The organism is Streptomyces sp. SudanB52_2052, from assembly GCF_964272415.1.
In the GTDB taxonomy this organism is placed as follows: Bacteria; Actinomycetota; Actinomycetes; order Streptomycetales; family Streptomycetaceae; genus Streptomyces; species Streptomyces olindensis.
Window position 1 is genome coordinate 6,652,856 of sequence record NZ_OZ186796.1, and the last position, 114,334, is coordinate 6,767,189.

General features: G+C 71.9%; 102 protein-coding genes and 2 riboswitches (2 of these 104 cut by a window edge). Of the genes, 63 read left to right on the top strand and 39 right to left on the bottom strand.

Annotated features, from left to right (window positions below):
- The 3 genes from qcrB to ACSUPV_RS29760 all read left to right on the top strand — a co-directional run.
- A protein-coding gene (gene qcrB, locus ACSUPV_RS29750) for a cytochrome bc1 complex cytochrome b subunit (protein WP_037765827.1) crosses the window boundary here: on the top strand, positions 1–1,086 show its 3' portion. Its footprint begins 537 nt before the window's first position; only the last 1,086 of its 1,623 coding nucleotides appear in the window; its start codon lies beyond the left edge, outside the window; it ends in the stop codon at positions 1,084–1,086.
- 137 nt (positions 1,087–1,223) lie between these two features.
- Complete coding sequence (trpD, locus tag ACSUPV_RS29755) at positions 1,224–2,288, top strand: anthranilate phosphoribosyltransferase (RefSeq protein ID WP_436948905.1); 1,065 nt, start codon at positions 1,224–1,226, stop codon at positions 2,286–2,288.
- Between the two features lie 77 nt (positions 2,289–2,365).
- A riboswitch (SAM riboswitch) is annotated at positions 2,366–2,482 on the top strand.
- Between the two features lie 161 nt (positions 2,483–2,643).
- Positions 2,644–4,011 (top strand): aminotransferase class V-fold PLP-dependent enzyme, encoded by a 1,368-nt coding sequence (locus tag ACSUPV_RS29760; protein ID WP_436948906.1) that lies wholly within the window; start codon positions 2,644–2,646, stop codon positions 4,009–4,011.
- Here ACSUPV_RS29760 and ACSUPV_RS29765 read toward each other — a convergent pair.
- From ACSUPV_RS29765 to ACSUPV_RS29795, 7 genes are all read right to left on the bottom strand, one after another.
- On the bottom strand, positions 3,966–5,177 hold the full coding sequence (locus ACSUPV_RS29765; RefSeq protein WP_382611170.1) for a glycerate kinase family protein: 1,212 nt from the start codon (positions 5,175–5,177) through the stop codon (positions 3,966–3,968). The genes ACSUPV_RS29760 and ACSUPV_RS29765 overlap by 46 nt on opposite strands.
- Before the next feature lie 10 nt (positions 5,178–5,187).
- Positions 5,188–6,603 carry an SLC13 family permease gene (locus ACSUPV_RS29770; protein ID WP_436948907.1) on the bottom strand — a complete coding sequence of 472 codons (1,416 nt, stop codon included), beginning with the start codon at positions 6,601–6,603 and terminating at the stop codon, positions 5,188–5,190.
- Between the two features lie 57 nt (positions 6,604–6,660).
- The gene (locus tag ACSUPV_RS29775) at positions 6,661–7,326 is read right to left on the bottom strand and encodes a response regulator transcription factor (protein ID WP_031115817.1); all 666 of its coding nucleotides are present in this window, start codon (positions 7,324–7,326) and stop codon (positions 6,661–6,663) included.
- Complete coding sequence (locus ACSUPV_RS29780) at positions 7,323–8,837, bottom strand: sensor histidine kinase (protein WP_382611164.1); 1,515 nt, start codon at positions 8,835–8,837, stop codon at positions 7,323–7,325. Before ACSUPV_RS29780 ends, ACSUPV_RS29775 begins: the two co-directional genes overlap by 4 nt.
- On the bottom strand, positions 8,764–9,087 hold the full coding sequence (locus ACSUPV_RS29785) for a hypothetical protein (protein ID WP_037765815.1): 324 nt from the start codon (positions 9,085–9,087) through the stop codon (positions 8,764–8,766). Before ACSUPV_RS29785 ends, ACSUPV_RS29780 begins: the two co-directional genes overlap by 74 nt.
- Positions 9,088–9,190: 103 nt before the next feature.
- Positions 9,191–9,472, bottom strand: a complete 282-nt coding sequence (locus ACSUPV_RS29790; RefSeq protein ID WP_031115814.1) for an Lrp/AsnC family transcriptional regulator — start codon at positions 9,470–9,472, stop codon at positions 9,191–9,193.
- A complete protein-coding gene (locus tag ACSUPV_RS29795; RefSeq protein ID WP_031115813.1) occupies positions 9,469–10,221 on the bottom strand; it encodes a rhomboid family intramembrane serine protease in 753 nt (250 codons plus the stop codon). The genes ACSUPV_RS29790 and ACSUPV_RS29795 overlap by 4 nt, the downstream gene beginning before the upstream one ends.
- A 159-nt stretch (positions 10,222–10,380) precedes the next feature.
- On the opposite strand from ACSUPV_RS29795, the gene ACSUPV_RS29800 reads away from it, so the two are divergent.
- From ACSUPV_RS29800 to ACSUPV_RS29820, 5 genes are all read left to right on the top strand, one after another.
- Positions 10,381–10,620, top strand: coding sequence for a hypothetical protein (locus ACSUPV_RS29800; protein ID WP_003989675.1), 240 nt, complete (start codon positions 10,381–10,383; stop codon positions 10,618–10,620).
- Positions 10,621–10,657: 37 nt separating this feature from the next.
- On the top strand, positions 10,658–12,007 hold the full coding sequence (locus ACSUPV_RS29805; RefSeq protein WP_037765812.1) for an NYN domain-containing protein: 1,350 nt from the start codon (positions 10,658–10,660) through the stop codon (positions 12,005–12,007).
- 247 nt (positions 12,008–12,254) lie between these two features.
- Positions 12,255–13,295, top strand: a complete 1,041-nt coding sequence (locus ACSUPV_RS29810) for a C40 family peptidase (protein WP_037765809.1) — start codon at positions 12,255–12,257, stop codon at positions 13,293–13,295.
- Positions 13,296–13,508: 213 nt separating this feature from the next.
- Positions 13,509–14,519: an NlpC/P60 family protein gene (locus ACSUPV_RS29815; protein ID WP_436948908.1), complete on the top strand. Its 1,011-nt coding sequence runs from the start codon at positions 13,509–13,511 to the stop codon at positions 14,517–14,519.
- A 33-nt stretch (positions 14,520–14,552) separates the two neighbouring features.
- On the top strand, positions 14,553–15,737 hold the full coding sequence (locus ACSUPV_RS29820) for a hypothetical protein (RefSeq protein WP_436948909.1): 1,185 nt from the start codon (positions 14,553–14,555) through the stop codon (positions 15,735–15,737).
- A gap of 60 nt (positions 15,738–15,797) precedes the next feature.
- On the opposite strand, the gene ACSUPV_RS29825 is transcribed toward ACSUPV_RS29820, so the two are convergent.
- A complete protein-coding gene (locus ACSUPV_RS29825; RefSeq protein ID WP_031115808.1) occupies positions 15,798–16,328 on the bottom strand; it encodes a PadR family transcriptional regulator in 531 nt (176 codons plus the stop codon).
- A gap of 123 nt (positions 16,329–16,451) precedes the next feature.
- Here ACSUPV_RS29825 and ACSUPV_RS29830 point away from each other — a divergent pair, with 123 nt between their 5' ends.
- Positions 16,452–17,774: an MATE family efflux transporter gene (locus tag ACSUPV_RS29830; protein WP_436948910.1), complete on the top strand. Its 1,323-nt coding sequence runs from the start codon at positions 16,452–16,454 to the stop codon at positions 17,772–17,774.
- On the opposite strand, the gene ACSUPV_RS29835 is transcribed toward ACSUPV_RS29830, so the two are convergent.
- Positions 17,735–18,967, bottom strand: a complete 1,233-nt coding sequence (locus tag ACSUPV_RS29835; protein WP_436948911.1) for a glycosyltransferase 87 family protein — start codon at positions 18,965–18,967, stop codon at positions 17,735–17,737. The genes ACSUPV_RS29830 and ACSUPV_RS29835 overlap by 40 nt on opposite strands.
- Positions 18,968–19,085: 118 nt before the next feature.
- On the opposite strand from ACSUPV_RS29835, the gene ACSUPV_RS29840 reads away from it, so the two are divergent.
- Positions 19,086–20,228, top strand: a complete 1,143-nt coding sequence (locus ACSUPV_RS29840; RefSeq protein WP_037765792.1) for a glycosyltransferase family 4 protein — start codon at positions 19,086–19,088, stop codon at positions 20,226–20,228.
- A gap of 165 nt (positions 20,229–20,393) precedes the next feature.
- Entirely contained in the window at positions 20,394–21,980 is a 1,587-nt protein-coding gene (locus tag ACSUPV_RS29845; protein WP_359790246.1) for a GMC oxidoreductase, read from the top strand.
- A 13-nt stretch (positions 21,981–21,993) separates the two neighbouring features.
- Here ACSUPV_RS29845 and ACSUPV_RS29850 read toward each other — a convergent pair whose 3' ends face one another.
- Positions 21,994–23,790: an AMP-dependent synthetase/ligase gene (locus tag ACSUPV_RS29850; RefSeq protein WP_037765786.1), complete on the bottom strand. Its 1,797-nt coding sequence runs from the start codon at positions 23,788–23,790 to the stop codon at positions 21,994–21,996.
- Positions 23,791–24,086: 296 nt separating this feature from the next.
- On the opposite strand from ACSUPV_RS29850, the gene ACSUPV_RS29855 reads away from it, so the two are divergent.
- The 6 genes from ACSUPV_RS29855 (at position 24,087) to ACSUPV_RS29880 (ending at position 29,380) form a co-directional block, all read left to right on the top strand.
- Complete coding sequence (locus ACSUPV_RS29855) at positions 24,087–24,884, top strand: metallophosphoesterase family protein (protein WP_051649090.1); 798 nt, start codon at positions 24,087–24,089, stop codon at positions 24,882–24,884.
- 111 nt (positions 24,885–24,995) lie between these two features.
- Positions 24,996–25,436, top strand: coding sequence for an SRPBCC family protein (locus ACSUPV_RS29860; protein ID WP_037765784.1), 441 nt, complete (start codon positions 24,996–24,998; stop codon positions 25,434–25,436).
- Between the two features lie 222 nt (positions 25,437–25,658).
- Entirely contained in the window at positions 25,659–26,828 is a 1,170-nt protein-coding gene (locus tag ACSUPV_RS29865) for an ArsA family ATPase (RefSeq protein WP_436948912.1), read from the top strand.
- A 101-nt stretch (positions 26,829–26,929) separates the two neighbouring features.
- On the top strand, positions 26,930–27,430 hold the full coding sequence (locus tag ACSUPV_RS29870) for a DUF5304 domain-containing protein (RefSeq protein ID WP_382611144.1): 501 nt from the start codon (positions 26,930–26,932) through the stop codon (positions 27,428–27,430).
- 132 nt (positions 27,431–27,562) lie between these two features.
- Positions 27,563–28,516, top strand: coding sequence for an ROK family glucokinase (locus ACSUPV_RS29875; protein WP_020272969.1), 954 nt, complete (start codon positions 27,563–27,565; stop codon positions 28,514–28,516).
- 105 nt (positions 28,517–28,621) lie between these two features.
- The gene (locus ACSUPV_RS29880) at positions 28,622–29,380 is read left to right on the top strand and encodes an endonuclease/exonuclease/phosphatase family protein (RefSeq protein ID WP_031115797.1); all 759 of its coding nucleotides are present in this window, start codon (positions 28,622–28,624) and stop codon (positions 29,378–29,380) included.
- Here the strand turns inward: ACSUPV_RS29880 and ACSUPV_RS29885 are convergent.
- Positions 29,377–29,988 carry a hypothetical protein gene (locus ACSUPV_RS29885; protein WP_359790252.1) on the bottom strand — a complete coding sequence of 204 codons (612 nt, stop codon included), beginning with the start codon at positions 29,986–29,988 and terminating at the stop codon, positions 29,377–29,379. The two genes, ACSUPV_RS29880 and ACSUPV_RS29885, sit on opposite strands and share 4 nt — an antisense overlap.
- Positions 29,981–30,778 carry an alpha/beta hydrolase gene (locus ACSUPV_RS29890; RefSeq protein ID WP_031115794.1) on the bottom strand — a complete coding sequence of 266 codons (798 nt, stop codon included), beginning with the start codon at positions 30,776–30,778 and terminating at the stop codon, positions 29,981–29,983. Before ACSUPV_RS29890 ends, ACSUPV_RS29885 begins: the two co-directional genes overlap by 8 nt.
- A 202-nt stretch (positions 30,779–30,980) precedes the next feature.
- Between ACSUPV_RS29890 and ACSUPV_RS29895 the strand changes: the two genes are divergently transcribed.
- Genes ACSUPV_RS29895 through ACSUPV_RS29910 form a run of 4 tightly spaced genes read left to right on the top strand, consistent with a single transcriptional unit; the run spans position 30,981 to position 34,795 of the window.
- Positions 30,981–31,760 (top strand): lysophospholipid acyltransferase family protein, encoded by a 780-nt coding sequence (locus ACSUPV_RS29895; RefSeq protein WP_031115793.1) that lies wholly within the window; start codon positions 30,981–30,983, stop codon positions 31,758–31,760.
- A gap of 28 nt (positions 31,761–31,788) precedes the next feature.
- Positions 31,789–33,027 carry a MacS family sensor histidine kinase gene (macS, locus tag ACSUPV_RS29900; RefSeq protein WP_031115792.1) on the top strand — a complete coding sequence of 413 codons (1,239 nt, stop codon included), beginning with the start codon at positions 31,789–31,791 and terminating at the stop codon, positions 33,025–33,027.
- Positions 33,024–33,713, top strand: coding sequence for a response regulator (locus tag ACSUPV_RS29905; protein WP_031115791.1), 690 nt, complete (start codon positions 33,024–33,026; stop codon positions 33,711–33,713). Before macS ends, ACSUPV_RS29905 begins: the two co-directional genes overlap by 4 nt.
- A 53-nt stretch (positions 33,714–33,766) precedes the next feature.
- Positions 33,767–34,795 (top strand): 6-phosphofructokinase, encoded by a 1,029-nt coding sequence (locus ACSUPV_RS29910; RefSeq protein WP_436948913.1) that lies wholly within the window; start codon positions 33,767–33,769, stop codon positions 34,793–34,795.
- Between the two features lie 52 nt (positions 34,796–34,847).
- Here the strand turns inward: ACSUPV_RS29910 and ACSUPV_RS29915 are convergent, their stop codons facing one another.
- Together ACSUPV_RS29915 and ACSUPV_RS29920 are read right to left on the bottom strand one after the other, a co-directional pair.
- The gene (locus ACSUPV_RS29915) at positions 34,848–36,713 is read right to left on the bottom strand and encodes a chorismate-binding protein (protein WP_031115789.1); all 1,866 of its coding nucleotides are present in this window, start codon (positions 36,711–36,713) and stop codon (positions 34,848–34,850) included.
- Between the two features lie 103 nt (positions 36,714–36,816).
- Positions 36,817–36,873 (bottom strand): trp operon leader peptide, encoded by a 57-nt coding sequence (locus ACSUPV_RS29920; RefSeq protein ID WP_078602827.1) that lies wholly within the window; start codon positions 36,871–36,873, stop codon positions 36,817–36,819.
- Positions 36,874–36,969: 96 nt separating this feature from the next.
- Here ACSUPV_RS29920 and ACSUPV_RS29925 point away from each other — a divergent pair, with 96 nt between their 5' ends.
- Positions 36,970–38,322, top strand: a complete 1,353-nt coding sequence (locus ACSUPV_RS29925; protein WP_031115788.1) for a class II 3-deoxy-7-phosphoheptulonate synthase — start codon at positions 36,970–36,972, stop codon at positions 38,320–38,322.
- Between the two features lie 149 nt (positions 38,323–38,471).
- Positions 38,472–38,705: a (2Fe-2S)-binding protein gene (locus ACSUPV_RS29930; RefSeq protein ID WP_078650954.1), complete on the top strand. Its 234-nt coding sequence runs from the start codon at positions 38,472–38,474 to the stop codon at positions 38,703–38,705.
- 9 nt (positions 38,706–38,714) lie between these two features.
- On the opposite strand, the gene bfr is transcribed toward ACSUPV_RS29930, so the two are convergent.
- Positions 38,715–39,191: a bacterioferritin gene (gene bfr, locus ACSUPV_RS29935; protein ID WP_031115786.1), complete on the bottom strand. Its 477-nt coding sequence runs from the start codon at positions 39,189–39,191 to the stop codon at positions 38,715–38,717.
- Between the two features lie 174 nt (positions 39,192–39,365).
- Between bfr and ACSUPV_RS29940 the strand changes: the two genes are divergently transcribed.
- Positions 39,366–40,025, top strand: a complete 660-nt coding sequence (locus ACSUPV_RS29940; RefSeq protein ID WP_037765768.1) for a sulfite oxidase-like oxidoreductase — start codon at positions 39,366–39,368, stop codon at positions 40,023–40,025.
- A 5-nt stretch (positions 40,026–40,030) separates the two neighbouring features.
- Here ACSUPV_RS29940 and ACSUPV_RS29945 read toward each other — a convergent pair whose 3' ends face one another.
- The 5 genes from ACSUPV_RS29945 to thiO form a co-directional block, all read right to left on the bottom strand.
- Positions 40,031–40,909 carry a deoxyribonuclease IV gene (locus tag ACSUPV_RS29945; RefSeq protein WP_436948914.1) on the bottom strand — a complete coding sequence of 293 codons (879 nt, stop codon included), beginning with the start codon at positions 40,907–40,909 and terminating at the stop codon, positions 40,031–40,033.
- 86 nt (positions 40,910–40,995) lie between these two features.
- Positions 40,996–42,930, bottom strand: coding sequence for a Stk1 family PASTA domain-containing Ser/Thr kinase (gene pknB / locus ACSUPV_RS29950; RefSeq protein ID WP_436948915.1), 1,935 nt, complete (start codon positions 42,928–42,930; stop codon positions 40,996–40,998).
- Positions 42,931–43,024: 94 nt separating this feature from the next.
- Complete coding sequence (locus ACSUPV_RS29955) at positions 43,025–43,822, bottom strand: thiazole synthase (RefSeq protein WP_436948916.1); 798 nt, start codon at positions 43,820–43,822, stop codon at positions 43,025–43,027.
- A 2-nt stretch (positions 43,823–43,824) separates the two neighbouring features.
- Entirely contained in the window at positions 43,825–44,025 is a 201-nt protein-coding gene (gene thiS, locus ACSUPV_RS29960; RefSeq protein ID WP_031115781.1) for a sulfur carrier protein ThiS, read from the bottom strand.
- Complete coding sequence (gene thiO / locus ACSUPV_RS29965; RefSeq protein ID WP_037765761.1) at positions 44,022–45,191, bottom strand: glycine oxidase ThiO; 1,170 nt, start codon at positions 45,189–45,191, stop codon at positions 44,022–44,024. The genes thiS and thiO overlap by 4 nt, the downstream gene beginning before the upstream one ends.
- A riboswitch (TPP riboswitch) is annotated at positions 45,189–45,300 on the bottom strand. Its footprint overlaps the gene before it by 3 nt.
- A gap of 55 nt (positions 45,301–45,355) precedes the next feature.
- Here thiO and ACSUPV_RS29970 point away from each other — a divergent pair.
- From ACSUPV_RS29970 to ACSUPV_RS29995, 6 genes are all read left to right on the top strand, one after another.
- Positions 45,356–45,706 (top strand): hypothetical protein, encoded by a 351-nt coding sequence (locus ACSUPV_RS29970; protein ID WP_031115778.1) that lies wholly within the window; start codon positions 45,356–45,358, stop codon positions 45,704–45,706.
- Positions 45,707–45,738: 32 nt separating this feature from the next.
- The gene (locus ACSUPV_RS29975) at positions 45,739–46,980 is read left to right on the top strand and encodes an NAD(P)/FAD-dependent oxidoreductase (protein ID WP_436948917.1); all 1,242 of its coding nucleotides are present in this window, start codon (positions 45,739–45,741) and stop codon (positions 46,978–46,980) included.
- A gap of 90 nt (positions 46,981–47,070) precedes the next feature.
- On the top strand, positions 47,071–47,436 hold the full coding sequence (locus ACSUPV_RS29980; RefSeq protein WP_020274483.1) for an Rv2175c family DNA-binding protein: 366 nt from the start codon (positions 47,071–47,073) through the stop codon (positions 47,434–47,436).
- A 279-nt stretch (positions 47,437–47,715) separates the two neighbouring features.
- Positions 47,716–48,375, top strand: coding sequence for a thiamine phosphate synthase (thiE, locus tag ACSUPV_RS29985; RefSeq protein WP_037765755.1), 660 nt, complete (start codon positions 47,716–47,718; stop codon positions 48,373–48,375).
- Positions 48,376–48,470: 95 nt separating this feature from the next.
- A complete protein-coding gene (gene metF, locus ACSUPV_RS29990) occupies positions 48,471–49,394 on the top strand; it encodes a methylenetetrahydrofolate reductase [NAD(P)H] (protein WP_031115775.1) in 924 nt (307 codons plus the stop codon).
- Between the two features lie 56 nt (positions 49,395–49,450).
- Positions 49,451–50,404, top strand: a complete 954-nt coding sequence (locus tag ACSUPV_RS29995) for a hypothetical protein (RefSeq protein ID WP_037765750.1) — start codon at positions 49,451–49,453, stop codon at positions 50,402–50,404.
- A gap of 45 nt (positions 50,405–50,449) precedes the next feature.
- Here the strand turns inward: ACSUPV_RS29995 and ACSUPV_RS30000 are convergent, their stop codons facing one another.
- The 4 genes from ACSUPV_RS30000 to ACSUPV_RS30015 all read right to left on the bottom strand — a co-directional run bounded on the left by ACSUPV_RS30000 (position 50,450) and on the right by ACSUPV_RS30015 (position 55,974).
- On the bottom strand, positions 50,450–51,940 hold the full coding sequence (locus tag ACSUPV_RS30000) for a phytoene desaturase family protein (protein WP_382611123.1): 1,491 nt from the start codon (positions 51,938–51,940) through the stop codon (positions 50,450–50,452).
- Between the two features lie 518 nt (positions 51,941–52,458).
- A complete protein-coding gene (locus ACSUPV_RS30005; RefSeq protein ID WP_037765744.1) occupies positions 52,459–53,088 on the bottom strand; it encodes a TetR/AcrR family transcriptional regulator in 630 nt (209 codons plus the stop codon).
- A gap of 47 nt (positions 53,089–53,135) precedes the next feature.
- Positions 53,136–55,220 (bottom strand): YhgE/Pip family protein, encoded by a 2,085-nt coding sequence (locus ACSUPV_RS30010; RefSeq protein WP_436948918.1) that lies wholly within the window; start codon positions 55,218–55,220, stop codon positions 53,136–53,138.
- On the bottom strand, positions 55,192–55,974 hold the full coding sequence (locus ACSUPV_RS30015) for an ATP-binding cassette domain-containing protein (RefSeq protein WP_031115769.1): 783 nt from the start codon (positions 55,972–55,974) through the stop codon (positions 55,192–55,194). Before ACSUPV_RS30015 ends, ACSUPV_RS30010 begins: the two co-directional genes overlap by 29 nt.
- A 167-nt stretch (positions 55,975–56,141) precedes the next feature.
- Between ACSUPV_RS30015 and ACSUPV_RS30020 the strand changes: the two genes are divergently transcribed.
- From ACSUPV_RS30020 to ACSUPV_RS30030, 3 genes are all read left to right on the top strand, one after another.
- Positions 56,142–56,705, top strand: a complete 564-nt coding sequence (locus tag ACSUPV_RS30020; protein WP_031115768.1) for an SAV_6107 family HEPN domain-containing protein — start codon at positions 56,142–56,144, stop codon at positions 56,703–56,705.
- 259 nt (positions 56,706–56,964) lie between these two features.
- Positions 56,965–57,762, top strand: a complete 798-nt coding sequence (locus tag ACSUPV_RS30025; protein ID WP_359790269.1) for a methyltransferase — start codon at positions 56,965–56,967, stop codon at positions 57,760–57,762.
- A 279-nt stretch (positions 57,763–58,041) separates the two neighbouring features.
- On the top strand, positions 58,042–58,443 hold the full coding sequence (locus ACSUPV_RS30030) for a DUF3040 domain-containing protein (RefSeq protein ID WP_037765734.1): 402 nt from the start codon (positions 58,042–58,044) through the stop codon (positions 58,441–58,443).
- 289 nt (positions 58,444–58,732) lie between these two features.
- On the opposite strand, the gene ACSUPV_RS30035 is transcribed toward ACSUPV_RS30030, so the two are convergent.
- The 4 genes from ACSUPV_RS30035 to ACSUPV_RS30050 all read right to left on the bottom strand — a co-directional run bounded on the left by ACSUPV_RS30035 (position 58,733) and on the right by ACSUPV_RS30050 (position 64,419).
- Positions 58,733–61,126: a transglutaminase TgpA family protein gene (locus ACSUPV_RS30035; protein ID WP_436948919.1), complete on the bottom strand. Its 2,394-nt coding sequence runs from the start codon at positions 61,124–61,126 to the stop codon at positions 58,733–58,735.
- Complete coding sequence (locus tag ACSUPV_RS30040) at positions 61,126–62,487, bottom strand: DUF58 domain-containing protein (RefSeq protein ID WP_031115764.1); 1,362 nt, start codon at positions 62,485–62,487, stop codon at positions 61,126–61,128. Before ACSUPV_RS30040 ends, ACSUPV_RS30035 begins: the two co-directional genes overlap by 1 nt.
- The gene (locus tag ACSUPV_RS30045; protein WP_031115763.1) at positions 62,487–63,527 is read right to left on the bottom strand and encodes an AAA family ATPase; all 1,041 of its coding nucleotides are present in this window, start codon (positions 63,525–63,527) and stop codon (positions 62,487–62,489) included. The genes ACSUPV_RS30040 and ACSUPV_RS30045 overlap by 1 nt, the downstream gene beginning before the upstream one ends.
- Positions 63,528–63,807: 280 nt before the next feature.
- Positions 63,808–64,419, bottom strand: a complete 612-nt coding sequence (locus ACSUPV_RS30050) for a beta-class carbonic anhydrase (RefSeq protein WP_382611109.1) — start codon at positions 64,417–64,419, stop codon at positions 63,808–63,810.
- Positions 64,420–64,728: 309 nt separating this feature from the next.
- Here ACSUPV_RS30050 and rsmH point away from each other — a divergent pair, with 309 nt between their 5' ends.
- The 16 genes from rsmH to ACSUPV_RS30130 all read left to right on the top strand — a co-directional run bounded on the left by rsmH (position 64,729) and on the right by ACSUPV_RS30130 (position 83,119).
- Positions 64,729–65,685: a 16S rRNA (cytosine(1402)-N(4))-methyltransferase RsmH gene (gene rsmH / locus ACSUPV_RS30055; RefSeq protein ID WP_078650952.1), complete on the top strand. Its 957-nt coding sequence runs from the start codon at positions 64,729–64,731 to the stop codon at positions 65,683–65,685.
- Between the two features lie 31 nt (positions 65,686–65,716).
- Positions 65,717–66,172: a septum formation initiator family protein gene (locus ACSUPV_RS30060; RefSeq protein WP_031115760.1), complete on the top strand. Its 456-nt coding sequence runs from the start codon at positions 65,717–65,719 to the stop codon at positions 66,170–66,172.
- 424 nt (positions 66,173–66,596) lie between these two features.
- Positions 66,597–68,582, top strand: a complete 1,986-nt coding sequence (locus ACSUPV_RS30065) for a peptidoglycan D,D-transpeptidase FtsI family protein (RefSeq protein ID WP_436948920.1) — start codon at positions 66,597–66,599, stop codon at positions 68,580–68,582.
- A 183-nt stretch (positions 68,583–68,765) separates the two neighbouring features.
- Positions 68,766–70,286 carry a UDP-N-acetylmuramoyl-L-alanyl-D-glutamate--2,6-diaminopimelate ligase gene (locus tag ACSUPV_RS30070; RefSeq protein ID WP_037757336.1) on the top strand — a complete coding sequence of 507 codons (1,521 nt, stop codon included), beginning with the start codon at positions 68,766–68,768 and terminating at the stop codon, positions 70,284–70,286.
- Positions 70,287–70,314: 28 nt separating this feature from the next.
- On the top strand, positions 70,315–71,730 hold the full coding sequence (locus ACSUPV_RS30075) for a UDP-N-acetylmuramoyl-tripeptide--D-alanyl-D-alanine ligase (protein WP_031115756.1): 1,416 nt from the start codon (positions 70,315–70,317) through the stop codon (positions 71,728–71,730).
- Positions 71,730–72,821, top strand: coding sequence for a phospho-N-acetylmuramoyl-pentapeptide-transferase (mraY, locus tag ACSUPV_RS30080; RefSeq protein WP_031115755.1), 1,092 nt, complete (start codon positions 71,730–71,732; stop codon positions 72,819–72,821). The genes ACSUPV_RS30075 and mraY overlap by 1 nt, the downstream gene beginning before the upstream one ends.
- A complete protein-coding gene (gene murD / locus ACSUPV_RS30085) occupies positions 72,803–74,245 on the top strand; it encodes a UDP-N-acetylmuramoyl-L-alanine--D-glutamate ligase (RefSeq protein ID WP_382611101.1) in 1,443 nt (480 codons plus the stop codon). The genes mraY and murD overlap by 19 nt, the downstream gene beginning before the upstream one ends.
- Before the next feature lie 138 nt (positions 74,246–74,383).
- The gene (gene ftsW / locus ACSUPV_RS30090) at positions 74,384–75,748 is read left to right on the top strand and encodes a putative lipid II flippase FtsW (protein ID WP_031115752.1); all 1,365 of its coding nucleotides are present in this window, start codon (positions 74,384–74,386) and stop codon (positions 75,746–75,748) included.
- Positions 75,749–75,754: 6 nt separating this feature from the next.
- On the top strand, positions 75,755–76,852 hold the full coding sequence (gene murG / locus ACSUPV_RS30095; protein WP_010039354.1) for an undecaprenyldiphospho-muramoylpentapeptide beta-N-acetylglucosaminyltransferase: 1,098 nt from the start codon (positions 75,755–75,757) through the stop codon (positions 76,850–76,852).
- A gap of 212 nt (positions 76,853–77,064) precedes the next feature.
- The gene (locus tag ACSUPV_RS30100; protein WP_382611098.1) at positions 77,065–77,859 is read left to right on the top strand and encodes a cell division protein FtsQ/DivIB; all 795 of its coding nucleotides are present in this window, start codon (positions 77,065–77,067) and stop codon (positions 77,857–77,859) included.
- Positions 77,860–78,147: 288 nt separating this feature from the next.
- A complete protein-coding gene (gene ftsZ, locus ACSUPV_RS30105; protein WP_037757224.1) occupies positions 78,148–79,341 on the top strand; it encodes a cell division protein FtsZ in 1,194 nt (397 codons plus the stop codon).
- 10 nt (positions 79,342–79,351) lie between these two features.
- Positions 79,352–80,083, top strand: coding sequence for a peptidoglycan editing factor PgeF (gene pgeF, locus ACSUPV_RS30110; protein WP_031115748.1), 732 nt, complete (start codon positions 79,352–79,354; stop codon positions 80,081–80,083).
- Positions 80,084–80,089: 6 nt separating this feature from the next.
- Entirely contained in the window at positions 80,090–80,809 is a 720-nt protein-coding gene (locus ACSUPV_RS30115; protein WP_031115747.1) for a YggS family pyridoxal phosphate-dependent enzyme, read from the top strand.
- A 129-nt stretch (positions 80,810–80,938) separates the two neighbouring features.
- Positions 80,939–81,580, top strand: coding sequence for a cell division protein SepF (locus ACSUPV_RS30120; RefSeq protein ID WP_031115746.1), 642 nt, complete (start codon positions 80,939–80,941; stop codon positions 81,578–81,580).
- Between the two features lie 70 nt (positions 81,581–81,650).
- Positions 81,651–81,935 carry a YggT family protein gene (locus tag ACSUPV_RS30125; protein ID WP_007448661.1) on the top strand — a complete coding sequence of 95 codons (285 nt, stop codon included), beginning with the start codon at positions 81,651–81,653 and terminating at the stop codon, positions 81,933–81,935.
- 53 nt (positions 81,936–81,988) lie between these two features.
- On the top strand, positions 81,989–83,119 hold the full coding sequence (locus ACSUPV_RS30130) for a DivIVA domain-containing protein (RefSeq protein WP_436948921.1): 1,131 nt from the start codon (positions 81,989–81,991) through the stop codon (positions 83,117–83,119).
- Positions 83,120–83,314: 195 nt separating this feature from the next.
- On the opposite strand, the gene ileS is transcribed toward ACSUPV_RS30130, so the two are convergent.
- Positions 83,315–86,467: an isoleucine--tRNA ligase gene (ileS, locus tag ACSUPV_RS30135; RefSeq protein WP_037757217.1), complete on the bottom strand. Its 3,153-nt coding sequence runs from the start codon at positions 86,465–86,467 to the stop codon at positions 83,315–83,317.
- A gap of 623 nt (positions 86,468–87,090) precedes the next feature.
- Between ileS and ACSUPV_RS30140 the strand changes: the two genes are divergently transcribed.
- The 6 genes from ACSUPV_RS30140 to ACSUPV_RS30165 all read left to right on the top strand — a co-directional run bounded on the left by ACSUPV_RS30140 (position 87,091) and on the right by ACSUPV_RS30165 (position 93,049).
- Positions 87,091–88,398, top strand: a complete 1,308-nt coding sequence (locus ACSUPV_RS30140; protein ID WP_436948922.1) for a TraR/DksA family transcriptional regulator — start codon at positions 87,091–87,093, stop codon at positions 88,396–88,398.
- Positions 88,399–88,487: 89 nt separating this feature from the next.
- On the top strand, positions 88,488–89,129 hold the full coding sequence (gene lspA / locus ACSUPV_RS30145) for a signal peptidase II (protein WP_037757214.1): 642 nt from the start codon (positions 88,488–88,490) through the stop codon (positions 89,127–89,129).
- A gap of 43 nt (positions 89,130–89,172) precedes the next feature.
- Entirely contained in the window at positions 89,173–90,117 is a 945-nt protein-coding gene (locus tag ACSUPV_RS30150; protein WP_359794798.1) for an RluA family pseudouridine synthase, read from the top strand.
- Entirely contained in the window at positions 90,114–90,587 is a 474-nt protein-coding gene (locus ACSUPV_RS30155) for a GNAT family N-acetyltransferase (RefSeq protein ID WP_031115739.1), read from the top strand. Before ACSUPV_RS30150 ends, ACSUPV_RS30155 begins: the two co-directional genes overlap by 4 nt.
- 95 nt (positions 90,588–90,682) lie before the next feature.
- Complete coding sequence (locus tag ACSUPV_RS30160; RefSeq protein ID WP_436948923.1) at positions 90,683–92,269, top strand: Na+/H+ antiporter; 1,587 nt, start codon at positions 90,683–90,685, stop codon at positions 92,267–92,269.
- 39 nt (positions 92,270–92,308) lie between these two features.
- Positions 92,309–93,049 (top strand): SDR family NAD(P)-dependent oxidoreductase, encoded by a 741-nt coding sequence (locus ACSUPV_RS30165; protein ID WP_436948924.1) that lies wholly within the window; start codon positions 92,309–92,311, stop codon positions 93,047–93,049.
- Between the two features lie 61 nt (positions 93,050–93,110).
- On the opposite strand, the gene ACSUPV_RS30170 is transcribed toward ACSUPV_RS30165, so the two are convergent.
- A complete protein-coding gene (locus ACSUPV_RS30170) occupies positions 93,111–94,235 on the bottom strand; it encodes a mechanosensitive ion channel family protein (protein ID WP_031115736.1) in 1,125 nt (374 codons plus the stop codon).
- Between the two features lie 107 nt (positions 94,236–94,342).
- Between ACSUPV_RS30170 and ACSUPV_RS30175 the strand changes: the two genes are divergently transcribed.
- A complete protein-coding gene (locus ACSUPV_RS30175) occupies positions 94,343–94,912 on the top strand; it encodes a dienelactone hydrolase family protein (protein ID WP_031115735.1) in 570 nt (189 codons plus the stop codon).
- 6 nt (positions 94,913–94,918) lie between these two features.
- Here ACSUPV_RS30175 and ACSUPV_RS30180 read toward each other — a convergent pair whose 3' ends face one another.
- The 4 genes from ACSUPV_RS30180 to ACSUPV_RS30195 all read right to left on the bottom strand — a co-directional run bounded on the left by ACSUPV_RS30180 (position 94,919) and on the right by ACSUPV_RS30195 (position 99,690).
- Entirely contained in the window at positions 94,919–96,589 is a 1,671-nt protein-coding gene (locus tag ACSUPV_RS30180; protein ID WP_436948925.1) for an alkaline phosphatase D family protein, read from the bottom strand.
- 93 nt (positions 96,590–96,682) lie between these two features.
- A complete protein-coding gene (locus ACSUPV_RS30185) occupies positions 96,683–97,501 on the bottom strand; it encodes a thioredoxin domain-containing protein (protein ID WP_037757205.1) in 819 nt (272 codons plus the stop codon).
- Positions 97,502–97,596: 95 nt separating this feature from the next.
- Entirely contained in the window at positions 97,597–98,292 is a 696-nt protein-coding gene (locus ACSUPV_RS30190) for a hypothetical protein (RefSeq protein ID WP_037757203.1), read from the bottom strand.
- Positions 98,293–98,361: 69 nt separating this feature from the next.
- Positions 98,362–99,690 carry a DUF2252 domain-containing protein gene (locus tag ACSUPV_RS30195; RefSeq protein ID WP_031115731.1) on the bottom strand — a complete coding sequence of 443 codons (1,329 nt, stop codon included), beginning with the start codon at positions 99,688–99,690 and terminating at the stop codon, positions 98,362–98,364.
- Positions 99,691–99,908: 218 nt separating this feature from the next.
- Here ACSUPV_RS30195 and dnaE point away from each other — a divergent pair, with 218 nt between their 5' ends.
- Positions 99,909–103,448, top strand: coding sequence for a DNA polymerase III subunit alpha (gene dnaE, locus ACSUPV_RS30200; RefSeq protein ID WP_031115730.1), 3,540 nt, complete (start codon positions 99,909–99,911; stop codon positions 103,446–103,448).
- A 104-nt stretch (positions 103,449–103,552) separates the two neighbouring features.
- On the opposite strand, the gene ACSUPV_RS30205 is transcribed toward dnaE, so the two are convergent.
- Complete coding sequence (locus ACSUPV_RS30205; protein ID WP_359756493.1) at positions 103,553–103,717, bottom strand: hypothetical protein; 165 nt, start codon at positions 103,715–103,717, stop codon at positions 103,553–103,555.
- Between the two features lie 221 nt (positions 103,718–103,938).
- Here ACSUPV_RS30205 and ACSUPV_RS30210 point away from each other — a divergent pair, with 221 nt between their 5' ends.
- The 4 genes from ACSUPV_RS30210 to ACSUPV_RS30225 all read left to right on the top strand — a co-directional run bounded on the left by ACSUPV_RS30210 (position 103,939) and on the right by ACSUPV_RS30225 (position 107,928).
- Complete coding sequence (locus ACSUPV_RS30210; RefSeq protein WP_037757200.1) at positions 103,939–105,150, top strand: NYN domain-containing protein; 1,212 nt, start codon at positions 103,939–103,941, stop codon at positions 105,148–105,150.
- Positions 105,151–105,273: 123 nt separating this feature from the next.
- A complete protein-coding gene (locus tag ACSUPV_RS30215) occupies positions 105,274–106,248 on the top strand; it encodes an ABC transporter ATP-binding protein (protein WP_359792282.1) in 975 nt (324 codons plus the stop codon).
- A 100-nt stretch (positions 106,249–106,348) separates the two neighbouring features.
- A complete protein-coding gene (locus tag ACSUPV_RS30220; protein WP_031115726.1) occupies positions 106,349–107,170 on the top strand; it encodes an ABC transporter permease in 822 nt (273 codons plus the stop codon).
- Between the two features lie 56 nt (positions 107,171–107,226).
- Entirely contained in the window at positions 107,227–107,928 is a 702-nt protein-coding gene (locus ACSUPV_RS30225; protein ID WP_037757195.1) for a hypothetical protein, read from the top strand.
- A 16-nt stretch (positions 107,929–107,944) separates the two neighbouring features.
- Here ACSUPV_RS30225 and ybaK read toward each other — a convergent pair whose 3' ends face one another.
- From ybaK to ACSUPV_RS30245, 4 genes are all read right to left on the bottom strand, one after another.
- Positions 107,945–108,445: a Cys-tRNA(Pro) deacylase gene (ybaK, locus tag ACSUPV_RS30230; RefSeq protein WP_031115724.1), complete on the bottom strand. Its 501-nt coding sequence runs from the start codon at positions 108,443–108,445 to the stop codon at positions 107,945–107,947.
- Between the two features lie 22 nt (positions 108,446–108,467).
- The gene (locus ACSUPV_RS30235; protein ID WP_031115723.1) at positions 108,468–109,208 is read right to left on the bottom strand and encodes an LON peptidase substrate-binding domain-containing protein; all 741 of its coding nucleotides are present in this window, start codon (positions 109,206–109,208) and stop codon (positions 108,468–108,470) included.
- An 11-nt stretch (positions 109,209–109,219) separates the two neighbouring features.
- Positions 109,220–110,251, bottom strand: a complete 1,032-nt coding sequence (locus ACSUPV_RS30240) for a hypothetical protein (RefSeq protein ID WP_031115722.1) — start codon at positions 110,249–110,251, stop codon at positions 109,220–109,222.
- 121 nt (positions 110,252–110,372) lie between these two features.
- The gene (locus ACSUPV_RS30245) at positions 110,373–111,950 is read right to left on the bottom strand and encodes an oxidoreductase (RefSeq protein ID WP_037757189.1); all 1,578 of its coding nucleotides are present in this window, start codon (positions 111,948–111,950) and stop codon (positions 110,373–110,375) included.
- Between the two features lie 179 nt (positions 111,951–112,129).
- Here ACSUPV_RS30245 and hisD point away from each other — a divergent pair, with 179 nt between their 5' ends.
- Both hisD and ACSUPV_RS30255 read left to right on the top strand, forming a co-directional pair.
- Positions 112,130–113,455 carry a histidinol dehydrogenase gene (hisD, locus tag ACSUPV_RS30250; RefSeq protein ID WP_037757186.1) on the top strand — a complete coding sequence of 442 codons (1,326 nt, stop codon included), beginning with the start codon at positions 112,130–112,132 and terminating at the stop codon, positions 113,453–113,455.
- On the top strand, positions 113,452–114,334 hold the 5' portion of the coding sequence (locus ACSUPV_RS30255; protein ID WP_436948926.1) for a histidinol-phosphate transaminase. It continues 239 nt past the right edge of the window; the window shows 883 of its 1,122 coding nt (coding positions 1–883); its start codon is at positions 113,452–113,454; its stop codon lies beyond the right edge, outside the window. Before hisD ends, ACSUPV_RS30255 begins: the two co-directional genes overlap by 4 nt.

Consider the following 114,334-nt stretch of genomic DNA (forward strand, 5'->3'; position numbering starts at 1 on the left):
GGCGCGATCCTGTCCGTGCCGATCGTCGGCACGTACATCTCGATGTTCCTGTTCGGCGGGGAGTTCCCGGGCACCGACTTCGTCGCCCGGTTCTACTCGATCCACATCCTGCTGCTGCCGGGCATCATGCTCGGGCTCGTGGTCGGCCACCTGATCCTGGTCTTCTACCACAAGCACACGCAGTTCGCGGGTCCCGGCCGCACCAACAAGAACGTCGTCGGCATGCCGCTGCTGCCGGTCTACATGGCCAAGGCCGGAGGCTTCTTCTTCCTGGTCTTCGGTGTCATCGCGGCCCTCGCCGGCATCGCGACCGTCAACCCGATCTGGGTCCTGGGCCCCTACCGGCCCGACCAGGTGTCGACCGGTGCCCAGCCCGACTGGTACATGGGCTTCGCCGAGGGCCTGGTCCGTGCGATGCCCGGCTGGGAGATCAACTTCTGGGGTCACACGCTCGTCCTGGGCGTGTTCATCCCGCTGGTCCTCTTCGGCCTGTTCCTGGCGATCATCGCCCTGTACCCGTTCATCGAGTCGTGGGTCACCGGGGACAAGCGCGAGCACCACATCCTGGACCGGCCGCGCAACGCCCCGACGCGCACCGCCTTCGGTGTCGCCTGGGTCACCGGCTACATGATCATGCTGATCGGCGGTGGCAACGACATCGTCGCCACGCACTTCCACCTGTCGATCAACGCGGTCACCTGGTTCGTCCGGATCGGCTTCTTCGTCGGACCGGTCATCGCCTTCATCGTCACCAAGCGGATCTGCCTCGGCCTGCAGCGCCGGGACAAGGACAAGGTGCTGCACGGCCGCGAGTCGGGCATCATCAAGCGCCTGCCGCACGGTGAGTTCATCGAGGTGCACGAGCCGCTCAGCCAGGAGCAGATGTACACGCTCACGGCGCACGAGCAGTACCAGCCGGTCGAGCTCGGCCCGACGGTCGACGAGAACGGTGTCGAGCGCAAGCTGAAGGGCTCCGAGAAGCTGCGCGCCAAGCTCAGCGACGCCTATTACGGCGAGGGCGCCCAGATCCCGAAGCCCACCGCCGAGGAGTACCGGGAGATCACGAGCGGCCACGGCCACCACTGATCACTGCTTCGCCACGCCACAGAAGGGTCCCGTCCGGTGTTCGGACGGGGCCCTTCGTGGTGCCCCGGGGCTGGATAGGGTGGACCCCGTTGAGACTCTCGTCCCGTAGTGCGGGACGCCTGACCCTGGAGCGGCTTATGAGCGCTGTGACCCCCGCTGGAGGCGACACCGCGGCGGGCCGCTCCTGGCCCCTGCTGTTGAACGGCCTGCTGGAAGGCCGTGACCTGACGGCCGACGACACCGCCTGGGCGATGGACCTGATCATGCGCGGCGAGGCGACGGACGCGCAGATCGCCGGGTTCGTGGTGGCGCTGCGCGCCAAGGGCGAGACCGTCGAGGAGATCGCCGGATTCGTCCGGGCGATGTACGAGCACGCCAACGTCATCGAGGTGCCGGGCCCGGCGGTCGACATCGTCGGCACGGGCGGCGACGGGGCGAAGACCGTCAACATCTCCACGATGTCGGCGATCGTTGTCGCCGGCACGGGCGCGAAGGTCGTCAAGCACGGCAACCGCGCCGCGTCCTCGGCGTCCGGCGCGTCGGACGTCCTGGAGAAGCTCGGCGTCAACCTGGAGCTGCCGACGCACCGGGTGGCCGGGGTCGCCGAGGAGGCCGGGATCACCTTCTGCTTCGCGGCGAAGTTCCACCCGTCGATGCGGTACGCGGGCGCGGCGCGCGGCCAGTTGGGCATCCGGACGATCTTCAACGTCCTCGGTCCGCTGACCAACCCCGCGAAGGTGAGAGCCCAGGCCGTCGGCGTGGCCGACCCGCGGATGGCGCCGATCGTCGCCGGCGTGTTCGCCGAGCGCGGCCACTCGTCCCTGGTCTTCCGCGGCGACGACGGCCTCGACGAGCTGACCACCACGGCCACGTCACGGGTGTGGATCGTCCGGGACGGCAAGGTCGCCGAGGAGGCCTTCGACCCGCGCGAGGTCGGCATCGAGCTGGTCCCGGTGGAGGCGCTGCGCGGCGCGGACGCCTCCTACAACGCCGAGGTCGCGCGGCGTCTGCTGGACGGCGAGAGGGGCCCGGTCCGGGACGCGGTGCTGCTGAACTCGGCGGCGGCGCTGGTGGCGCTGGAGCCCGGCCCGGGGGCGCTGGCCGAGCAGATCCGCGCCGGGATGGCGAAGGCGGCGGAGTCGATCGACTCCGGGGCCGCCAAGCGGACCCTGGAGCGGTGGGTGGCCGCCAGCAACCAGTAGACGGGTAGGACGTACGGCGTCCCGCGATCCGGACTCGGGTTGCGGGACGCCGATCTTTTCGCGTACGTTCCTGAGCAGGTCATGAGTGACAGTCATGAGGCCCCGGCCGACTGTCCGGCAACCCTCCGTCCGTGGCGGGGTGCCCCGGGTGAAGACCAGGCCGCAGGCAGCGAGGTCTGCGGCAAGCGCGGACCCCTCACGAATCCAGGGGTCCTGGTCGTCGAGGAGTTCTCCGTGAGTCAGCGAATGCGATAGGGCCGCAGAGCCCCGCCTCCGCATCCTCTTCCTTTCATCCCCGCTGGTAGCCCCCCCTGGGCTCGCGGGCGGATTCACCTGATCTCACGGGAGTTCACCCATGTCCGTCTCCACCGTTGCCGCAGACCAGTCCGTTTGTGCCCCGCTGCCCGTCCTGGGGCGGGATGTCACCGTGCCGCTCGTCACCGGCGGCGAGGTCACCTACGCCGCGCTCGACTACGCCGCCAGCGCCCCGGCGCTCCAGCGGGTCTGGGACGACGTCGCCGCCTACGCGCCGTACTACGGCAGCGTCCACCGCGGTGCCGGGTACCTGTCCCAGCTGTCGACCGACCTGTTCGAGAACGCCCGCCGGACCGTCGCCGAGTTCCTCGACTGCCGCGCCGACGACCAGGTGGTGTTCACCCGCTCCACCACCGACTCGCTGAACCTCCTCGCCGCCGCCCTGCCGGACGGCTGCCAGGTCTTCGTGTTCGAGACCGAGCACCACGCCTCCCTGCTGCCCTGGCGCGACGCCCGTGTCACGTACCTCGACGCCCCGAGGAGTCACCGCGAGGCCGTCGAGACCCTGGAGCGCGCCCTCGCCGACCGGGAGCCCCACGGCCCGGCCCTGGTCTGCGTCACCGGCGCCTCGAACGTCACCGGCGAGCTGTGGCCCGTACGGGAGCTCGCGGCGGCCGCGCACGCCCACGGCGCGCGGATCGTGCTGGACGCCGCCCAGCTGGCCCCACACCACCCGGTGTCCGTCGCGGACCTCGACGTCGACTGGGTCGTCTTCTCCGGGCACAAGCTGTACGCGCCCTTCGGCTCCGGCGTCCTGGCCGGACGGTCCGACTGGCTGCGCGAGGCCGAGCCGTACCTCGCGGGCGGCGGCGCCTCCCGCAAGGTGTCGCGCCGCACGGACGGGGGAGTGGACGTGGAGTGGCACGAGAGCGCCGCCCGCCACGAGGCCGGCTCCCCGAACGTCATCGGCGCCTACTCCATCGCCTCCGCCTGCACGGCCCTCACCGAGGCCGGCTTGGACACCCTGGTCGCCCGCGAGCAGTACCTGATCGAGAAGGTGCGCGCGGGGCTGGCCGAGGTGCCCGAGGTCCGGGTCCTCTCCCTCTTCGGCGACGACGCCCCGCGCGTCGGCGTGATCTCCTTCGTGGTCGACGGCTGGAACAGCTCCCACTTCGCCGCCGCCCTCTCCGCCGAGTACGGCATCGGCGTTCGGGACGGCCTCTTCTGCGCCCACCCGCTGGTGCGCACGCTGCTCGGCAGCGACCCGCAGACGCAGGGCGAGTGCGGGTCGCCCGAGGCCGCGCCGGGGGAGAAGTCCCTCAACGCCATCCGGGTGAGCTTCGGCGCCGGTACGCCGGACGAGCACGTCGAGCGGTTCGTACGGGCCGTGCGGGAGCTCGTGACGGACGGGGCCAAGTGGAACTACCGCACGGAGGACGGGCGCTGCGTGCCGGACACCTCCGCGTGAACGGCCCGGTCGGCACCCAGCGGTAGCCGGGCGCCCAGGACGATCATCCGCAGGGCCCGTTCGGTGGCGTCGGTGAGCAGCTCGCTCGCCCGCAGCAGTGCCTCGGCCAGCTCCATCGGGGCGGGCAGGATGCCGTGGCAGGCGTCCACGCCCGGCACCTCGTGCGCGCCCTCGCCGAGCGTGCCCGCCAGGGCCAGGACCGGGCGGCCGTGGAGCTTGGCCCGGCGGGCCACCTCGGCCGGGACCTTGCCCCGGGGCGTCTGGTGGTCCAGGGCGCCCTCGGCGGTGACGACCAGGTCGGCGCGGGCCAGCCGGGCGTCCAGGTCGAGGTGGCCCAGCAGCACGTCGAAGCGGGGCAGGAGCCGGGCGCCGAGCGCGGCGAGGCCGGCCCCCAAGCCGCCGGAGGCTCCGGTTCCGGGGCCGTACAGGAGGTCGGTGTCCGGCACGGCGACGTCCCTGGTCAGGACGAAGGCCCAGTTCTCCAGAGCGGCCGACAACTCCTCCACCTGCGCGGGCGTCGCGCCCTTCTGCGGCCCGAAGACCCGGGCCACGCCGCGTTCGCCGCACAGCACGTTGTACGGGTTGCAGGCGACGAGCAGTTCCGCGTCGGCGAGACGGGGATCGAGGCCGGTCGGGTCGATGCGGTGCAGGCGGGCCAGCTCCCGGCCGCCGCGGGGGAGTTCGCGGCCCTCCTCGTCCAGCAGCCGGGCCCCGAGGGCCTGCAGCGCGCCCGCGCCCCCGTCCGAGGTGCCCGAGTCGCCGCAGCCGACGAGGATCCGCCGTACGCCGGAGTCGAGTGCGGAGCGGAGCAGTTCGCCGACGCCGTACGTGGTGGTGGCGCCCGGGTCGCGCTGGTCGCGCGGGACGAGGGAGAGGCCGGCGACCGCCGCCATCTCCACCACCGCGGTGTTCCCGTCGCCCAGGAGGGCGAAGTGGGCGGCGATGGTGTCCCCGACCGGTCCCGTCGCGGGCACGGTGACGATCCTGCCGCCGGTCGCGGCGGCCAGGGCGACGGCCGTGCCCTCGCCGCCGTCCACCAGTGGGACGAGGTCGAGTTCGGCGTCGGGCAGGACACGGCGTACGCCGGCCGCGATGGCGTCGGCGGCGGCCTCGGCGGACAGGGACTCCTTGAAGCCGCTGGGGGCTACGACGACACGGGTCAGCATGGAGGGCTCCTTAACGGGTGACGGAGACGCCGAGCAGCGGCCACACCGCGACGGCGAAGAGCAGCACGAGGGCGGCGGTCAGCGGGGCCAGGAAGGCGGACAGCCGCAGCAGGTCGCGCGGGGTGTAGGTGGGGGTGCCGGGGATCTGCGCGAAGAGCGTGACCGGCTTCGCCGAGGCGGGCAGGGTGTGGCAGAAGCCCGCGGCGGCGGTGGAGGCGAGCGCGGCGGCGACCGGGTTGACGCCGACGCCGACGGCGGCGGCCACGACCAGCGGCACGAGGACCGAGGAGCGGGCCGAGCGGGACTGCAGGACCAGATGGGCCGCCGTGCTCACGGCGATCACGATCGCCAGGAACACCACCGGGGGCTCGTTCGCCGGCAGCCCCGAGACCAGCCACTTCGCCGCCCCGGAGTCGGCGAGCGCGACGCCCATCGCCATCGTCGCGGCCATGAACAGCAGCAGAGACCAGGGGACGGTCTTCAGCGCGTCCTTCAGACGTACGGTGCCGAGGGCGGGAGAGGAGGCGATGACGGCGCCGATCAGCGCGACCAGCGCCGGCGGCACCCGGTGCAGCGGCTCACTGCACCACAGGAGCACCACCGTGGCGAGGAGCAGGGCGCAGCGTTTCTCGGCCTGGCTCCAGGGGCCGGTGACCGGCTGCTCGCTGTGCTCCTGGATCTGCTCGGGGGTGATGCGGACCGGGCCGCGGCGGTCCGCGCGCCGGGTCGTCGTCAGCATCACCAGCTCGGCGGCCAGGTGCGACGACACCACGGCCAGCGGCAGCCCCAGCAGCAGCCACTCCGTGAAGCCGATGTGCTGCCCGGTGGTCTCCCACAGCACCGACACGGTGATCAGATGCGCTCCCGCGCCGATCAGGGTCGCCACCGCCGACAGAAGGATCACGGTCGGGAACAGCAGCGCCAACATCACGACCAGTCGTTTCCGGTCGGCGAGGACCTTCGCCAGGGCGAGGAACACCGGCAGCGCGAGCGCGGCCCGGCCGGAGGTGGCGGGCACCGCGAACGCCGTGACGACCAGGGCGGCGGTCGTCAGGTGCACCAGCTGCCGTACGGTGCGCGCCCCGCTGACCAGGAACACCGCGGCCCGGCCCGCGAGCCCGGTCCGGCTCACCGCGGCCGCCAGCACGAACGCGCAGATCAGCAGCCAGACGGTGGCATCGCCGAGGGTGCCGAACAGGGTGTCGCTGCTGATCACCCCGGTCACCGTGAGGGCGAGCCCGGCGCCCAGCGCGATGTACGTGTCGTCGATCGACGTCCCGATCCAGGCGCAGGTCGCGAGCGCGAACATGGCGAGCGTGAACCGGGCGTCGCCGCCGAGCCCCGGGAAGTTCGTGGGGACGGCCAGCAGCGCGCACAGCGACAGCGCGACGCACAGGGCGGTGAGAGCGCGTGGGTTCCATGTCACGTCATCGAGGGTTCATCCCGGGGGTGAGCCGTCGATGAGCCGAACATGAAAGGAACTTCACCCGGTGGGAAGCCGGTACCCCATCCCCCGCACCGTCTCCACCCGCTCCGCCCCCAGCTTCTTGCGCAGCGTCCGCACGTACACGTCCACGATGTTGGACCCCGGGTCGAAGTCGTACCCCCACACATGGGACAGGATCTGCTCCCGGGACAGCACCTGGCCGGGATGCCGCAGGAAAAGCTCCAGCAGTACGAACTCACGCGCCGTCAGATCGACCGTCCGCTCCCCGGACCGGGCGCGCCGCGTGCGCAGATCGAGGCTCAGCGAGCCCGACCTGAGCACCGTCACCTCCGGTGCCCGCGCCGCCGTGCGGAGCCGCAGCCGCACCCGGGCGAGCAGTTCCTCGAACCGGAACGGCTTGGTCATCCAGTCGTCGGCGCCGCCCTCCAGCCCGGCCACGGTGTCCCGGACGGAGTCACGCGCGGTCAGCACGATCACCGGCACCGTCACCCGCGCCTCGCGCAGCTCCCGCAGGATCGTGAAGCCGTCCCGGCCGGGCAGTCCGATGTCCAGGACGACGAGGTCGAAGCCGCCGGTCAGGGCGTACTCGTACCCCGCGTCCCCGTCGGTGACGACGGTCGTGGTGAAGCCGTTGGAGCGCAGGCCCTTCTCCACGAAGGAGGCGATGCGCTCCTCGTCCTCGACGATGAGGATGCGGTTCACGTCAGGTCCCCTTCCGGTCCCCGGTGTGCGTGCAGGACGAGGGCGAAGGTGGCGCCGCCCCCGGGCGTGTCATGGAGCCGTACCCGGCCCCGGTGGCCCTCGGCGATCGCCTTGACGATGGACAGCCCGAGTCCGGCGCCGGAGCCCCGGGCGCCGCGGCGGGCCGTGCCGCGCCGGAAGCGCTCGAAGATCAGCTCGCGGTCCTGGGGTTGCACCCCGGGCCCCGAGTCGGCGACGTACAGTTCCAGGTCCGGGCCGTCGGTGCGGGAGCCGATGCGGATGGTCTGGCCGGTCGTGGTGTGCTGCACGGCGTTCTGCGCGAGCTGCACCATGGCCTGGGTGATCCGCTGCGGATCCAGCTCGGCCTCCAGGTCGGCGACCCCGTCGAGCCGCCAGTCGCGTTCGCCGAGGGTGCGGGCCTTGACGTAGACGTCGGCGGTGAGTTCGGCGACCTGCACCGGCTCGGGGGTGACGAAGTCGGGGCGTACGGCCTTGGCGAGCAGCAGCAGGTCCTCGACGATGCGGCTCATCCGGTCCAGCTCGTCGGTGACCAGCCGGACGGTCTCCTCGCGTTCGGCCGGGTCGTCGCCCATCAGTTCCAGATGGCCGCGCACGATGGTGATGGGCGTGCGCAGCTCGTGGCCGGCGTCGTCGACGAACTCCCGCTGCGCGGCGAAGGCCCGCTCCAGCCGGTCGAGCATGCCGTTGAACGTCTCGGCGAGGGCCGCTATGTCGTCGTGGCCGTGCACCGGGATCCGGCGCGTGAGGTCCTGCTCGGTGAGCTGCGCGGCCGCGGTGCGCACCACCCGCACCGGTTTGAGGATCCGCCCGGCGACCGCCCAGGCGATGCCGACGGTCAGCAGCAGGGCGACCCCGGAGATGACGAGCAGGGTGCGGAAGACGTCGTTCACGCGGGCCTGCTCCCGCTCGGGGTGGAAGGCGACGACGAACGCGGCGTCCGGCTCGCGGCCCGGCTGCGCCACGGTGACCTTGGCCCAGCGGATCTCGCCCCGCGGCCGGTGGAGCACACCGGAGGCCTCGGGCGAGTCGAAGATGCGGCGCCGGGCTTCGGGGTCCTTGTGCAGGGGCAGCGCGACGGGCAGGTCGTGCGGCTGGCGGATCTGCCGGGGGACGCCGCCCGCCCCGCCGACCAGGCCGATCAGTTCCTCGTCCGCGTCGGGGTACTGCCGTTCCAGGAAGACCGTCAGCAGCCGGTCCGCGTCGGTGAACGGACGGCCGGTCTGCGGATCGCCGCCGCGCTCCTCGAAGTTGGCGAACTCGCCGGTCTCCTGGGTGAGCAGCCGGTTGATCCGGTTGTCGACGTCCCGCATCAGGAACGAGCGGGTGGTCATGGCGACCGAGGCGAGCGCGACCGCCATCACGAGCAGGAGCCAGAGCAGGATGCGGACCCGGGCGGAGATCCGCCGGCGGGCCGTGTCAGTTGTCGGATCCGGCGTCGTCGTCGCCCGGCCCGTCGTCTCCGGTGCGCCCGCCGCGGTCGTCGTCGTCATCGTCACTCGCTGAGCTGTCGGTCACCGGAGGCGGCGAGACGACCTCGTCGCCCGGCGTGGACTCGGGCGTGGGTGTCGGGGTCGGCCTGAGGGTGGAGGTGGGCGTGGGCGTACCGCGGTCCAGCTCCACCTGCTGGGAGGGCACCTTGGGCGACTCGGGACGGTCGGCGAAGGCGTAGCTGGTCGCGGCGATGCCCAGCGGGATCAGCACGACGGCGGACAGGGCCGCCATACGACGGGAGAAAGCCATGGGCCCGATCCTGCGGACGCGAGCCGGGGAGCAGGATGAAGCCCGGATGAAGAACTCTTCATGCTCTCGGTCCTCTTCGTCCGGGAGCTTCCGCGAGCGGGTCTCAGTTGTCCAGCCCGATGGAGAACGCCGCCTCCAGGTCGTGCTGCGAGTAGGTGCGGAACGCCACGTGCGTGTCGGTGCCCTCGACACCGGGGATCTTGCTGATCCGGCCCGGGATGACCTCCGCCAGGTCCTCGTGCTGCTTCACCCGGACCATCGCGATCAGGTCGTAGGTGCCGGTCACGGAGAAGACCTCGCTGACGTTGTCCAGCGCCGCGATCGACTCCGCGATCTCGGGAATCCGGTCCACGCTGGTCTTGATGAGGACGATCGCGGTGATCACGGCTGGTTCTCTCCCTCGGGGGCCGGAGCAGGGGCGGCCCTCACTCTAGTAGGGCCGGTCGGGCGGCCGTAGCGGACCGAGGCGTAGCCGAAGCCGAGCCCGAAGCCGATCAGGTGGGCGAGGTAGGCCACCCCCGGCCCGTCCGAGGCCCGCCCCGCCCCCAGCCACTGCAGGGCCGCCCAGAACGGCAGGACGATCCACGCCGGGAAGCGCACCGGCAGGAAGAAGAGGAACGGCAGGAGACTGGTCACCCTGGCCCGGGGGAACAGGTAGAGGAACGCGCCGAGGACCGCCGAGATCGCCCCCGAGGCCCCGACCAGGGACTGCTCGGAGTCCGCGTTGACGACGGCGTAGCCCAGCAGGGCGAGATAGCCGCAGCCGACGTAGAACAGGGTGAACCGCACCCGGCCCATCCGTTCCTCGGTCATCGCCCCGAAGACGTAGAGGAAGAGCATGTTGCCGAGCAGGTGCACCCAGCTGCCGTGGACGAAGAGGGCCGTCGCGGGGGTCAGGGCCGATCCGGCCGACGCCTCGAACAGTTCTGCGGGGATCACACCCCAGCGCCGGAAGTAGGCCCGCTGCTCGGCGAGCAGGCCGTCGCCCGCGCCGTACGCCGGATTCAGGCCCGAGGCGGGCCCTGCCAGGAACAGCAGGCAGCACAGGGCGATCAGTGAGTACGTCACCGGCGCCGACGCCCCCCGGACCGATCGGGCCGCCCGGACGATCGACGCGCTCCACTTGCTGATCATGACCACAGAGCATGACGTAACCGGACGCAACCGCACAGACCGCCTCGCCGCCGTGGACGCGTGGGCCACGGGGACCCGCCAGGCCGTAGGGTTACGAGCCACACGCACCGGGGAAGCCGGTGGCGTCACGGACACTAGAAGGAAAGAGAACAGGTCACGATGACGGTTCCCCTGCCGACCGCCGAGACGCGGTGGCGCTGCACCCTCTGCGGCAACCTCACGCGGTTCGACGTGACCCGCTCGTCGAAGGTCGTGGAGTACGTCCACCTGGACCTGGCCGGAGAGCCGAAGGTCGAGGAGCGCGAGGTGCTCAGTGAGACCATCGAGTCGGTGCGCTGCCGCTGGTGCAACGCGGTGGACCAGGTGGAACTCGTGGACAGGCCGGGCGCCGGCTCCTGAGCGGAGCGGGCCCCCGCACAGCATTGGGGTGTGACGGATGGTGGAGACCACAGGCGGGGGGCCGGGCGACGGCGCCGCCGAGGTGCTCGACCGTCCGCTGCCCGACGGTGTGCGCCGCAGGGTCGTGCAGATCGTCTCCGACGGCTTCGGCTCGCTGACGGTCGGCGAGCTGCCCGCGCAGCTCAGGCAGTACGCCCGCTTCGCCCCGAACCGCCGCGCCAAGTTCGCCGGCAACGCCATGGCCGCGGCGCTGGAGACCGATCCGCTGTTCCGGCAGCGCATCGGGGAGAAGCTCAGAGAGACCCAGCCGGAACTGACCGGTGCTCTCGACTCAGGCTCCCCGCCCCCGGCCGCGGACCCGCTCGACGTGGCGGCCGCGGCCTATGTACTGCGGCCCCCCGGCTGGGTGAAGCTGGTGACCGCCGCCGGCGAGGAGGCCCAGCGGGCCGACGCCGAACGCGCCGACGAGGAGAACCGGGCCGAGCTGGAGCGGCTGCGCGCCGAGCTCGACCGGGCCCGCGACCACACCCGGGCCGAGACCGAGCGGCTGCGCGCGGAGCTGGAATCGGCCAAGAAGGAAACCGAGTCGCTGCACCGCAAGCTGCGCGCCGCCCTCAGCGACGTCAAGCGCGGCGAGGCCGCCCTGCGCAAGGCGCACGGCGAGATCGAGGCCGTCCGCGCCGAGGGGCAGGCGCAGGTGTCCGCCGCCGAGAGCGAGACCAGGCGGCTCAAGGCCCGGCTGGGCGAGACCGAGGCCGCCCTGGAGGCCACGCGCCGGGCCGCCCGGGAAGGCCGCAGCGTCGAGGACATGAGGGTACGGCTGCTGCTGGACACGCTGCTGGACGCGACCCAGGGGCTGCGCCGCGAACTGGCCCTGCCGCCGGTGTCGGTGCGGCCCGCCGAGACCGTCGACGCCGTCGAGCCGGGCCGGATGTCCCCGAAGGACATCGCCGCCCGCGCCCTGTCGGAGAACGACCCGCAGGTCCTCGACCAGCTGCTCGCGCTGCCGCAGGCGCACCTCGTCGTCGACGGCTACAACGTCACCAAGACGGGTTATCCGCAGATGCCGCTGGAGAAGCAGCGCCTGCGGCTGCTCGGGCAGCTCTCTCAACTGGCGGCGCAGAGCGGCGCCGAGGTGACCTGCGTCTTCGACGGGGCCGAACTGGCCGCTCCGGTGCTGCTCGCGCCGCCGCGCGGCGTCCGCGTGCTGTTCTCCAAGCCGGGGGTCACCGCCGACGAGCTCATCCGCCAGCTGGTGCGCGCCGAACCCCCGGGCCGCCCGGTCATCGTGGCCTCCACCGACCGCGAGGTCGCCGACGGAGTGGCCCGCGCGGGCGCCCGTCCCGTCGCCTCGGCGATGCTCCTCAAGCGCCTTTCGCGGTCCTAGGGGGCGTACGTCCCATGCGTAACGTCCGAGCCTGATGCCCGAATTGGTGTGACCTGTGGGCCACGTTAAGTCAAGTGGGTCTCACCGCCTGTGAATCAAGATGAAAAGATGGTCCGCTGTGACGCAATTTTTCAGCTGAGGATTTGAACTGATCACAGGAAGGTCACTAGGGTCAGGCCCCGAACCTCCGCTCGGGTGATCACTCATCGGGAGAGACGGCGGAGGGGCCAGAAGGAGCTTTTCACCCGTGGCGTCCCACCGTCGTCCGAAGCAGCCGAGCCGCGCACGTGTGACCGTGCTGACCACCGCCGCCGCCGCTGCCGTCGCCTTCAGCTCGCAGGCCGCCAACGCCGCCCCCAGCGAGAAGCCGAGCAAGGACGAGGTCAAGGCCAAGGTCGACAAGCTCTACGAGGAGGCCGAGCAGGCCACCGAGAAGTACAACGGGGCCAAGGAGAAGCAGGAGAAGCTCCAGAAGGAGATCTCCACCATCCAGGACAACGTCGCCCGCGGCCAGGAGGAGCTCAACGAGCTGCGCGACAGCCTGGGCCTCGCCGCCGCGTCGCAGTACCGCACCGGCTCCATCGACCCGTCCGTCCAGCTCTTCCTCTCCTCGGACCCGGACGACTACCTCGACAAGGCCTCCACGCTCGACCAGTTGAGCAGCCAGCAGGTCGAGGCGCTGAAGAAGGTCCAGGAGAAGCAGCGCGAACTCGCCCAGGAGCGCGCCGAGGCCTCCGAGAAGCTCAAGGACCTCGCCTCCACCCGGGCCGAACTCGGCAAGAAGAAGAAGGAGGTCCAGGGCAAGCTCGCCTCCGCGCAGAAGCTGCTCAACAGCCTCACCGCCGCCGAGAAGGCGGAACTCGCCGCCGAGCAGAACCGCGCCAGCCGGGCCAGCGAGCGCGACGCCCTCACCGCCGACGTCCCGCCCGGCTCGGGCCGGGCCGCCGCCGCCTTCGCCTTCGCCCAGAGCCAGCTCGGCAAGCCCTACGTCTACGGCGCCACCGGCATGAGCTCCTACGACTGCTCCGGCCTCACCTCCCGGGCCTACGCCGCGGCCGGCGTGCAGATCCCGCGCACCTCCGAGGCGCAGTCCCAGATCGGCACCAAGATCTACTCGGTCAGCCAGCTCAAGGTCGGCGACCTGGTCTTCTTCTTCAACGACCTGCACCACGTCGGCCTCTACGCCGGCAACGGGCAGATCATCCACGCCCCGCGCACCGGCACGGTCGTGCGCTACGAGTCGATGGACACCATCGGCGGCCCCTTCATGTTCGGCGTCCGGGTCTGACCTCAGCCCCCCCCGGCGTCTCCAAGATCAGGACGCCGTGTCCGCCGTTCGGGCGAATCGCCACAGCCCCGAGTGAGCCCACGCCCCGCCGGTGACCTGCGTCAGTGGCGGGGCGTCGTGCCGCGTTCCCACGGATGGTCGTTGGCTGCACCCTGCCGCGGGGCTACTGTCTGCCGCGTTCCAAGTCCGCCAGCGGAAGGAGAGCGGCGTCCCGTGGGGTCCCAACACCGCCTTGCACCGTCCGGGTTCGACCGGGGCGCCGGTCTCGCGGTCGGCTTCCTGTCCGTCGTCGCCGCCCTGGGCGCGGTACCGGCCGGCGCCGCACCGTACGACGACACCCGGGCCAAGGTGGACCGGCTCTACGCGCAGGCCGAGAAGGCGACCGAGGCGTACAACGAGGCCGACGAACGCGCCGACGAGCTGCGCGACGAGGTCGGTACCGCCCGGGACCGGATCGCCCGCCAGCAGCAGCGCATCAACTCCATGCGGGACTCGCTCGGTTCGCTCGCCGGCGCCCAGTACCGCTCGGGCGGCATCGACCCGTCCCTCGCCCTGCTGTTCTCCGAGGACCCGGACGACTACCTCGACAAGGCCTCCCGCCTCGACCGCATCACCGCCCACCAGGCCGGCGAGCTGAAGGACCTCCGGGACGCCATGCGCGAACTCGCCCAGGACCGCGAGGAGGCCGCCGGCAAGCTCCGCGAACTGGAGAAGAGCCGCAAGGCCGTCGCCGCCCACAAGAAGACCGTCGAGCGGAAACTCGCCGCGGCCCGGCGGCTGCTCGACTCCCTGCCGGACGACGAGCGCGACGCCTACGACCGCGCCTCCCGCTCCGGCCGCACCGGCATGCCCGACCTCGGGAGCGCCACCGCCGCCTCCGGACGCGGGGCCGCCGCCGTGGCCGCCGCCCGCAGCGCGCTCGGCAAGCCCTACGTCTGGGGCGCCAACGGGCCCACCGGCTTCGACTGTTCGGGGCTGATGCAGTGGTCGTACGCGCAGGCCGGGGTCGCCCTGCCGCGCACCTCGCAGGCCCAGCGGTTCGCCGGGCGGCAGGTCCCGCTCTCCGAGGCGCGCCCCGGCGACCTGGTCGTCTACCGGGCCGACGCCAGCCACGTCGGGATGTACATGGGCAACGGGCAGGTCATCCACGCGCCCTACCCCGGCGCGCCCGTGCGCTACGACCCGGTCGGGATGATGCCCGTCTCGTCGGTCACGAGGGTCTGACCGGCGCGGCCCCGCGCCCGTACGATCGGGAACGTGGCTGGTCCAAGGTCGGGGTCCGGGGTGGTGGCGCTCGTGTCGCTGCTCGTCGCCCTGGTGGGGTGCGGCGGGCCGTCCGCGGCCGACAGTGCCACGGCCGACGTCCAGCGGCTCCTGGACCGGCGGGCCGCGGCGGTCCTCGACCACGACGAGCGGGCCTACGAACGGACGGGCACCGGGGGCGATTTCGCCGCACTGCGGGCGGTGCCCCTGTCCGACTGGTCGTACCGCGTGACCGAAGTGCGCCGCACCGGTGACACCGCCACCGCCGACGTCGAACTGCGCTACCGCCTCGCGGGACACGACCGGGCGCCGGTGACCGCCGGGCGCACGCTGCGGCTCAGCCGGGACGCGGACGGGCGGTGGTCCGTCGACGCCGACCGGCCCGCGAAGAAGTCCGCCCAGCAACTCTGGGACCAGGGGACGGTGCAGGCCGTCCGGGGCGTCCACAGTCTCGTCCTGGGCGTCGGGCAGTCCGGCCGGTCGCTGCGCGACGTCGCCCACCTGGCCGACCGGGCTGTGCCCGCCGTGTCGGACGCGTGGGGCGCCGACTGGAGCCGGCGCGTCGTCGTGCTCGTCCCGAAGTCGCTGGAGGGGATGGCGGGGCTGCTCGGCTCACCCGCCTCCTCCTACCGCGGGATCGCGGCGGTCACCACCGGCGAGACGGGCGCGCCCGCCCGGGCGCCGGCGGACCGGATCATCGTCAACCCGGAGGCGTTCGCCCTCCTCGGCGGCCTCGGCGAGCAGGTCGTCGTCACTCACGAGACGACCCATGTCGCGACCCGGGCCGCCACCACCCCCGCCACGCCCCTGTGGCTGTCCGAGGGCTACGCCGACTGGGTCGGCTACCGCGCCGCCGGCCGCACCCCCGCCGAGGCCGCGCCCGAGCTGTCCCGGGCGGTGAGCGCGGGGCGGGTCCCGGCCGGGCTCCCGGACGACGGGGACTTCGGCTTCACCGGGGACGCGAACCGTCTGGCGCGGGCCTACGAGAGCGGCTGGACGGCGTGCCGGCTGATCGCCGACCGCTGGGGCGAGTCGCGGTTGCGCGCGTTCTACCTGGCCGTCGGGGAGCACCGGGAGCGGGCCGGGGCGGTGGAGGAGGCGATGCGTGAGGTGCTGCGGACGACGCCGGCGGCCTTCACGGCGGAGTGGCGGGAGTACCTGCGGGCTCAGCTGGGCTGATCGGGAGGTTGTCGTTCGGCCGCGCCGATCGGGAGGTGCCGGGCCGGGGCGCCCGCGGGTTCAGCCCGGCTGTTCCAGCAGTTCGATGGCCTCCCGCAGCCAGGCCCGTTCCGCCTCGCCCGTCGCCCGGGCGACCCGCAGCATGCCCTGGCGGAACAGGTCGTCCGCCTCCTCGGCTCGGACCGGCTTGCCGGACGCGTAGAAGAAGCTCGTCGGAGTCTCCAGGAAGTCCAGCCGGCGGCGCAGCACCGCGGCCTGCTCGTGCCGGTCGGGCAGGTGGCGCAGGAACGCCAGGACCGTGTTGAAGCGGACGTGGTCGGTGATCTCGGTCTGCTTCGGACGGCGCAGCCGCTGAAGCAGCTCCGCGCGGCCCTCGTCGGTGAGGGCCAGGATCCGGCGCGGGGCCGCACTCGCACCCGGCTCGGTGCGCTGGTCGAGCAGGCCCGCGCCGACCAGGCGCGTGATCGCCGGGTAGAGCGCGCCGTCGCTGACCGGCCGGACATGGCCGGTGAGCGCCTTGATGCGCTCCTTCAGCTCGTAGCCGTGCAGGGGTTCCTCGGCCAGGAAGCCCAGGATCGACAGCTCCAGCATGGTCCTCCTTGCGGGTGCGTACGCCGCATGCTACCTCTTAACGAGCTACCTCTAACCGAGGTAGCTCGTATCGAGGGTGTCGGCTCGTGTCGAGCGTCACCGTGACTCGGGGGGACCGCTACCGTGAACGCCCACCGCGAGCAGCTCGTCCTGCTCGCCCGCCCCGTCTACTTCTCGCTCCTGGCCTCCGTCGCCGCGGGGATCGTCAACACCGTCTGGGTCGCCCGGCTGGGCGGTCCGGCCGTGGCCGCCGTGGCCGTGGCGACCACCACGGAGAACGTGCTGCTCGGCATCGCCCTGGTCTTCGGCTCCGGCACGACCGTGCTGGTCGCGCACGCCCGGGGCGCCCGCGATCCCGCCGCCGTCCGGGCCGCCGTGCGCGGCGGATGGGCGCTGTGGGCACTGGTGACACCGGTGGTCGTGGTCTGCGGACTGCTGGGGCGCGAGCCGCTGGCCCGGCTGGTGCTGGGCGGGGCCGACAGCGCCGCCCTCCCGCTCGCCGTCGCCTACTTCACGCTCGCCATGCCCGGCACGGCCGTCTTCTTCGCCCAGCAGCTCGTCGACGGCATCCTCAAGGGCACCGGCGACACCCGCACCCCGATGCGCCTCGCCCTGCTGTCCAACGGCCTGATCCTGATCCTCGACCCGCTCCTCATCCACCTCCACGGCGTCCAGGGCGCCGCCGCCTCGACGGTGCTGTCCCGCTGCGTGGCGCTCGGGGCCGGACTGGTCGCGCTCCGGCGCGCCGCACTGCTCCGGACGGCCCGCGGGACGGCGCCGGGCGAGCCCCTGGCCGTCTCCCTGCGCCGGACGCTGACGACCGGCCTGCCCATGTCGGCCGACTTCACCGTGCGGCAGACGGGCGCCCTGGCCCTGGTCGCCGTCGTGGCCCGGCTCGGGGTGACGGCGGTGGCCGGGTACGCCATCGCCTACAAGTCCCTGTACGTGGCGACCATGGCCTTCTACGCGGTCCGCCAGGCCGCCTCCATCCACACCGCGCACACGCGGGGCGCCGGCCGGGAGGCCCGGCGGGCGATCGGACGGCAGGCCGTGCTCCTCTCCGGCGCCCTCGGGCTCGCCGCGGCCGTGCTCCTGGCCGTCACCGCCCCCTGGATCATGGCCGCCTTCGGCGCCGGGCCCGCGGTCGCGGCCGAGGGTGTGCTGTTCCTGCGCTGCGTCGGCCCCTACCTGGTGCTGCTGGGCTGCCTCATCGCGCTCGGCGGGGTCTTCGAGGGCGGCGGGCGAGCCTCGGCGCTGCTGCGGGTGACCGTGCTCGGCACGGCCGTCCAGCTGGGGCTCGCGTACGCCCTGACGGGGTACGGGCTGCCCGGGGTGTGTCTCGCGATGGCGCTCGCGGCGGCCGTGCAGTGCGCGTCGGCGGGGCTGCTGTTCCGGCGGGCCCCGGCTCAGGAGGAGACGGGCGTCTCGCCGGCGCGGACGGGCTGAGCGGGCACAGCGGGCAGGGCGCGCGGCACCGTCGCACGCCACAGGGCGCGGGCGGCGAGGAGCGCGGCGGCCACGAGGAGGCCGTTGCGCAGGAACAGCAGGGTGACCCCGAGGCCGTCGCTGGCCACCACGTTGCCGAAGTACAGCGGGAACTCCAGCACCGTCACGAAGGACGCCACCAGGACGAGGACGACCGGCAGCCGCATCCGGCTCCCCGGGAAGTACAGGCACACCGCCGCCAGCCCGACCAGCCACACCATGTACTGCGGGCTGATCACCCGGCTGGTGGTGGTGAACATCAGCACCGCCACGAACGCCGCGTCGGCCAGGGTGTGCTCCTCGAAGCGCCGGGCCAGCAGCCGCCACAGCACCAGCCAGCCGAAGGCCGCCCCCGTCAGGAACAGCGCCCCCGTGCTCACCTCGCTCACGTACGGCCCGAGGAACTCGATCGAGCCATAGTTGAGCTTCACCTCGCCCTGCCAGCCGAAGTGCCGGGCCACGTGGAAGACCAGCGCGCCCAGCGACTCCACCTCGGTGCCCCGGTCGCGCTGGAAGGTCAGGAAGGCGAACGCGCCCGGCATCGCCAGGGCGAACACGCCCGTCACGGCGACACCGGTCACCAGGGCCGATCCCCAGGCGGCGCGCCGCCGGGAGGCCAGCAGCAGCATCGCCGGCCACACCTTCAGCAGGGCGCCGAAGGCCGCCAGGGCCCCCATCGCCCTCGGATGCCGGGCGCCCGCGAGCAGCGCGGCCACCGCCACCGCCGTGACCATCACGTCGTAGCGGGCGTACACCGTCGGCCCGAGGAGCGGCACGCCGACCACCCACACCCACGCGCCGCGCAGCGACCGGCCCGGGCGGCGCCCCGCGTACGTCAGCAGCGCCAGCACGGCCAGGTCGGTGACGCAGACCAGGACGAAGAAGGCGGTCGCGTACTCCAGGAAGGGCAGCAGGCCGGGGGAGAGGATCGCCAGGGCGGCGGCGGGCGGGTACTGCCAGGTGACGTCCTCCAGCGGGAACGTTCCGGTGCGCAGGACGCCGTACCAGCCCTGGTAGATCACGTGCACGTCGCTCGTGACGTCCGGGCCCGGGAAGACGTACACCTTCAGCACGAACAGCAGCAGCACCAGTCTCGTGAGACACCAGATCACCGGAAGCCATGCCAGGGACCGCCTCGCGCCCGTCGTCTTCACGTGATCCCTGCCTGTTCGCGTGCCGTGTTGATGGGGCCATGATGGGCCCGTCCGCTGTGAGCGTGCCACACGTGCCGCCGCGCGGGGCCGCGAGGGGCGGTTCGGTAGGGTCGGCGGCGTGCGCAAGACCCTGATCGTGACCAACGACTTCCCGCCCCGGCCCGGGGGCATCCAGGCGTTCCTGCACAACATGGCGCTGCGGCTGGACCCGCGGGAACTGGTCGTCTACGCGTCGACGTGGAAGCGGAGCCGGGAGGGGATCGAGGCGACCCGCGCCTTCGACGCCGAGCAGCCCTTCACCGTCGTACGGGACCGCACGACCATGTTGCTGCCGACCCCGGGCGCCACCCGGCGGGCCGTCGGGCTGCTGCGGGAGCACGGCTGCACCGCGGTGTGGTTCGGGGCGGCGGCCCCCCTCGGCCTGATGGCACCGGCCCTGCGCGCCGCGGGCGCCGAGCGGCTCGTGGCCACCACGCACGGGCACGAGGCCGGCTGGGCGCAGCTGCCCGCCGCCCGGCAGCTGCTGCGCCGCATCGGGGACGCCACCGACACGATCACCTACCTCGGCGAGTACACGCGCTCCCGGATCGCGACCGCCCTGACGCCCGAGGCGGCCGCGCGCATGGCCCAGCTGCCGCCGGGCGTCGACGAGAAGACCTTCCACCCCGGCTCGGGCGGCGACGAGATCCGGGCCCGCCTCGGCCTGACGGACCGCCCGGTCGTGGTCTGCGTCTCCCGGCTCGTCCGCCGCAAGGGCCAGGACACCCTGATCCGGGCCATGCCCAGGATCCTCGCGGCCGAGCCGGACACCGTGCTGCTGATCGTCGGGGGCGGCCCGTACGAGAAGGACCTGCGGCGGCTCGCGCAGGAGACCGGCGTGGCCGCCTCGGTCCGCTTCACCGGCGCCGTCCCCTGGTCCGAGCTCCCCGCCCACTACGGCGCCGGCGACGTCTTCGCGATGCCCTGCCGGACCCGCCGCGGCGGCCTCGACGTGGAGGGCCTCGGCATCGTCTACCTGGAGGCGTCCGCGACGGGCCTGCCGGTCGTGGCCGGCGACTCGGGCGGCGCCCCCGACGCGGTCCTGGACGGCGAGACGGGCTGGGTGGTGAGGGGCGGCTCCCCCGAGGAGGCCGCCGACCGCATCACCACCCTCCTCGCCGACGCCGAGCTGCGCCGCAGGATGGGGGAGCGGGGCAGGGAGTGGGTCGAGGAGAAGTGGCGCTGGGACCTGCTGGCCCAGCACCTCAAAGACTTGCTTTAGGGCAATAGGGGCGCGAGGAACTGCGCGAGAAACCACAGACAACCCGCACCCGCCCGCAAGGATCAAGCGGCACCCCACTAGGCGGAACCCGAAAATCCGCCGATGCTGCCCAACATGACAGCAAACCTGACGAACCGTCACCTGACAAGACGTCAAATCCTCGGCATGGCAGCCCTGCAAACGGCAGCCACCCTCGGCTTCACCCGCGTCGGCCTCGAAAGCGCCCGAGCCGCCCAGCCCGACGCGGTCGACACCGCCCCCGCCATAGTCGTCGGCTCCGGCTACGGCGGCGCCGTCGCCGCCCTCCGCCTCGCCCAGGCCGGCATCCGCACCCTCGTCCTGGAGATGGGCCGCCTCTGGAACACCCCCGGCCCCGACGGCAACGTCTTCTGCTCCACCCGCACCCCGGACCAGCGCTCCATGTGGTTCCGCACCCGCACCGAGGCCCCCCTCGGCACGTTCCTCTGGCTGGACGTCGTCAACCGGGACATCAGCCGCTACCCGGGCGTCCTGGACCGCGTCCACTTCGCGCAGATGTCGGTGTACGTCGGCCGGGGCGTCGGCGGCGGCTCCCTGGTCAACGGCAGCATGGCGGTCACCCCGCCCCGCGCGTACTTCGCCGAGCAGTTCCCCACCGTCGACGCCGACGAGATGTACGGCACGTACTTCCCGCGCGCCCGCGCCGCCCTCGGCGTGAACACCGTCGACCCCTCCTGGTTCGAGTCGACGGACTGGTACCGCTTCACCCGCGTCTCCCGCAAGCACGCCGAGAACGCCGGCCTGCGGACCACCTTCGTGCCGAGCGTCTACGACTTCGGCCACATGCAGCGCGAGGCGGCCGGCACCGCCCCTAAGTCCGCGCTCGCCGGGGAGGTCATCTACGGCAACAACCACGGCAAGCGCAGCCTCGACAAGACCTACCTCGCCGCCGCCCTCGGCACCGGCAAGGTCACCCTCCACACCCTGGAGAAGGTGCGCGCGATCAGCAGGGCGCCGGACGGCACCTACGTCCTGACCGCCGACCGCATCGACGCCACCGGCCGGGTCGTCGAGACGAAGGAGTACGGCTGCACGTACCTCTTCCTCGGCGGCGGCAGCCTCGGCACCACCGAACTGCTGCTGCGCGCCCGGGAGACGGGCACCCTGCCCGACCTCCCCGCGAGCGTCGGCACCGGCTGGGGCACCAACGGCAACGTGATGCTCGGCCGGGCCAACCACCTGTGGGACACGGTCGGCGCGAACCAGTCGACCATGCCGGTCATGGGCATCGACGACTGGGCCAACACGGCGAACCCGGTGTTCGCCGAGATCGCCCCGCTGCCGACGGGCCTGGAGCACTGGGTGAGCCTCTACCTGGCGATCACCCGGAACCCGGAGCGGGCGTCGTTCTCCTACGACACCGGCTCGGGCGAGCTGCGCCTCGGCTGGACCGCCGCCCACAGCGCCCTCTCCGTCGCCATGGCCAAGAAGCTGTTCGACCGCATCAACGCGGCCAACGCGACGATCTACCGGTACGACCTGTTCGGCTCCGGCAGCAAGGTCTTCGCCGACGACTTCACGTACCACCCGCTGGGCGGCTGCGTGCTGGGAAAGGCGACCGACGGCTACGGGCGCGTGAAGGGATACTCCAGGCTGTACGTCACGGACGGCTCACTCGTGCCCGGCTCGCTCGGGGTCAACCCCTTCGTGACCATCACGGCGCTCGCCGAACGCACGATGGCGCGGGTCCTCGCCGAGGACACCGCGCCCTAGCCGACCCGAGGGGTCACTTCGCGTAGATCGCCTCGATCTCGTGCGCGTAGTCCTTCGCCACCACGTTCCGCTTCAGCTTCAGCGAGGGCGTCAGGTGGCCCGACTCCTCCGTGAACTGGGAGGACAGAATGCGGAACTTCCGCACCGATTCCGCCTTCGACACCGCGGCGTTGCCGTCGTCGACCGCCGCCTGGATCGCGGCCAGCAGGTCCGGGTCCTCGCACAGCGACGCCGCGGTGGAACCCGCCGGCTTGCCGTGGTCGGAGCACCAACGGCCCAGGAACTCCTCGTCGATGGTGACCAGCGCGCCCACGAACGGCCGCCCGTCGCCCACCACCATGCACTCCGCGACCAGGGCGTGCGCCCGGATGCGGTCCTCGATCACGGCCGGGGCGACGTTCTTGCCGCCCGCGGTGACGATGATCTCCTTCTTGCGGCCGGTGATCCTGAGGTAGCCGTCCTCGTCGAGGGTGCCGATGTCACCGGTGTGGAACCAGCCGTCGGCCAGCGCCTCCGCGGTAGCGCCCGGGTTGTTCCAGTACTCCTTGAACAGGTGCTCGCCGTGCAGCAGCACCTCACCGTCGTCGGCGATCCGCACCACCGAGCCGGGCAGCGGCTGCCCGACCGTGCCGATCTTCTGCCGGTCCCAGGGGTTGAACGCCGTCGCCGCGCAGGACTCGGTCAGGCCGTAGCCCTCCAGCACCGTGAAGCCGATGCCGCGGAAGAAGTGCCCGAGCCGCTCGCCGAGCGGGGCGCCGCCGGAGATGGCGTACTCGCCCCGGCCGCCGAGGACCGCGCGGAGCTTGCTGTAGACCAGCTTGTCGAAGGTCTTGTGCTTGATCCTCAGGCCGAAGGACGGTCCCGAGGGGCTGTCCAGCGCCTTGCTGTAGGCGATCGCCGTGTCGGCGGCCTTGTCGAAGATCTTGCCCTTGCCGTCGGCCTGCGCCTTGGCGCGCGCCGAGTTGTAGACCTTCTCGAAGACGCGCGGCACACCGAGGATCAGGGTCGGGCGGAACGCGGCCAGCTCGTCGGTGAGGTTCTTGATGTCCGGGACGCAGCCGAGCTTGATCGGCGCCATCATCGGCGCGATCTGCACCAGCCGGCCGAAGACGTGCGCGAGCGGCAGGAAGAGCAGCACCGAGCACTCGCCCGTGCGGAACAGCGGACGCAGCCGCTCCACGATGTTGCCGCACTCGGCGAAGAAGCTGCGGTGGGTGAGCACACAGCCCTTGGGGCGGCCGGTCGTGCCCGAGGTGTAGACGATGGTCGCCGGGTCGTCCGCCTTGGCGATCGAGCTGCGCTCCTCGACCGTCTCGTCCGTGACGTCCTGGCCGAGCCGGCCCAGCTCGTCGAGGCCGCCGCCCTCGATCTGCCACACGTGCTTGAGCGCCGGCAGCCGGTCGCGCACCGACTCGACGGCGGCCGCGTGGGCCTCCGTCTCCACGAGGCAGGCGGTCGCGCCCGAGTCGCCGAGGATCCACTGCACCTGCTCCGGCGAACTGGTCTCGTACACCGGCACGGTCACCGCGCCCGCGCTCCAGATCGCGAAGTCCAGCAGCGTCCACTCGTACCGGGTGCGGGACATCAGGCCCACCCGGTCGCCCGGCTGGACCCCGGCCGCGATCAGCCCTTTCGCGGCCGTGCGCACCTCGGCGAGGAAGGTGGTGGCCGTGACGTCCTGCCAGGAACCGCCGACCTTGCGGGCGATCACGGCGACGTCCGGGTGCTGCGCGGCGTTTCTGCGGACGATGTCGGTCAGATTGCCGTCCGCAGGGACCTCGTACAAAGCCGGAAGGCTGAACTCGCGCAAGACTGCTGCTCCTCATAGGGCGCCGGCGCCACGACGGTGTGTGCTGCGACGGTGCGGTCCAAGGCTCGGGCAGGTGCTCGGACATTCACTTGTTGAAATGCAGAGCACGACTGGACTGCCCGGACGTTACCCGCCGGTATGGCGTCTCCGACAGGGGGTCCCGTCGAGATGTTCGCTGCGTCACACAGTTGGGTATTCCTTCGCGCACAGTAGTCCACGGACTAAATCACTGGCCAGTAACCGCAGGTAGGGCCGTCACTGTTCACGTATGCCGCACAGGCTTACGCTTGATCGTCATGGCACCCACACCAGCCGGAGACACAAGGACACGCGTGCACGTCGTCAGCGACGTGCACGGCAACGCCCGTGACCTGGCCAGAGCCGGCGAGGGCGCCGACGCGCTGATCTGCCTGGGCGACCTCGTCCTCTTCCTCGACTACGCCGACCACTCGCGCGGCATCTTCCCCGACCTGTTCGGCGTCGAGAACGCCGACCGCATCGTCGCGCTGCGCACCGCCCGGCGCTTCGAGGAGGCCCGGGAGTTCGGGGCCCGGCTGTGGGCCGGCATCGGCGCGGACCGGGCCGCGGTGATCGAGAAAGCGGTGCGCAAGCAGTACGCGGAGCTGTTCGCCGCCTTCCCCACTCCGACGTACGCCACCTACGGCAACGTCGACATGCCGCCCCTGTGGCAGGAGTACGCCGGCCCCGGCACGACCGTCCTCGACGGCGAGCGCGTCGAGATAGGCGGCCGGGTCTTCGGCTTCGTCGGCGGCGGCCTGCGCACGCCGATGCGGACGCCGTACGAGATCAGCGACGAGGAGTACGCGGCGAAGATCGAGGCCGTCGGCGAGGTCGACGTGCTGTGCACGCACATCCCGCCCGAGGTCCCCGAACTCGTCTACGACACCGTCGCGCGCCGCTTCGAGCGCGGCAGCCGGGCCCTGCTGGACGCCATCCGCCGCACCCGGCCCCGCTACTCCCTCTTCGGGCACGTGCACCAGCCGCTGGTGCGGAGGATGCGGATCGGGGCAACCGAGTGTGTGAACGTGGGGCACTTCGCGGGGACCGGGACGCCCTGGGCGCTGGAATGGTGAAGGCCTCCCAGGTCGGGTGAGATCGGCGGGTCCCGTGCGCGGTAGCCTTCACGCTGCACACACGTGCGCAGGACGACCTCTTACCGGCCCGCATCTGGAGGAGCCACGGCGATGGCGGAACACACCAGCTCGAGCATCACCATCGAGGCGGCCCCGGCCGACGTCATGACGGTCATCGCCGATTTCGCCCGCTACCCGGACTGGACCGGCGAGGTGAAGGAGGCCGAGGTCCTGAAGACCGACGAGCAGGGCCGCGCCGAGCAGGTCCGTCTCGTCATGGACGCCGGCGCGATCAAGGACGACCAGGTGCTGGCGTACACCTGGACCGGTCAGAACGAGGTCTCCTGGACGCTGGTGAAGTCCCAGATGCTGCGCTCCCTCGACGGCACGTACATCCTGAAGCCGGCGGGGACGGGGGGTACGGAGGTCACGTACGCGCTGACCGTCGACGTCAAGATCCCCATGCTCGGCATGATCAAGCGCAAGGCGGAGAAGGTCATCATCGACCGGGCGCTGGCGGGGCTGAAGAAGCGGGTGGAGTCGGGCAAGTAGGGGTCGCGCCGCAGGGGGCCTGTGCTGTGCCGGGTGCGGGCCGGCTGTGGCTCGTCGCGCCCACGCGGCGGAGCCGCATGGTCAACACAGCCCCGCGCCCCTGAGGTTCTCAGCTGCGGGCAGTCGTGCCGCTGGGGCGGCACGGGTGGGCGCAGCGCACCCCGCAGTGCCGGGTTGCGCACCACCCGGCCCGAGCGTCGACGCCGGGTACCGTTCACCCCCATGCGCACCCTCCTGATCACCGGCCCCGGCGGCAGCGGTCGTACCACCCTCGCGGCCGCCACCGCCCTGGCCGCGGCGGCCGACGGCACGGACACCCTCGTGCTGTCCGCCGACCCGACGGACACCCTCGGTGCCGCCCTGGGCGTCCCGACCGGCCCGGCCCCGGTCGAAGCCGCCCCGCACCTCACCGCCTGGCGCCCCGACCCCGCCCGGGACTTCCGTTCGGACCTCACCGCCCTCCAGGAACGCGCCTCCTCCGCACTGGACCTCCTCGGCGCCTCCCGCCTCGACCCGGAGGAACTCACCCCGCTGCCCGGCGCGGAGGAACTCGCCCTGCTGCGCGCCCTGCGCGACGCCGCGCTGTCGGAGAAGTACGGCCTCCTCGTCGTCGACCTCCCCCCGGCTCCGCAGGCCCTCGCCCTCCTCGCCCTGCCCGAGGAACTCCGCCGCTACCTGCGCCGGCTGCTCCCGCCCGAACGGCAGGCGGCCCGCGCCCTGCGCCCCGTCCTGGGTCGGCTCGCCGGTGTTCCGATGCCCGCGGAGTGGCTGTACGAGACGGCGGCCCGCTGGGACCTGGAACTCGCCGCCGTGGAGGCGGTCGTCGCCGACCGCGACACCGTCGTACGGCTGGTCGCCGAGCCCGGCCCGGCCGGTGCCGACGCCGTCCGCACCGCCGGCCTCGGCCTCGCCCTGCGCGGCCTGCGCACCGACCTCGTGGTCGCCAACCGCGTCCTGCCCGAGGCCTCCCCGGACACCTGGCTGGCAGGCCCGGTCGCCCAGCAGCGCAAGACGCTGGAGGAGTGGCGGGAGGTCTGCGCCGTCCGCACCGTCGCCCACCTCGGCCGCGACCCGCGCGGCACCGACGACCTCACCGCCCTGGCCGTGCCCGGCCCCGACGCGGACGCCGCCGCCGTGGAATGGCCCGTGCTCGACCGGCTCGGCACGGACGGCGTGCTCGTCTGGCACATCCCGCTGCCCGGTGCCATACGCGACGAACTGGACCTCGTCCGGCGTGGCGACGAACTCGCCGTCACAGCGGGCCGGTTCCGCCGTATCGTCCCGCTGCCCTCGGCGCTGCGCCGCTGCACCGTCGACGGCGCCGCCCTGCGCGAGGACGTACTGCGCATCCGCTTCGCACCCGACCCGAAGCTCTGGCCGCGGAGCCTGTGAGACCCGGCGGCGGACACCGCGAAATGCCCGGCCCCGGGCCGTGAACCCGGTCCGTCCGTTCGGGTAACGTCGGAGGGACGAACCGTAGTCAGGAGTCCGTCATGAGCGAAGAGCTCCCCCCGCCCGGCGAGGCCCGCGAAGACGCCGTGGACGAGGTGCGGGCGACCGACGCCGACGCCTGGGCGACCGCGTGCGCCGAGGACCTCGAGGCGGAGCAGGCCCGCCGCCGCACCCAGTACGGCCCGCCCCCCGGCTCGGCCGCCGAGGAACTGAAGAAGCTCGTCGACGCCGTCGCGGACAAGCTGTCCGGCATCCAGTCCCCGCTGTTCGGCGCGGTCGCGGGGCCCGCCGCCCAGCAGGTCGTGCGCCAGGTCGTCCAGCAGGCCAAGGAGGCCGTGGAGCCCGTCATCGAACGCAACCCGGACGTCTTCGACCACCTGGCCGCCGCCGGGAACGAACTGCTCGCCGCCTACCGCTCCGCCGTCCAGGCCCAGGAACGGCGCTGGACCGGCCGCGACGACCGTGACGACCCCCGTGACCAGGACGAACGCCGTGACCGCGGTGACGAGGGCGGCCCCGGGGAGCGCATCGACCTCGACTGAGTCCCGAGTCCCCGAAGAGCGGCGGACAGCGCGACGCCGCCCGGTGTGCCCAGCGTGCGGACGAGGCGAACCCGACGGCGGGGCCTCGGGTACCGTTGGCCGTAGCGGGGCTCGACCGAAACTGAGGGATTCATGGGACTCACCATCGGCGTCGACATCGGCGGCACGAAGATCGCGGCCGGCGTGGTCGATGAGGAAGGCAACATCCTCTCGACCCACAAGGTGCCGACCCCGGGCACGCCCGAGGGCATCGTGGACGCCATCGCCTCGGCGGTGGAAGGCGCACGCGTCGGACACGACATCGTCGGTGTGGGCATCGGCGCCGCCGGCTACGTGAACCGGCAGCGCTCCGAGGTCTACTTCGCGCCCAACATCCACTGGCGCAACGAGCCGCTCAAGGAGAAGGTCGAGGCCCGCGTGGGCCTCCCGGTGGTCGTCGAGAACGACGCGAACGCCGCGGCGTGGGGCGAGTACAAGTTCGGCGCCGGCAAGGGCCACCGCAACGTCATCTGCATCACGCTGGGCACGGGCCTCGGCGGCGGCATCATCATCGGCAACAAGCTGCGCCGCGGGCACTTCGGCGTGGCCGCCGAGTTCGGCCACATCCGCATGGTGCCGGACGGCCTGCTGTGCGGCTGCGGCTCGCAGGGCTGCTGGGAGCAGTACGCCTCCGGCCGCGCCCTCGTCCGGTACGCCAAGCAGCGCGCCAACGCCACCCCCGAGAACGCCGAGATCCTGCTCGGCCTCGGCAACGGCACCCCCGACGGCATCGAGGGCAAGCACATCTCCATGGCCGCCCGCCAGGGCGACCGTGTGGCCGTCGACTCCTACCGCGAGCTGGCCCGCTGGGTCGGCGCGGGCCTCGCCGACCTCGCCTCCCTCTTCGACCCCTCCGCCTTCATCGTCGGCGGCGGCCTCTCCGACGAGGGCGAACTGGTCCTGGGCCCCATCCGCAAGTCCTACAAGCGCTGGCTGGTCGGCGGGAACTGGCGCCCGGTCGCCGAGGTCCGCGCCGCGGAACTGGGCAACAAGGCGGGCCTGGTGGGAGCGGCGGACCTGGCCCGCGAACCCGACCCGATCATGTAAAACGCCCTGCCTTGGGGGGGCGCGGGGAACTGCGCGATCAGCCACACACGACCGGCACTCGCGCACCAACCCCGCGCCCCGAGCCATGGGGCGTAAATTGATCACATGTCGCTGCTCCCCAACTCGCGTACAGAACCCGACGGTTCCGCAGTCATCAGGGTCCTCAGCTACAACATCCGTTCCATGCGCGACGACACCGCCGCCCTGGCTCGTGTCATCAGGGCGTGCGAGCCCGACCTGGTCCTCCTCCAGGAAGCCCCCCGCTTCTTCCGCTGGCGCAAGAAACTCGCCCGCCTGGCCCGCGCCTCCGACCTGGTGATCGTCACCGGGGGCGCCACCACCACGGGGCCGGCGATCCTCAGCTCGCTCCGCGCGAGCGTCGAACGCACGGAGGACGTCCTCCTGCCCCGCACCCCCGGCCTGCACCGCCGCGGCTTCGCCACCGCCGTCGTCCGCTTCGCCGGCACCCGCCTCGGCGTCCTGAGCTGCCACCTGTCGCTCCAGAAGGACGAGCGCCACGAGCAGGCCCGCATGCTCCTGGACCGCCTGGCCGGCCTGGGCGCGGAGCACGCGATCGCCGGCGGCGACCTGAACGAACGCCCCGACGGTCCGGCCTTCCGCCTGCTGGCCGAGGGGCTGACCGACTGCCGGGCCGCCGCACCCTGGGGCGGCGGGCACACCTGGACCCCCGCCGACCCCTACCAGCGCATCGACGCGATCTTCGCGACCAAGGGCATCGAGGTCCTGGGCTGCGGCGTACCGCTCGGGCAGCCCGGGGTGACCGAGGCAGACCTGAGGGCGGCCACGGACCACCTTCCGGTCCTGGCCGCCCTCAGAATTCCCGCCGCACAGGGCCTGTCCTAGACGACCGCCCCGCGCCCCGGGTCGTCGTCCTCCTCGTCGTCCGTCCGCATCCGCATCACCAGCGTCGCGAACCCGCCGAGGAAGCCGCCGATGGCCAGCGTGGCGAGCCACCAGGTCATGTCCCAGCCGAGCACCACGGCCAGCAGGAGCAGCACCGGCCCGCCGAGCACCCCGAGCCAGGCGAACTTCGCGGTGGGATCGGCGGACGGCAGCGGGGGCGGCTCCGGCGGCACGAAGTGGCCCTCGTCGTCCTCGTCGAAGTCGTCCTCGGTGGGCTCGGGCGTCGAGTAGTCACGCGGGCCGACGCCGGGCGCGAAGGAGACGGAGCCGCCCAGTGGCTTGGCCGGCTTCTCCGCGGGCTCCTTGGCCTCCGGCCCGTCGGGCTCGGCGGGCTTCGCGGCCTCCCCGGCCGTGTCCACCCGGTCGTCGTTGGTCGCGGCCTCCAGCAGCGCCAGGTCCTCGACGGACTTGAACGGCTTGGCGCCCGGCGGGTCCGGCGGCTCCTCGCCGTACCCGGCGACGATCGCCGCCCAGGCGGCCTCCTCGTCGATCGGGACGCCCTTCTCGTCCGGCTCCCGGCCCTCGCGGTCGGAGTCGTGCTCAGCCACCTGCGGTCGTCCCTTCCTTGCCGAGACCGGGCTCCTTGACGAGGCCGGGTGCGAGCCGGTCGATGAACGCGAGGCTCTCCTCGTGGATCCGGTCCGCGTCATGGTCCAACGTGGCCACGTGGTAGCTCTGTTCCAGGATGACCTCTTTCACGTCGGTGGACGAGATGCGGCTGAGGATGCGGGCCGAGTCGGCGGGCGGCACCACATGGTCCTGGGGGCTGCGCAGCAGCAGCACCGGCTGCGTGACCTGCGGCAGCTCGCGGTCGGCGGCCTGGAAGAACTGCCGCAGGGAGTGCGCCGCGTGCAGCGGCACCCGGTCGTAGCCCAGCTCCCTGCTGTCCGGCTTGGCGATGTCGCTGGCGATGCCCTTCGTCGCCGGGACGAAGTGGCGGACCACGGGGAGGGCGTGCGCTGCCAGGCCGTGCACCTTGTTCGCCGGGTTGACGACCATCACGCCGCTGACGGCGTCGCCGTGCTTTCCGGCCAGCCGCAGGGCCAGGGCGCCGCCCATGGACAGACCGGCCACGAAGACCTTCTCGCGGCGCTCGCACAGCAGGCGCAGCTCGCGGTCGACCTCCGCGTACCAGTCCTGCCAGCCGGTGATCCGCAGGTCCTCCCAGCGCGTGCCGTGCCCGGGCAGCAGCGGCAGGGAGACGGTCAGGCCGTGCTCGGCGAGGTGCTCCGCCCAGGGGCGCAGCGACTGCGGTGATCCGGTGAAGCCGTGGCAGAGGAGGACGGCGACCTCCCCGCCCTCGTGGTGAAACGGCTCGGCTCCGGCAAGGACCGGCACCTTCGGCCTCCTGGTCGTGAGAAGGGACTGACACGATCACGGATAGTCACGGAACGTCATGGAAGGCGTCGCACGTCGTTCGCGGGACCTTCACCGTACGCGACCGCACTGACACCGACCAGGGCCGTCGGCGCCTTTGACAGCGCTCCGGGTTAAGGTCTGAACGACACATACAGGAGGCACTCGGTTGTTGTACGGCGCGATGAAGGTCACCGTCGGGGGTCCGCTGAAGCTCGCCTTCAGACCCTGGGTGGAGGGCCTGGAGAACGTACCCGCCGAGGGCCCGGCGATCCTGGCGAGCAATCACCTGTCGTTCTCCGACTCGTTCTTCCTGCCCGCCGTCCTCGACCGCAAGGTCACCTTCATCGCGAAGGCCGAGTACTTCACCACGCCCGGTGTGAAGGGCCGGCTGACGGCCGCCTTCTTCAAGGGCGTCGGCCAGCTGCCCGTGGACCGCTCCGGTGCGCGCGGCGCGGGTGAGGCCGCCATCAGGAGCGGCATCGAGGTGCTGGAGCGCGGCGAGCTGTTCGGGATCTACCCGGAGGGGACGCGCTCGCCCGACGGGCGGCTCTACCGCGGCAAGCCGGGCGGCCTCGCGCGGGTGGCGCTCGCGACCGGCGCGCCCGTCCTCCCGGTCGCCATGATCGACACGGAGAAGATCCAGCCGCCCGGGAAGATCATGCCGAAGCTGATGCGGCCCGGCATCCGGATCGGCAAGCCCCTGGACTTCAGCCGCTACCAGGGCATGGAGCACGACCGGTTCGTGCTGCGCGCGGTGACCGACGAGGTCATGTACGAGATCATGAAGCTCTCCGGCCAGGAGTACGTCGACATGTACGCGACGGCCATGAAGCGGCAGCTCGCGGAGGCGGCGAAGGCGGAGAAGGAAGCCGAGAAGGCGGCCAGGGCCGCGCTCGCCAAGGCGGAGAAGGAACAGGCCGAGAAGGAAAAGCAGTCGGAGCGGCGGCGGACCGAGCCCTAGACAGGGGCTGGGGCCAGGGGTGGGGGAGATGGCCAGGCGCGAGCGTGTCATGAGGATGTCGGTCGAGCAGCCGCTGTGGCGTGCGCTGACCGCCTATCGGGTGCTCACGATGCTGTACGCGGTCGGCCTGTTCGCCACCGCCCACGACGAGTTCGCCCGCCCCTGGGTCGCCGTCGCCTACTTCGCGGTGCTCGGGGTGTGGACGCTGGCCACCCTGCCCCGGGTCGCGAACGCCGCCGGCTGCACCAAGCGGTTCCTCACCGCCGACCTCACCATCGCCATCGCCGGCATCCTGCTCACGCCCGTCGCCGACGCGCACGAGCGGGTCCAGGCGGGCGGCCCGACCCTGCCGTCGATATGGACCGCCGGTTCCGTCCTGGCCTTCGCCATCAAGGGCGGCTGGCGCTGGGCGGCCCTCGCCTCCAGCCTGGTGGCCGCCGCCAACCTGGTCGAGCGCGGCAGCCCGGCCCGCGACACCGTCCACAACGTCATCCTGGTCTGCATCGCCTCCATCGCCATCGGCTATGTCGTCGAGGTCGCCCGCGCCTCCGAGCGCACCCTCGCCCGTGCCCTGGAGATCGAGGCCGCGACACGGGAGCGGGAGCGCCTCGCCCGGGACATCCACGACAGCGTCCTCCAGGTGCTGGCGATGGTGCAGCGGCGCGGCGCGGTGATCGGCGGCGAGGCGGCCGAGCTGGGCCGGATGGCGGGCGAGCAGGAGGTCGCGCTGCGCACCCTCGTCTCCGGCGGGCTGGTGCCCGTGTCGCGGGTCTCCGAGGACGCCGCCGAGGGCGCGGTCGTCCGGGCGGTCGAGGAAGGACCGGACGAGGAGGAACCGGCCGGCGGCCCCGTCGACCTGCGCGCCCTGCTCGCCCCGTACGCCGGGGCCCGGGTCAGCCTCGCCGAGCCGGGCGCGCCCGTGCGGCTGGCGCCGGTCGCCGCCCGGGAGGTGGCCGCCGCGGTCGGGGCCGCCCTGGACAATGTCCGCAAGCACGCCGGGGAGCAGGCGCGCGCCTGGATCCTGGTCGAGGACGAGCCGGACGAGGTGATCGTCACCGTCCGGGACGACGGGCCCGGCATCCCGGAGGGGCGGCTCGCCCAGGCCGAGGGCGAGGGGCGGCTCGGTGTCGCCCTGTCGATCCGCGGCCGACTGCGCGACCTCGGCGGCAGCGCGGAGCTGATCTCCGTGCCGGGTCAGGGCACGGAAGTCGAGCTGAAGGTACCGAAGGACGTGAAGGACCCACGGGGGAAGGCGGAGCGGCGATGACGGAGAGCGGCGGGGAGCGGCGGGACCCGATCAAGGTCATGGTGGTCGACGACCACCCCATGTGGCGCGACGCGGTCGCCCGGGACCTCGCCGAGTCCGGCTTCGAGGTGGTCGCCACCGCGGGCGACGGCGACCAGGCCGTGCGCCGCGCCAAGGCCGCCGCGCCCGACGTCCTCGTGCTCGACCTGAACCTGCCCGGCAAGCCCGGCGTCCAGGTGTGCAAGGACGTCGTCGCCGCGAACCCCGCGCTACGCGTCCTGGTGCTGTCCGCGAGCGGGGAGCACGCCGACGTCCTGGAGGCCGTGAAGTCCGGCGCGACGGGCTACCTGCTGAAGTCGGCCTCCACGGAGGAACTCCAGGACGCGGTCCGCCGCACGGCCGTCGGCGACCCCGTGTTCACGCCCGGCCTCGCCGGACTGGTCCTCGGCGAGTACCGCCGCCTCGCCTCCGAACCCGCCCCCGCCCAGGACACCGACGAACCGAAGGCGCCCCGGCTCACCGACCGCGAGACCGAGGTGCTGCGCCTGGTCGCCAAGGGCCTGAGCTACAAGCAGATCGCCGAACGCCTGGTCATCTCCCACCGCACGGTGCAGAACCACGTCCAGAACACCCTCGGCAAGCTCCAGTTGCACAACCGCGTCGAACTGGTCAGGTATGCGATAGAGCGCGGCCTCGACGACGAGTGAGGCGCACGTCACACTGACCCTTCGTCAGGCACCTGCGGCGAAGGGACTGTTCCATGCGCGTCGGAGTACTGACCGGAGGCGGCGACTGCCCCGGCCTCAACGCCGTCATCCGGGCCATCGTCCGCAAGGGCGTGCAGGAGTACGGCTACGACTTCACCGGCTTCCGGGACGGCTGGCGAGGACCCCTGGAGAACGACACCGTCCGGCTCGACATCCCCGCCGTGCGCGGCATCCTGCCCCGCGGGGGAACCATCCTCGGCTCCTCCCGGACCAACCCGCTGAAGGAACGGGACGGCATCCGCCGGATCAAGGAGAACCTCGCCGGGCTGGAGGTCGAGGCGCTCATCGCCATCGGCGGCGAGGACACCCTCGGCGTGGCCGCCCGCCTCTCCGACGAGCATGGCGTGCCCTGCGTGGGCGTCCCGAAGACCATAGACAACGACCTGTCCGCCACCGACTACACCTTCGGCTTCGACACCGCCGTCGGCATCGCCACCGAGGCCATCGACCGGCTGCACACCACCGCCGAGTCCCACATGCGCGTCCTGGTCGTCGAGGTGATGGGCCGCCACGCCGGCTGGATCGCCCTGCACTCGGGCCTCGCCGGCGGCGCCAACGTCATCCTCATCCCCGAGCAGCGCTTCGACGTGGAGCAGGTGTGCGCCTGGGTGACCTCCCGCTTCCGGGCGTCGTACGCGCCGATCGTCGTCGTCGCCGAGGGGGCGATGCCGAAGGACGGCGACATGGTCCTCAAGGACCAGTCTCTGGACTCCTTCGGGCACGTCCGGCTGTCCGGCGTGGGCGAGTGGCTGGCCAAGGAGATCGAGAAGCGCACGGGCAAGGAGGCCCGCACCACGGTCCTCGGCCATGTCCAGCGCGGCGGCACCCCCAGCGCCTTCGACCGCTGGCTCGCCACCCGCTTCGGCCTGCACGCCATCGACTGCGTCCGCGACCGCGACTTCGGCTCGATGGTCGCCCTGCGCGGCACCGACATCGTCCGCGTCCCCATCGCGGAGGCGACGGCCCGCCTGAAGACCGTGGACCCGAAGCTGTACGAGGAGGTCGGGGTGTTCTTCGGCTGACCACCGCACCTCCGGTGCCGGCCGGGGCCGCGCGGCCCCGACCGGCCCGGTGTCAGACCGAGGGCGCGCCCGTGCCGCGCAGCTGCCCCACCAGCTCCCGCACGACCCGCGCCCCGTTCAGCGTCAGCACCGACTCCGGGTGGAACTGCAACCCCGCGAAGCCGGGCCCGCGCAGGGCGTGCACCTCCCCGTTCGCGGCACGGGAGACCTCCACGCCGTGGGCCGTCAGCTCGGCCGCCGCCTCGTCGTCGCAGCGCGCCACGAAGCTGTTGTAGAAGCCGACGGTCTCCCGCCGCCCGAACAGCTCGATCTCCGTCTGCGCCCCCTGGTACGGCACTTCCTTCCGGACGATGTCCAGCCCCAGCTCGGCCGCGATCAGCTCGTGCCCGAGGCAGACGCCCAGCACGCCCCGCCGTTCGCCCCCGATCACCTCGGCGGTCAGGGCACGCAGGAACCGCATCTTCGGATCCGCCAGGTCGGACGGGTCCCCGGGCCCGGGCCCGAGCACCACCGGCCCCTCGTGCCCGAGCACCGCCTCCCGCAGCCCCGGCTCGTCGTACCGCCGCACGGTCACCTCCAGGCCGCCGGCGCGCAGCACGTGCGCGAGCATCGCCGTGAAGGTGTCCTCCCCGTCGACGACCAGGGCGTGCCCGGCGAGTTCCGCGGACCGCTCCTGCATCCGCAGCCAGAACGGGGCGAGGGAGGCCCGGCGCCCGTCCAGCGCGGCCCGGACCCGCGGGTCCTCCGCCAGCCCCGGCCGTGCGGCCTCCGCACGCGGCCGGGCCGGACGCACGCCCAGGGCCGCCAGCACACCGGCCGCCTTCGCGTGGGTCTCGGCCACCTCGCTCACCGGGTCCGAACCCCGCACCAGCGTGGCACCGACCGGAACCCGCAGGTGCCCGTCCGAGGCGATGTCGGCGGTGCGGATCAGGATGGGGGAGTCGAGGGTCTGCGCCCCGCCCGAGTCCCGGCCGAGCAAGGCCAGCGCACCGGCGTAGTACCCGCGTCCGCCGGCCTCGTGCCGCTCGATGACCCGGCAGGCGTTCTGCACCGGCGACCCGGTGACAGTCGCCGCGAACATGGTCTCCTTCAGCACCTCCCGCACGTCCAGCGAGGACTTGCCGCGCAGTTCGTACTCGGTGTGCGCCAGGTGCGCCATCTCCTTGAGCCGCGGGCCGATCACGACCCCGCCCATGTCGCCGACGGTGCACATCATCTTGAGCTCCTCGTCGACGACCATCGACAGCTCCTCGATCTCCTTGCCGTCGGCGAGGAAGTCCAGCAGGTGCTCTGGCGTCGGCCCCTCGGCGGGGTAGCGGTAGGTGCCGCTGATCGGGTTCATGACGACCGTGCCGCCGGACATCCGCACATGCACCTCGGGGCTGGCCCCGACCAGCGTCCGGTCCCCGGTGTGCACGACGAACGTCCAGTACGCGCCCCGCTCGCCCTCCAGCAGCCGCCGGAACAGCGCCAGGGCGTCGGCCCGCCCGAACCCGGGGATCTCGCCCTCGTACGTCCGGCGGATCACGAAGTTGGCGCCCTCGCCCCGGCCGATCTCCTCCTCCAGCACGCGCCCGACGATCCGCGCGTACTCCTCGTCGGGGACGTCGAAGCCACCGTCATTGACGCGGACCTCATGCGTCGGGAGCTGCTCCAGGGCCTCGGCGAGGGGGACGCCGTACGACTCCTGGGGCGTGAGCGCCAGCAGGGGCGTGCCGTCGTCGCGGATGTCGAAGCCGCGCTCGCGGATCTGCCGGAAGGGGACGAGCGCGAGGCTCTCCTCGGGGAGGTCGGCGAGCCGGTCGTACGCGGCGACCGGGCCGATCAGGACCTCGACCAGGTCATGGTCGTGGCCGGGTGTGCGGCGGCGGAGCAGGGCGAAGGGACGGGAGTCGTCCAGCAGCTGTGCCAGGTCCATGGTTCCTCTTCCGTCGAATCACGTCGATGTCGGTGAGGAACGACCCGGGAAACACCGAAGGCCGCCCCTCGGGCGGCCTTCGCGAAGTCTTCTGTACGCGCAGTCAGCGGGCCGCCGGATGAGCGGTCCACCACCAGGTCTGGATCGAGTGCGCGAACATGCGACGCACCCTACCCCATGTCCGAGGGGTGTACCCGGTGTCTCAATTGCTGGGCATGGGTCAGGACGCCCGACACGACCCCGTAATGTTGAGGTCGTGACCGTGAACGCTAAGACCAGCGCGAGTGCTGGCAACACCTGGCGAGACCTGCCCGCGGCGCAGCAGCCCGAGTACCCCGACCCCGAGGCTCTGCGCGCAGTCGTTGCGGACCTCGAGTCGTATCCGCCGCTCGTCTTCGCGGGCGAGTGCGACCAGCTGCGCGCCCGGATGGCGGCCGTCGCCAAGGGAGAGGCGTTCCTCCTCCAGGGCGGCGACTGCGCCGAGGCCTTCGACGCGGTGTCCGCGGACCACATCCGCAACAAGCTGAAGACGCTGCTCCAGATGGGCGCCGTGCTCACGTACGCCGCGTCCGTGCCGGTCGTGAAGGTCGGCCGCATCGCCGGCCAGTACTCCAAGCCGCGCTCCAAGCCGACCGAGACCCGCGACGGCGTGACGCTGCCGACGTACCGGGGCGACTCGGTCAACGGCTTCGACTTCACCGAAGAGGCCCGCGTCCCGGACCCCGAGCGCCTGAAGCGGATGTACCACGCCTCGGCCTCCACGCTGAACCTGGTGCGCGCCTTCACCACCGGCGGCTACGCCGACCTGCGCCAGGTCCACGCCTGGAACCAGGACTTCGTGAAGTCGTCCCCGTCGGGTCAGCGCTACGAGCAGCTGGCGCGCGAGATCGACAACGCGCTGAACTTCATGCACGCCTGCGGGGCCGACCCGGAGGAGTTCAAGACGGTCGAGTTCTACGCCTCGCACGAGGCGCTGCTGCTCGACTACGAGTCCGCCCTGACCAGGGTCGACTCGCGCACCGGGCAGCTGTACGACGTCTCCGCGCACATGGTGTGGATCGGCGAGCGCACCCGGCAGCTGGACCACGCGCACATCGAGTTCGCCTCGAAGATCCGCAACCCGATCGGAATCAAGCTGGGCCCGACGACCACGGCCGAGGACGCGCTGCAGTACATCGAGCGCCTCGACCCGGAGCGCGAGCCGGGCCGGCTGACGTTCATCGTCCGCATGGGCGCCGACAAGGTCCGCGACAAGCTCCCCGAGCTGGTCGAGAAGGTCACCGCCTCGGGCGCGACCGTGGCCTGGGTGACCGACCCGATGCACGGCAACACCTTCGAGGCGGCCTCCGGGCACAAGACCCGCCGCTTCGACGACGTGCTCGACGAGGTCAAGGGCTTCTTCGAGGTCCACAAGGAGCTCGGCACGCACCCGGGCGGCATCCACGTGGAGCTGACCGGTGACGACGTCACCGAGTGCGTGGGCGGCGGCGACGAGATCTTCGTCGACGATCTGCACCAGCGCTACGAGACGGCCTGCGACCCGCGGCTCAACCGCAGCCAGTCGCTCGACCTGGCGTTCCTCGTGGCGGAGATGTACAGGGACCAGTAACGGGTCCGCCCGTTACCGGGCATCGACTGGGGCGCGGATCACATACGATCCGCGCCCCTCTCGACTTTTGCGGCTCGCACCCGACGGGTAAGGTTAGGTTAGCCTCACCGATCAACGGGGATGGCGTCACAGAGCAAGTCCCTCGGGAGGTGAACCGCGTGTACGTCTGCAGTTGCTTCGGGATCACCGAACAGCAGGTCAAGCAGCACGCGGACAGCGGTGCCTGCACCCCCCGCCAGATAGCCTCCGCCTGCAAGGCGGGCACGGACTGCGGGTCCTGTGTGCGCCGTATCCAGGCGATTCTGGGCAGGGGTGCCTGCCCTCGCCGTGAACTGGCCGACCGGGGCCAGCCGGTGCTCGCGGAGCTGGAGGACGCGGCCTGAGCGCAGGCCTCAGCTCGGCTGCTCGATCTGCTGCGCGATGTACAGCGCCTCGCCGAGCTTGTCGATCAGCTCCAGCTGCGTGTCCAGGTAGTCGATGTGGTGCTCCTCGTCCTCGAGGATCGACTCGAAGAGGTTCGCCGACGTGATGTCGCCCTTGCTGCGCATCACCTCGATGCCGCGCTTGAGGCGGTCGATCGCCTCGACCTCGATCTGACGGTCGGCCTGGAACATCTCGGTGACCGTCTGGCCGACCCGGACGTGGAAGAGCCGCTGGTAGTTGGGCAGACCGTCCAGCATGAGGATGCGCTCGGTGATCTTGTCCGCGTGCTTCATCTCGTCGATGGACTCTTCACGCGTGTACTTGGCGAGCTTGGTCCAGCCTTTGTTGTCCTGGATCCGGTAGTGCAGCCAGTACTGGTTGATCGCCGTCAGCTCGCCGGTCAGCTGCTCGTTGAGGAATTCGAGGACCTCGGGGTCGCCCTGCATCGCAGAGGCTCCTTCCACGGGGGGAACTGGCAGGTTGCGCCGCATGATTCCACCGGCGACGAAGATCGTCCAGTAAGTCTTCACTTACTAAGTAAGGGCATGCTTAGTTCTATTTGCCCCGTTTTGAAGTGACCCGGGTCAGGGGCATCACCCGGGGTCTGTCAGGATGGAGTCATGGGTCAGCCGCTGGAGCACGAATCGGAAGAAGGGCGCGATTCAGCAGGAGCAGCAGGAGCGACGCAGCCCGGCCTGCCGCCGGGGCAGCGGGTGCAGCGCGGCTGGCCGGTCACGCACTACGGGCCCGTCCCCAAGTTCCGGCCCGAGCGCTGGGAGTTCCGGGTCTTCGGCGCCACCGCCGACGGCGGCAAGCACTGCTGGTCCCACGAGGAGTTCACGGCCCTGCCGCACACCACCGTCGTGGCCGATCTGCACTGCGTCACGAAGTTCAGCATGCTGGGCGCCGAGTGGGGCGGCATCCCCGCCCGCACGATCCTCGACATCGCCCCGCCCGCGGACGACGTCACCCATGTGATGGTGTGGGCCGAGTACGGATTCAGCTCCAACCTGCGCCTGTCCGACTTCGCCGACGAGCGCGTCCTGTTCGCCACCCACAAGGACGGCGAGCTGCTCACCGCCGAGCACGGCTTCCCGCTGCGCCTGATCGTGCCCCACCTGTACGCCTGGAAGGGCCCCAAGTGGGTGCGCGGCGTGGAGTACATGACCGCCGACCGGCGGGGCTTCTGGGAGGAGCGCGGCTACCACAACATCGGCGACCCCTGGCAGGAGCAGCGCTACTCGTACCAGGAGGAGCCGGGGGACGGCCCCGACCTCTGAGGAGGTCAGCCGTCGCGCAGCTTCTTCAGCCGCTCCACGTCCGCCGCGTGCCCCTCCTTGCCGCCCGGCGTCTCGATGATCAGCGGTACGCCCTCGGTCGCGGGGTGCGTCATCAGCGCCCGGAACGGGTCCTCGCCGATGTGACCGACGCCGATGTTCTCGTGCCGGTCCTTGTGGGCGCCCACCACGTCCTTGGAGTCGTTGGCGTGGATCAGCTTCAGGCGGCCCTCGCCGACCGTGTCCACCAGCAGGTCCAGCGTCTGGTGCATGCCGCTCGGGCCGGTCAGGTCGTGCCCGGCGGCGAAGATGTGGCAGGTGTCCAGGCACACGCCGAGCATCGGGTGGGCGTCCAGCGCCTCGAAGTACGGGCCGAAGTCCCATGTCCGTGAGCACAGGGAGGCGCCCTGGCCGGCGGTCGACTCCAGCAGCAGGTACGGGTCGTCGTCGTGGGTCAGCTCGTCGAGCAGCGGCAGCAGGTGCTCCCGGACCTGCTTCAACGCCACGGACCGCTCCCGGCCGCCGGTCGCACTGCCCGTGTGCACGACCACGCCCAGCGCCCCGATGTCCCGCCCGCGCCGCAGCGAGTGCCGCAGCGACTCCACCGACCGCTCCACGGTGGCCTCGGTGTGCGAGCCGAAGTTGATCAAGTAGGGGGCGTGCACGTACGCGGGGATCGACTCGGCCGCGCACGCGGCGCGGAACGCCTCGTCCTGCTTCGGGTTCCCGGCCGGTGTGGCCCAGCCGCGCGGGTTGGCGACGAAGACCTGCACGGTCTCCGCCTTCAGGTCACGGGCGTACGACAGGCCGACGGAGTGGAGCCCGCCGGCCACGGGGACGTGGCCGCCCACGGGGTTGCGGGAGGGGCCGGACAGCTGATCGTTCACCCGTTCAGGGTGTCATGCGCCCGACCGTGCTCCGGCCAGGGGCTCCGCGTCCGGCCATGATCCGTGCGGGAGCGACTCGCCCGACGTCACCTGATCCTGATCGTGATCGTGGAGCCCTTGGGCGCCGTCTCGCCGCCCTTGACCGACTGGTCCTCGACGGTGTCGCCGAACAGGCCGAGCAGACCGCGGTCCTCGTCGACCTGGAACCCGGCGCCCTCCAGCGCCTGCCGGGCGTCGTCGACGCTGTCGCCGACCACGTCCGGGACCTCGACCATCTCGGGGCCCTTGGACAGCGTCAGCGTGACCGTGTCGCCCTCGGCGGCCTGTCCGCCGGGGGTCGGGCTCTGCTTGGCGACCTGGCCCTTGTCGAACTCGGAGGAGGTGACCCGCTCGGTGGCGATCTTCACCTTGAGGCCGGCGTCCTGCAGCTCGGCCCGGGCGTCGGCCAGGTCGTCACCGGTGACGTCGGGGATGTCGACGGGGCTGCCCTTGCTGACCACCAGCGCCACGGCCGTGCCCGCGCGCACCTGCGTGCCGTCCGCGGGCCGCGCGGAGATCACCGAGCCGCGCGGGACGTCCTCGCTGAACTCACGGGTGACCATGCCCGGCTCCAGCCCGTCCTGCTTGAGCTGGGCCCGGGCCTTGTCCAGCGTCCGGCCCTCCAGGGCGGGCACCCGCACGGTCTCGGGGCCGTCGGAGAGGGTGATGCTCACCGCGTCGTTGCCGCGGATGCGCGTACCGGCCTTCGGGTCGCTGCTGATGACCTGGCCGCGCTCCACGGTGTCGCTGTAGGCGTGCTTCACCGTGCCGAGCTCCAGGCCCGCGTCCCGCAGCCGGTCCTCGGCCTGGGCCTGGGTCTTCGACAGCAGCGGGGGGACCTCGGTGAACTGGCCCGAGTTGATGTACCAGACGCCCGCGCCGAGACCGAGCACGAGCAGGACGGCGACGACGATCGCCATCGGGCCGCGCCGGGGACCCGAGCGGCGCCGGGACGGCGGGGGCGGCGGGGACTGGAAGCGGCTGGTGCGGTGGAGCACCGCCTCGCCGGCCTCGTCGTCCTCGTTCACCGGCAGCGGGCGGGGTGTCGTGAGCGCGCGCGGGATCACGCTCGTCCGGTCGTCGGCGTTGTCGTGCTCCGCGGTGAGCGCCTGGGGCGGGACCACGTCCAGCTGGTCCGCGCTCAGCCGGCTGCGCCCGTCGCGGACCTGCGCGAGCAGCGCCACCGCGTCGTGCGGGCGGATCTCCGGGGTGCGGGCGGTCGCCGAGGCGACCATCTCGTCCAGCTCGTACGCGAGACCCGGCACGGCGGCCGAGGGCGGCGGGACGTCCTCGTGCAGGTGCTTGTAGAGGATGACGGCGGGGGAGTCCCCGTCGTGCGGCTTGTCGCCGGTGAGCATCTCGTAGAGCATCACCCCGCACGCGTACACGTCGACGCGGGGGTCGGCGGTGCCGTTCTCTATCTGCTCGGGGGCGAGGTACGAGACCGTGCCGAGGACCGTGCCGGTGGTGTTCGTCACCGTGTCCACGGCCCGGACGAGGCCGAAGTCGGCGACCTTGACCCGGCCGTCGTCCCCTATCAGGACGTTCTCGGGTTTCATGTCCCGGTGCACGAACCCGGCGCGGTGGGCGGCGCCCAGGGCGGCCAGCACCGGCTCCAGGATGTCCAGGGCGGCCCGCGGCTGCAGGGCCCCGCGCTCGCGCAGCACGTCCCGCAGGGTGCAGCCCGCCACGTACTCCATGGCGAGGTAGACGTAGGAGCCGTCGGTGCCCTGGTCGAAGACCTGCACCACGTTCGGGTGGGCCAGCCGGGCGACCGACTTCGCCTCGCGGATGAACCGCTCGACGAACGAGCCGTCGACCGCGAGCGAGGGGTGCATCACCTTGAGCGCGAGGACCCGGTCGAGGCGGGTGTCCACGGCCCGGTAGACCGTGGCCATCCCGCCGACCGCGATCCGCGCGTCGATGCGGTACCGGCCGTCGAGCAGCTGCCCGACCAAGGGGTCCTGAAGGGTCGTGTCCACGCAGGCGAGTGTACGAGCCACCACTGTCACCCCGCGCAGCACGCCGAAGATCGCACCGGTACTGCAGCCGACCTGTGACGTGCCCGGCGCACCCTCACCCGAAGGCGGGCCGCTCCGGGTCCAGCGCCGCCCTGCCCTCCGCGGGCGACGACGCCTCCGCGAAGTGCCGCCGCGGGATCCGCCCCGCCCGGTACGCCAGCCGCCCGGCCTCCACCGCGTGCCGCATGGCGTCGGCCATCAACACCGGCTCCTGGGCCCGCGTCACCGCCGAGGCGAGCATCACACCGGCGCACCCCAGCTCCATCGCCAGCGCCGCGTCCGACGCCGTCCCGGCGCCCGCGTCCAGGATCACCGGCACGCGCGCGTGCTCGACGATCAGCTGGAAGTTGTGCGGGTTGCGGATGCCGAGCCCGGAGCCGATGGGCGAGCCGAGCGGCATGATCGCCGCGCAGCCCACGTCCTCGAGCTTGCGGGCCAGCACGGGGTCGTCGTTGGTGTACGGCAGCACCGTGAAGCCGTCGTCGACGAGCGTCTCGGCCGCCTCCAGCAGCTCGATCGGGTCCGGCAGCAGCGTGCGCTCGTCGGCGATGACCTCCAGCTTGATCAGGTCGGTGCCGAGGGCCTCGCGCGCGAGCCGGGCCGTGAGGACGGCCTCCCCGGCGGTGAAGCAGCCCGCCGTGTTGGGCAGCACGCTGATGCCGAGCTTCTCCAGGACGGACAGCACCGAGCCGTGCACCGAGGGGTTCACGCGGCGCATGGCGACGGTCGTCAGCTCCGTCCCGGAGGCGACCAGCGACCGCTCCAGCACGTCGAGGCTGGGCGCCCCGCCCGTGCCCATGATCAGGCGGGACGTGAAGGACGTACCCCCGAGGACGAACGGATCGTCGGCCATGGTCAGCCTCCTTGGACGGCGGTGAGGACTTCCACGCGGTCCCCCTCGGAGAGGGGCGTGGACGGCCACTGCGTGCGCGGGACGACGGTTTCGTTGAGGGCGGCGGCCACTCCCGAGGGCGAGGTGGTCAGCGACTTCACGACGGTGTCGAGAGCCGTGCCGGGCCGGACGTCCCGGGGCTCCCCGTTGACGGAGATGTTCATGCGGGCTGCTCCGTGAGTGCGGTGGCGGTACTGAAGCGCTTCGGTGTGAAGGGGCGGGCCTCCTCGGGGAGGTCGCCCGTCGCCAGGGCGTGCGCCAGGGCGTCGCCGGTGACCGGCGTGAGCAGGACGCCGTTGCGGTAGTGCCCGGTGGCCAGCAGCAGTCCGTCGAGGCCGGTCGGGCCGAGCAGCGGCGCGTTGTCGGGCGAGCCGGGGCGCAGTCCGGCGCGGGTCTCGGTGAGCGGCAGTTCGGTGATGCCGGGGACCAGCTCGTGCGCGTCGCGCAGCAGCTCGTAGACGCCGCCCGCGGTGACGGTGGTGTCCCAGCCCAGCTCCTCGCTGGTCGCCCCGATCACCAGCTCGCCGCTCTCGCGCGGCACCAGGTAGACGTGGCTGCCGCGCACGACCGCGCGCACGGTCCGGCTGAGGAACGGTCCGTGCCGTCCCGGCATGGTCAGCCGGACGACCTGCCCCTTCACCGGCCGCACGGGCGGCAGCACGTCCTCCGGGACGCCCGCGAGCCGCCCGCTCAGGCTGCCCCCGGCCAGCACGACCTGCCCGGCGCCCAGCTCGGTCCCGTCGGCGGTGACGACACCGGTGGCCCGGTCCCCCACGACGGTCAGCCGCTCCGCCCACGCGTGGTGGAAGACCACGCCCGCCCGCTCGCACGCGGCCAGCAGCGCCCCGGCCAGGCGCCGCGGGTCGATCTGGTGGTCGCCGTCGACCCGCAGCCCGCCGCGCACGCCCGGCGCGAGCATCGGCTCCAGACGGCGGCACTCTCGCCCCGACAGCCACTGCGACTCCAGGCCCGACTGCTGCTGCAGGGCGTGCAGTTCGCGCAGGTGGGCCCGGTCGTCGGCGTCCAGCGCCACGGCGAGCGTGCCGCACCGCCGGTAGCCGAGGTCGTGGCCGGTCAGCTCGGTGAGCTCGGCCGCGAAGTCCGGGTAGCGGCGGGCGGAGGCGAGGTTCAGGCCGAGCAGGGTCTGTTCGCCGTAGTGCAGCTCCGTGACGGCGGCCAGCATCCCGGCCGCCACCTGAGCGGCGCCGCCACCCGGCTCGGGGTCCGCCACGGCCGTGGCGAACCCGCGTTGCGCGGCCCGCCACGCGGTGACCAGGCCGATGATCCCGCCCCCGATGACGAGGACGTCTGACGTGCGCGTACGCGACATGGGCGTCCAGCCCCTCCCTTCGCCGGCATGACCCGGATCAGGTTCGTACGGTCGGAGGCCGCCAGCCTCCCTCTCAGCCCGGTGCGTCCGGGCTCCCGCGAGTGCCTTACGTTGGCCACCCACCCTAGCCCGATGCCACATGCCGCAGTAAGGGAGCCACCGCCATGGCCCGGTCCCTCGACGGACTCGTCCTCGCCCCCGTCGCCGACCAGGCACCCGGCCAGGTGGGGACCCGCACCCGGTTCACGTACCACGAGAAGGACGGCGAGGTCTGGGCCGAGTACGCGGGCGGCGACGTCGTACGCGGGCATCTCGTGGGTACCCGGGAGGGCGACAGACTGGACTTCCGGTACGTACAGCTCAAGGGGGATGGGACCACCTCCTCCGGGCACTGCGTGTCGACGGTCGTGGAACTGCCCGACGGGCGGGTGCGGCTGGAGGAGAGCTGGGAGTGGGAGTCCCAGGCGGGCAGCGGAACCAGCGTTGTGGAGCAGGTCACGGCGGATGAGCACTGACTGACGAAATGTCAGTTGTCTATGGTGATCAGGTGAGCGAGCAGACGCAGGAACCAGGTTCGTCCGCGCCGCGGCGCGTGGTCGTGGCGGGCGCGGGCATGGCCGGTGTGCAGACCGCCGTCGCCCTGCGCGAGCAGGGCTTCACCGGCACCGTGCTCCTGATCGGCGCCGAACCCCACCAGCCGTACGACCGGCCCCCTTTGTCCAAGGCCGTCCTGCTCGGCAAAGCGGAGGGCTCCGCCTTCGACGTCGACTTCGAGGCCCTCGGCATCGAGCTGCGCCTCGGCTGCGAGGTGCTCGGCCTGCGCCCCGGAGACCACGAGCTCGCCACCGAGAACGGGGCCGTGCCGTACGACGTCCTGGTCGTCGCGACCGGCGCCGAACCCGTCCGGCTGCCCGGCGCGGAGGGCGTGCCCGGTGTGCATCTGCTGCGCACCCTGGACGACGCCGAGCGGCTGCGTCCGGTGCTGGCCCGCCAGCACGACATCGTGGTCGTCGGCGCGGGCTGGATCGGCGCGGAGTTCGCCACGGCCGCGCGCGAGGCGGGCTGCGCGGTGACCGTCGTGGAGGCCGCCGAACGGCCGCTGGCCGGGGCGCTGCCCGCCGAGGTCGCCGCCCCGATGGCCCGCTGGTACGAGGACGCGGGCGCCGTGCTGCGCACCCACGCGCGCGTGGCGCGCGTCGAGCCCGGCGCGGTGCTCCTCGACGACGGCTCCCGGCTGCCCGCGGACGCGGTCGTCGTCGGCATCGGCGCCCGCCCGGCGACGGCGTGGCTGGCCGGCTCCGGGGTCGAGCTCGGCGCCCACGGCGAGATCGTGGCCGACGAGCACCTGCGCACCTCCGCGCCGGACGTCTACGCGGTCGGCGACTGCGCCTCCTTCCCCTCGGGCCGGTACGGCGAGCGCCTGCTCGTGCACCACTGGGACAACGCCCTCCAGGGCCCGCGCACGGTCGCGTCGAACATCATCGGCCGGGCCACCGGCGAGACCCCGGCGGTCTACGACCCGGTGCCGTACTTCTGGTCCGAGCAGTTCGGACGGTTCGTGCAGTACGCCGGGCACCACGCGGCCGCCGACACCGCGCTGTGGCGGGGTGACCCGTCCGGTCCCGCCTGGACGGTCTGCTGGCTGCGCGGGGACCGGCTGGTGGCGCTGCTGGCGGTGGGCCGCCCCCGGGACCTGGCGCAGGGCCGCCGCCTGATCGAGGCGGGCGCGCCGATGGATCCGGTGCTGCTCCAGGACCCGGCGAGGCCCCTGAAAGCGGCCACGGCGTAGGGCCCGGGCGCCCGGTCCCGCCCCGGCGCGTCCGCCCAGGTGGACCGGGCCGACTTCCGACTGTCAGTGGTGGATGGCAGGCTGGTTTCCGTGACCGAGATTGACGCAAAGATCGATGCTCTCGTCCCCGCCTGGCTCACCCTCCCCGACATCGCCGAACAGCTCGGCGTCGAGGTGACGCGTGTGCGGCAGCTGGTCAAGGAGGGCCAGCTCATCGCCGTACGCCGTGGTGAGAACCGCGCGCTGCACGTCCCCGCCGCCTTCATCGACGGGGACAAGGTCGTCAAGGGCCTGTCCGGCACCCTGACGCTCCTGCGGGACGACGGCTTCACGGTCGAAGAGATGCTGGAGTGGCTGTTCACCCCCGACCCGTCCCTGCCCGGCACGCCGGCGCAGGCGCTGAGCGAGAACCGCGGCACGGAGGTGAAGCGCCGCGCCCAGGCACTCGCGGTCTGACCCGACCTCGACCGAACAACCGTCCGGCGCCGCGCGAGCGGGGCCGGCCCGAACAACCCGCCCGGTGTGGGCCGTGGCCCGTGGGGGTCACGGCCCGGGGGCCGGGCGTGCCCGTGCGAGGCCGTGAGCGCCCCCGGCGGCCCGGGAAGGGGCGTAGGGTGCCCGAGGTGTCGCGGCGGGACAGGGGCGCTCCCGCAGCCGTAGGGGCGCTCCCGCAGCCGTACGGCACCGACGCACCCGCGGGCCCGCCCGCGCCACCGACACCCAGGGGGGACACGCATGTCCGGCACCGCCACCACCGCACGGGCCCAGCTCGCCGACGCCCGGGTCTACCTGTGCACCGACGCCCGCACGCGGCAGGGCGACCTCGTGGAGTTCCTCGACGCCGTGCTGGCCGGCGGGGTCGACATCGTGCAGCTGCGGGACAAGGGCATGGAGGCCGCCGAGGAGCTGGAGCACCTGGCCGTCTTCGCCGAGGCCTGCGCCCGGCACGGCAAGCTCCTCGCGGTCAACGACCGGGCGGACGTCGCCCACGCCGCCGGTTCCGACGTGCTCCATCTCGGCCAGGGCGACCTCCCGGTCCCCGCGGCCCGGGCGATCCTCGGCGACGACGTCCTGATCGGCCGCTCCACCCACGCCGAGTCCGAGGCCGCCGCGGCCGCCGTCCAGGACGGCGTGGACTACTTCTGTACCGGCCCGTGCTGGCCGACCCCCACCAAGCCCGGCCGCCACGCCCCCGGCCTGGACCTCGTCCGGTCCACCGCGGCCCTCGGCACCGACCGGCCCTGGTTCGCCATCGGCGGCATCGACCTCGGCAACCTCGACCAGGTCCTGGAAGCCGGGGCCCGGCGCGTGGTCGTCGTCCGGGCGATCACCGAGGCCGACGACCCGGGTGCGGCGGCGTCCGAATTCGCGAAGCGGCTGCGCGAGAAGGAGTGACGCCGGGCTGTCCAAGGAGTGGACAGCAAGTAGACAAATAGGTCAAATATCCGCGTTCGGTTGGGAGAGCGACCGCCCCTGGCTAACCTGCCGGTATGGCCCTCGGCACCGCATCCATCAGATCGGACCACGCGCGCACCGTCCGCGACATGCTCGCGACCGGCAAGACGACGTACTCGTTCGAGTTCTACGCCCCCAAGACACCGAAGGGCGAGCGGAACCTGTGGAACGCGCTGCGCCGGGTCGAGGCGGTGGCACCCGACTTCGTCTCCGTGACCTACGGCGCCGGCGGCTCCACCCGCGCGGGCACGGTCAAGGCGACCGAGGCGATCGCCTCCGACACCACCCTCACGCCGATCGCCCACCTCACCGCGGTCGACCACTCGGTGGCCGACCTGCGCAACATCATCGGGCAGTACGCCGACGCCGGGATCCGCAACATGCTCGCCCTGCGCGGCGACCCGCCCGGCGACCCGATGGGCGAGTGGGTGCCCCACCCCCGGGGTCTGGCCTACGCCGCCGAGCTCGTCGAGCTGATCAAGGCGTCCGGCGACTTCTGTGTGGGCGTCGCCGCCTTCCCGGCGATGCACCCGCGCTCCACCGACTGGGACACCGACGTCCGCCACTTCGTCGACAAGTGCCGCGCGGGCGCGGACTACGCCATCACGCAGATGTTCTTCCACCCGGAGGACTACCTCCGGCTGCGCGACCGCGTCTCGGCCGCCGGCTGCGACACCCCGATCATTCCCGAGGTCATGCCGATCGCGAGCGTGAAGACGTTGGAGCGGATCGGGTCCCTCACCAACGCGTCGTTCCCGGCCGCCCTGAAAGAGCGGATCCTCACAGCAAAAGACGATCCGGCCGCTGTACGCTCCATTGGGATCGAATTCGCCACGGAGTTCTGTGCGCGGCTGCTCGCCGAGGGTGTGCCCGGCTTGCACTTCATCACGCTCAACAACTCCACCGCGACACTGGAAATCTACGAGAACCTGGGCCTGCACCACCCGGCGCAGGCCTAGACCGTTCGCACCGGTATACGACACACTGCGTAGCGGCCACTGGGAGAGGGGCGTACATGGGCTGGGCGGTCCTCTACATCGCGTTCGGCGTCGTCGCGCTGTGGCTGCTGGGCGAGGTGCTGCTGCAGTACAAGGCGCGGCTGCGCTGGCGACTGCTGGCCTTCGTCGGCTTCCTCGGTGTCGTGGTCGGTGTCCTGATCCCGTCGGTCGTCGTGATCGGACTCGGCGCGGCCGCCTTCGCGGTAGGCCAGACCTACGTCACCCTGTCCTTCCGCAGCGGCTTCGCGTCCGGCTGGGCCATGAACGCGCCGATGCTGGGCGGCAGCAAGCGCCGCCGCGGTGAACGCGGCCGCCAGGAGCCGACCCTGGAGGTCTCCGGCCTGGAGGCGGCCGACGGCGGCTACGGCGACGAGGACGCCGACCACCGCCGCGACAGCGTCGCCTACGGCCACGACGACTACGACCGCGACGACGACTACGACCGCGACGACGTCTTCACGCCGTCGCGGCCGGCCCGGGCGGCGGACGCCGAGACCACCGCCGTCTACGAGCCGCAGCCCGTGCCCGACGAGACCGGCTCCTACGGCGTCTACGGCGACACCGGATACCAGGCCCAGTCCCACGACCAGTACGCCGCCCAGGCCGGCGACGCGTCCTACGCCTACGACTACTCGGGCTACGGCCAGCAGCAGGGCTACGACGCCACCGGCCAGCAGCAGTACGCCGCCTACTCGGACCCGTACATCGGCTCGTCCACCTACGGCCCGGGCGGGTACGACACCACCGGCTACGGCGACCAGCAGTACTACGGCCAGCAGCAGGGATACGGGCAGGACCAGTACGCCGGCACCTACGGCGGCGAGACGCCGCCCGGCGGCGTCTGGGTCCCGCAGCAGCGCAACACCGACGAGTACGGGCAGGAACTGCCGCCGGAGCAGCCGTACCCGTACCAGGGCGGCGGGCAGCAGCAGACGCACGGGAACGGCTTCGACGAGCAGTACCGTTTCTGAAGCCTGAGTTCCGATTCCGAGGCCAAGGCTCCGAGGCGGGGCCGGTCACTGCGAGCCCCGGAAGTCCGGTCCCTCCACGATCAGTCCCGCGACGAGCGCGCCCGACATGCCCGCGTGCGGCAGTCCGCCGCCGGGGTGAGCCCAGCCGCCGACCGCGAACAGTCCTGGCAGACGGGTGCTGTTGGACGGGTGCAGCAGACGCCCCCCGGCCGCCGCCAGCGCCGGTACGGGCACCGAACCGTCCTCCGCGCCCGTCGCCTCCGCGATGTCGGCCGGGGTACGCACCTCGTGCCAGAGGAGGCGGTCGCGCAGGTCGGGCACGGCCCGTTCGGCGACCGAGATCATGTGTGCGGCGAGGTCCTCGCAGGACCGGTCGGGCCGGGCGGGAACCACCGTCGTGAGGGTGACCGCCTCGTGCTCCTCCGGGGCCGACCGCGGGTCGCCGGGCCGCAGCACCGTCACGGTCGGATCCGCGTGCCGCGCCGCCGCGCCGAACAGGGCGTCCAACTCCGCCTCCCGGTCCTGGGTGTGGACCACCGTGCGATGGGCGGTGCCCTCGGGGCGGGCGCCGCGCAGGGCGAGCAGGACCGTCAGCCGTCCGGCCGCCGCCCGCTGAGCGGGCACCTCGCCGTCGCCGCGCACCGCATGGCCCGCCGTGAGCCGGTCCAGCACGCCGGGTGCCACTCCGGCCACCACGAAGTCGGCCTCCGCGACCGTCCCGTCCGCGAACTCCACCCCTGAGGCCCGGCCGTCCTTCTCCAGCACGCCGGTGACCTCGGCGCCGAAACGGAACTCGACCTTCCGGGCCAGGCATCGCTCGTACACCGCGCGCGCCAGCTCCCGCATGCCCCCGCGCACGTACCAGGTGCCGAAGGCGTGCTCCATGTACGGAAGGACCGCCGCGCTCGCCGGGGTGACCCGGGGATCCAGGCCCTGCGCCAGGGCGTAGTTCTCAAGGAGGGCGGCGAGCCGGGGGTCGCGCAGCTCCCAGGCGCCGACCTCGGCGAGTATGCCCGCCCGGCGGGTGCGCAGCAGTCGCTTGTGGGGCACCGCCGGGTAGGGCTCGCGGTCCGCCAGCACCTGCCAGTTCGGCCACAGCGGCTCCTCCAGGAGGGGCCGGCGGGTCCGGTCCCAGGCCTCGCGGGCCCGGACCAGGAAGTCGCCCCAGCGCTTTCCCGCGCCCGAGCCGAGGGCCTCGTCCAGCGCGGCGACGACGCCCGCGCGCGAGGCGTTCGGCAGGGACACCGCCGTGCCGTCCGCGAACACGTGCCGGGACGACGGGTCGACCTGGACCAGCTCGACACACGCCTCCAGCGGCTCCTTGCCGGTCTTGACGAACAGGTCGCGGTAGACGGCGGGCAGCGGGAGCAGGGCGGGGCCCGTGTCGAAGGAGAACCCGTCGCGCTCGAAGCGGCGCAGCGCCCCGCCGTACGTGTCCGTCCGCTCGTACACCGCCACCCGGTGGCCCGCGACGGCCAGCCGGGCGGCGGCCGACAGCGCGCCCATCCCGGCGCCGATCACCGCAATCCGTGCCATGCCAGGGACTTTATCCGCCCCCACCGACAGTCCCCACCGACAGTCCCCACCGACAGTCCCCACCGACAGTCCCCATCGACAGCCTCGCCGGCCACCTCCCGAGTACGGGCGCGGAGGTGATCGTGACCAGTCGCCCGAGGAGCGCTCTGGGGCCGGGTGCGCAGCACTGAGTATCCGTACCTAGTGAGGGAGTTGAGTACGCGCGCGGATGGGGAGCGACCTGCGAAAACGAGAGAGTGGAGTCACGGAGAGGGGCACGGCTCCGGCACCGGCGACACGGGGCGCCGGAACGGGGCTGGCCCACGATCCGCTCCTTCCGCCGACGCTGTCGGCGGGAGCGAGGCACGGGGGAGAACCGGGGGACGACCGCAACGGGGGTCCTGCGGGGGGACGTACGGGGGAGCAGGAAAACGGGGGAGCAGGAAAACGGGGGAGCAGGGAAGGCGCCGGTTCGAGGTGGCCCGCGGGGGACGCGGCCACAGCGGACCGGCGCTTTCACGTCCGCACCGGCCGCGCCGTCAACGGCAGCCGCTCACCCGCCCCTGGAGCAGCCGGGACAGCGCCGCGTGGACGTCGTCCAGGGAGCGTTCCGGCTGGAAGGACTTCCAGTCGAGCGCGGCCACCAGGACCATGCCGACCAGAGCCGCCGCCGTCAGCGGCACGTCGATCTCCTCGCTGAACTCGCCGTTGTCGACACCCTCGCGCAGGACGCCCTCGACGACCGCGACGGCCTCCTGCCGCACCACCATCAGCGTCGACTGCCAGGCCCGGTTGGTGCGCCACAGCTCGGCCACGTAGAGCTGGGTGAAGGCCGGGTAGCGGTCGATGAAGACCAGGCCCGCGCGGATCATCGCGTCGAGGGCGTCGACCTTGCCGCCGCCGTCCCGGGCGGTCCGCTCGGCCGCCTCCCTGAGGGAGGCGGTGAGGAGCCCCACCCCGTGGCGCAGCAGTTCCTCGAAGAGGACGGACTTGCTCGCGAAGTTGTAGTAGACGGTGCCCTTAGCGACCCCGGCACGCTCGGCGATCTCGTCCACGGTCGTGGCGGAGAACCCCTGCTCGGCGATGAGCGTGACGGCCGCTTCGTAGAGCTTCTGCCGGGTGGCCTCGCGGCGCGTGCTGCCGCCCGACGCGGCACTGCTGCTTTCCATGGCCCTGATTGTCACAGGAACCTTTCCCGGAGACGTGACCGAAGGGCTCACAGGCTCAGCTCCGGGTGCAGCCGGTCCAGCGTCCACATCTGGCGCCGGCGGGCCGCCACGGCGGTCAGCGCGAGGGCACCGGCGGTGAACGCCGCCAGCACCACGCACGCGTGCCACACCGGTTCGAGACCGCCGCCCGTGATGAGCCTGCGCAGGGCCTCCACGACGTAACTCATCGGCAGGAAGGGGTGCAGCGCGTTGAAGAAGCCGGGACTGGTCTGCACGGGGTACGTGCCGCCCGCCGAGGTCAGCTGGAGCATCAGCAGGGCGAGGACGAGGATCCGGCCCGCCGCCCCGAAGCGCGCGTTCAGCCACTGCACGATCGCCGCGAAGCACGCCGTCACCAGGAACAGGAAGCCGACCGTCCCGGCCGCCCGGGCCATCTCCAGGCCGATCGCCCAGTGCAGCACCGCCATCAGCGCCGTCGTCTGCAGCACCCCGATCGCCACCACCGGCAGCCAGCCCGCCAGCGCGATGCGCCACGCGGAGGCGCCCGCGGCGAGCGCGCGCCGGTTCATCGGCGCGATCAGCATGTACGCCACCATCGCGCCCACCCACAGCGACAGCGGGATGAAGTACGGCGCGAAGCCGGTGCCGTAGTTGGGGGCCTTGTGCAGGTCCTGGGAGGCGAGCCGCACCGGGTCGGCCATGACCTCCGTGCGCCGGTCGCGGTCCTGCTTGTCGTAGTCGGGGATGCGGTCCGCCCCGTCGTGCAGTCCGCCGGCGAGCTTCCCGGATCCGTCGACGAGCTTGAACATGCCGCCGTTCAGGTCGTCCGCACCTGTCTTCAGCTCGCCGACGCCCTTGTCGAGGTCGACGGCACCGGTCCTGGCCGTGCCGAGCCCCTGGTGCAGCTTCTTCGCGCCGGCGGCGACCTCGGCCGCCCCGTCGTTCAGCTTGTTGATCTTCTTGACGGCGTCGTCGAGGTCCTCGGAGAGGTGCGGCGCGCGGTCGGCGAGGGCCTGGGACTGCCTCTGCAGGGCGGCGAGGTTCTTGTCGAGCTTCGCCAGATCGCCGTCCTGGTCCGCGATCAGCGTGTTGAGGTCGTCCGCGATGAGGGTGACGTCGGCGGCCGCGTCCCTGGCCTTCTTCAGGTCGGCACAGGCGGCGTCGGGCAGAACGGGGTCATCGCAGCGCCGGGCGTAGACGTCGCTCAGCGTGCCGGAGGCGGCGCGGGCGCCCTTGGCGGCGGTCGGGGCCGTCTTCACCAGGGTGTCCAGGTGCTTGCGGATCACCCCGGAGGAGTCGGCGACGAGCCGGGCCGTGTCTCCGATGGTCTTCTCGTTGTCCTTGAGGAACGGGCCCACCTTGCCGGCGGTCCTGTTGACCTTGTCGGCGAGCGCCTGCGTGCCGTCCGCGACCCGCTTCGAGCCGTCCTCGAGGTCGCCCGCGCCCGTGTGCAGCTTCTTCAGGCCCTTGGCCAGCTTCCCGCTGCCGCCCCGGGCGTCCTTCAGGCCGTCGGCGAGGTCCTTGGAGCCCTTCTCGGCCTTGCCGATGCCGCCCTTGAGCTTGTCGGCGCCCTTCGCCGCCTTCACGGTCTCGCCGTGGATGTCGGAGAACGAGACGAAGATCCGGTCCAGGAAGGACCGCGAGGTCTTCGTGGACGCGGCCTGGCGCACCTCGCCGAACACCGTCCGCGAGATCTGGCCGACGATGTAGTTGTTCGCGTCGTTGGTGCGCACCTGGAGGGCGCCGGTCTCCGGGGACGTCCCGGAACTGGAGGCGATCCGCTCGCTGAAGTCGGCGGGCATCGTGAGCGACAGGTAGTAGCTGCCGTCCTCGACGCCCCTGCGGGCCTCCGCGGCGCTCACCTCACGCCAGTCGAAGGTCTTGCTCTCGTGCAGGCGCTTCGTGATGTCGTCGCCCGCCGTGATCCTCTTCCCGTCGGCGGTGGCGCCCTTGTCGTCGTTCACGAGCGCCACGGGGATCCGGTCCAGCCGGCCGTACGGGTCCCAGAACGACCACAGGTACAGCGCGCCGTACAGCAGCGGCAGCACCAGCAGCGCGACCAGCGCGGCGCGCGGCAGCTTGCCCCGGCCGAAGCGGCGGAGCTCAAGCGCGGCCAGTCTCGGCGAGCGCATCGGCCTTCTCCTCTCCCTGGTCGGCGTTCCCGCCGGTCGCGTGGTTCTCGAGGGTGGACACGCGCAGGGCGCCCTCGGGGGCCTCGCTGCACACCGCCACGACCGTCGTCCCGGCGTCGGCGAGTGACCCCAGGAGGGCCCAGGCCTCCTCCCGCTCGTCGTCCGAGAGCTTGAGGTCCGTGTCGTCGACGCCGAGCAGCCTCGGCCGGCCGACGAGCGCCAGGGCGACCGACAGCCGCAAGGCCTCCAGGCGCTCCAGATCGCGGACGGCGGTGCGAGGCCCCTTCGGCAGCGCCTCCAGGTCGAGGCCGGCGGCGGCGAGTGCCGCGTCGATGCGCTGCCCGGCCGCGGCCGCCCGCTCGCTCCGGGGCCGCAGCAGCCCGCGCAGGGAGTCGCCGAAGCGCCGCTGGAGCAGCGCCCGCTCGCGCAGGTGCTCCCCGACGGTCAGGGCCGGATCGAGGTCGGTGACCCCCGGGACGTGCGCCAGGGCGCTGATCCGCCGCACCGCCGACAGCTGCTTGGGCAGCCGGGCGTCGCCCACGACCCCGGTGCCCTCCGTGACCTTCATCCGCCCCGTCAGCGCGAGCAGCAGGCACGTCCGGCCGGACCCGGACGGGCCCTCGACCGCGATGAGCGTCCCCGGCTCGGCGTCGACGGAGATCCCGCGGACCGCCCACCCCCTCGGCCCCTTGATCCCGAGGCCCTCGGTGGTGATCCGCGCCCCTCCCGTCCGTCCTCCCGTCCGTTCCCCCACGAGTCTCCCCTGAATTTGAACTGACTGGTCAGTGCAAAAACTACTCCGAACCTACGATCGAGGCAAAACCGCAGGTCAGAACGGATTGTCAGTGCCATACCTCACGATGGGTCACATACGGCACTCCGTAACGGATGCGCCGTCACACAGACGACAGGAGGTTCGTCATGGCCAGCTACCACGCAGCAGCCGCCCGCCGGCGCCGCGCCACCGGCCCTGCCCCCTCACTGACCGGCCCGGCGAGCGACGTGCACCCCGTGCTCCGCCGGGCCACGGCCCCGCCCGCCGCCCTCGACCTGCTCGCCCAGGCCCGCGCCGGACTGGACGAGGCAGGCGCCCTGGAAACCCCGAACGAGCGCTACGCGACCGCCCACCTCGCCGCCCTGCGCACGGCCGCCGCCGTGCTCGCCGCCCGAGGGCGGCCGGAGACCTCGCCCCGGGCCCGGGCCAAGATCCGGAGCGCCTGGGAAGTGCTCCCCGAGATCGCGCCCGAACTGACCGAGTGGAGCGCGCTGTTCGCCTCCGGAGCCCGGCGCCGCGCCCGGGCGGAGGCGGGCATCCAGGGCGCGGCCACCGGCCGGGACGCCGACGACCTCATACGGGACGTGGCGATGTTCCTTCGGCTCGTCGAGCGCATGCTCGTCCTCCAGCCCGTCCTCCCGCAGCCGCGCCCGGACCAGGAGCGGCCTGAGGACCCCGGGCCGGGGAGGGACATGCCGGACGCGGGCTGACCGGCCGGTCATCGTTAGGGCACGACCGGCAGGTCGTGGTTACGGCACGACCGGCTGTCGTGGTTGCGGCACGACCGGCTGTCGTGGTTGCGGCACGACCGGCTGTCGTGGTTGCGGCACCGGGTCATGCCGGCCGCCGCGTCCGAGGCAATAGGGTGGGGGACGCCTGAAGTCTTCCCTCCCCGTGGCAGGGGCCGGGAAGGCGCCCCGTTCTGCTCCGCCGCGCAAGAGGCGGTGCCGCGCCGAGGAGTCAACTGACGTGTCGGACCCGATGCGCCCCCGTGCCTCACTCCGTACCGCCGTGGTCTGGGAGGTCCTCCAGGACGCCCTCGATCGCCGGGTCAAGGCCACGGGGCGGGAGTCGCTGGACGTCCTCGACACCGGAGGCGGCAGCGGCAACTTCGCGGTGCCCGTCGCCCGCCTCGGTCACCGCGTCACCGTCGTCGACCCCAGCCCGAACGCGCTGTTCGCCCTGGAGCGCCGCGCCGCCGAGGCCGGCGTCGCCGACCGGGTCAAGGGCGTGCAGGGCGACGCCCACGGCCTCTTCGACGTCGCCGAGCGCGGTGGCTACGACGTGGTGCTGTGCCACGGCGTCCTGGAGTACGTGGACGACCCGTCCGAGGGCGTCCGCAACGCGGTGGCCGCCCTGCGCCCGGAGGGTGTCCTCAGCCTGCTCGCCGCCGGTCTCGGCGGTGCCGTGCTGGCCCGCGCTCTCGCCGGTCACTTCAAGGAGGCCCGGCAGGCGCTCGACGACCCGAACGGACGATGGGGCGCGGGTGACCCCGTGCCGCGTCGCTTCACCGCCGAGCAGCTCACGGAGCTGGTCGAGGCCGCGGGACTGCGGGTCGGCGCCGTGCACGGGGTGCGGGTCTTCGCCGACCTCGTGCCGGGCGTCCTCGTCGACACCGAGCCCGGAGCCCTGGAAGCGCTGCTGAAGCTGGAGGAGGCCGCGGCCGAGCTGCCGGCCTTCCACTCGGTGGCGACGCAGCTCCATGTGCTCGGTGAGACTCAGGGGACTGCCGAGACCGATGAGGCCGGCGGGGTCGCCGAGGCCTGAGCCGCTTCCTGAGTCACCGCCGCTGATCAGCGCCTGCGCTGTGGATGGAGTACGCCACAGGCCCCCCGAATGGCGGCAGAGCGCCGTATGATCGAGGGAGACCGTTCCGGCATGACGGGTCGGCCGCCGGGGAATGGAAGCCTCAGCGAGCCGGGACGTCCCTGGCGGATTCCGGTTGGCCAATTGGCGCAGAGGGGCGGGTTTCACGGGGGCGATTCCCTGCCTATCCTGAAGAGACCCCCCGGGTCGCCCCGGCGACTGCACGATGAGGAGGACTCCGTGCCGCTCTCGGAGCACGAGCAGCGCATGCTCGAGCAGATGGAGCGAGCGCTGTACGCCGAAGATCCCAAGTTCGCGTCGGCGCTTGAGGGAAGCGGGCTGCGTACGTACACCCGGCGGCGGGTCTACCAGGCGGTCGCGGGCTTCCTCGTAGGTATTGCGCTCCTCATGGCCGGTATGGTCGCCAAGCAGGTCTGGCTCAGCGTCGTGGGCTTCCTCGTCATGCTGGGCTGCGCGGTGCTCGCGGTGACCGGCTGGCGCAAGGCTCCCAAGCCGGGCGAACAGGCCGCCGGTGCCGCCGGAGGGCCGCAGGCCCGCCGACAGGGCAGGCAGCGCCGCTCCATGATGGACCGCATCGAGCAGCGCTGGCAGAAGCGCCGCGACGAGCAGGGCGGCCATTAGCCGGCCCCACCGCTCGCCAGGACTAAATGAACACATACGTCAGGGGGTGACCACCGACCAGGTGGTCACCCCCTGACGCATGCCCGCGTGCCGATCGCCCGCGCGGATCACGGACCGGCACGCTGCCGGGCGAGACCGGCTCCGTCGCCGCCCTCGCGACCCTGCAGACCGCCGTCACCGCCGTCACCGCCGTCACCGCCGGCCGGCTGCGGCCGGTGAATCCGCCCGGAGCCAGCCGTGCGGGTACGGGTCCCGGGCGCGTGTCCTCCGGCCCCCGCCGCAGCCTGGCTCAGCCTTGCTGTCCCGAGGCCTTCCGCCACGTCGGCCGCAGCGCCAGGGCGCGTTCCCGGACCCCCGACCACCAGGCCGACCCCGCCCACAGCAGGCGGGCGGTGGAGCGCGGGGCCACCAAAGCTCGGAACCTGGCGGGGCGGCCGACCGCGGCGCTCAGGCCCGCCGTCGCACGGCGGACGTCGTCCGTGAGGCCCGCCGTCGGGCGGGGGTGCGGCGCGTACAGGACCTGCTCCACCGCGTTCGCCACCCGGTGCACCGAGGCCGCGGCCTCCCCATCGAGGCCGCCCAGCCGGACGATGCGGGCGGCCGCCTTGCGCGGCGTCTGCGACTCGTCCGGCACGATGCCGAAGTCCCACGCGGTGTCCGTCAGCTCCTGCCAGACGGCCAGCGTGTGCGGTAGCGCGTCCGCCTCGCCGCGGCCGTGCGCCCCCAGCCGTACCGAGCGGGTCCGCAGGCGCCACAGCATCGGTGCCAGCGGGAGGACCAGCACGGCGAGCCCGGCCAGGGCCCACGCCAGGATCGCGTACCACTTCGGGCCGTCACCGCCCGTGGGCAGCGCCGCCGCCGGGGACTCGCTCGCGCAGCCGCCGTCCAGCCTCTTCTGCTCCGGCGTGCAGCTCTCGCTCGTCGAGGGCGTCGGGGAGGGCGCCGCCGACGTGGACTGGGTCGGGCGCGCCTCGTCCGGCACGGAGCTGCCCGGGGTGTCCGGCAGGGTGTACGACGGCATCGAGCCGCGGTTCGGCGTCGGCTCGAAACGGGTCCAGCCCACGCCCTCGAAGTACAGCTCGGGCCAGGCGTGCGCGTCCCGCAGCCCCACTGACACCGTGCCGTCCGCCTGCGGGGATCCGGGCGCGAAGCCCACCGCGACCCGGGCCGGGATGCCCAGGGAGCGGGCCATCGCCGCCATCGCGAAGGAGAAGTGCACGCAGAAGCCCTGCTTGTCCGTCAGGAACCGGGCGATCGCCTGCGAGCCGCTGCCGACCTGCACCTGCGTGTCGTACTCGAAGCCGCCGGTCACGGCGAAGTAGTCCTGGAGCTTGACCGCCTGGTCGTACGGGTTGGCGGCGCCCGCGGTGACCTGGCGGGCCGTGCGGGCCACGATCGACGGCAGTGAGTCGGGCAACTCCGTGAAGTCACGCTTGATGGCCGGGGGCGGCGGCCCCGCCGAGGCCAGCTGCTCCGCCGTCGGCTGCACGTCCAGGCTCCTGACCTGGTACCGCAGACCGCGCGTGTTCTGGCCGTGGTCGCCGACCAGGGTCATGCCCAGCGGCTCGTAACGCCAGTTGCCGCTGATGGTCACGCCGCTCGGCGGGTACGGCATGGGCAGCCAGTCCTGGGCGTACCAGTCGGCCGCCGTGATGGTGGTGTCGACCTCCGCGCGCTTGACGTCGGGGCTGAGGCCGATCGGGGGCGGGAACGTGCCGTCGGGGACGGCGGTGATGGACCGCCGGGACGGCTTCCACGTGGTGCCGTCGAAGTCGTCCAGGGACACGATCCGCAGATACAGGTCCGAGACGTCCGCCATCTCGGTCTTCACGGACAGGACCTGCTGGTCCTCGTCCGCGTTCAGACTGTCGCGCAGGGACACCAGCGGGTTCACGGCGGAGATCGTGCCGCCGCCGCCCGTGCCGCGGCCCGCGCCCGCTCCCACCGAGTCCAGCAGGCCGCCGTTCATCGCGGGCAGAGCGAGCGGGACCACCAGGGCGATGCCCAGCGCCACCACGCCGATGCGCCGGCCGGTACGGACGGGTGCGACCGCGCCGCTCGGCTCCCCGCCGGGCGTGCGGGAGGCCCCGGCGAAGACTCTGCCCCACTGGGAGAGCCGGTCCCGGCCCTCGGCCAGCAGCAGCATCAGATAGCCGGCCGCCGCGACCAGGAACCACAGCCAGTCCGTGGCCCCGTCGGACAGCCCCGCGGCCACCGAGTACAGGGCGAGCAGCGGCAGACCGGCCGGGGCGGCGCTGCGGAAGGTCACCGCGAGGGTGTCCACCAGCAGCCCGATGACCAGCACCCCGCCGATGAGCATCAGCCGGATGCCGTCGGACTCCAGGGGCGCCGGGATCGCGTACCGCGCGATGTCGTCCCCGCCCTGCTGGAGCAGGAGCGCGAAGCGGTTGATGGCGTCCGGCCCGGGGATCAGCCCGGCGAAGGCCTGCTCACGGGTGAACACGAACGTCAGCAGCACCACGGTGACCAGGGCCTGCGCCGCCACCGTCAGCGGGCGCGCCAGCGGCACCCTGCGGGCCGCCGCCCCCACGCCCGACTGGATGCCCAGCAGGAAGGCCGCCTGCACGATCCAGGTGGCCGGTTGCACGAGGGGCAGCAGGGCGCACGCGGCCATCAGCGTGGCCGCCCACGCGCCCAGCGTCAGTCGTATCCGCCCGCTCATCACGGCCCCTCCCCGCCGCTCGCGGCGGCCATGCCCCTGCGCTCGCGGTCGGCCTGCCGCCACAGCTCGTCCAGCGAGGCGTCCCGCGGTACGCCGAGGGCCGTCCAGCCCGACTCGCGCAGCATGCGCAGCCGCTCCCCGCTCCCTTCCAACGGCCCGGGCACGTCGCTCGGTTCCCGCATCCAGGTGTCGCTGTCGAGCACGAAGGCGACCGCGCCCGGGCTGCGCTGCCGCATCCTGCCCAGCACCGCCGCCTGCTCCTCGTCCAGGTCGCCGAGGAAGGCCACCAGCAGCCCCTCGTTCCCGCCGCGCAGCACGTCGTACGCCCGGGACAGACCCGCGCCGTCGGAGTGGTCGATCACCGCGAGGGTGTCCATCATGAGCCCGGCCGCGTCGGCCGACTCCTGGCTCGCGCCCGCGAAGCCGTCACCGCCCTCGCCGGGCACCGCGTTGCCGGTGTCCGTCAGCAGCCGTACCGAGAAGCCGCGTTCGAGCATGTGCACCAGCACGGAGGCGGCGCCGGCCACGGCCCACTCGAAGGCCGAGTCCGGGCCCGCGCCCCGGTAGGCGATGCCCCGGGTGTCGAGCAGGACCGTGCAGCGGGCGCGCTGCGGCTGCTCCTCGCGACGCACCATCAGCTCGCCGTAGCGGGCCGTGGAGCGCCAGTGCACACGGCGCAGGTCGTCGCCGTAGCGGTAGCCGCGCGGGATGACGTCGTCCTCGCCGGCCAGCGCGAGCGACCGCTGCCGCCCGTCGCCGTAGCCCTTCGCCTCGCCGCTCAGGCGCACCGGCGCCAGCGGCTCCACGCGCGGAATCACCGTCAGCGTGTCGTACGTGGAGAAGGACCGGGTCAGTTCGCACATGCCGAACGGGTCGGTCAGGCGCAGCTGGAGCGGGCCCAGCGGGTAGCGGCCGCGCAGGTCGGAGCGGACCCGGTAGGACACCTCGCGCCGGCCGCCCGCCTCCATCCGGTCGAGCACGAAGCGGGGCCGGGGGCCGAGCACGTACGGCACCCGGTCCTGGAGCATCAGCAGGCCCGTGGGCAGTCGCGAGACGTTGTCCATCCGCAGGTGGACCCGCGCCTCGCTGCCGGAGGGCACCCGCGCGGGGGAGAGCCGGCGGCTGCCCGCGACCCGGTAGCGCGTGCGGTACAGCACCGTCGCGCACACCAGCGGCAGCACCGCCAGGAGCAGGCCGACGCGCAGCAGGTCGCTCTGCCCGAGCACGTAACTGCAGATGGCGGCCGCGACGCCGGCGGCCAGGAAGGAGCGTCCGCGGGTGGTCAGACCGGCCAGGGCGGTGCGGATGCCGCCCTTCTCGCCCCGGTCGGCCTCCGCGTGCCCCGCCCCCGCGGTGGTCATCACAGCCTCCGCGGCGGCTGCTGGGGATACGCCGGCGCGCCCCGGCCGAGCCCGCCGAAGCCGCTCTGCTGCTGCGGCGCCGCCGGTACGGGGGTGCGCTGCAGGATCTCCTCGACGACCTGCTCGGCCGTACGGCGGTTGAGCTGGGCCTGGGCGGTGGGCAGCAGGCGGTGGGCCAGGACGGCGACGGCGAGGGCCTGGACGTCGTCCGGCAGCGCGTACTCCCGGCCGCTGAGGGCCGCGGTCGCCTTCGCCGCGCGCAGCAGGTGCAGCGTCGCGCGCGGCGAGGCGCCCAGTCTGAGGTCGGGGTGCGTGCGCGTGGCGCCGACCAGGTCCACCGCGTAGCGCCGCACCGGCTCGGCGACGTGCACGCCGCGCACCGCCTCGATCAGCTTGAGGATCTCGTGCGCGTGCGCCACGGGCTGGAGGTCCTCCAGCGGGGAGACACCGCCGTGCACGTCCAGCATCTGCAGCTCGGCCTCCGCGCTCGGGTAGCCGACCGAGACGCGGGCCATGAAACGGTCGCGCTGGGCCTCCGGCAGCGGATAGGTGCCCTCCATCTCGACCGGGTTCTGCGTCGCCACCACCATGAAGGGACTGGGCAGCTCGTAGGTCTTGCCGTCGATGGTGACCTGGCGCTCCTCCATCGACTCCAGGAGCGCGGACTGCGTCTTGGGCGAGGCGCGGTTGATCTCGTCGCCGATCACCACCTGCGCGAAGATCGCGCCCGGCTTGAACTCGAAGTCGCGGCGCTGCTGGTCCCAGATGGACACACCGGTGATGTCCGACGGCAGCAGGTCGGGCGTGAACTGGATACGCCGCACCGAGCAGTCGATGGACCGCGCGAGCGCCTTGGCCAGCATCGTCTTGCCGACTCCCGGGACGTCCTCGATCAGTAGATGTCCCTCTGCGAGCAGCACGGTCAGCGAGAGCCGTACGACCTCGGGCTTTCCCTCGATCACGCCTTCCACCGACTCCCGCACGCGTTCCACCACGGCGGTCAGATCAGTGAGGCTCGCTCGATCGTCATAGGTCGTCACCCGGCCCTCCTCGGCCTTTCCCCTGCTCCCAGGAAGCACGGGATACCCCATTTTCCCGGGCCGACGCCCCACGACGCGGGCCGGCCCACCCCGAACCACGGACACCACGCGCGAGATGTTCAGCGTGACGCCACTCCCCGCATTCTTGCTGCCGTTACCGATTCGTGTCACTCGACTGGGGACAACTGGCTGCGATATGTCGGTCTTGCGCCAGTTCGAACGTGTGACTGACAGGCTTTCGACAGCTACAGCAGGTGGTTCTCCGGGGTGGGCGAGCAGGTCAGGAGGCGGGGTCGACCTCGCGCAGCAGGCCGGTCTTCACATCGAAGACGAACCCGCGCACATCGTCGGTGTGCAGCAGGAACGGCGAGGTGCGCACGCGCTGCATCGACTGCCGGACGTCCTGGTCGACGTCCCGGAAGGACTCCACCGCCCAGGCCGGGCGCTGGCCGACCTCGGCCTCCAGCTCGTTGCGGAAGTCCTCGGTGAGGCTCTCCAGGCCGCAGCCGGTGTGGTGGATGAGCACGATGCTGCGCGTCCCCAGCTTGCGTTGGCTGATGGTGAGGGACCGGATCACGTCGTCGGTGACGACGCCGCCCGCGTTGCGGATGGTGTGGCAGTCGCCGAGCTCCAGACCGAGCGCCGCGTGCAGGTCGAGGCGGGCGTCCATGCAGGCCACGACGGCGACGTGCAGAACCGGACGGGCGTCCATGCCCGGGTCGGTGAAGGCCGCCGCGTAACGCTGGTTCGCGTCCACGAGTCGGTCGGTGACGGTACCGCCGACGGTCGCGGCGTCAGGGCCAGTGGGAACCGATGCAGAAGTCGTCATATCCATGACGTTACTGGTCACGCGTGTTCCCGTCCCGTTGTGAGAGGGGACAAAGAACGCCATCGGGCCTTGGAGTGAGGTAACCCACAAGGGTGGTGTGCCGGCGGTCGCGACGCGCAGGCCGGTTGATTGACCGGGAGACAGGGTGGACTAAAGTGACGCGAAGCGGGAGGCGAGACTCTCCCCGCTGGACTGATTTCTTCGGAGATCCCGGCGACGACCGGAGATCTCCCCGCGTGCGCGGCGCGTACGTGCGGCTCGGCCTCCTCCCGCTCCCGGTCGGCTGACGCTTCCGGCGCCGGCAGGCCTCCCCTTCACGAGCGGGCGGGGACCCGGCGGTGCGTACGGGCCCGCCGGATTTGAGAGGGCCCCTTGAGCGAGAGTCGACACGTCCCGGTGATGCTCCAGCGGTGCCTGGACCTGCTGGCACCCGCCCTGGAAGGGCCGGACGCGGTGGTCGTCGACTGCACCCTCGGCCTCGGCGGCCACAGCGAGGCACTCCTGGAGCGGTTCCCCGGCGTCCGCCTCGTCGCCCTCGACCGCGACAAGGAGGCCCTGCGCCTGTCCGGCGAGCGCCTCGCCCCCCACGGGGAGCGCGCCACCCTCGTCCACGCCGTCTACGACGAACTCCCCGAGGTGCTGCGCAGGCTCGGCATCGCGCGCGTGCAGGGCGTCCTGTTCGACCTGGGCGTCTCCTCCATGCAACTCGACGAGGCCGACCGCGGCTTCGCCTACGCCCAGGACGCTCCGCTCGACATGCGCATGGACCAGACGAGCGGGGTCAGCGCCGCCGAGGTCCTCAACACGTACCCGCCGGGCGAACTCGTCCGCATCCTGCGGGCGTACGGCGAGGAGAAGCAGGCCAAGCGGATCGTGTCCGCGATCGTCCGGGAGCGGGAGAAGGAGCCGTTCAGCACCAGCGCGCGGCTGGTCGAACTGATCCGGGACGCGCTGCCGCAGGCCGCCAAGCGCACCGGCGGCAACCCCGCCAAGCGCACCTTCCAGGCCCTGCGCATCGAGGTCAACGGCGAACTGGCCGTCCTGGAGCGGGCGATCCCGGCCGCCGTGAAGGCGCTGGACGTGGGCGGGCGGATCGCCGTGCTGTCGTACCACTCGCTGGAGGACCGGTTGGTCAAGCAGGTGTTCGCGGCGGGTGCCGCCACCACCGCGCCGCCCGGGCTGCCCGTCGTGCCCGAGCGCTACCAGCCGCGGCTCAAGCTGCTCACGCGCGGTGCCGAACTCCCCACCGAGGAGGAGATCGCCGAGAACCGGCGGGCGGCGCCGGCCCGGCTGCGCGGGGCCCAGCGCATCAGGGAGGACGTCGAGTGAGGCGCGTGCAGGCCGGACCGAGGGAGCGCGAGTGAGCAGCACACCCGAACTGAAGGGGAGGGCCGCGCGTCTCGCCCGGCTCTTCCCGACCGGCCCCGGCCAGGCGGCCCGCACGCCCTTCGTCTTCCTGGTCGTCCTCCTCCTCGGCGGCGGTCTCATCGCCCTGCTGGTGCTGAACTCGGCCCTCAGCGAAGGCGCGTTCAAGCTCGACGACCTCCAGCGCGAGACGAAGAACCTCACCGACGAGGAACAGGCCCTCCAGCGGGACATCGACGCCTACTCCGCGCCCGAGGCGCTCCAGCGCCGCGCCCGCGAACTCGGCATGGTCCCCGGCGGCGACCCCGCCTTCCTCGCGCCCGACGGCTCGGTCAAGGGCGTCCCCAGCCCCGCCTCCGGCGTCGGGCGGACCACCGCCCACGTCCCCCTGGTCCTCGCCCCCGAAGCCATGCCCGACGGCTCCGCCCCGACCCCGACCCCCGGCAGGTGACGGAAGTGTCCGACAGGGAACCCCCGCGCCGCGTGCCGGGCCCGGCCGTTACCGCCGGCCCCGGCGTTCGTCCGGCCCTCGAGGCGGGTTCCACCCCGCGGTGTGCGGCGGACCGGGCTTTCGGCCGGGTGACGCACGTGGTGGCGCGCTCCGCACGGCAGACCGCTCGGCGGCCGCTGCCGCCCCTGCCGGTGGTGTCCGCCGGGCAGTCACCGCACGGCCGCGTGCCCGGTCCCGCCGAGGCCGGTGGTCCGGAGGTCCGTGGCCGCCGTGGCGCGTGCCGCGCGGCGGTGGAGCGGCCGTCGTCCCGGCTGTCGGCGACCGCTGTCCGCAGTGCCGGGTGCCGTCCCCGCCTGCGTCCGGCCGTCACCGCGTCCGCGTCCTCCAGTCCCCAGCCCACCCCGACCCCCGGCAGGTGACGGAAGTGTCCGACAGGGAACCCCCGCGCCGCCGCGTGCCCGGCCCCGCGCGGCCCGCCCGGCCCGATGCCCGGCGTCGGCCCGGGCCCGATGCCCGGCGTCGGCCCGGGCCCGGTGCCCGTCCGGCCCGGCGGCCGGGGCCGGGCCGGACGGCGGCGCCGAAGCCGTTGCGGCTGGGCAGCCCCCGGCCCCGGCTGCGTCTGGTCGGGCTCGCGCTCACGCTGGTGCTGATCGCCTTTGTCGTGCGGCTGTTCCAGGTGCAGGCCGTCGACGCGAGCACGTACGCCGCCAAGGCCGAGCAGAACCGCTATGTCGGGCAGGTGCTGGCGGCGGACCGGGGCGAGATCACCGACCGCAGCGGTGTGGCCCTGGCGACCAGCGAGGACGCCTACGACATCACGGCCGACCCCACGATGTTCGCCCCCGACCAGTTGAAGATCGGCGACGGCCCCGAGCAGGCGGCGGCCCTGCTCGCGCCCATCCTCGGCCAGGAGCAGGAGACCCTGGTCAAGAAGCTGCGGCCGAAGAACAAGGCCCTGCGCTACGTGAAACTGGCCTCCCGCCAGACTCCGCAGGTCTGGAAGCAGATCAAGGACCTGAAGTCCGCGCTGGCGAAGAAGGAGGAGACCGACAAGTCCGTGCACAACGTGCTCGCGGGCGTCTTCTCCGTCGCCACCAGCAAGCGCGTGTACCCGGGCGGCGACCTCGCCGCCGGGATACTGGGCTGGGTCAACGGCGAGGGCAAGCCCGGCGGCGGCATCGAGCTGCAGCTGAACAAGCAGCTGGCCGGCAAGGACGGCAAGATCCGCTACGCCCAGTCCGGCGGCCGACTCGTCCCGACCGCCGGCGGTTCCACCGAGACCCCCGCCGTCCCCGGCAGCGACGTCGAGCTCACCATCGACCGCGACATCCAGTGGGCCGCGCAGAAGGCCATCACCGACCAGGTGAAGGAGTCCGCGGCCGACCGCGGTTACGTCATCGTCCAGGACACCCGCACCGGGCAGATCCTGGCCATGGCCAACTCGCCCGGCTTCGACCCGAACGACCTGTCCGACGCCGACCCGGCCGCCCTCGGCAACGCCGCCCTCCAGGACGCCTTCGAGCCCGGCTCCACCGCCAAGGTCATGTCGATGGCGGCCGTGCTGGAGGAGGGCGCCGCCACCCCGATGACCCACGTCGTGGTGCCCAACCGGCTGCACCGCGGCGACCGGCTCTTCAAGGACGACGTCGACCACCCGACCTGGTACCTGACGCTCAACGGCGTCCTGGCCAAGTCCAGCAACATCGGCACCATCCTCGCCACCGGCCAGCTCGGCAAGACCCAGGCCCAGGCCAACAAGGTCCTCTACGACTACCTGCGCAAGTTCGGCCTCGGCCGCTACACCGGCCTCGGCTTCCCCGGCGAGACCCCGGGCATCCTCGCCCCGCCCGACAAGTGGTCGACCTCGCAGCAGTACACGATCCCTTTCGGCCAGGGCGTCTCCATCAACGCCATGCAGGCGGCGTCCGTGTACTCGACCATCGCCAACGGCGGCGTCCGCGTCGAACCCACGCTCGTCCGGGGCACCAAGGGCCCCGACGGCCGCTTCACCCCCGCCCCCAAGCCCGAGAAGACACGGGTCGTGAGCGCCAAGACGGCGAAGACCCTCGCCCAGATGCTGGAGTCCGTCGTGGACGACGAGGAGGGCACCGGCACCAAGGCGCGCATCCCCGGCTACCGCGTCGCGGGCAAGACGGGCACGGCCAACCGCGTGGATCCGGCCACCGGCAAGTACAAGGGCTACACCTCGTCGTTCGCCGGGTTCGCGCCCGCCGACCAACCCCGCATCACCGTCTACTGCGCCATCCAGAACGCCACCAAGGGCAGCTACTTCGGCGGCCAGATCTGCGGCCCCGTCTACAAGCAGGTCATGGAGTTCGCACTGAAGTCCCTCCAGGTCCCGCCGACCGGCGCCAAGCCCGCGAAGCTCCCGGTCACCTTCAGGCGCTGACCCGGCCGCAAGCCCAGGTCAGCATGGAAACCAGCCAGGAACCACCTCGTGACGACGATCACCCCCGACCCCGGGAACCAGAGCACCCCCGGCCCCTCGCTTCGCCCGGAGGCGGGTACGCCCGGTACGCTCACCGCCGTGCCACACGCTGATCAGTCCCAAACCACCCAGAAGGGCCATCCCGTGACATACCCCGGGCCGCCCAGGCCGGTGCAGGTCTCCGCCACACCCCTCGCGGAACTCGCCGATCAGCTGGGTGTCCCCGCGCCGGAGAGCGCCGCCGAGGTCACGGGCATCACCCATGACTCCCGTGCCGTGCGCCCCGGCGATCTGTACGCCGCCCTCCCGGGCGCCCGGCTGCACGGTGCCGACTTCGTGAACCAGGCCGCGGGCCTGGGCGCCGCCGCCGTGCTGACGGACCCCACGGGCGCCGAGCGCGCCGCGGCCTCCGGGCTGCCGGTCCTGGTCGTCGACGACCCGCGCGGGCGGATGGGCGAACTGGCCGCCACGATCTACGGCCACCCCGGCCGGGACCTGCTCCAGATCGGCATCACCGGCACGTCCGGCAAGACCACCACCGCCTACCTCGTCGAGGGCGGTCTGAAGACGGTCCGCTCCACCGGCCTGATCGGCACCGTCGAGATGCGCATCGGCGACGAGCGCATCAAGTCCGAGCGCACCACGCCCGAAGCGACCGACCTGCAGGCACTGTTCGCCGTCATGCGCGAGCGGGGCGTCGACGCGGTCGCCATGGAGGTCTCCAGCCACGCCCTGGTCCTCGGCCGCGTCGACGGCTGCGTCTTCGACATCGGCGTCTTCACCAACCTCAGCCCGGAGCACATGGAGTTCCACTCCGACATGGAGGACTACTTCCAGGCGAAGGCGCAGCTGTTCACCCCGAAACGGGGCAAACTCGGCGTGGTCAACGTCGACGACGAGTACGGCCGCCGGCTGGCGAAGGAAGCCACCGTCCCAGTCGTCACGTACTCCGCCGAGGGCCACCCGGACGCCGACTGGCGGGCCGAGGACGTCGAGGTCGGTCAGCTGGACTCGACGTTCACCGTCATCGGGCCCAAGGGCGAGCGGATCAGCGCCAAGTCGCCGCTGCCGGGTCCCTTCAACGTGGCCAACACCCTCGCCGCGATCGTCGCCCTCGCCGTGGCCGGCCTCGACCCGCAGGCCGCCGCCGACGGTGTGGCCGCCGTACCGGGCGTGCCGGGCCGCCTGGAGCGCGTGGACGCCGGGCAGCCGTACCTCGCGGTCGTCGACTACGCCCACAAGACCGACGCCGTCGAGTCCGTGCTGCGCGCCCTGCGCAAGGTCACCGAGGGCAGGCTGCACATCGTGCTCGGCTGCGGCGGCGACCGGGACACCACCAAGCGCGCGCCCATGGGCGCCGCCGCGGCGCGGCTCGCCGACACCGCCGTGCTGACCTCCGACAACCCCCGTGGTGAGGACCCCCTCGCGATCCTCGCCACGATGCTCCAGGGCGCGGCCTCCGTGCCCGCGCACGAGCGCGGCGAGGTGCAGGTCTTCGAGGACCGGGCCGCCGCGATCGCCGCCGCCGTGGCGCGTGCCGAGCCCGGGGACACCGTGCTGGTCGCGGGCAAGGGCCACGAGCAGGGCCAGGACATCGCCGGGGTGGTCCGTCCCTTCGACGACCGCCAGGTGCTCCGCGAAGCCATCCAGAAGACCCAGGGATGAAAATCCAGAAGACCCAGGGGATGAACTTGTGATCGCCCTCTCCCTCGCCGAGATCGCAGAAGTCGTCGGCGGGCAGACGCACGACATACCGGATCCGTCCGTCCAGGTCACCGGCCCGGTCGTCCGGGACTCCCGCGAGGCGGTGCCGGGCAGCCTGTTCGTGGCCTTCGCCGGGGAGCGCGTGGACGGCCACGACTTCGCGGCGGGGGTCGTCGAGGCGGGAGCGGTGGCCGTGCTCGGCACCCGCCCCGTCGGCGTGCCCGCGATCGTCGTGGACGACGTGCAGACCGCCCTCGGCGCCCTCGCCCGGCACGTCGTACGACGCCTCGGCGCCACCCTCGTCGGCCTCACCGGCTCGGCGGGCAAGACCAGCACCAAGGACCTCATCGCGCAGGTGCTCCGGCGCAAGGCGCCGACGGTGTTCACGCCCGGCTCGCTCAACAACGAGATCGGGCTGCCGCTGACCGCGCTCAGCGCCACCGAGGAGACCCGGTTCCTCGTCCTGGAGATGGGCGCCCGCGGCATCGGGCACATCCGCTACCTCACGGAACTGACCCCACCGAGGATCGGCCTGGTGCTCAACGTCGGATCCGCCCACATCGGCGAGTTCGGCGGCCGAGAGCAGATCGCCCAGGCCAAGGGCGAACTCGTGGAGGCGCTGCCCGCCGAGGCAGACGGCGGCACCGCGATCCTCAACGCGGACGACCCCTACGTCCGGGCCATGGCCTCCCGTACGAAGGCGAAGGTGATCTTTTTCGGAGAGTCCGGCGAAGCGGACGTTCGCGCCGAGAACGTGCGACTCACGGACACCGGACAGCCCGCGTTCAGGCTTCACACACCCTCCGGTGCAAGCGATGTGACCATGCGCCTGTACGGTGAGCACCACGTGTCGAACGCGCTCGCCGCGGCCGCCGTCGCCCACGAGTTGGGCATGTCCGCAGACGAGATCGCCGTCGCGCTCTCCGAGGCGGGCTCCCTCTCCCGCTGGCGGATGGAGGTCACCGAGCGCCCGGACGGCGTGACGGTCGTCAACGACGCCTACAACGCGAACCCCGAGTCCATGAAGGCCGCGCTGCGCGCGCTGGCGGCCATGGGCAAGGGACGTCGTACGTGGGCGGTGCTCGGCAAGATGGCCGAGCTCGGGGACGAGGCTCTCGCCGAGCACGACGCGGTCGGACGGCTCGCCGTCCGGCTCAACGTCAGCAAGCTCGTCGCGGTCGGTGGCAGGGAAGCCGCCTGGCTGCAACTGGGCGCATATAACGAGGGTTCGTGGGGTGAGGAGTCGGTGCACGTGTCCGACGCACAGGCGGCGGTCGACCTGTTGCGCAGCGAGTTGCGCCCGGGGGACGTCGTGCTCGTGAAGGCGTCCCGTTCGGTCGGACTCGAAAGCGTTGCCCAGGCGCTGCTCGAGACCGGTGCCGAGGGTGAGGTTTCCGCCCGATGATGAAGCAGATCCTGTTCGCAGGAGTCATTGGTCTCTTTCTCACGCTGATCGGCACCCCGCTGCTGATCAAGCTCCTCGCGCGCAAGGGCTACGGCCAGTACATCCGCGACGACGGCCCGCGCGAGCACGCCAGCAAGCGCGGTACGCCGACCATGGGCGGTATCGCCTTCATCCTGGCGACGGTCGCCGCGTACTTCCTGGCGAAGGTGATCACGGGCTATCTGGACCCGGAGGCCGACGCGGCGCCGACCTTCTCGGGGCTGCTGGTGCTCGGCCTCATGGTCGGCATGGGCCTGGTCGGCTTCCTCGACGACTACATCAAGATCGTCAAGCGGCGTTCACTGGGCCTGCGGGCCAAGGCGAAGATGGCCGGCCAGCTGATCGTCGGCATCGCCTTCGCGGTGCTGTCGCTGCAGTTCGCGGACAACCGCGGCAACACCCCGGCCTCCACCAAGCTCTCCTTCATCACGGACTTCGGCTGGACGATCGGCCCGGTGCTGTTCGTGATCTGGGCGCTGTTCATGATCCTCGCGATGTCGAACGGCGTGAACCTGACCGACGGTCTGGACGGTCTGGCCACCGGCGCCTCGGTCCTCGTCTTCGGCGCCTACACCTTCATCGGCGTCTGGCAGTTCCAGGAGTCCTGCGCCAACGCGCAGACCCTGACCAACCCGGGCGCGTGCTACGAGGTGCGCGACCCGCTCGACCTGGCGGTGGTCGCCTCCGCGCTGATGGGCGCCTGCCTGGGCTTCCTGTGGTGGAACACCTCGCCGGCCAAGATCTTCATGGGTGACACCGGTTCGCTCGCGCTCGGCGGTGTACTCGCCGGCCTCGCGATCTGCTCCCGCACCGAGCTGCTGCTCGCCATCCTCGGCGGCCTCTTCGTCCTGATCACCATGTCCGTGGTGATCCAGGTCGGTTCGTTCCGCCTCACCGGAAAGCGCGTCTTCCGGATGGCACCACTCCAGCACCACTTCGAACTCAAGGGCTGGTCCGAAGTGCTCGTCGTGGTCCGCTTCTGGATCATTCAGGGCATCTGTGTGATTGTCGGACTTGGCCTCTTCTACGCAGGATGGGCAGCGGACAAGTGACCTCCTCGGAGCCCTTCGACTTCCAGGGCAAGCACGTCACCGTCGCCGGACTCGGCGTCTCGGGCGTCCCGGCGGCCAAGGTGCTGCACGGCCTCGGCGCGACCGTCACGGTCGTCAACGACGGCGCCGACGAGCGCGCCCGGGCACAGGCGGCCGAACTGGAGGCGCTCGGGATCACCGTGCGCCTCGGCGACGGCGACACTCTGCCGGAGGGCACCGAGCTGATCGTCACCGCGCCCGGCTGGAAGCCGGACAAGCCGCTGTTCGCGGCGGCGGCACAGGCGGGCGTCCCGGTCTGGGGCGACGTCGAACTGGCCTGGCGCCTGCGCGGCCCCGACGCCGCCCCCTGGCTGGCCGTCACGGGCACCAACGGCAAGACCACCACCGTCCAGATGCTCGCCTCGATCCTGAAGGCGGCGGGCCTGCGCACCGCCGCCGTCGGCAACATCGGCGTCTCCCTGCTGGACGCGGTGCTCGGCGAGGAGAAGTACGACGTCCTGGCCGTGGAGCTGTCCAGCTACCAGCTCCACTGGGCGCCGTCCCTGCGCGCCCACTCCGCCGCCGTGCTCAACCTCGCCCCCGACCACCTCGACTGGCACGGCTCCATGGAGGCCTACGCCGCCGACAAGGGCCGCATCTACGAGGGCAATCGCGTCGCCTGCGTCTACAACGTGGCCGACAAGGCCACCGAGGACCTGGTCCGCGAGGCCGACGTGGAGGAGGGCTGCCGGGCCATCGGCTTCACCCTCGGCACCCCGGCGCCCTCCCAACTCGGCGTCGTGGAGGGGATCCTCGTCGACCGGGCCTTCGTCGAGAACCGGCAGAAGAACGCCCAGGAGCTCGCCGAGGTCGCGGACGTGAACCCGCCGGCCCCGCACAACATCGCCAACGCCCTCGCGGCGGCGGCCCTGGCCCGCGCCTACGGCGTCCCCGCCAAGGCCGTACGGGACGGGCTGCGGGCGTTCACCCCGGACGCCCACCGCATCGCGCACGTGGCGGACGTGGACGGGGTCGCGTACGTCGACGACTCCAAGGCGACCAACACGCATGCCGCGGAAGCCTCGTTGGCGGCCTACGAGTCGATCGTGTGGATCGCGGGCGGGCTCGCCAAGGGCGCCGTCTTCGACGAACTGGTCGCCAAGGCGGCGCAGCGGCTGCGCGGTGCCGTGCTGATCGGCGCGGACCGCGCGCTCATCCGCGAAGCCCTCGCGCGACACGCCCCGGAAGTACCCGTCGTGGACCTCGACCGGACCGACACTGGGGCGATGCGCGCGGCGGTTCAGGAGGCACGGCGGCTCGCCCGCCCCGGTGACACGGTGCTGCTGGCTCCGGCGTGCGCCTCCATGGACATGTTCGTCAACTACAACAAGCGCGGGGACGCTTTCGCGGACGCCGTCCGTGAGCTCGGCTCCGCCGAAGGCTGACCCGGGCCCGCCTCGCCCGGCGGGGGCGCCGGGCGTACCTGGGAGGGACGCGTGACACGGATGCGGCTGGTGCCCGAGCGGCGGCCTGGGGGCCCGCGCGGTGAAGCGTCCTCCCCCGGCGCGGCGGGGTGACCGGCGATGCCCACCAGCCGCACCGGCCGGCCCCCGGTCCAGCGCGCCCCCAAGCGCCCCGTCCCTCCCCGGTCCCTGCGCGACAACCCCGTCCTGAACTTCTACACCCGTGCCCGCCGGGGCTGGGACCGGCCGCTGACCGCCTACTACCTGATCCTCGGCGGCAGCCTGCTGATCACCGTGCTCGGCCTGGTGATGGTCTACTCGGCCTCCCAGATCACCGCGCTGCAGATGTCCCTGCCGGGCTCGTACTTCTTCCGCAAACAGCTGCTCGCGGCGCTGATCGGCGCCGGTCTGATGTTCGCCGCCTCACGCATGCCGGTGAAACTGCACCGGGCCCTGGCCTACCCGATCCTCGCGGGCGCCGTCTTCCTCATGGCCCTGGTGCAGATCCCCGGGATAGGAGTGTCGGTCAACGGCAACCAGAACTGGATCGCCCTCGGCGGCTCCTTCCAGATCCAGCCCAGCGAGTTCGGCAAGCTCGCGCTGGTGCTGTGGGGCGCCGACCTGCTCGCCCGCAAGCAGGACAAGCGGCTGCTGACCCAGTGGAAGCACATGCTCGTCCCGCTGGTCCCGGCCGCCTTCATGCTGCTCGGGCTCATCATGATCGGCGGCGACATGGGCACGGCGATCATCCTCACGGCCATCCTGTTCGGCCTGCTCTGGCTGGCCGGAGCGCCCACCCGGCTGTTCGCCGGCGTGCTCTCGGTCGCCGCCGTGCTCGGCCTGATCCTGATCAAGACCAGCCCCAACCGCATGGCGCGCCTGCAGTGCCTCGGTGCCACCGAACCCCAGTCCGGACCCGTCGACTGCTGGCAGGCCGTGCACGGCATCTACGCCCTCGCCTCGGGCGGAATCTTCGGCTCCGGGCTGGGTGCGAGTGTGGAGAAATGGGGCCAACTCCCCGAAGCCCACACGGACTTCATCTTCGCCGTCACCGGTGAGGAACTGGGCCTGGCGGGGACGCTGTCGGTCCTCGCCCTCTTCGCGGCTCTAGGCTATGCGGGTATCCGCGTGGCCGGACGCACGGAGGACCCCTTCGTGAGGTATGCCGCGGGAGGCGTGACCACCTGGATCACGGCCCAGGCCGTGATCAACATCGGTGCGGTGCTCGGTCTGCTGCCGATCGCCGGCGTCCCCCTCCCGCTGTTCTCCTACGGAGGATCCGCCCTGCTGCCGACCATGTTCGCCATCGGGCTGCTGATCGCCTTCGCGCGCGACGAGCCCGCTGCGCGGGCAGCGCTTGCGATGCGGCAACCTCGCTTTGGTAGAAAGCGGGGGGCCGGGGCAACCGGTTCGGGTCGGAGCCCCCGGAGATGGAACACGATGCGACGGCGCGCCACGGCGGCGCGTCCGTCCGGAGAGCGGTGAATTTCGGTGCATGTCGTACTCGCCGGCGGAGGAACCGCGGGCCACATCGAGCCCGCGCTCGCCCTCGCGGACGCCCTGCGCAGGCAGGATCCGACCGTGGGCATCACGGCCCTGGGCACGGAGCGAGGCCTGGAGACGCGTCTCGTACCCGAGCGCGGCTACGAACTCGCGCTGATCCCCGCCGTACCGCTGCCACGCAAGCCCACCCCCGAGCTGATCACCGTCCCGGGCCGGCTGCGCGGCACCATCAAGGCGACCGAGCAGATCCTGGAGCGCACCAAGGCGGACGCCGTGGTCGGCTTCGGCGGCTACGTCGCCCTGCCCGGCTACCTCGCGGCCAAGCGCCTCGGCGTGCCGATCGTCATCCACGAGGCCAACGCCCGCCCGGGCCTGGCCAACAAGATCGGCTCGCGCTACGCCAGCCAGGTCGCCGTCTCCACCCCGGACAGCAAGCTGCGCGGCGCCCGCTACATCGGCATCCCGCTGCGCCGCTCCATCGCCACCCTGGACCGGGCCGCCGTGCGCCCCGAGGCCCGGGCCGCCTTCGGGCTCGACCCGAACCTGCCCACGCTGCTGGTCTCCGGCGGCTCCCAGGGCGCCCGCCGCCTCAACGAGGTCGTGCAGACGGTCGCGCCCTGGCTCCAGCAGGCCGGGATCCAGATCCTGCACGCGGTCGGCCCGAAGAACGAACTGCCGCAGGTCCAGCAGATGCCGGGGATGCCCCCCTACATCCCGGTAAGTTATCTGGACCGGATGGACCTCGCGTACGCCGCGGCCGACATGATGCTCTGCCGCGCGGGCGCGATGACCGTCGCCGAACTCTCCGCCGTCGGGCTCCCGGCCGCCTACGTCCCGCTGCCCATCGGCAACGGCGAACAGCGGCTCAACGCCCAGCCGGTGGTCAAGGCCGGGGGCGGCCTGCTGGTCGACGACGCGGAGCTGACCCCCGAGTGGGTCCAGCAGAACGTCCTGCCCGTGCTCGCCGACCCGCACCGGCTGTACCAGATGTCCCGCGCCGCCGCCGAGTTCGGCCGCCGGGACGCCGACGACCTGCTCGTCGGCATGGTGTACGAGGCGATCGCCGCCGCTCGTGCACACCGCTAGGCCCTGTCTTTCGGATCAGCCCGACTCCGAGATGCGGTGCCTGGTGAACGCGGGCGAGCGGGGTCTGGTGCGTGCAGCTGCAAGGCGGAGGAGGGAGTCGACGCGGAGCGTCGGCGACCGACGACAACGCGGCAGATGTGCGTACCAGACCCCGCGGACCCGGGATGATCCGAAAGACAGGGCCTGGCCCGTATGACGGAAGGCAGGGGAGCGTGGCCGGATCGACCACCGCCGAGCGCGGTGAACGCCAGCAGGGGTCGTCCGGCCCGCCGCCCGTCAGGCGTCTGCGGCGGCGACACCTTCGTGTGATCGTCATCCTGGGTCTCGTCTTCGTCTTCCTCGGCATCCCGACCCTGTGGCTGTTCTACGGGTCCGACTGGCTGCGCGCCGAGCAGGTCTCCGTGTCGGGCACCCGGGTCCTGACGCCGGATCAGGTCAAGGCGGCCGCCGAGGTCCCCCTCGGGAAGCCGCTCATTTCGGTGGACACCGATGCGATCGAGACGCGACTGCGCCGGAAATTGCCCCGAATTGACGCGGTTGACGTGGTCCGCTCCTGGCCCCATGGAATCGACCTGAAAGTGGTTGAGCGGACTCCGGTTCTGATTGTCCAAAAGGGCGGAAAGTTCGTCGAAGTGGACGATGAAGGTGTCCGTTTCGCCACGGTTTCTGAGGCGCCGAAAGGTGTTCCCGCACTGGAATTGACACGGGTGCGGTCCAGCTCCGCCGCCGCAAGCCTGCGCCGCTTCGGCGAGTCCCGGCTGGTGCGCGAGGCGGTGGGCGTCGCCCGCGCCGTTCCGGCCGCCGTCGCCCGCGACACACGGACCGTCAAGGTCCGTTCCTACGACGACATCTCGCTGGAGTTGAGGGACGGCCGCACGGTCGCCTGGGGGAGCAGCGAGAAGGGCGCCGCGAAGGCCCGTACGCTCACCGCTCTGATGAAAGCCTCGCCGGACGCGCGGCACTTCGACGTCAGCGTCCCCACCGCGCCCGCGTCATCGACGAGTTGACGCACATCCGCGCAGGCCAGCACCCTGGTTGGGCAGTGCTACGGCTGATCACATAGGGTGAAAAGAAAAACGGGAGGTTCGGCGTGTTCGTTGAACGTGCGCCACTTGTCGACTTAGTGTCCTGTTCAGAAGACTCCAAGGAACAGACACACTGGTAACCCTAAACTTCAGGGTTAGGGTTCGGGTCGGCGATACGGACCGTCCCATTCGGCATCAGTCGTCGGGTCGCGGGGCGCAGGGCGTCACGGGGATTCGGCGACACGTAACTCGAGGCGAGAGGCCTTCGACGTGGCAGCACCGCAGAACTACCTCGCAGTCATCAAAGTCATCGGTGTCGGCGGCGGTGGTGTCAATGCCATCAACCGGATGATCGAGGTCGGTCTCAAGGGCGTCGAGTTCATCGCCATCAACACCGACGCGCAAGCTCTGTTGATGAGCGACGCCGACGTCAAGCTGGACGTCGGCCGTGAACTCACCCGCGGACTCGGCGCCGGAGCCAACCCGGCCGTGGGCCGCAAGGCCGCCGAGGACCACCGCGAGGAGATCGAGGAGGTCCTCAAGGGGGCCGACATGGTCTTCGTGACAGCCGGTGAAGGCGGCGGCACCGGCACCGGCGGCGCGCCCGTCGTGGCCAACATCGCCCGCTCGCTCGGTGCCCTCACCATCGGTGTGGTCACGCGCCCGTTCACCTTCGAGGGGCGGCGCCGCGCGAACCAGGCCGAGGACGGCATCGCCGAGCTCCGCGAAGAGGTCGACACCCTCATCGTCATCCCGAACGACCGGCTGCTGTCCATCTCGGACCGCCAGGTCTCGGTGCTCGACGCCTTCAAGTCGGCCGACCAGGTCCTGCTCTCCGGTGTCCAGGGCATCACTGACCTCATCACCACCCCGGGCCTGATCAACCTCGACTTCGCCGACGTCAAGTCGGTCATGTCCGAGGCCGGCTCGGCCCTGATGGGCATTGGCTCGGCCCGCGGCGACGACCGCGCGGTGGCCGCCGCCGAGATGGCGATCTCCTCGCCGCTGCTGGAGGCCTCCATCGACGGCGCCCGCGGTGTGCTGCTCTCCATCTCCGGCGGCTCCGACCTCGGTCTGTTCGAGATCAACGAGGCCGCCCAGCTGGTCAGCGAGGCCGCCCACCCCGAGGCCAACATCATCTTCGGCGCGGTCATCGACGACGCCCTGGGCGACGAGGTCCGGGTCACCGTGATCGCCGCCGGCTTCGACGGAGGCCAGCCCCCGGCCCGCCGGGAGAACGTGATCGGCTCGGCCTCGGCCAAGCGCGAGGAGCCGGCCCCGGCGCGGCAGACCGAGAGCCGCCCGTCCTTCGGATCGCTCGGCAGCGTGACCCCGAAGGATGACCCGGAGCCCGCTCCGAAGCCGGTCGAGGACATCCCGGTCGCCCCGCCGGTCCCGCCGGCGCCGCGCACCTACTCGGACAGCGCGGCCGAGGAGCTGGACGTACCGGACTTCCTCAAGTGATCCTTCTGACGTGATAGGACAGCGCGAGAGCGCGAGCGGCGCGCACTTCGCCTTCACCGACCGGTGGGGCGGGGTGAGCGCCGCTCCGTATGAGGAGCTCAATCTCGGCGGAGCGGTCGGAGACGACCCGGACGCCGTACGCACCAACCGGGAACTGGCCGCCAAGTCCCTGGGCATCGAGCCGGACCGGGTGGTCTGGATGAACCAGGTGCACGGGTCGGACGTGTCGGTGGTGGACGGACCGTGGGGATCTTCGTCCGACATCCCGTCGGTCGACGCGATCGTCACGGCGCGGCGCGGGCTCGCCCTCGCCGTGCTCACCGCCGACTGCGTGCCGGTGCTGCTCGCCGACCCCGTCGCCGGGATCGCCGCCGCGGCCCACGCGGGCCGGCCGGGCATGATCGCCGGAGTCGTCCCGGCCGCGCTACGCGCGATGACGGAGCTGGGCGCCGAGCCCTCCCGGATCGTCGCCCGCACCGGACCCACCGTCTGCGGCCGGTGTTACGAAGTGCCCGGGGTGATGCGCGCCGAGGTGTCCGCCATCGAGCCGGCGGCGTACGCCGAGACGAGTTGGGGCACACCGGCGGTCGATGTGAGCGCCGGAGTGCATGCCCAGCTGGAACGGCTCGGGGTGCGCGACCGGGAGCAGTCGCCGGTGTGCACGCTGGAATCGCGCGATCACTTCTCGTACCGACGCGACCGCACCACCGGGCGGCTCGCGGGTTATGTGTGGCTGGACTGACAGGACATGACGGACCGTAAGGACGAACTCGCCACGAATCTGGCGAAAGTTGAGCGGCGCATCGCCGACGCTTGCGCGGCCGCCGGCCGCGGGCGCGGGGACGTGACCCTGATCGTGGTCACCAAGACCTATCCGGCGAGCGATGTGCGGATGCTGGCGGAACTCGGTGTCCGCCACGTCGCCGAGAACCGCGACCAGGACGCGGCGCCCAAGGCCGCGGCCTGTGCGGATCTGCCCCTTACGTGGCATTTTGTCGGTCAGCTTCAGACCAACAAGGTGCGCTCGGTGGCCGGTTACGCGGATTTCGTGCAGTCCGTCGATCGTTCCAAGCTCGTCACAGCTCTGTCGAAGGAAGCCGTCCGGGCGGGTCGCGAGCTGGGCTGCCTCCTCCAGGTCGCACTGGACGCGGGCGAGAGCGAGCGGGGTGAGCGCGGAGGCGTGGCCCCCGGCGGCATCGAAGAGTTGGCCGACCTCGTGGCCGGGGCCCCGGGGCTGCGGCTCGACGGACTGATGACCGTCGCACCGCTCACCGGGGAGTACGCGGGGCGCGAACAGGCGGCCTTCGAGCGGTTGATGGATTTGTCGACCGACCTGCGCCGGAGTCATCCGGCTGCCACCATGGTCTCGGCAGGGATGAGTGCGGATCTCGAGCAGGCCGTGGCGGCCGGAGCGACACATGTGCGCGTCGGCAGCGCGGTACTCGGAGTCCGCCCCAGGCTCGGGTAACGTCGCCAAGAAGTCGGACCACAGCAGAAAATATGGTCATTGCCGCCGAAAGGCGGATTCAAGGACCTCGTGGATCGCGGGCACTTGGCAGTCGTCAGTCGATCCACCACAGAGCGGAGGACTCAGAGCATGGCCGGCGCGATGCGCAAGATGGCGGTCTACCTCGGCCTCGTGGAGGACGATGGGTACGACGGCCGCGGATTCGACCCCGACGACGACTTCGAACCCGAACTCGACCCGGAACCCGAACGGGATCACCGACGGCACGAGTCGTCCCACCAACCACATGTCTCACATCAGCCCCAAAGGGACGAAGAGGTACGAGTCGTACAGCCGTCCGCACCTCGCGAACCGGCCGCTCGTTCCGCTTCGCTACCCGCGGAATCCAGCCGCCCGGCGCGCATCGCGCCCGTGGCATCCATCACACAAGAACGCGCAAGCCTGGAGAAGAACGCACCGGTGATCATGCCCAAGGTCGTGTCGGAACGAGAGCCTTACCGGATCACCACGCTCCACCCGCGGACCTACAACGAGGCCCGTACCATCGGGGAACACTTCCGTGAAGGCACCCCGGTGATCATGAATCTGACTGAGATGGACGACACAGATGCGAAGCGACTTGTCGACTTTGCGGCCGGTTTGGTGTTTGGTCTTCACGGCAGTATCGAGCGGGTGACGCAGAAGGTGTTCCTGTTGTCGCCTGCTAACGTCGATGTCACGGCGGAGGACAAGGCCCGCATCGCAGAGGGCGGGTTCTTCAACCAGAGCTGAGACGCACCACCGGAAACATCAGTACACAGCACTACACAGCAGGGCACAGGGGAGAGGGAAGCAACAGATCATGAGCGTGGTTCTGGATGTCGTCTACATCGCGCTGATGTGCTTCCTCATCGTGCTCATCTTCCGGTTGGTCATGGACTACGTCTTCCAGTTCGCCCGCTCATGGCAACCCGGCAAGGCGATGGTGGTCGTTCTGGAGGCCACCTACACTGTCACTGATCCACCGCTCAAGCTTCTGCGGCGGTTCATCCCGCCGCTGCGTCTCGGGGGCGTGGCGCTCGACCTGTCCTTCTTCGTACTGATGATCATCGTCTACATCCTGATCTCGATCGTGAGCCGGCTGTGAGCGATGTGAACTACGGTCTTGCCGAATGCCGACGACTACGTTGAGGTGAAGAGATGCCGTTGACCCCCGAGGACGTGCGGAACAAGCAGTTCACGACCGTCCGCCTCCGAGAAGGCTATGACGAGGACGAGGTCGATGCCTTCCTCGATGAGGTCGAAGCCGAACTGACCCGCCTGCTCCGCGAGAACGAGGACCTGCGCGCCAAACTGGCCGCGGCCACGCGCGCTGCCGCGCAGAACCAGCAGAACATGCGCAAGCCTCCGGAGCAGCAGCAGGATCAGCAGCAACAGCAGCAGCAGCAGGGCATGCGCGGTCCCGGCGGTCCCGTTCCCGCCGGCATATCGGGCCCGCCGCAGCAGCAGATGGGTGGCCCCATGGGTGGCCCGCCCCAGCTGCCGAGCGGTGCCCCGCAGCTGCCCGCCGGCCCCGGCGGTCAGGGTGGTCCCCAGGGTCCTGGTGGTCCCGGTCCGATGGGCCAGGGTCCGGGTCCGATGGGTCAGCCCCCGATGCAGCAGCAGATGGGTGGTCCGATGGGCGGCCCCATGGGCGGTCCGATGGGCGGCCCCGGTCAGGGAGGCCCCGGTGGCGACAGCGCCGCGCGTGTCCTCTCGCTGGCCCAGCAGACCGCCGACCAGGCGATCGCCGAGGCCCGTTCCGAAGCCAACAAGATCGTCGGCGAGGCGCGTTCGCGTGCCGAGGGTCTGGAGCGTGACGCCCGTGCCAAGGCCGACGCCCTGGAGCGGGACGCGCAGGAGAAGCACCGCGTCGCGATGGGCTCCCTGGAGTCCGCCCGCGCCACGCTGGAGCGCAAGGTCGAGGACCTGCGCGGCTTCGAGCGCGAGTACCGCACGCGCCTGAAGTCGTACCTGGAGTCGCAGCTGCGTCAGCTGGAGACCCAGGCCGACGACTCGCTGGCCCCGCCGCGCACTCCGGCGACCGCGTCCCTCCCGCCGTCCCCGGCGCCTTCCATGGCCCCGGCCGGCGCGAGTGCCCCGTCGTACGGCGGCGGCAACCAGACGATGGGCGGTGCTCCTTCGCCGTCCGGTCCGTCCTACGGCGGCCAGCAGCAGATGTCTCCGGCGATGACCCAGCCGATGGCGCCGGTGCGTCCGCAGGGTCCGTCCCCGATGGGTCAGGCGCCCTCGCCCATGCGAGGCTTCCTGATCGACGAGGATGACAACTGACGGCCTGATGGCCAGTAGTACGGCGTAGACGTCGGCAGCGTTCAGGGCGAGGCCCCGGGTTCACCCCGGGGCCTCGCCCTTTTGCCACGCGTGTTCGTACCCGCGCACCGGCGTTCTGCGTACGCAACGCCGAAGGCCCGGACCCACCAAGATCTTTGGCAGGGCCGGGCCTTCGGGCCGAGAGGCCCCTGAGGGTTACGCCTTGCGCAGGCGGAACGTCAGGGACAGGCCCTCGTCGGTGAAGGGCTCGCCGTAGGTGTCGTCCGCCTCGCCCTGGGCGAAGTCCGTGGCGAGGACCTCGTCGGCGATCAGGGCCGCGTGCTCGGTCAGGCCCTCGGCGACGGCCGGGTCGGTCGCCGTCCAGCGCAGGGCGATGCGGTCGGCCACGTCGAGGCCGCTGTTCTTGCGGGCCTCCTGGATCAGACGGATCGCGTCACGGGCGAGGCCCGCGCGGCGGAGCTCCTCCGTGATCTCCAGGTCCAGGGCGACCGTCGCGCCCGCGTCGGACGCCACCGACCAACCCTCGCGCGGGGTCTCCGTGATGATGACCTCATCCGGAGCCAGCGTGATGGTCTCGCCGTCGACCTCCACCGACGCCGTGCCCTCGCGCAGGGCGAGGGACAGCGCGGCCGCGTCCGCGTTCGCGATGGCCTTGGCCACGTCCTGGACACGCTTGCCGAAGCGCTTGCCCAGCGCGCGGAAGTTGGCCTTCGCCGTGGTGTCGACCAGGGAGCCGCCGACCTCGCTCAGCGTCGCCAGGGACTCGACGTTCAGCTCCTCCGTGATCTGCGTGCGCAGTTCGGAGCCCAGCGTGTCGAAGCCGGTGGCCGCGATCAGGGCGCGGGACAGCGGCTGGCGCGTCTTGACGCCCGACTCCGCGCGCGTGGCACGGCCCAGCTCCACCAGCCGGCGCACCAGCACCATCTGCTTCGACAGCTCCGGGTCGATGGCGGTGAGGTCCGCCTCCGGCCAGGAGGAGAGGTGGACCGACTCCGGGGCGCCCGGGGTGACCGGGACGATCAGGTCCTGCCAGACCCGCTCGGTGATGAACGGGGTCAGCGGGGCCATGAGCTGCGTCACCGTTTCGACGACCTCGTGCAGCGTGCGCAGCGCCGCCTTGTCGCCCTGCCAGAAGCGGCGGCGGGAGCGGCGCACGTACCAGTTGGACAGGTCGTCGACGAACGCGGACAGCAGCTTGCCGGCGCGCTGGGTGTCGTAGGCGTCCAGGGCCTGGGTGACCTGGTCGGTCAGCGCGTGCAGTTCGGACAGCAGCCAGCGGTCCAGGACCGGGCGGTCGGCCGGGGCCGGGTCGGCCTCGGACGGGGCCCAGCCGGACGTACGGGCGTACAGGGCCTGGAAGGCGACCGTGTTCCAGTAGGTCAGGAGCGTCTTGCGGACGACCTCCTGGATGGTGCCGTGGCCCACGCGGCGGGCCGCCCACGGGGAGCCGCCGGCCGCCATGAACCAGCGGACCGCGTCGGCGCCGTGCCGGTCCATGAGCGGGATCGGCTCCAGGGTGTTGCCCAGGTGCTTGGACATCTTGCGGCCGTCCTCGGCGAGGATGTGGCCGAGGCAGACCACGTTCTCGTACGACGACTTGTCGAAGACGAGCGTGCCGACCGCCATCAGCGTGTAGAACCAGCCGCGGGTCTGGTCGATGGCCTCGCAGATGAACTGCGCCGGGTAGCGGGCCTCGAAGACGTCCTTGTTCTTGTACGGGTAGCCCCACTGCGCGAACGGCATCGAGCCCGAGTCGTACCAGGCGTCGATCACCTCGGGCACGCGCGTGGCCGTCCTGCCGCAGCCGTCCTGCGGGCAGGCGAAGGTGACCTCGTCGATGAACGGGCGGTGCGGGTCCAGGCCCGACTGGTCGGTGCCGGTCAGCTCGGTCAGCTCCGTGAGGGAGCCGGCGCAGGTGAGGTGGTCGTCCTCGCAGCGCCAGATGGGCAGCGGCGTGCCCCAGTAGCGGTTGCGGGACAGCGCCCAGTCGATGTTGTTGTTCAGCCAGTCGCCGTAGCGGCCGTTCTTGACCGTCTCCGGGAACCAGTTGGTGCCCTCGTTCTCCGCGAGCAGGCGGTCCTTGATCGCCGTGGTGCGGATGTACCAGGAGGGCTGCGCGTAGTAGAGCAGCGCGGTGTGGCAGCGCCAGCAGTGCGGGTAGCTGTGCTCGTACGGGATGTGCTTGAAGAGCAGGCCGCGGTCGCCGAGGTCCTCGGTGAGCTTCTCGTCGGCCTTCTTGAAGAAGACACCGCCGACGAGGGGGACGTCCTCCTCGAACGTGCCGTCCGGGCGGACCGGGTTGACGACCGGGAGGCCGTAGGAGCGGCAGACCTTGAGGTCGTCCTCACCGAAGGCGGGGGACTGGTGGACCAGACCCGTGCCGTCCTCGGTGGTGACGTACTCGGCGTTGACGACGAAGTGCGCCGGCTCCGGGAACTCGACGAGCTCGAAGGGGCGCTGGTAGGTCCAGCGCTCCATCTCGGCGCCCGTGAAGGTCTGCCCGGTGCTCTCCCAGCCCTCGCCGAGGGCCTTGGCGAGCAGCGGCTCGGCGACGACGAGCTTCTCCGAACCTTCTGGGCCCTTCGTCGCGACGACGTAGGTGACCTCGGGGTGGGCGGCGACCGCGGTGTTGGACACCAGGGTCCACGGGGTCGTCGTCCACACCAGGAGCGCGGCCTCGCCGGCGAGCGGGCCGGAGGTGAGCGGGAAGCGGACGTAGACGGACGGGTCGACGACCGTCTCGTAGCCCTGCGCCAGCTCGTGGTCGGACAGGCCCGTGCCGCAGCGGGGGCACCAGGGGGCGACGCGGTGGTCCTGGACCAGCAGGCCCTTGTTGAAGATCTCCTTCAGCGACCACCAGACCGACTCGATGTACTCGGGGTCCATCGTGCGGTACGGGTCGTTCAGGTCGGTCCAGTAGCCCATGCGGGTCGTGAGCGCCTCGAAGGCGTCCGTGTGGCGGGTCACCGACTCGCGGCACTTGGCGTTGAACGCGGCGATGCCGTACGCCTCGATGTCCTGCTTGCCGGAGAAGCCGAGCTCCTTCTCTACGGCGAGCTCCACCGGGAGGCCGTGGCAGTCCCAGCCGGCCTTGCGGGCCACGTGGTAGCCGCGCATGGTGCGGAAGCGGGGGAAGACGTCCTTGAAGACGCGGGCCTCGATGTGGTGGGCGCCGGGCATGCCGTTGGCGGTGGGCGGGCCCTCGTAGAACACCCACTCGGGGCGACCCTCGGACTGCTCCAGGCTCTTGGCGAAGATCTTCTGCTCGCGCCAGAAGTCGAGCACCGCGTGCTCGAGGGCGGGCAGGTCGACCTGGGCGGGTACCTGGCGGTACGTCGACGATGTCATCAGCGGGCTTCCTCCGGCGGACTTGCTGCCTTCCGTCCGGAGGGACGAGAGCTACGTCTGCCTGCGCCGCCTTCGGCGCGCTCCCGCGGTACCACCCTCCTTGGCCCTCCGGCACGGGGTGTGCGCCGGCGAGCCCCCTCATTGGGGTCGCGATGCCGGTTCTACTGGCCACGGCTCACCGCTGTGGCGTTCTTCCGGCGGCTCCGGGGTGATCTTCACGTCGCGCTCGCCCCCGGGCTTCCACCGTCCCCGGGTCGCTCTGGGCTGCGTACGCCGCTACTCGTCCCCATCCACGCTTTTCGCTCCGCCCAGTGTACGGCGCCGGGCGGACAGCGGCCGACCGCTTTTCCGGGGACCCGGGGTCCCCGGGGCCGGGGTGGCGCGGGGAGGGTGGCTTATGGGTTTGATGACTCGAATGGGGTGGTATGGGTGTTCGGATCCTGGGACGTCCGGCTCGGCGGATTACCGGGCGGGGAGCTGGGCACAACGGATGCAGGTTCGCCGCGCGGCGTGCGCGAGGCGGGCGAATCGGGCGGTGTGCCCCGTTGCCGCGGGACTCGAGTCGATTTATCGTCCCAGCACGATTCGCGAGCAAGATCACAATATGTGAAGGGGCCGCGGCCATGGTGGCGAAGAAGACCGCCGTACAGCAGCCGGCGTCCGGCAGGTCCGGGGAGGCCTCCGGCGGTGCGGCCAAGGACGTGGGTGGGAAGAAGTCCACCCAGGGGGGTTCGGTGGGGCGGGCGGCGAAGGGGGCGGCGAAGGGGGCGGCGGGGAAGGCGACCGAGGGGACGAAGACTGCTGTCAAGAAGACCAAGGCGGCCGTCAAGAAGGTGACGGCCAGAACGGGCGGGGCGGAGCGGGGTGCGGCGGCCGGGCAGGGTGCGGGCGAGCGGGGTGGGGCCGAGCGGGGAGCGACCGAGAGAGCCGCACCTGGGAAGGCCGCGGCCAAGGCCCCCGCCAGGAAGGGGGCTGCCGGGAAGGCTCCGGCCAAGGCAGCCGCCGAGAAGACGACAGCCAAGAAGGCCGCTGTCAGGAAGACGGCCAAGAAGACGGCGGCCAAGAAGACAGCGGCCGAGAAGGCGACCGCCAAGGGCGCGGCGGCCGAGAAGGCGACCGCCAAGGGGGCGACTGCCAAGGGGACGACCGCCAAGGGGGCGGCGGCCAAGAAGGCGGTCGCCAAGGGGACGGCGGCCGAGAAGAAGGCGGCTGCCAAGGGGGCGGCGGCCAAGAAGGCCGCTGTCACCAGGGCCAAGGCCGCCAAGGCCGACGCCGCGAAGAAGGGCGCCGAAGGTGTCGCCGGGCAGGGCGCCGGAGGCGGGAGCACCACCACGAAGGGCCCGGCCGGGAAGGGCGCCGCCCGGACCGGTGGGGCCACACAGGACACGGCCGGGACCAGCACGGCCAAGAAGGCGGGTGCGGCCGAGGCCGCGCCGCAGACGGGAGCGACGACGGTGGGTGCGAAGAAGACTCCTGGCACGGCAACGGCGGCGAAGACCGCCGTTCCGAAGGCGCGGGCGGGCGCGGTGGAGCCCGGTGAGCTGGCGGTACGCCCGGGCGAGGCCCCCTGGACGACGGAGGAGGTCGAGGAGGCGCGCTCCGAGCTGATGTCGGAGGAGGCGCGGCTGCGCGAGGAGATCACCTCGTCGGAGCGGTCGCTCGCCGGTCTGATGCGGGACTCCGGGGACGGCGCGGGCCACGACGAGGCGGACACCGGCAGCAAGAACATCACGCGCGAGCACGAGCTGGCCCTTGCCGCCAACGCGCGCGAGATGCTCGACCAGACCGAGCGCGCCCTGGACCGCCTCGACTCCGGCACCTACGGCCTGTGCGAGAACTGCGGCAACCCCATCGGCAAGGCCCGGATGCAGGCGTTCCCGCGGGCCACGTTGTGCGTGGAGTGCAAGCAGAAGCAGGAGCGCCGGTACTGACCGGCCGCCGAATGCCTCCTGAGCACGTGGGCGGCCCGGGGTGTGCCGTACCCTCGTCCTCAGTCAGGCACCTAGGTTGAGGGACTCACGTGGCAGAGGCGGAGCGCATCATCGGTACGCCGGACACACCGGACGCGGCCGGGAACGGGCAGGACCGGCCCGGCGAGTCCGGCACCGACGATACGGCGGCGGCCGCCGGCGCGTCGGGCACGGACGAGCCGGAGGCCACGGCCGGAAGGCCCCGGGGCAGGCGCCGGATCGCGGTGCTGTTCGCCGTCGCCACGTTCGCGTACGCCCTGGACCTGATCAGCAAGATGATCGTGGTGGCCAAGCTGGAGCACCACCCGCCCATCGAGATCATCGGGGACTGGCTGAAGTTCGAGGCGATCCGCAACGCGGGCGCGGCCTTCGGCTTCGGCGAGGCCTTCACCGTGATCTTCACCATGATCGCGGCGGCGGTGATCGTGGTGATCGCCCGGCTCGCCCGCAAGCTGTACAGCCTGCCCTGGGCGATCGCGCTGGGCCTGCTGCTCGGCGGTGCGCTGGGCAACCTCACCGACCGGATCTTCCGGGCACCGGGCGTCTTCGAGGGCGCGGTCGTGGACTTCATCGCGCCCAAGCACTTCGCCGTGTTCAACCTGGCCGACTCGGCGATCGTGTGCGGCGGCATCCTGATCGTGCTGCTGTCGTTCAAGGGGCTCGACCCGGACGGCACCGTCCACAAGGACTGAGCACCCGTACGGCGGTGTCGGACCCGTCCGGCATACTCGACGGGTGAGCACGATTCCCGAGATCCGTACCCTGCCCGTGCCCGACGGCCTGGAGGGCGAGCGTGTCGACGCCGCCATCTCCCGCATGTTCGGCTTCTCCCGGACCAAGGCGGCCGAGCTCGCCGCCGCGGGGAAGGTCACGGTCGACGGGTCGGTGGTCGGCAAGTCGGAGCGCGTGCACGGCGGTGCCTGGCTGGAGGTCGAGATGCCGCAGGCGCCCGCGCCGGTGCAGGTGGTGGCCGAGCCGGTCGAGGGCATGGAGATCGTGCACGACGACGATGACGTGGTCGTCATCGTCAAGCCGGTCGGCGTGGCCGCGCACCCGTCGCCGGGCTGGACCGGGCCGACCGTCATCGGAGGCCTCGCCGCCGCCGGGTACCGGATCTCCACCTCCGGTGCCGCCGAGCGCCAGGGCATCGTCCACCGCCTCGACGTCGGCACGTCCGGGCTGATGGTCGTCGCCAAGTCCGAGTACGCGTACACGTCGCTGAAGCGCCAGTTCAAGGAGCGCACGGTCGACAAGCGGTACCACACGCTCGTCCAGGGCCACCCCGACCCGACCAGCGGCACCATCGACGCGCCCATCGGCCGGCACCCGCAGCACGACTACAAGTGGGCGGTCACGGCCGAGGGCAAGCCGTCCGTCACGCACTACGACCTCATCGAGGCGTTCCGCGCCGCCTCCCTGCTCGACGTGAAGCTGGAGACCGGCCGCACGCACCAGATCCGCGTACACATGGCCGCCCACCGGCACCCCTGCGTCGGCGACCTGACCTACGGCGCCGACCCGACGCTCGCCAAGCGCCTCGGTCTGACCCGCCAGTGGCTGCACGCGGTGCGGCTCGGCTTCGAGCACCCCGGGGACGGGCAGTGGGCCGAGTTCTCCTGCGACTACCCGGAGGACCTGCAGGAGGCCCTGGACCAGGTCCGGGAGGAGACCTACGCGTGAGCACCACCCCGACGTATGTCGTGCGGGTCGCCGAGGGCCCGGCCGACCGTGAGGCGTGCTTCGCGGTGCGCAAGGAGGTCTTCGTCGGCGAGCAGGGCGTGCCCGAGGACCTGGAGTACGACGCGTACGACGCCGGGGCCGTCCATGTGCTGGCGGTCCGGGAGGACGGCGTACCGCTCGGGACGGGGCGGCTGCTGGTCGGGGAGGCGGCCGTGGCGCAGACCGGAGCCGACCCGTCCGTGGGCTCCCTCGGCCGGCTCGCCGTGGCCGCTCACGCGCGCGGGCTCGGTGTGGGGGTCGCCCTGGTGCGGGCCATCGAGGACGCGGCACGCGCACGGGGGCTCGCAGCCGTGGACCTGCACGCCCAGACGCACGCGCTCGGCTTCTACCAGCGGCTCGGCTACCAGGCCTACGGGCCGGAGTACCTGGAGGCGGGTATTCCGCACCAGGGGATGCGGCGTTCGCTCTAGCCCGTCGCGGTGAGTGCCGAAACGGTTTGTCCCCGGAGTTGCGTGGCAGGCTTGAGGACAGTCGTGTGACCGTCTGACCTCCCGGAGCGCTGACCGTGGATCAGTTGGCCCTGTTGTTCGTGCTGCTGCTCGGGGCCGTGATCAGCGTCCCGGTCGGGGACCGGCTCGGGGTGCCCGCGCCGGTGCTGATGACGCTCCTCGGCATAGTCCTCGCCCTGCTCGACTTCGTGCCGAACGTCGACATCCCGCCCGACCTGATCCTGCCGCTGCTGCTGCCGCCCCTGCTGTACGCCGCCGTACGACGCACCTCGTGGCGGCAGTTCGCGGCGAACAGGAGACCGATCTTCCTGCTGGCCGTGGCCCTGGTGTTCGTCACCATGGCCTGTGTGGCCGCCGCGGCCAACGCGATCGTGCCCGGGCTGCCGCTCGCCGCGGCGTTCGCGCTCGGCGCGCTGGTGGCGCCGCCGGACCCGGTCGCGGCGACGGCCGTCGCCGGGCAGTTGGGGCTGCCGCGCCGGCTGGTGTCGATCCTGGAGGGCGAGGGGCTCTTCAACGACGTGACGGCCATCGTCCTCTACCACGTGGCGATCGCCGCCGCCGTCAGCGGGACGTTCTCGCCCTGGAAGGCCGGGCTCGACCTGGTGCTGTCGGCCGTGGTGGCGGTGGCCGTGGGCCTGGCACTGGGCTGGGGCGCGAACAAGCTGATGGAACTGCTCGAGGACGCGACCCTGCAGATCGGGCTCGCCCTGCTGGTGCCGTACGCCTCCTACGTCATGGCCGAGGAGCTGCACGGCTCCGGGGTGCTCGCCGTGCTCACCACCGCGCTGTTCCTCGCGGAGTACGGCGCCGACGCCGACGACGTCATGACACGGCTGGCCGGACACACGTTCTGGAACATCGTCGACACCCTCGTCACCGGTGTGGCGTTCGGGCTGGTCGGACTCGAACTGCACAACGCCATCCACACCGCGACCGGCCGGTGGGGCCAACTGCTCGGGTGGGCGGCGCTGGTGGTATGCGTGGTCGTCCTCGTACGGCTGCTGTGGCTGCTGCCGGCGACGTGGCTGACCAAGCGGCTGCACGCGCGGCGGGACTACGACGAGGACATCCCGGTGAGCTGGCGCGAGACCGTGGTGATGTGGTGGTCCGGGATGCGCGGCGTGGCGTCGGTGGCGCTGGTGCTGGCCATTCCGCTGGAGACGGATTCCGGGGCGCCGTTCCCGAGCAGGGACGAGATCATCTTCATCGCCTTCGGGGTGATCATGGCGACGCTGGTGGTGCAGGGACTGACGTTGCCGTGGCTGGTGCGGAGGCTCGGGGTGAAGGCCGACACCGACCAGGAGAAGGAGTTCGCGAAGGCGCTGGCGATCCGGGCGGCGAAGGCGGCGAAGCGCAGGCTCCGGGAGATCGAGGAAGACGAGGAGCTGCCGGAGGACCTCTCCGAGCAGATGCTGCGGCGGGCCTTCGACATCGGGGTGCGGATCAGTCCCGAACTCGCGGAGGACGAGCGGCGGGAGGCGTACCGGGAGCGGGCGCGGCGCGTGAAGCGGGTGCGGCGGATCCAGCAGGAGATGCTGAGCGCGGCGCGGCACGAGGTGCTGGCGGCGCGCAGCGAACCCGGGGCGGACCCCGAGGTGGTGGACCGGGTTTTGCGGCATCTTGACGTGCGCAGCCTGCGCTGAGTTCGCCCTCGGCGGCCGACGGATCGTAGGGTCGTTCGTATGGCACGGAACGTAGTGATCAGTGGTGGAGGAACGGGAATTGGGCTTGTGGCGGCCCGGGTCTTCGCCGCGGGCGGGGACCGGGTGCTGCTGCTCGGGCGGCGGGCCGCGGTGCTGGAGAAGGCCGGGGTGCCCGGCGCGCTGACGTATGCGGCCGATCTCGCCGAGCCGGAGGACGTGCGGGGTGTCGCCGCCTTCGTGGAGCGGGAGTTCGGGTCCGTGGACGTGCTCGTGCACAGTGCCGGAGGCAACGGGCTGCTGGAACCGGACGCCGCGGGCGACGATCCGCTGGAGGCCGTCGCGCACACCTGGACCGTGAACTTCCGGCTCAACACCCTGACCGCCGTCCTGCTCACCGAGGCGCTGAAGCCGCGGCTCGCCGAGCCCGGCGGGCGGGTGCTCTTCCTCAGTTCCATCGCCGCCTACCGGGGATCCGGGAGCGGGGCCTACGCGGCGGCCAAGGCGGGGCTGCACCCGTACGCCCACGATCTGGCGCGGGAGCTGGGACCGCGCGGCATCACCGCGAACGTCGTCGCGCCCGGCTACATCGAGGACACCGAGTTCTTCGGGGACTCGATGGCCGAGGAGCGGCGGGCGCGGCTCGTCGGCGAGACCTCGACCGGCCGGGCCGGGACCCCCGCCGACGTCGCCGAGACCCTGCGCTGGCTCGCCTCCCCGGAGGCCGGGCACATCACCTCCCAGATCATCCAGGTCAACGGCGGCGCCGAGCGCGGTCACTGACCGAAGACCAGCAGGAGGGCTGCCCCGGGAACGGGCAGCCCTCCTGCTGTGTCCGTGTCCGTCAGCGTTCCGGGCGGGCCGAGCCGTGGAAGCGGCGCTGCTGGTTCGGGACGCCGTCCGGGGAGGGGCGGTGGCCGTTCCAGGACGGCGGCAGGATCGCGTCCGCCGTGTTGACCCGGGGCAGGGCGTACGGGTGCTCCCCGGACAGCCAGCGGAGCATCTGCTCGCGGACCGTGACCCGCACGGTCCAGATGTCGTCCGCGTCCTTCGCCGTCACCAGCGCCCGCACCTGCATGGTGCTCGGCGTGGTGTCCGTGACGGACAGGTCGTAGGCGCGGCCGTCCCAGGCGGGGCACTCGCGCAGGATGTCGCGGAGCTTCTCGCGCATCGCCTCCACGGGGGCCGTGTGGTCGACGTGCCAGAAGACGGTGCCGGTCATCTGCGGCGTGCCGCGCGACCAGTTCTCGAACGGCTTGGACGTGAAGTACGACACCGGCATGGTGATCCGGCGCTCGTCCCAGGTGCGCACGGTCAGGAACGTCAGCGTGATCTCCTCGACCGTGCCCCACTCGCCGTCCACGACCACGGTGTCCCCGATGCGGACCATGTCGCCGAAGGCGATCTGGAACCCCGCGAACATGTTGCTCAGCGTGGACTGCGCGGCGACACCGGCGACGATGCCGAGGATGCCGGCCGAGGCCAGCAGCGAGGCACCCGCCGCGCGGAACGCCGGGAACGTCAGCAGCATGCTCGCCGCGGCCACCACGCCGACGATCGCCGACACCACCCGCATGATCAGCGTCACCTGGGTGCGCACCCGGCGGACCCTGGCCGGGTCGCGGTGGGCCCGGGCACTGGCGTAGCGGCTGTACGAGGTCTCGACGATCGCCGCCGCGATCCGGATCACCAGCCAGGCGGTCGACCCGATCAGGACCAGGGTCAGCGCCTGGCCGATGCCCTCGCGGCGGCTCTCCAGCAGCTGCGCCTCGTCGTAGGACCCTCTCAGCAGGGCCGCGAAGAGGACGAGCTGGTACGGGATGCGGCCACGGCGCAGCAGCCCCCACAGCGGGGTGTCGTGGTGCCGTTCGTCGGCCTTGCGCAGCAGGAAGTCGGTGGCCCAGCCGATCACCAGCGTGAGCACGACCGAGCCACCGACCACGATCAGCGGTCGCAGCAGGTTCTCCATGCCCCCGAACCTAACCGGCTCACCGGGGGCATGAACATGTGACTTCGGCGGCGTCCTGGGTAGTGCCGCGATCCCGGCCCGTCACACCCGGCTGGCACCATGGCCTCATGAACATCATGCTCTTTCACTCGACCTTCGGGCTGCGGCCCGCGGTGCACCAGGCCGCTGACCGGCTGCGGTCGGCCGGTCACGAGGTGTGGACGCCCGACCTCTTCGAGGGGCGTACGTTCGAGACGGTCGAGGAGGGCATGGAGCACAAGGAGAAGATCGGCAAGGACGAGCTGCTGAAGCGGGCCGTGCTCGCGGCCGCGCCCTACTCGGAGCGCGGGCTGGTGTACGCCGGCTTCTCGCTCGGCGCCTCCATCGCCCAGACCCTCGCCCTCGGCGACGACAAGGCCCGCGGCCTGCTGCTCCTGCACGGCACCTCGGACATCGCGCCGGGCGTCACGGTGGACGAGCTGCCGGTCCAGCTGCACGTGGCGGAGCCGGACCCGTTCGAGACGGACGACTGGCTGAGCGCCTGGTACCTCCAGATGGGCCGCACGGGCGCCGACGTCGAGGTCTACCGGTACGCCGGGGCCGGCCACCTGTACACCGACCCCGACCTGCCGGACTACGACGAGGAAGCGGCCGAGGCCACCTGGCGGGTGGCGCTCGGCTTTCTCGACACCCTGTAGCAGCGGCTACACCGGGGCGTGGACCCGCTCGACCTTCTGCGTGCCGCTGCGCGTGCGGTACGAGCGGGACCACTGGGCCGTCGCGTCGCGCTTCGCGCGGTCGGAGATGACGTAGTAGTCCATCTGGGCGCGCTCGGCCGTGAGGTCCAGGACGCCGAAGCCGTGGCGGTCGGTGTCGACCCAGTGGACGTGCCGGTTGGCCGCGCGGATGACCGGCGAGGCGACCGCCGAGACCGTGCCCTCCGGGACCTTCACGATGTCGTCGAGGTTGTCCGAGGTGACCGAGGTGACCACGAACTCCGTCGCGGCCGACGGGGAGAGTGGGTACGTGCCCGCGTCCACCGGAACGTCGTTGGCCCAGGCCATGTGGATGTCGCCGGTGAGGAAGACGGTGTTGCGGATCGCGTTCGTGCGCAGGTGTGCCAGGATCTCGCGGCGGTCGGCGGTGTAGCCGTCCCACTGGTCGGTGTTGAGGGCGAGGCCCTCCTGCGGCAGGCCCAGCAGCTTGGCCAGGGGCTTCAGCAGGTCGGCGGAGAGCGAGCCGATGGCGAACGGCGAGATCATCACGGAGTTGCCGACCAGCCGCCAGGTGGTGTCGGACGCCTTCAGGCCCGCCTTGAGCCAGTCGAGCTGGGCCCGGCCGGTGAGCGTGCGGTCCGGGTCGTCGACCTCGCCGTCGCCGACCTTGACCTGTTGCGAGCGGAACGAGCGCAGGTCCAGCAGCGAGAGGTCGGCCAGCTTGCCGAAGCGCAGCCGGCGGTAGGTGGTGCCGGCGATCGCGGGACGCACCGGCATCCACTCGAAGTAGGCCTGCTTTGCGGCGGCCTGGCGGGCGGACCAGGTGCCCTCGGCGCCTTCCGTGTGGTTCTCCGCGCCGCCCGAGAAGGCGTCGTTGGCGAACTCGTGGTCGTCCCAGATCGCCACGACCGGGGCCGCCGCGTGCAGCGCCTGGAGGTCCGGGTCGGTCTTGTACCGCGCGTGCCGGACGCGGTAGTCGGCGAGCGTGACGATCTCGTGGGCCGGGGCGTGCGGGCGGACGACCGTGCCCCGGGTGCCGTACTCGCCGGTGCCGTACTCGTAGATGTAGTCGCCCAGGTGGAGCCAGGCGTCCAGGTCGCCGCGGGCCGCGAGATGGCGGTACGCGGAGAAGTAGCCGGCCTCCCAGTTCGCGCAGGAGACCACGCCGAAGCGGAGGTTCGTGACGGCCGCGTCGGCCGCCGGGGCGGTGCGGGTGCGGGCGGCGGGGGAGTCGGTGCCGCCCGCGGAGAAGCGGAACCAGTAGTCGGTGGCCGGTTCCAGGCCGCGGATGTCGGCCTTCACCGTGTGGTCGGAGGCGGCGGTCGCGGTGGTGGAGCCCTTGGCGACGACGGTGGTGAACGCCTTGTCCCTGGCGACCACCCAGCTCACCTCGGTGTCCGGGCCGAGCCCGGAGCCGGGTATCGCCTCCGGGACCGGCGTCACACGGGTCCACAGCAGCACGCCGTCCGGCAGCGGGTCACCGGAGGCGACGCCGTGCAGGAAGGCGGGAGTCTGGTCGGCGGCGCGCGCCGGCAGGGAGGCGGCGAGCGGCCCGGCCAGGACAGCGGTCGCCGCCGCGGCCTTGACGACCGTACGGCGGCGCGGGGAGAGGGAGTTGAGGCCCTCGGACGTGTTCGATGATCTGTATCGACTGGTCACGACCGATCAGGTTACTGATCGGTATGCACCAGAGCGGGCGAACTGAAGGAAGTTCGCCCGCTCTTCACATGCCGGCCGGTCCCTGACCTGCCGTCACTTCTTCAGGGCCTCGCCCACGACCCGGTTGAAGTCGTCCACCGTCATCAGCGGCGTGCCCTGGCTGTCGGCGGTGAGCTGCTTGCCGTCCATCACGAAGGAGGGGGTGCCCTGCACGCCGTCCTTGTTGTCGTCGAAGGTCTTGGACATGGCCATCGCCCAGGCGTCGTAGGTGCCCTTCTCGACCGCGTCCTGGAACTTCTTGTTGTCCTTCAGCTCGGGGACGGTGTTCGCGACCTCGATGAGGTAGCTGTCGTCCTTGAACTTGTCGGTCGTCTCCTCCGGGTGCCACTTCGCGGAGTACAGCGCGGCCTTGTAGTCGAGGAACGCCTTGTCGCTCACGTTCAGCGCGGCGCCCAGGGCGCTCAGCGCGTTCTTCGAGCCCTCGCCGTTGTCCTTGTTGTCGATGAACGTGGCACCGATGAACTGCATCTTGTACTTGCCGTCGTCGACGTCCTTCTTCAGGGTCGGGCCGACGGTCTGTTCGAACTGGGCGCACACGGGGCAGCGCGGGTCCTCGTAGACCTTCAGGGTCTTCTTCGCCGACTCCTTGCCGATGACGACCGTGGTGCCGTCGGTGCCCGTGGTGTTGGCCGGGGTGACGACCTTCTCGTCCTTCACCGCTTCCCAGTGGGTCGGCTTGTTGGCCTGCACGACCGCGTAACCTATGCCGCCGGCCACGGCCAGGACGCCGACGATGGAGCAGGCGACGATGACCTGCCGCTTGGCCTTGGCCCGCTTGGCCTCGCGCTCGCGCTCGGCGCGCAGCCGCTCACGGGCCGCCGACTTCGCCGCCTGGCTGTTCCTCTTGCTCATGGTGATGTTCTCCGTTGGGGACGCGCACACTCGTGTGCGGGATACGTAGGGGGGACTGCCGGTGCTCGAAAGCGCCTCGTGCGAAGGCGTATGCCTTACGCGAAGGCGGGCGAGCACGGCGGTCCGCGCCGTCCCAGGGAGTACGCGAGGACCAGGTCACGCGCGGTGGGCGTGCGGTCGGCGGGGCGCGGCGGCAGCCGGTGCCCCGCCGGTCGCCGCTGCGACGTCACCGCGGCGACCGCCAGCAGCAGCGGCCGGAACGATGTCGCCGCCACCGCCCGCAGCAGTTCGGCCAGGGCCCGCTCGCCGCGGCGCAGCCACACTGCGGCGACGAGGCCGACGCCGATGTGCGCGCCGAGCAGCAGCCAGGCGGTGGCCGGGTCGGCGTGGGCGACCACGGCCGCGAGGCGTTCCGTGCCCGTGGCCCCGGCCATGCGGGCCAGCGGGGTGCCGACCTCGCCGCCGCCGCACAGCACGTCCAGACCGACTGAGCGCAGCGGGCCCGCCACCGGGCCGCCCGCCCGGCCGTAGCAGGCGTGCTGACCCGTGGTGAACACCGTGTCGGCGGCGAGCTCCAGCGGGATCAGCAGGGCCGCGATCCGCCCGAAGGAGCGCTCGCGGCCCGCCAGGGCGTAGGCGATCAGGAACACGGCGGCGGCGACCGCGGCCACCGTGCCCAGCGGGAGCGGGGCCCGGGACAGCAGCACGTGCGACGCGGTGCTGAGCGTCACGACCACTGCCGTGAACAGCGCCGCGCGTACGGCTCTGAGCTGGATCCCGGATATGTCCATAGCGAGAGAAGAGTCTGTCACGGGGGCCTGTAAGGGACCCCTAAAGGATGCCTGTGAAGGGTCTTTCCGTCACAGACCCGGAATCCGGCCGTTGCGGAACAGGTCCACGAAGATCTGGTGGTCGGCACGCGCGCGGGCACCGTAGCCGTGCGCGAAGTCGACCAGCAGCGGTGCGAAGCCGTCCTCGTCGGCCGCGATCGCCGCGTCGATGGCCCGCTCCGTGGAGAAGGGCACCAGGGACTCGCCGGACTGGTCGTCCGCCGCCGAGTGCATCGTGGCCGTCGCCCGGCCGAGGTCGGCCACCACCTGGGCGATCTCCTCCGGGTCGTCGATGTCGCCCCAGTCGAGGTCCACCGCGTACGGCGAGACCTCGGCGACCAGCTGGCCCGCGCCGTCCAGCTCGGTCCAGCCCAGCCAGGGGTCGGCGTGCGCCTGGAGGGCGCGCTGGGAGATGACCGTGCGGTGCCCCTCGTGCTGGAAGTAGTCGCGGATCGACGGGTCCGTGATGTGCCGGGAGACCGCCGGGGTCTGGGCCTGCTTGATGTAGATCACGACGTCGTTCTCCAGGGCGTCGCTGTGGCCCTCCAGGAGGATGTTGTACGACGGCAGTCCCGCCGAGCCGATGCCGATGCCGCGCCGGCCGACGACGTCCTTCACGCGGTAGGAGTCCGGGCGGGCCAGGGAGCTGTCCGGGAGCGTCTCCAGATAGCCGTCGAAGGCGGCGAGGACCTTGTAGCGGGTGGCCGCGTCCAGCTCGACGGAGCCGCCGCCCGGCGCGAAGCGGCGCTCGAAGTCGCGGATCTCCGTCATCGAGTCCAGCAGGCCGAAGCGGGTCAGCGAGCGGGCGTCACGCAGCGCGTCCAGCAGCGGACCCTGCGCGGTGTCCAGCGTGAACGGCGGGACCTCGTCGCTCTTGGCGCCCGTGGCCAGGGCGTGGATCCGCTCCCGGTAGGCGCCCGCGTAGATCTGCACCAGCTCGGTGATCTGCTCGTCGCTGAGCGCCTTCGCGTACCCGATCAGCGCGATCGACGCGGCGAAGCGCTGCAGGTCCCAGGTGAAGGGGCCGACGTAGGCCTCGTCGAAGTCGTTGACGTTGAAGATCAGGCGGCCGTTCGCGTCCATGTACGTGCCGAAGTTCTCCGCGTGCAGGTCGCCGTGGATCCACACGCGTGAGGTGCGCTCGTCCAGGTAGGGGCCGCCGAGTATCCCGTCCTGGTCCAGATCGCGGTAGAAGAGGCAGGCCGTACCCCGGTAGAAGGCGAAGGCCGAGGCCGCCATCTTCCGGAACTTCACGCGGAACGCAGCCGGGTCGGCGGCCAGGAGCTCGCCGAAGGCGGTGTCGAAGACGGCGAGGATCTCGTCGCCGCGCTGCTCGCCGTTGAGCTGGGGGAACGACATCGCTGGGTGCCTCCTGGTGCAGAACGTCTCGGGGACGGCTGGTCCGTCCCCTGCGTAACGTGTGGCGGCCCGCGGGAGTGCCCGCGACCCTCGCACGAAGGTACGCGGGTCAGCCCTCCGCGTGTCAGTGTCGAGGCATAGACTTCGACGCTGTCCCCCAGACTGTCCGCAGCCTGTCGGACCCCATTCGACGAACGTTTTCCCTGGAGGCCGCAGCCGTGTCAAAGCCGCCGTTCACGCACCTGCACGTCCACACCCAGTACTCGCTGCTGGACGGTGCCGCGCGGCTGAAGGACATGTTCAACGCGTGCAACGAGATGGGCATGACGCACATCGCCATGTCCGACCACGGCAACCTCCACGGGGCGTACGACTTCTTCCACTCCGCGCAGAAGGCGGGGGTCACGCCGATCATCGGGATCGAGGCGTACGTCGCGCCCGAGTCGCGCCGCAACAAGCGCAAGATCCAGTGGGGCCAGCCGCACCAGAAGCGGGACGACGTCTCCGGTTCCGGTGGCTACACCCACAAGACGATGTGGGCGGTGAACAAGACCGGCCTGCACAACCTCTTCCGGCTCTCCTCCGACGCCTACGCCGAGGGCTGGCTGCAGAAGTGGCCCCGGATGGACAAGGAGACCATCGCCCAGTGGTCCGAGGGGATCGTGGCGTCCACCGGCTGCCCCTCCGGCGAGATCCAGACCCGGCTGCGCCTCGGCCACTTCGACGAGGCCCTCAAGGCCGCCGCCGACTACCAGGACATCTTCGGCAAGGACCGCTACTTCCTGGAGCTGATGGACCACGGCATCGAGATCGAGCACCGGGTCCGCGACGGCCTGCTGGACATCGCCAAGAAGCTCGGCATCCCCCCGCTGGTCACCAACGACTCGCACTACACCTACGCGCACGAGGCGACCGCCCACGACGCGCTGCTGTGCATCCAGACCGGCAAGAACCTCTCCGACCCGGACCGCTTCAAGTTCGACGGCACCGGCTACTACCTGAAGTCCACGGAGGAGATGTACGCCATCGACTCCTCGGACGCCTGGCAGGAGGGCTGCGCCAACACCCGGCTGATCGCCGAGATGGTCGACACGACCGGCATGTTCGAGAAGCGCGACCTCATGCCCAAGTTCGACATCCCGGAGGGGTACACGGAGGTCAGCTGGTTCCGCGAGGAGACCCTGCGCGGCATGCACCGCCGCTTCCCGGACGGCATCCCGGACGACCGCATGAAGCAGGTCGAGTACGAGATGGACACCATCATCTCGATGGGCTTCCCGGGCTACTTCCTCGTCGTCGCCGACTTCATCATGTGGGCGAAGAAGCAGGGCATCGCGGTCGGCCCCGGCCGTGGTTCCGCGGCCGGCTCGATCGTCGCCTACGCCCTCGGCATCACCGACCTCGACCCCATCCCGCACGGCCTGATCTTCGAGCGGTTCCTCAACCCCGAGCGCATCTCCATGCCCGATGTCGACATCGACTTCGACGAGCGCCGGCGCGTCGAGGTGATCCGGTACGTGACCGAGAAGTACGGCGCCGACAAGGTCGCCATGATCGGCACGTACGGCACCATCAAGGCCAAGAACGCGATCAAGGACTCCGCGCGCGTGCTGGGCTACCCGTACGCGATGGGCGACCGCATCACCAAGGCCATGCCCGCCGACGTCCTCGGCAAGGGCATCAACCTGGACGGCATCACCGACCCGAACCACCCGCGCTACTCGGAGGCGGGCGAGGTCCGGGCGATGTACGAGAACGAGCCCGACGTGAAGAAGGTCATCGACACCGCCAAGGGCGTCGAGGGCCTGGTCCGGCAGATGGGCGTGCACGCCGCCGGCGTGATCATGTCCAGCGAGACCATCACCGACCACGTGCCCGTCTGGGTCAGGCACACCGACGGCGTGACCATCACGCAGTGGGACTACCCGAGCTGCGAGTCGCTCGGCCTGCTGAAGATGGACTTCCTCGGCCTGCGCAACCTGACGATCATGGACGACGCCGTCAAGATGGTGAAGTCCAACAAGGGGATCGACATCGATCTCCTGAGCCTCCCGCTCGACGACCCCACGACGTTCGAACTGCTCCAGCGCGGCGACACCCTCGGCGTCTTCCAGTTCGACGGCGGCCCCATGCGCTCCCTGCTCCGGCTGATGAAGCCGGACAACTTCGAAGACATCTCCGCTGTGTCGGCCCTGTACCGCCCGGGCCCGATGGGCATGAACTCCCACACGAACTACGCGCTGCGCAAGAACGGGCAGCAGGAGATCACGCCCATCCACCCCGAGCTGGAGGAGCCGCTCAAGGAGGTCCTGGACGTCACCTACGGCCTGATCGTCTACCAGGAGCAGGTGCAGAAGGCCGCCCAGATCATCGCCGGCTACTCGCTCGGCGAGGCCGACATCCTCCGCCGCGTGATGGGCAAGAAGAAGCCCGAGGAACTGGCGAAGAACTTCGTCCTCTTCCAGGAGGGCGCCCGCAAGAAGGGCTACAGCGACGAGGCCATCCAGGCGCTCTGGGACGTACTGGTCCCCTTCGCCGGCTACGCGTTCAACAAGGCCCACTCCGCCGCGTACGGACTCGTCTCGTACTGGACGGCGTACCTGAAGGCGAACCACCCCGCCGAGTACATGGCCGCGCTCCTGACGTCCGTGAAGGACGACAAGGACAAGTCGGCCGTCTACCTCAACGAGTGCCGCCGCATGGGCATCAAGGTGCTCCCGCCGGACGTCAACGAGTCGATGTCCAACTTCGCCGCCCAGGGCGACGACGTGATCCTCTTCGGCCTCTCCGCCGTCCGCAACGTCGGTACGAACGTCGTCGAGTCGATCATCAGGTGCCGCAAGGCCAAGGGGAAGTACACCTCCTTCCCGGACTACCTCGACAAGGTGGAGGCGGTCGTCTGCAACAAGCGCACCACCGAGTCGCTGATCAAGGCCGGCGCCTTCGACGCCATGGGGCACACCCGCAAGGGCCTCACCGCGCAGTACGAGCCGATGATCGACAACGTGGTCGCGGTCAAGCGCAAGGAGGCCGAGGGGCAGTTCGACCTCTTCGGCGGCATGGGCGAGGAGGAGAGCAGCGAGCCCGGCTTCGGCCTCGACGTGCAGTTCACCGACGAGGAGTGGGACAAGACCTATCTGCTCGCCCAGGAGCGGGAGATGCTCGGTCTGTACGTCTCCGACCACCCGCTGTTCGGCCTGGAGCACATCCTGTCCGACAAGGCCGACGCGGGTATCTCCCAGTTGACCGGCGGTGACTACTCCGACGGCTCCGTGGTCACCATCGGCGGCATCATCTCGGGCCTGCAGCGCAAGATGACGAAGCAGGGCAACGCCTGGGCCATCGCCACCGTCGAGGACCTCGCCGGCTCGATCGAGTGCATGTTCTTCCCCGCGACGTACCAGCTCGTCTCGACCCAGCTCGTCGAGGACGCCGTGGTGTTCGTCAAGGGCCGCCTCGACAAGCGCGAGGACGTGCCGCGGCTCGTCGCCATGGAGCTGATGGTGCCGGACCTGTCGAACGCGGGCACCAACGCGCCCGTGGTCCTCACCATTCCGGCCACCCGCGTCACGCCGCCTCTGGTGAGCCGTCTCGGCGAGGTCCTCAGCCACCACAAGGGCGACAGCGAGGTCCGGATCAAGCTCCAGGGACCGACCAAGACCACCGTGCTCCGCCTGGACCGGCACCGGGTGAAGCCCGACCCGGCGCTCTTCGGCGACCTGAAGGTGCTGCTCGGGCCGTCCTGCCTGGCGGGATGACGAGCGAGCCGCGGACGGCTCTCGATGCGCGTGAGGGGCGTACCCGGTACCTGGGTACGCCCCTCGTGCATGCGCCTGGGTCTCGACGACCCGTCACACAGACGTCAGTTGTGGCCGAAGCTGCGCTTCCGCTTGCGGGACGCCACGTCACCGGGGGTCAGCTCGACCTCGGGCTGGGGCTCCGTCTCCGCCGTGGGACGGCGGTCCGCTCGCTGACCGCGCTCGGTCGGACGCTGCTGCTTACGGTCACGGTTCTTGTTCTTGGCCATGGTGATGCCTCCTGTGGGGATCTAGGGGCCAGGGCCGGGACCAGATTCACACAGGCCGACAACGATCGCATGTCGGACAATTACCCTGCGTGACAGGGGGAGTCGGAGCAGGGTGGCGCGAAACGCCACGCCGAAGATCGAGTTCCGGCCGTTAACCTCCGCGCCGTCGGGCAGACTCGAAGCAAGCCCGAAGCAAACCTCCTGGGAAGAGGGTGAGTCGCGTGGACCGCTGCATCGTCCTGGTGGACGCCGGGTATCTGCTGGGAGCCGCGGCGAGTCTCCTCGCCGGGGAGCCCTCACGGTCCCGCATCACCGTCGACCACACGGCCCTCATCCAGGGGCTGCGTGAGCGCGCGGAATCCGACACACAGCAGCCGTTGCTGCGCATCTACTGGTTCGACGGCGCCCCCGACCGCGTCCCGCAGCCCGAGCACCGCCGGCTGCGCGTGATGCCCCGGGTCACCGTCCGGCTCGGCGCCTTGACCCGCAGCGACGGCCGCTGGGCGCAGAAGGGCGTGGACGCCGCCATGCACGCCGAACTCACCGAACTGGCCCGCAACCGCGCCTGCTCCGACGTCGTCCTCGTCACCGGCGACGGCGACCTGCTGCCCGGCATGATGGCCGCGAAGGAGCACGGCGTCGCCGTCCACCTGTGGGCCGTGCAGGCCGCCGACGGCGACTACAACCAGTCCGAGGACCTCGTCGCCGAGGCCGACGAGCGGCGCGTCCTCGACCGCACGTGGATCACCAAGGCCGTCCGCGCCAAGGAGTACTCGGGGGTGTGCGCCCCCCAGCCCGCGCCCCGGCCCGAGATCGCCGCGATCCTCTCCGCGCCGCTGCCCGACTCCGCCCTCTCCGCCCCGCCCGAGCGCCCCGCCCCGCCGCCCCAGCACCCGGCGGCCGGTCCCGGGCAGAACGGCAGCGAGGAACGGGTGCCCGCCCCCAAAGGGGTCCCGACGCCCAAAGACCTGGCCGCCCTGCGCGCCCCCGGCACCCAGCCCGCCCAGCACCCCGCCTCCGCCACCCTCCGCTGGTCCTCCGACAAAGGCTGGGTCGACCGGCCCCCGGTCGAGCCCCCCGAGGCCGCCTCGATGCCGACGCTCGCCCAGCTGACCACCGCCGAGCAGCGGTGGGCGGACCGCGAGGAGGACATCACCACTGTCGGCGGCGACCCCTACGAGGTGGGGCAGGTCTTCGCCCGACGCTGGGTGGAACGCCTCGGCGACCAGAGCCACCTGCAGAAACTGTCCGGGATGTACCCGCGCATCCCGCACCGCGTCGACGGCGAGCTGCTGCGCTACGCCGCCCGCTTCGGCCTGCTCGCCCACAAGGACGACCAGATCGACGAACGCGACCGGTACGCCATCCGGGCCGGCTTCTGGAAGGAGATCGGCGTGCGCACGGGCGTGGAGCACGCCCCGGTCGGCGACTGAGGACTTTGCCGGCGGATTTCCGGTTGTGGACCGACCCGAGAGCGGACCGGGCCCGCCGACCCCGTAGTCTCGTCCCTTGTGAGTACGCGCGCGGCACAGGCATTTCGGCACGATGGTGACGTCGTGTGCGCCGTGCGCGGGCTGACCAAGACCTATCCGGCGGTCCGGGGCCGCCGCGGCACGCCCGGCACACCCGAGGTCCGGGCCACGGACGACGTACGGCTGGACATCCGCCGCGGCGAGATCTTCGGCCTGCTCGGGCCGAACGGCGCCGGGAAGTCCACCCTCGTCCGGCAGCTCACGGGGCTGATGCGGCCCGACCACGGCAGCGTGGAGATCCTCGGCCACGACATCGTCCGCCACCCGGAGCGGGCCGCGCGCATCCTCGCCTACCTCGGGCAGGAGTCGACCGCCCTCGACGAACTGACCGTGTCCCTCGCCGCCGAGACCACCGGGCGGCTGCGCGGCCTGGACGTCCGGCGGGCGCGGGCCGAACGCGACGACGTCCTCGCCGAGCTGGGGCTCACACCGCTCGCCGGGCGGCCGCTGAAGAAGCTGTCCGGGGGCCAGCGGCGCCTGGCGTGCTTCGCCGCCGCGCTGGTGGGGGAGCGGCCGCTGCTCGTGCTCGACGAGCCCACCACCGGCATGGACCCGGTGGCGCGGCGGGCCGTGTGGTCCGCGGTGGACCGGCGGCGGGCCGAGCGCGGGACGACCGTGCTGCTCGTCACCCACAACGTCATCGAGGCCGAGACCGTGCTGGACAGGGTGGCCGTCCTGGACCGGGGGCGGGTGATCGCCTGCGACACCCCGGCCGGGCTGAAGGAGCAGGTCGCCGGTGAGGTGCGCGTCGACCTGGTGTGGCGGGACGCGGCGCCGCTGCACGTGCCGGAGGTGGCCGCGCTGCGGGACCGGGCCGTGGAGTCGGGCCGCCGCTGGACGCTCCGGCTCGGGCCCGAGGAGGCGCGGGCGGTCGTCGCCACCGTCACCGGCGGGGCCGCCTTCGCCGCCCTGGACGACTTCACGCTGGCCACGCCGAGCCTGGAGGACGTGTACCTGGCCCTGGGCGGTGCCGCGCAGCAGGGACTGGTGAAGGCGTGAGGGACGTGAGGAACACCGAGGCCTTGAGCGCGTGGGCCGCCGTGTACGTACCGAACAGGGCGACTGCCGCAGTGGACCCGACGAAGGGGAGCAGCGCGACGTGAGTGTCGTACCCGCCGATGTCCTGCCGGGCAGTGCCCTGGCCGCGGAGGAGCCCGCCGCGTGCGCGGCCGAGCTCGGACCTCGGGCGCGGCTGTGGCCTTCGCTGGCGGCCGTGTACCGGGCGCAGTTGTCCCGGGCGCGGGTCGCGCGGATCCCGCTGCTGTTCGTGGCGACCTTCCAGTCGATCGGGATCATGATCCTGATGCGCGGGGTCGTGGACGACGGGGCGGAGGCGCAGGCCGTCGTCGCCGGGTCGTCGGTCCTCGTGGTCGCCTTCGTCGCGCTGAACCTGCTCGCGCAGTACTTCGGGCAGCTGCGGGCCAGCGGCGGGCTCGACCACTACGCCACCCTGCCGGTGCCGCCCGCGGCGGTGGTGCTGGGCGCGGCCGGCGCGTACGCGTCCTTCACCGTGCCCGGGACCGTCGTGACGGCGGTGTTCGGCTGTGTGCTGTTCGGGCTGCCGCTGGCGCACCTGTGGATCCTGGTGGCCGTGATCCCGCTGGCGGGCGCCGCGCTCGCCGGGCTGGGGGCGGCGCTCGGGCTGCTCGCGCCCCGGCCGGAGCTGGCCACGCTGCTGGGGCAGCTCGGCATGTCGGCGGCGCTGCTGCTGGGCGTGCTGCCGGCGGACCGGATGCCGGAGGTCGTGCGCTTCGCGCGGGACCTGCTGCCGTCGACGTACGGCGTCGAGGCGTTCGCGCGCACGTTCGGGCCGGACCCCGACTGGGCGTTCGTACTCGGAGATCTCGCCGTGTGCGGTGTGGTGGGCGTCGTCTCCCTGGCCGTGGCGACCTGGGCCTACCGGCGGGCGGCCGTCCGATGAGCGGGGAGGGATCGTCCGGTGACGCGGGGCACAGGCGGGCCTGGCACGATGGCAGGGTGACCGCACCACTGACTCCGCCACCGCCACCGCATGAACGTTCCGCACAGGGTTCGTGGCAGCCGCCGGCCGCGGCGCCCGGGGCTGAGGCTCCCGGGTCCCAGCAGGCCGAGTACGCCGAGTACGCGCACGGCTGGTACGGACAGGACGGCCCCGGCATGAAGACGGAAGTGCGGGAGGCCGGTGTGGTCGCCCTGGCCGTGGCGCTCGGTGGGGTGCTGCTGGGTGTGCTGTGGTGGTGGCTCGCGCCGCACGTGCCGCTGGTCGGTGACGTGGTGGACGGGAACTGGGTCGTCTACCTCAAGGACACCGAGGGCGAGCAGGCCGTGGGGGTGGACGGTACGTTCACCCTGCTCGGGCTGGGGTTCGGGGTCGTGAGCGCGCTCGTGGTCTTCCTGCTGCGGCGGCGTGGGGGTGTGCCGCTGGTGGTGGGTCTCGCCCTCGGCGGGCTGCTCGGGTCGTTGCTGGCCTGGCGGCTCGGGGTGTGGCTCGGGCCCGCGGAGGACGTGGTCGCGCACGCGCGGGAGGTGGGCAAGGGGGTGACGTTCTCGGCGCCGTTGAAGCTGGGCGCGAAGGGGGCGTTGCTGGCCTGGCCGCTTGCCGCGCTGGTGCTGCATCTGGGGCTGACGGCGTTGTTCGGGCCGCGGGATCCTGAGCCGGAGTTCGAGCACGGGGCGTATCCGTCACAGCCGGCTGCCTAGAGCAGCCAGGCAGCGGCTACGGACGACCGATCGGGGCCAGGGTCGCTTCCGTCAGCTTGGTCAGAGTCTCCGGCGCCAGCTCCACCTCCAGCCCCCTCCTCCCCGCCGACACGCAGATCGTCGGGTGGGCCGAGGCCGACGCGTCCAGGACCGTCGGGAGTTTCTTGCGCTGGCCCAGCGGTGAGATGCCGCCCCGGACGTAACCCGTGGTGCGTTCCGCCAGGGCGGGGTCGGCCATCGTCGCGCGCTTGCCGCCCACCGCCGCCGCAAGGGCCTTCAGGTCCAGTTGGCCCGCCACCGGGACCACCGCCACCGTCAGCGTGCCGTCGACGTCCGCGACCAGGGTCTTGAAGACGCGGTCCGGGGAGACGCCCATCGCCTCGGCCGCCTCCTCGCCGTAGGACGGGTGGGACGGGTCGTGGTCGTAGGAGTGGACCGTGTACTCCGCTCCCGCCGCCGTGAGGGCCACCGTCGCGGGTGTGCCGCCGGACTGCTGCTTCTTCGACTTCTTCGCCATGCGATCCGCTCGCTCCGGACGTTCAGTTGAGACTCATCGGGCCGCGCGTCAGTTCCGACGCGGGCAACGACGGCAGACTACGGATGATCGCCGTCTCGGAGCGAAGGACTTTCAGCTCGTCGCGCAGACGGGACGCCGTGTCGGGCGCCTGAAGCAGGCGCTGCTTGGTCGGCGTGTCCAGCATCATCGCCGCCGCCACGAGGTACGACACCACGCCCGGTTCGTCGGGCAGGTCGGCGCCGGTCGTCAGGGACCGTTCCCGCGCGCCCGCCAGCCGCTTCTGGTACTGCCGGAACGAGCGCAGCACCCCCTCGGCCAGTGGCGCCGCCTCGTCCCCGGGCTCCTCCGCCAGCGGCTCCAGCTCGGCCGTCAGGAAGGGACCGGACGCCTCGACGGACAGCAGCTTCACCCGGGTCGTGCCCGTCGCCAGCACCTCGAAGGAGCCGTCGGTGCGCTCCCGGATCGTCGCCGCGTCCGCGATACAGCCCACCTTGTGGAACGCCTTCGCCGGGTCCGCGCCGAATCCGGCCGCGGGCCCCCGCTCGGGCACGGCCGTCGGGTCGGGCATGCCGGGCGCGCTCGGAGCCACCTCGTGGCCGTCGCGGATCGCCACGACGGCGAACCTGCGCGGCTCGTCCTCCGGCGTCTTCAGCAGCTCGCGCATCATGGCGCGATACCGCTCCTCGAAGACGTTGAGCGGGAGCACGAGCCCCGGGAACAGCACCGAGTTCAGGGGGAAGAGGGGGAGCCGGACGGTGGTCACGACGCAAAAGCCTAATGGTCGCCGGAGCGGACTCGTCCGCCCCGTTCACTCCGTGGATGCCCGGACGGCTCACCGGCGGTCGCGGCCCGGACGTCGCCGCACACCCGGAGGAAGTGCCCGAGCGGGTCGTCCGACACCTGGTCCCAGGGGAACGAGGTGGCGTACGGGCCGTTCAGGCGCAGCTGTTCGGCGGCGTCCGGCCAGCGTTCCAGGCGGACCAGGACGTAGACGAGCAGGTTCCGCATCCGGGCGGGCCAGGGGTCGGCAGCCGGGAGCAGCGGGGACAGCGCGATCGCCCGGTCGGCGGCCGCGTCCAGCCGCTCGCGCGGCACCACAGGCCCGCAGCGGTCGGTGAGGTAGCCGAAGGCCGCCCGCACGCCGAGCGCCTGGACGAGCGCGTCGGCGGGCGCGTCCTGCGCGGCCCGGTCGGCGAAGTCGAAGCACTCGTGGTGCGAGCCGTGCCAGGAGGTGGCCAGGTAGCGCAGGGCCGCCACATGGCAGCCGTAGTGGTGCGGGGCCCGGCGCACGGCCGCCGCCCACAGCTCCTCGAAGTAGGTGTGCCCGGCCTGTGCGCCCCGGGCGTGGTCGAGTGCGAGCCGCCACGGCACCGGGTCGCGCTGGTCGCCCCGGGCCGCCGCCGTGATCAGCGGGCTGACCTCGCGCAGCGCCTCGGCCCGGGCCGGTGACTGCCAGGCGCGGTCCACCGCCAGCTGCGCCCCGACCAGCAGCGCGTCCGGGTCCTTCGGGGAGGTGGCGAGCCAGGCGTCCAGCCACTCGGGGCGCGAGCGCGCGAAGGCGGCCAGCCGGGTCACGTAGCGGTCGCGCCGCTCCCACTCGGCCGCCGCGCGGGTGGCCAGGAGCAGCCCCGCGGCAGGTCCGTGATCGCCCCGGGCGGCGGCGACCAGTGCCGGGCTCAGGCGCGCGTCGGGCGCGTCGAGCAGCACCTCGTCGTCGGTGTACGGCTCGCCGACGGGGTGGGGAGCGGTCCTTGTCATCCGGCTCGCGCGGATGAACGGCAGCTGCATGGCCATGGTGCCGACCATTGAAAGACCGCTGGTCACGGCGGCGCCAGAGCGTTCATCGAACCTCCGGAAAGTTGTACGCCCGATGGTCAAGAGAGCGTAAAGATGTGCCAGTTCAACAACCACAGTCACAGCAACACCATCAGTTGCGCCGCAGCAGCCGCGTGGCCCCCGCCGCCACCGTCGTCGCCAGGATCCAGCCCAGCAGGATCATCGCCGTCGCCAGCCACTGCCAGCCCCCGCGCAGCTGCCAGAAGCCCACCTGGCCCAGATCGATGACCGGCAGCAGCAGATCCAGGGTGAAGAGCGTGGGGTTCCACTCCGGGTGCTCGCCGCGCTTCAGCGGTGGGTGGCCGGCCTGCGCGAAGGCGAGCGAGCCCGCCGCCCACAGCACCGCCATCCACACGGCCGCCCGGCCCGGCCGGTACCCGTAGGCGACCGTCCAGTCCTGCGCGTAGCCCCACAGCTTGGCGGCGAGCGGCAGGCTCTCGCGGTGCCGGCGCTGCTTGGCGAGCAGCACCTCCCGGGCGTCCTCGTCCTCCCCGCCGGCCCGCAGCACGGCCGCCAGCCGCTCGTACGGCTCCGGGTTGTACTCGGCGGTCGCCGCCGCCACCCAGTCCAGCCGCTCGGCCAGCGGGAACGGCCCGCGCGGCACGAGGTTTTCGTAGGCGAAACCACCCATGTGCAGCCGCCCCGGGCCGGGCCAGGCGTCCGCCCGGTCCATCAGGTTGATGACCTTGGCGCCCGACAGCACCACACGCCCGCGCGCCGGAGGCTCCCCGAGGAACCGCAGCTCCGGCGTCTGCACCCGGCGCAGCGACAGCTCCTGGTCGTCCGTGAGGGTGAACCGGGCCCGCTCGAAGTCGACGGCGTCACCGAACCGCCCGTCGTCCAGCCGGATCCCGCCCTCGCACTCGAAGCGCTGTATCCGGGTCCCGCGCGCCGGGGTCATGCCGCTCATCGCCTGGGCGCCGACGCCCGCCGGGGTCAGGTACAGGCTGCGCTCGACGGTCAGCTGCGGCGCGTTCAGCGCGAGCCGCTCGTACGGGTTGGCCAGGCGTGCCCCGCGCAGGCTCAGGGAGACGCCGATGGTCGCGGCGCGCAGGCTCAGCTCGCCGTGCGACTCCAGCAGCTCCGCCTGTAAGTCCTGCCCGACGGTCATGCCGTCCGCGGCGATCGACCGGCCGCTGCGGTCCCGGTGCACGATCGCCTGGTTGAGCATCAGGTCCGTGCCGATCTGCGCGTCCGTGAGCCGGATGCCGCGGTGGAAGCGGCAGCGGGGCAGATGCAGATCGCCCTCGGTGTGCACCCGGGCCGCCTCCAGCCGCGGCACCGAGCAGTCCACCATCCGTACGGTCGTGAAGCGGGCCTCCGGCAGCAGCACGTCCTGCTCGAACCGGCACCGGCGCATCTCGACGTACGGCACCACCTGGCCGCCCGCAAGGTCCAGCGAGCCGCTGACCTGCACGCCGACCAGCTTCAGCGACGACACCCGGCCGGCCAGGGCGGGCGGTCCGTCGAGCAGCAGCCAGCACACGATCCGGGCCCGCACGGTCCGTTCCTCGCCCCACGGGTGGCCGCCGTGCGGATCGTCCGCCACGGTGTCGCCGCTGCTCAGGTCGTACACCGTGCCGTTGCGGAAGGCCTGCCACATGCCGGCCTCGGCCGCGGTCAGGTCGTCGGGCAGATCTCCGGCGCGCGCGCCGGCCCCCTCGGTCACAGCTCTTCCTTTCCTCCCCGGATACTCGCCGGTTCGTCCCTTCGTACAACTGTTCATGCCCGCTGGGTGACGCCCCGAAAGCAGTGCGTGAAGGGGATCTTCCGGCTTCGCGCGACGCGCCGTATCAGTCATTGATACGCGCGGACGGCGCCTCACCCGGGTCTGAGAGAATTGAGCACGTGATCTCCCGAATCGATCTGCGCGGCGACGCCCTTCCCGAGGGCCCCGCCCTGCGTGACCTGCTGCCCCGAGCCGAGTTCGACGTTCAGGCCGCCCTGGAGAAGGTGCGTCCGATCTGCGAGGACGTGCATCATCGGGGCGACGCGGCGCTGATCGAGTACGCCGAGCGGTTCGACGGGGTCAGGCTCGACCAGGTGCGGGTGCCGGCCGCCGCGCTCACGCGCGCGCTCCAGGAGCTCGACCCGGCCGTGCGCGCGGCCCTGGAGGAGTCCATCCGCCGCGCCCGGATCGTCCACCGCGAGCAGCGCCGCTCCCCGCACACCACCCAGGTCGTGCCCGGCGGCACCGTGACCGAGAAGTGGGTGCCGGTCGAGCGGGTCGGGCTGTACGCGCCCGGCGGCCGGTCCGTGTACCCGTCCTCCGTGATCATGAACGTGGTGCCCGCCCAGGAGGCCGGCGTCGAGTCCATCGCGCTCGCCTCCCCGGCCCAGGCCGACTTCGGCGGCCTGCCGCACCCGACGATCCTCGCCGCCTGCGCCCTGCTCGGCGTCGACGAGGTGTACGCGGCCGGCGGCGCCACGGCCGTCGCGATGTTCGCCCACGGCACCGAGTCCTGCCCGCCCGCGAACATGGTCACCGGCCCCGGCAACATCTGGGTCGCCGCCGCCAAGCGCTACTTCACCGGAAAGATCGGCATCGACGCCGAGGCCGGCCCGACCGAGATCGCGGTCCTCGCCGACGACACGGCCGACCCGGTGCACGTCGCCTCGGACCTGATCAGCCAGGCGGAGCACGACCCGCTGGCCGCCGCCGTGCTGGTCACGGACTCCGTGGAGCTCGCGGACGCGGTCGAGAAGGAACTGGAGCCGCAGGTCGCGGCCACCAGGCACGTCGACGACCGGATCGTCCCGGCCCTGTCCGGCAAGCAGTCCGCGATCGTCCTGGTCGACGGCATGGACGAGGGCCTGAAGGTGGTCGACGCATACGGCGCCGAGCACCTGGAGATCCAGACGGCCGACGCCGCCGCACTGGCCGACCGGGTGAAGAACGCCGGCGCGATCTTCATCGGACCCTGGGCCCCGGTCTCCCTCGGCGACTACGCGGCCGGCTCCAACCACGTCCTGCCCACGGGCGGCTGCGCCTGCCACTCCTCCGGCCTGTCCGTCCAGTCCTTCCTGCGCGGCATCCACATCGTCGACTACACGAAGGACGCGCTGGCCGAGGTCGCGCACCACGTGGTCACGCTGGCCGAGGCGGAGGACCTGCCGGCCCACGGCGCGGCGATCAAGGCGAGGTTCGACTGGAAGGTTCCGCAGGGCAAGTGAGCGACGTACGCATCGACGATCTCCCCGTACGGGACGAGCTGCGCGGCAAGTCCCCCTACGGCGCGCCCCAGCTGGACGTCCCCGTACGGCTGAACACCAACGAGAACCCCTACCCGCTGCCCGAGCCGCTGGTCGAACGCATCGCCGAGCGGGTCCGTGAGGCCGCCCGGAACCTCAACCGCTACCCGGACCGGGACGCGGTCGAGCTGCGCACGAAGCTCGCCGAGTACCTGACGACGACCTCCGGGTACCAGGTCGGCCTTGCGAACGTCTGGGCGGCGAACGGCTCCAACGAGGTCATCCAACAGCTGCTGCAGACCTTCGGCGGGCCGGGCCGTACCGCGATCGGCTTCGAGCCGTCGTACTCGATGCACGCCCTGATCGCGCGCGGCACCGGCACGGGCTGGATCTCCGGGCCCCGCAACGACGACTTCACGATCGACCTCGCCGCCGCCGAGAAGGCCATCGCCGAGAACCAGCCGGACGTCGTCTTCATCACCACCCCCAACAACCCCACCGGCAACGCGGTCCCACCGGAGACGGTCCTCGCGCTGTACGAGGCCGCTCAGGCGGCGAATCCCTCGATGGTCGTGGCGGACGAGGCGTACATCGAGTTCAGCCACGGCGACTCGCTGCTGCCGCTGCTGGCGGGCCGCCCCCACCTCGTCATCTCCCGCACGATGTCGAAGGCGTTCGGCGCGGCGGGCCTGCGCCTCGGCTACCTCGCCGCGCACCCGGCCGTCGTCGACGCCGTCCAGCTGGTCCGGCTGCCCTACCACCTGTCGGCCGTCACCCAGGCGACCGCCCTGGCCGCCCTGGAGCACACCGACACCCTGCTCGGCTACGTCGAGCAGCTCAAGGCCGAGCGGGACCGCCTGG

Bases quoted from the DNA above. Each gene is read 5' to 3' on its own strand.
- trpD (WP_436948905.1), top strand. From the start codon at position 1,224: ATGAGCGCTGTGACCCCCGCTGGAGGCGACACCGCGGCGGGCCGCTCC.
- ACSUPV_RS29760 (WP_436948906.1), top strand. From the start codon at position 2,644: ATGTCCGTCTCCACCGTTGCCGCAGACCAGTCCGTTTGTGCCCCGCTG.
- ACSUPV_RS29765 (WP_382611170.1), bottom strand. From the start codon at position 5,177: ATGCTGACCCGTGTCGTCGTAGCCCCCAGCGGCTTCAAGGAGTCCCTG.
- ACSUPV_RS29780 (WP_382611164.1), bottom strand. From the start codon at position 8,837: ATGACGACGACGACCGCGGCGGGCGCACCGGAGACGACGGGCCGGGCG.
- ACSUPV_RS29785 (WP_037765815.1), bottom strand. From the start codon at position 9,087: ATGGCTTTCTCCCGTCGTATGGCGGCCCTGTCCGCCGTCGTGCTGATC.
- ACSUPV_RS29795 (WP_031115813.1), bottom strand. From the start codon at position 10,221: ATGATCAGCAAGTGGAGCGCGTCGATCGTCCGGGCGGCCCGATCGGTC.
- ACSUPV_RS29800 (WP_003989675.1), top strand. From the start codon at position 10,381: ATGACGGTTCCCCTGCCGACCGCCGAGACGCGGTGGCGCTGCACCCTC.
- ACSUPV_RS29805 (WP_037765812.1), top strand. From the start codon at position 10,658: ATGGTGGAGACCACAGGCGGGGGGCCGGGCGACGGCGCCGCCGAGGTG.
- ACSUPV_RS29825 (WP_031115808.1), bottom strand. From the start codon at position 16,328: ATGCTGGAGCTGTCGATCCTGGGCTTCCTGGCCGAGGAACCCCTGCAC.
- ACSUPV_RS29845 (WP_359790246.1), top strand. From the start codon at position 20,394: ATGGCAGCCCTGCAAACGGCAGCCACCCTCGGCTTCACCCGCGTCGGC.
- ACSUPV_RS29855 (WP_051649090.1), top strand. From the start codon at position 24,087: ATGGCACCCACACCAGCCGGAGACACAAGGACACGCGTGCACGTCGTC.
- ACSUPV_RS29860 (WP_037765784.1), top strand. From the start codon at position 24,996: ATGGCGGAACACACCAGCTCGAGCATCACCATCGAGGCGGCCCCGGCC.
- ACSUPV_RS29865 (WP_436948912.1), top strand. From the start codon at position 25,659: ATGCGCACCCTCCTGATCACCGGCCCCGGCGGCAGCGGTCGTACCACC.
- ACSUPV_RS29870 (WP_382611144.1), top strand. From the start codon at position 26,930: ATGAGCGAAGAGCTCCCCCCGCCCGGCGAGGCCCGCGAAGACGCCGTG.
- ACSUPV_RS29875 (WP_020272969.1), top strand. From the start codon at position 27,563: ATGGGACTCACCATCGGCGTCGACATCGGCGGCACGAAGATCGCGGCC.
- ACSUPV_RS29880 (WP_031115797.1), top strand. From the start codon at position 28,622: ATGTCGCTGCTCCCCAACTCGCGTACAGAACCCGACGGTTCCGCAGTC.
- ACSUPV_RS29895 (WP_031115793.1), top strand. From the start codon at position 30,981: ATGAAGGTCACCGTCGGGGGTCCGCTGAAGCTCGCCTTCAGACCCTGG.
- macS (WP_031115792.1), top strand. From the start codon at position 31,789: ATGGCCAGGCGCGAGCGTGTCATGAGGATGTCGGTCGAGCAGCCGCTG.
- ACSUPV_RS29905 (WP_031115791.1), top strand. From the start codon at position 33,024: ATGACGGAGAGCGGCGGGGAGCGGCGGGACCCGATCAAGGTCATGGTG.
- ACSUPV_RS29910 (WP_436948913.1), top strand. From the start codon at position 33,767: ATGCGCGTCGGAGTACTGACCGGAGGCGGCGACTGCCCCGGCCTCAAC.
- ACSUPV_RS29915 (WP_031115789.1), bottom strand. From the start codon at position 36,713: ATGGACCTGGCACAGCTGCTGGACGACTCCCGTCCCTTCGCCCTGCTC.
- bfr (WP_031115786.1), bottom strand. From the start codon at position 39,191: ATGCAGGGCGACCCCGAGGTCCTCGAATTCCTCAACGAGCAGCTGACC.
- ACSUPV_RS29940 (WP_037765768.1), top strand. From the start codon at position 39,366: ATGGGTCAGCCGCTGGAGCACGAATCGGAAGAAGGGCGCGATTCAGCA.
- ACSUPV_RS29955 (WP_436948916.1), bottom strand. From the start codon at position 43,822: ATGGCCGACGATCCGTTCGTCCTCGGGGGTACGTCCTTCACGTCCCGC.
- thiS (WP_031115781.1), bottom strand. From the start codon at position 44,025: ATGAACATCTCCGTCAACGGGGAGCCCCGGGACGTCCGGCCCGGCACG.
- thiO (WP_037765761.1), bottom strand. From the start codon at position 45,191: ATGTCGCGTACGCGCACGTCAGACGTCCTCGTCATCGGGGGCGGGATC.
- ACSUPV_RS29970 (WP_031115778.1), top strand. From the start codon at position 45,356: ATGGCCCGGTCCCTCGACGGACTCGTCCTCGCCCCCGTCGCCGACCAG.
- thiE (WP_037765755.1), top strand. From the start codon at position 47,716: ATGTCCGGCACCGCCACCACCGCACGGGCCCAGCTCGCCGACGCCCGG.
- metF (WP_031115775.1), top strand. From the start codon at position 48,471: ATGGCCCTCGGCACCGCATCCATCAGATCGGACCACGCGCGCACCGTC.
- ACSUPV_RS29995 (WP_037765750.1), top strand. From the start codon at position 49,451: ATGGGCTGGGCGGTCCTCTACATCGCGTTCGGCGTCGTCGCGCTGTGG.
- ACSUPV_RS30000 (WP_382611123.1), bottom strand. From the start codon at position 51,940: ATGGCACGGATTGCGGTGATCGGCGCCGGGATGGGCGCGCTGTCGGCC.
- ACSUPV_RS30005 (WP_037765744.1), bottom strand. From the start codon at position 53,088: ATGGAAAGCAGCAGTGCCGCGTCGGGCGGCAGCACGCGCCGCGAGGCC.
- ACSUPV_RS30010 (WP_436948918.1), bottom strand. From the start codon at position 55,220: ATGCGCTCGCCGAGACTGGCCGCGCTTGAGCTCCGCCGCTTCGGCCGG.
- ACSUPV_RS30020 (WP_031115768.1), top strand. From the start codon at position 56,142: ATGGCCAGCTACCACGCAGCAGCCGCCCGCCGGCGCCGCGCCACCGGC.
- ACSUPV_RS30035 (WP_436948919.1), bottom strand. From the start codon at position 61,126: ATGAGCGGGCGGATACGACTGACGCTGGGCGCGTGGGCGGCCACGCTG.
- ACSUPV_RS30040 (WP_031115764.1), bottom strand. From the start codon at position 62,487: ATGACCACCGCGGGGGCGGGGCACGCGGAGGCCGACCGGGGCGAGAAG.
- ACSUPV_RS30050 (WP_382611109.1), bottom strand. From the start codon at position 64,419: ATGGCGTTCTTTGTCCCCTCTCACAACGGGACGGGAACACGCGTGACC.
- mraY (WP_031115755.1), top strand. From the start codon at position 71,730: ATGAAGCAGATCCTGTTCGCAGGAGTCATTGGTCTCTTTCTCACGCTG.
- murD (WP_382611101.1), top strand. From the start codon at position 72,803: ATGGGCAGCGGACAAGTGACCTCCTCGGAGCCCTTCGACTTCCAGGGC.
- ftsW (WP_031115752.1), top strand. From the start codon at position 74,384: ATGCCCACCAGCCGCACCGGCCGGCCCCCGGTCCAGCGCGCCCCCAAG.
- ACSUPV_RS30115 (WP_031115747.1), top strand. From the start codon at position 80,090: ATGACGGACCGTAAGGACGAACTCGCCACGAATCTGGCGAAAGTTGAG.
- ACSUPV_RS30120 (WP_031115746.1), top strand. From the start codon at position 80,939: ATGGCCGGCGCGATGCGCAAGATGGCGGTCTACCTCGGCCTCGTGGAG.
- ACSUPV_RS30125 (WP_007448661.1), top strand. From the start codon at position 81,651: ATGAGCGTGGTTCTGGATGTCGTCTACATCGCGCTGATGTGCTTCCTC.
- ACSUPV_RS30130 (WP_436948921.1), top strand. From the start codon at position 81,989: ATGCCGTTGACCCCCGAGGACGTGCGGAACAAGCAGTTCACGACCGTC.
- ileS (WP_037757217.1), bottom strand. From the start codon at position 86,467: ATGACATCGTCGACGTACCGCCAGGTACCCGCCCAGGTCGACCTGCCC.
- ACSUPV_RS30140 (WP_436948922.1), top strand. From the start codon at position 87,091: ATGGTGGCGAAGAAGACCGCCGTACAGCAGCCGGCGTCCGGCAGGTCC.
- ACSUPV_RS30165 (WP_436948924.1), top strand. From the start codon at position 92,309: ATGGCACGGAACGTAGTGATCAGTGGTGGAGGAACGGGAATTGGGCTT.
- ACSUPV_RS30170 (WP_031115736.1), bottom strand. From the start codon at position 94,235: ATGGAGAACCTGCTGCGACCGCTGATCGTGGTCGGTGGCTCGGTCGTG.
- ACSUPV_RS30175 (WP_031115735.1), top strand. From the start codon at position 94,343: ATGAACATCATGCTCTTTCACTCGACCTTCGGGCTGCGGCCCGCGGTG.
- ACSUPV_RS30185 (WP_037757205.1), bottom strand. From the start codon at position 97,501: ATGAGCAAGAGGAACAGCCAGGCGGCGAAGTCGGCGGCCCGTGAGCGG.
- ACSUPV_RS30190 (WP_037757203.1), bottom strand. From the start codon at position 98,292: ATGGACATATCCGGGATCCAGCTCAGAGCCGTACGCGCGGCGCTGTTC.
- ACSUPV_RS30195 (WP_031115731.1), bottom strand. From the start codon at position 99,690: ATGTCGTTCCCCCAGCTCAACGGCGAGCAGCGCGGCGACGAGATCCTC.
- ACSUPV_RS30205 (WP_359756493.1), bottom strand. From the start codon at position 103,717: ATGGCCAAGAACAAGAACCGTGACCGTAAGCAGCAGCGTCCGACCGAG.
- ybaK (WP_031115724.1), bottom strand. From the start codon at position 108,445: ATGGCGAAGAAGTCGAAGAAGCAGCAGTCCGGCGGCACACCCGCGACG.
- ACSUPV_RS30240 (WP_031115722.1), bottom strand. From the start codon at position 110,251: ATGGTCGGCACCATGGCCATGCAGCTGCCGTTCATCCGCGCGAGCCGG.